Raw genomic sequence first — 115343 nt, forward strand, 5'->3', positions numbered from 1 at the left:
AAGTTACCACTTGCAGGTGGAACGATGAGTGGTGATATCAATATGGGTGGGAGAAAGATCTCAAGTGTTGGAAGTCCTACAGTTTCCACAGATGTTACAACAAAGGCCTATGTCGATAATCAAATGAAAATAAAAGTTGCAGATCATGAGGTTCGTTCATTCATTAGCAATCAAGAAAATAATGATGCAAGTTTAAGTTCTGTCCACGCTGATAACTGTGGTGCTGGAGAAGTTTATGTTGCTCTAGAGGGATTGAAGGACGAGAATGATGATCCAATAACTGATATGGGCTTTTGTCTAGAACAAAATCTAAGAGTAGCTACAACATGGGCACAAGCAAAGAGTGCTTGCGAGGGAGATGGAAAGAGGCTGCCTAGAGAATTTGAGTGGATAATAGCGTGTGAACGCAAGGCTGCATTGGGTTTAAATGGACATTCAACTAATTGGGAATGGCTTGCAAATTATAAGTTAGATGCTGGAAGTGATGCTTATCTTATGGTCGCATCAGTTCCTTGGGGTAATCGATGTTCAACACAGGTTGTGCATTTTCCAAATGTATCAGTAAATCCAGCTAATAGCCTGACTTTTCGTTGTGCTAAATAAACTTACTCTGGACATTGTTCGTATTTCTTAGTATTTTCAATACAATTTTTTTATAAATTTGTTGTGTTGAGACCTGTTAATCCATGAAGAGATCTGCTGTTCTATTATTATTTTTATTAATAAGTTACACGTGTTTAAATCACTATGAATTAGTGAATGGGGCAGTATTTTCAATCTTCAGGTCTCCTATAGTTCATAATCTGGTTAGCACTCCTCTAGATAATATGAAGAGTGATACTGTAAGAGTTAAAATATCATCAACGCAAAGAAGTTCTTTCAATGCTGATCAGAGAGATTTATCGCTAAAAAAAAATAATGAGATTGCAGAAGTAGAGAAATTTTTTGATAAAGAAAAATCACTAGCCAAAATGACAAATTTCTTCGATGAAGTTGATGCCGAGATTTATAAGAATTTAAAAAGTGCTTTTGAAAATGAAATTATAAAAGACAAAGTAAAAAAGACATTTACTTTTTCCCAGGCGAGAGTTGTTAGAAATAAATATTACGAACCTAAGACAATTCGAATCATTAAAGAAGCTGGTTTTTTTGAAACAGCTTACTTTGATATCATTTATACACAAATCAAAGAAAATGCTTCAAATAATGAAGTGCTTGAACGCTATTGCCCACGATTTGAGAAATTAGAAAATATGATCCTTTGCACTGATCAGCTATCCTTTATTGCTGATGAAGGGTATTTGTATCCGTCAGTTTCCTTTGCCAAACGAGGCATTTGTGAATCAATTGATTTAGTTCCTTCTGTGAATATATCTTTTGGCCTAGATAAAAAATTTGCTCCTACGTTAAAGTATAATCCACTCGATCACATCATTGTCCCCTTGGAAAATATTAAATTTGAAGAAAGTAAAACCAAATTCTTCTATGATAAAATTTCTTTTCTAGATGTTAGTGCAAAAAAAGATGTGATTCGCTGTTTTCCAGATATCAAAATTGAGGGATATCTTGGAGTTAGTGGACAGAGTTGTGCTGTTGATAGTGATTGCATGAACGGATGTTGTCAAAGAGGTATGTGTTCAGAGCAAAAATGCGAAAAAAAGATTGGCGAGGAGTGCTTAGATTCAAGTTTCTGTGCAGTTGGAAATAATGTACTAGTCATGGACTTAAAGTTAACAAAGACGAAAGATGGTCGTATCAAGTGTGATTCAAAATTTGAAGGAAAGAAAATTAATAATTTTTGCTATAAAGGCTTCTGTCGAGATATTGTCGATTATGTTTTCCAGCCCTCTTATAGTGAGAAATCTTTAAGTGAATGTTTAGAAACTTCACAACCCGAGTCCATTAAGATTTATGGTTCGGCTTTAAGGGAGGGGGAGTATGAAGAGATTAAATATGTGCCATAAAAGAGGTAGTCAATGAAGAAAATATACGTAGGGCTACTTGCGCTCTTATTTTCGAGTTGTATGAAAACTAGTTCAGAGTTAATCACTTATAGCTATGAGAGTAATGTTGAAGAAATAAATAATGAACAAGAATGTAAGTTGATTTACATGGCCAGTCTGAATAAGAAAATTGAAGAAAGTAAATATATTGGTCAAGTTCACATACAAAAGAGCTTCTTCAAAAAAATTCCTGTCATGTCAGAAGAGATTTATCTTTTACAGAAAAGTGTGAAGGAAAATTTATGTGCTCATGCAGTTAAATATGTTCTAATGAAGTTTTCACCAGTTGGTTATTTAGAAAAACTTGATCTTTATAAATAGAATATTTTACGAATGAAATTGCAGATAAAATAATTGATGAGCTAGTTGAGTATGTTGAATTACAACTGTCTAAAAACCTTGTTAAAATAATCTAAACTGAGAAGAGTTCTCAATTTTCTTAGGTGAAAGTTATAAAAAGACGGGTGATCTCACTTCATGAATCACCCGTTAATATAATTTATTCGCAGTCATTTCCTCTGCGTCTAGGTCTAGTGCAAGTATTATAATTACAACTTCCAGTACAACACTCTATATCCATCGTGCAGTAATCACCTTCTGCAACACAGCTTTGTCCGCATTGTCCGTTAGTACAGTTTCCAGAACAGCATTCACTATCAAATTTACATTGACCAATTGAAGTACAACCAGTTCCTTCCTGACAAGTTCCACTAAAACAATTATTTGAGAGGCAATCACTATCAAAGGTACAACCTCCTCCACCATAAGTTCGTCCATCATAACCAGCTTGGCATACTCCAGAGAGGCAATTATCAGAGCAGCAGTCATTATCAAATATACATTGCGACCCACCTACGGAACAATTGTTTGTTAAAGATTTAGTATTGTTAGCAGATAGGCCAAGAAGTTTTGCAATGTGTGCGGTAACCTCTTTAGGGACTTCGCCCTTTGATTGAGCGAATCCTTGAATTGATAGCACAAGTGTAAATAGTAAAATAACTTTTTTCATGTTTCTCCCTCATTGAAAATAATTTTACAAATTGCAGAGCAAGTTAAATGCCAAGTTATTCTTACGGCATTGCCAATAGTTAGAAAAAAATAAAGGACTCTAGAGTATCAAGATGCACCGTGCACAGTGTTGTGTTGAGCTTGGTTTGCACCGTGCGCAGTGTTGCTTTAAGTATGATTTGTATTGCTCATAGAAAATTTCACAAATTTTAAATATCTTGAATAGCAGCACAAATAAAAAAGCCCCGACATTGTCGAGGCTTTTTTATGGTGGGGTATTGAAGTCACTTGTTGAAAAATGTTTCCTTAAAAACTAAAATTGTTAACTAAAAAGCTTCAAAATAATTCGTTGAATAAAGATTCCTTAACTCTAGAGTTCTAATATTTGCTCTCCACGAGGCCATTATCATGACGATTTGCACATATTGTGGTAAATAAATTAAATGTTAATTTTAAATACTCCAAAAATAAGTCTTATTTCTAAGATCTTCCTTTTAATCAGAAAAAAAGCTAACTCATTCTATATTGAGTCAGTTGAACTTATTACATTACTTCTAAGTAATTTGAATGGTGAAGCTGTATTAGATAAAGATATATTAGTCGATAAATGGACAAGACTAGGCGAAAAACACTCTCGACTAGTATGGATTGATAGATTCTTTCTGAACTTTCTTAGAATTTATAGGCCAATAAGCTCTTTTGATGAGTACCTAGACTTATTAGAGAAGAAAGAAGAGTTATGTGAACTTAAAGGAAAGGTTGATTCTGCATTGCTTAAAGTTAAAGAGAGGTTATGCGACTTTAGTGACTACTTTACTCACTATCAAGCTAAGGTAATGAAAGAGTCTTATATTGAATTGTCTAAGAGTTTTCCAGATCATTTTGAATACAAATATCTTCCTGTCGCAAGAGAACTGGAAGAAGCCGTTAAAGAAATAGAGAATATTTTTATAGATTTCCCAGATAGAGTTAAGTCTTTTAATGAAGAATATATTAAGAATGAGCTAATTGATTACAAATCGTATTTTGATAACTATGAAAAGGGCTTAAATTCAGAACAAAGAAAAGCAGTTGTACTTGAAGAGAATAAAGTTTTAGTAAATGCTGGAGCAGGATCTGGTAAAACAAGCGTTATTTCTGCACGAATCGGGCACTTGGTAAAAAATAAAGGTGTTGATCCTCGAGATATTCTTTTGGTTACTTTTTCCAAAGATGGAAAAATAAATATGGAGAAAAGAGTAAAAGAAAAAGCAGAAATAAATATTGAAGCAAGAACAATACACAGCCTTGGTGGGAAAATAATAACTTCCTATGAAGGAGCAAGACCAAAACTAGCTAAAGAAGATGAGGCGAGAGGCTATTTAAGAGAAGCTTATGACGATTTATTAAAAGGGTCAGACCTAGCAAAGAGAATAAGAGAGTTCTTTTTAAATTTTTATTATGATGCAAAATTTATGTTTGATTATAACTCTATTGAAGAGTTAATTAATCATAGAAATGAAATCAATGACTTTAATGCAGCGATGTATAGTATCCATAGTAAGAGGAACTTCAAGCCAGGCAAATCAATTAAGACATTAAATAATATTAGAGTTAGAAGCTTTGAGGAAAAAACGATAGCTGACTTCTTATTTCTTAATAATGTTAAGTTTTATTACGAGATGCAGTATAGATTTCCAGAAAATACGAAGAAGAGATTTAAGTATCAGCCTGACTTTTATCTACCAGATTATGACATTTATATAGAGCATTTTGGAGTTGATCGAAATGGTAATGTTCCTAGCTGGTTTAAGTCTACTCATAAGAAATTTACAGCTAAAGAAGTCTATAACTATGGAATTAGGAAGAAAAAAGAACTTCATAAAGAGAATGGAACGAAACTAGTTTGTACTTATAGCTATGAATTTAGAGAAAAAAGGGTATTAGAAGACTTAGTTAAGAAGTTAGAAGACCATGGTGTAACTCTTAAGCCTATAGATGATGTTGAATCTATCAAGTTTATTCAGCCTGATATTATAAGGTTACTAAGTAATTTCATGAACCTATTTAAATCTGGGAATTACTCAGAAAATGATATTGATAATAAAATTAACGATGTCTTTGGAGAGTCTACTTTTTTACAGAGAAGATCTAGAGCATTTTTAGATATATTCTTACCTTTTTACTATAGGTATCAAGAGATTTTAGATACATATGATAAAATTGATTTTTCTGACTATATCAAGAAAGCTTTTGAGTACCTTAATGAAAAGGGAGAGATTCTAACAGAGGACTATAAGCATATTATTATTGATGAGTTTCAAGATACGTCTTTTGGAATGATGAAACTAGTAAACGCTTTAGATGACCTAGCTAAGGATAAAAGACTATTCTTTGTTGGAGACGATTGGCAGTCAATATATAAGTTTAATGGTGCTGATGTTACTTTAATGCTTAACTTTGATGAAATGAATGAAGACTCAAGAGTTACGAGATTAGAATATAATTATAGAAGTCAATCCAATATCGTTAATCTTGGAAAAATGTTTGTTAGTAAGAATCCATTTCAATTAGAAAAGGATGTTAAGAGTTTTAAGTCAGAGAATGAAGCATTAAACAATCCTAAAGAAATAGTGTTCCTAGGCTCAAAACAGTTCGAAGAAGCTCTAATAAACCTAAATTCAAAGCTATATCCTAATGGAAGAGATGACTTTGATAATGGCTCAGTCGATATCTATCTTATTTCAAGGTATAACAATGATATTTCTATTGTCTCTGATGTGTTAACTCCTCTAAAGAAAAAGCAGTATAGATATAAGAATTTAAAAATTAGGTCTATGGCTGTCCACTCATCTAAGGGGCTAGAGGCTCCATACGTTTTTGTATTACCTCCTAAGAAAGTAATTATGGGCTTTCCAAGCTCGATACCTGATGACTCTGTGATGAAGCTAGTCACATCTCATAGAGAAAATTATGAAAATGCAGAAGAGAGAAGGCTTATGTATGTTGCGATGACAAGAGCTGAGGAACAACTCTTTTTTATAACTGACAATGGGCAAGAAGATACGAACTCACCATTTTGGCTCGAAATAAAGAAAATCGTAAAAGAAAATAAAATGAATAAAGACACAGAACCATTTCCTCTCTCGGAATCATTAGAAGATAGTCAGAAAAAGAAAGTGGAAGATATGAAAGTGAGCCAAGTGGTCTCGCTTTATGTTGATTTATTTGAAGGTTATAAAGGAAAGTGTCCTTTTCATGCAGATGAAGAAGAATCTTTAATTGTTAAAAATCAGAATGATACCTTCTATTGTCCTACATGTAAGGCTTATGGGGATAAATACGAATTTGTTAGAAGATTATTTGATCTTGAGACAAAGTTAGAGGTTATAGAAGTTATTTATGAGGATGCTTTTTCTAAAAATTAATCATCTAAATCAGTTATAGAATCACCAAGATCACTAAAGATATCTTTTAAATCATCGTGTGACAGAGGAGAATGTTGAAGAACTTGGTCTTTTGATAACTCTTCTACGAAAAAATATAACAATAATACTGCTGGTTGCTCATAGATAAAGCTACCTTCTAGACGAGTTTTAACTTTATCAAATATAAAATCATTCTCTTTAATGAACTTATCGAACTTCGCATGTGATGATTCATTAATGAACTGGCTATAACTTTGAACAATAGTACTATTTATTTCGTTGCTATGGTCGCAAGCACTAATTTTATTTGAGTAATATGAACTAGCTTTATCAAGTAACACATTTTCTATTGTAATTTGAGAATTGAATTCTGTCATCATAGATTTAAATTTTTCATCAGTTACTTCAATTAAAGCTGCGGATCTTGCAAGTAGCCTTTCATTATCAAAATTTTTCGATAGTTTAGGCTTATACATAATAAAATGGCTTACTTCAGCGAAAGCATGCTGCATTAATGTTCTGACTTGAACTTCACACTTAAGGCCTTTCGGAATTCTCTGACCGTCGTACTCAGTTTCTTTTTTTAGTTCTAGCACGTAATGGTCAGATTGATATGTAAAGATATGTGGATTTTCTTTTTTTTCAATATTGAAATCTCTGTCCTTAGAGAAGTTCCAAAGAGAAGAATGCTTTTCTATTAGATTATTTACAATATTGACGTGATCAAGAGTTAATACAATGAATCTAGATCCAACTTTATCTGTAATATCGTTAAGTGGATCTTGATAGTTCTTACCTCTATAAAAAGCTTTATTTATTAATGATTCAACTTCCTTCACTCTATGTTTTGGTTCAACTTTAAACACTTCATATGGTGAAATATTTGGATATTGCTCCTTAAATGATGAGTTAATAGTATCAACAATAAACTTACCATATAACTCAAGAGATGGTTTTTGCTGATAAAAAGCTTCTTTAAATTCTTGAATAGCTGAACTCATTGAATTGAATCACTTATCGTAAAGGTTGTCGTTCCACCCTCTTCATCAATATCGATTTCTACATGGTTGTTAAAAAAAACAGAGTTAAACCTTAGATTACTCCCACTAGAGAATGAGAAAGATCTCGTTTTGAGATCTTTGGTAATAAACTTAAGGTCTATTGGAAATGTCGCACCTAATGAATATTGTGCAATATAATCTCTGTAAGACGATCTTAAATTTTCATCTTCGATATAATCTCTAGCAAAAGTTGCAGGAGAAATTGTTTCTCTTCTCGGTGCAGTTAAATAGCTATATAAATGTGTATGTAAGTCAATTTTCTCATCTGTTGAAAATTGAGATTGATCATTCACAAAATAAGATGTTTCTTTGAAAAACGTTTTTGTTTTAAGGGCCGGAGACTCTGGAAGCTTAAGACCTAAAAATTTATTATAAAAGTATTTCGCAGCGGCGTCTTTTGATGAGCGTGTCATATTTTGATCGAAAAGATAAAAGTTATAGTCTTCTGCTGCAGGAGTTGCGTTAACAGTATTTTGAACAACAAACAATAATTTATAAAATTTCTGGTTTGGAGTTAGAAAGATTCTATTTAAAAGTTTTATTTCAGATGCATCTTCTGATACATCACTATGTAAGCCTTCTTGAAATTCAGCCTTAACTAGGCAAAGAAAACGCAGGTTGTCTCTGCTAGTTGTACCACTAAGAAAAAAAATAGGGCCTGGAGGTCTCCTTCTGTCGGTACCTTGTGTGTCTGCTAATAAATGTGCAACATATTTAGATTTTTCAAGGAAGCTATCATTATTCGCTTGAAGCAAGTCTGGTATAGTTGAAAAGAAAGACCCTTCGGAAGTGTCGTCAGGGATTAACTCAATTGATTTATTTGTACTAATCCCTAAAACATCTGTAATTCTTCTACAGATCGTATCATTAATCTCTGAACTAATTGTAGAAAGAACATCATCGTGCTCTTTTACAGTGAAGTGCTGACCTATTTGCACAGGAGCAACGATTTCGTGATTTATAAGTCTAGAAATGTTTAAATTTCTTAGAAGAGCCATAACCAATTATTCCTTTTTGCCGCAATATACAAAACTAATTAATTTATGTCGAGATTGTTATTCTATGTGTTGAAGTTAAGTTGTTGATAGTTCGATTGGATTAATTTTTCTTAATTGAATAAAGAGGAGTATTATTCTACTCCTCTAGTGATAAAGTTTACCAATTATTGTTAGATTTGATGCTTAAGTTAGCGACCATTTCGGATTTAAGTTTGTCTGCACACTTTTTAAGGCCTTCTTTTTGATGAGATTTGAATGGAGTATTTACAGTAATTAAACTTCCATCAATATTTTTAGAAGAGTAGCTGTCTCCGGAAATAGAAAACCTAGCTTTATTATTCTTAAAGTCTGCTTCAATAGTGAAGTAGGTAGTATAAGTCGCTATATCTAGCATTCCATTTTTAACGTCATTACATTCAATCCCAATCTGAGAAATTAGCTTCTTACGTTTAGGGTCTTTAAGTTGAATAGCTCTATTACTATTTTGTAGATTTTTAGCAAGATAGCCTAGAGTCATATTGTATGCATTCTCAGCTGATAAAGATGTCTTCTCTACATATACATAGGACATCCGATAATAAAGCTATTTTTGAAAGCTTGTATGAAAGTAGTATAAAAAATAAGAGCAATTTATCAGCTGTAAATTGTCTAATTAAAAGTCTGGAAAGTGATTTAGAAGAAAATAAGACAATGAAAAATAGTACTTTAAATCAAATAGTCCACCCTGGAACTAAGAGCGAAATATTGGTTAGTTCCTTGGAAGAGAAAATTATTCAATTGAATGAAGAACGTAATCAATTAGAGCATAAATTAGCAGAGGCTCTAGATTTAAAAGAGAACACTTCCAAGCCTTTAGAGATAAATAATACAAAGAACATCATAGATGAGCTTCTGGCTAATCTTAAGAAGCTCTCAGGAAGTCAAAAGCGTAGACTGATAGAGAATATCTTTGAAAAGGTTGTAATCAAATCCGATAATACGGTTTGTTTACATATCTACGACGATCTTAGTCGTGAACTAAAAAAAAGAGGCCAAGTCAGTTAATTTCTTCTGACGCTAAAATAATTGATGTCATTTCACTAAGAAGTCATAAATATGACGATCTTGAATATATAAAAAAGCTGTACGTCGAAAAGCAGATGAGTATTAGAGCATTGTCTAGAAAACTTAATATATCTAGAGGTGCTGTAAAGATTCGTTTGGATAAACTTTAAAGGTTAAAAGAATAGAAGCCTATCGTAACTCCAATAAACATAATGAAGAAGTATATAGAAATATGCGCTCTTTTATTATTTTTAGATAATTTAAGCTCATCAAGTAATTTGAAGTAACCATCATTTGCATCGTAAACAAGTATGTGCCAGAAAACTGGAATGAGTAGAAATGCGATGAGAAATCCTATTGTATTACTAATGACAATACTCTGAGGATTAAAGTAGTATAAAATAAATGGAATGGAAGAAAGAAGCAGTGCCCCTAAAATTATTTTTTCAAAGTCTTTATATTGATCGATTATAGATAGTCTAAACTTCTTACAAAGACATGCTCTTAAAGCACTATATATAGTCGGAGCAATTATAAAAATAAGAAGATCTTTAAATTCTCCTGAGATTACCTTGGTTACTATCTCAGACATTTTCTTTATTTCAAAATTTTCAAAAAAGAGAGCAATTGGAAGCATTGTTCCAAAGAACAGCTTAGTATACTCAATCAGTAGGGAGTTTTCTTTTTTGGTAAAAGTACTTAAAAATGTCTTCATTCTTTGAGCCTTGGTCGATAATAGTCTTACTTGATAAGTTTAAGAGATTTTTAGATTTTAGGCAAAAAAAAGCCCAATCCGAAGACTGGGCTTTTTAATGGACACTAGTTCAACTAGTGACATTCATGGTGGGTCATGCAAGACTTGGTCGCTTACGGCTCCTGCCTTCAGCGACATTCGTCGCATCACGCTCCTCAACTTGCGTCTCACAAATTTTAACTATCTTGAATAGCAGCACAAATAAAAAAGCCCCGACAATGTCGAGGCTTTTTTATGGTGGGTCATGCAAGACTTGTTCTTCGCGGTCTCCTGACCGCTCGAATTTGTTCGGCATCAATTTGCCGTCGTGGCAATTGACGCCTCCAAAACTTGCTTCGCAAGCCCAAGTCATACAAAACTTACGCTTAAAATAAAAAAACCACCGCGAGGGTGGTTTTTTATTTTGGTGGGTCATGCAAGACTTGAACTTGCGACCACCCGGTTATGAGCCGGGGGCTCTAACCAACTGAGCTAATGACCCGCAATTGGTAGACGTATAATGTAACCTAAGTTGGGGAATTTTAGCAATTCACAATGCGAAAAAAAGTAGAAATAATTACGAAGCGGTGCGATAGAGATTGGGCAAGCTGAAAATGTCTTGATCTATTAAGGGGGCACAACTATTTTTATTTCGAACAGTCGTAACAAAGTTTAAGAACTCCTTCTCAAGTGGACTATGTCTAGAGTCAAAATTGATTTTTTCGTCCTGTCCTTTTTCATGGGAAACTTTAATTGTGTTTTTTGTAGGCTTGATCACCACTGTACATTTATCAGTCAAAACCTCAACAGTGCTAGCTCTCTTCTCTTTTTTCGAATCTAATTCAAAGTGAATTAAAGTATCATTTGATAGATCAAAATGTCCGTATGCAAAGTCTTCAACTCCAGAGCTACATTTTACGTTCTTTAAAAAAAGAGAATGTTCATTGATATCCCCAAAGAGCTTGGTTATATACATGAGGCTTGGTCCAAACTCTGTAAGAATTGATTCACTCCCATGATATATACTCGGAGTTTCATTACTTAAGAGTATTTTGACGAGATAGCTTTTCCCGATTTGCTTAGTTCTAATCATATCCTTTAACTTTTGAAAGGCCTCAAGCCCCGAATATGGAGTGTAGGTATAGATCTTATCTAGTTTCTCCTGTCCGAGTTCTCCAATTATCTTGAGTTGATCCTGTGATCTGGCAATAGGAGATTCACAGAACACATATTTATCCATTTCAAGAAAATACTGGCATAAGCTAAAGTGACTATCACTTGGAGTCATGATGGCGACCCCATCGAAATCATATTTAGAAATATCTTCGAAGTGATCAATACGGTTAAGGCCAAGATCGTTTGCGACATTAGTTAATAGAATCGGATTAGCATCATAGATTCCAACAATCTCGACTTCGTCCCCGAGTAAATTATTGCTAAGCAGGTTACGAGCACTACTTGAACATCCGACAATGATGAGTTTTACGGGGCTTTTTTCCATGGCATTATTATAGCCTTTTTTTTACTTTCAAGCCCTTTTGGTGATAAGATTTTGGTAGCTTTAAGATTGAAGATGTTAAGTATCTAATTTGGATAAATTATGATCAAATTTACTAAATACAGCGCCACAGGTAATGATTTCATCATGATAGATAATCGTGATGGAGTTGTGCTCACAAATGAAAGAGATTTGTGGCAGGGTCTTTGTAAGCGTGGCCTTAGTGTCGGTGCTGACGGTGTGATTTTTGTGGAAAACTCCGAAAAATATCACTTTCATATGAAGTACTTAAACGCTGACGGCGGTGAAGTGGCAATGTGTGGAAATGGTTCTCGCGCAATCAGTCACTTCTTTGCAAAGCTCAATGATCTTGGAAAATGTGAGCTAGAATTTTCAACTCTTAATTCCCATTACAAGAGTGTGGTTGACCACGATTTTGTATGGGTTGAAATGAATGAATATTACGATGTCGATCTTATAAATCTCGATGGGCAGTTTGATCAGATTGTAAGAAAAGCTCACTATTATTCAAATACTGGTGTACCCCATACATGTTTCTTAGTTGATGATGTTAATGCACTTGATGTTGTAAGCCTTGGAAGAAAGGTTCGCCTTGATCCAATGTTTAACGAGGGAGTTAACGTAAACTTCATTTCAAAGAAGGGAAGAGATTATCTTGTTCGAACATACGAGCGAGGGGTAGAAAATGAAACACTGTCATGTGGTACGGGAATCACTGCTTGTGCCAGATTTCTTTGGGGTAAGAATCTCGAGAAGATTGATGAAATAAAATTTATCTCCAGAGGTGGGGATGTCACTATTAAAAGAGAGCAAGAAAAGGTCTTCTTAGGTGGTGAAGTTAAAAGAATTTATGAAGGACAATTATGTTAAAGGCGATATTGGCACTACTGGTAAGTTATAATGTTTTTGCAATTCTTATTTTAGATATCGAAGTAACTCATGAGAAGGGACTTGATGCTAAGATGATTTTAAAGAGCGAACTTATGAGCAAAGAGATTGCTTACAACGGCAAAGAAGTTTCTCTTCAAATGAAAAATGGAATCCATGTAAAACTTGTTGCAAATTTTGATGATGAAAGTGATGAGTTTGGTCCAAGTTCAGCCTTTAAAATTACAGGAGAGGTAAGAAATATTCTTTCTGGTAAAGGAATTAATAAAACATTCTCACTTGCTCCAAAAATTAATGAACTTTCAACTGTGTCTTTTGAAACTGGAGAAGGCCAGAAAACAACAATTCAAATTATACCTAAGCTAAAGTAGGACTCGTTGGAAAGGTTAGATAAATTACTTGTCGATAGAGGTCTTGTTGATACACGTTCTAAGGCCCAACAACTAATAGAGGAAGGCGTTGTCCTTGTTGATGGGATTGTTGTATCAAAAGCTTCATTAAGAACAGACTCAGAAGATATTGTCGTTAATAAGAAAAATATTTACGTAGGACGTGGGGCCCACAAAATTGAGGGGGCCCTTGAGGACTTTCAAGTCGATCCCGCTGGAATGATAGTTGCCGATGTTGGTGCTAGTACCGGTGGATTTACAGAATTTGTCCTTGAAAAAGGTGCTTCAAAGGTTTTTGCCATTGATGTAGGCCACGATCAACTTGCTCCGAAACTTCGCGAAGATGATCGTGTTGTAAATATGGAAGGGACAAATATAAGAGAACTTGATTCGATGAATGGTACCTGTGATCTTGCAGTTGTCGATCTGTCATTTATTTCACTTAAACTTGTACTTGAAAATATCTTAGCGCTTTTAAAGGATAGTGGAGAGGCCATTGTCCTTATTAAACCGCAATTTGAAGTTGGTAAAAAGAATCTAAACAAGCAAGGTGTTTGTAAGGACCAGAAAGTAATTGAGGATACAATTCTTGATCTTTATCGCTGGTCGAATACAATGAATTATTTTATTAAAGGATTCAGTTTTTGTCATATTAAAGGAAAAACTGGTAATCAAGAATACTTCTTCCATTATGATCGCAAGCTTTCAACTCATGGGATCACTGAAATGGATTTATTAAATATTTTGGAGAATGGACAATGAAAAATATCTGCGTATTTTGTGGCTCTGCTAAAGGTAACGGCGAAACATATTTAAATCTTGCTCGCGAAATAGGTGAGAAGATGGTTGATCTTAATTATGGTCTTGTTTATGGAGGAGCTTCTATTGGTGTGATGGGACAAATTGCAGATAGCGTTCTTGAAAAGAATGGGAGTGTCATTGGAGTAATGCCAAAGAGCCTTGTGAACTGGGAAGTAGAGCATAAAAATCTCACAAAGTTTGAGATGGTAGATTCAATGCATGAGAGAAAGCAAAAGATGTATGATTATTCAGATATCTTTTTGGCGATTCCTGGCGGGATGGGAACGCTTGATGAGTTATGTGAAATTGTAACTTGGGCCCAACTTCAATATCACCGCAAGCCAATTTATCTTTTAAATCACGAAGGATTTTTCACTCATCTCATTAACCATCTTGAACACGCAGTAAAAGAAGGCTTCTTAAAGCCGCATCATATGAAGCTAATCAAGGTTGTAGATTCCGCAGAAGATTTCTTTGAGGATCTTAAAATTTAATATCGACAGAGCAATGACCAAAATTTTGAAAGCGATTGTTTTTTAATTTAACGTCACAAGGATTACAATTTCCATAGAAATCACATTGTCTGTAAATGTCTTCTATCTTAAATTCCGGATCAAGAATATGTCCTACTGGTTGAATCTTATTGTATAGGTCATGATGGCAACGGTAGATATTTCCTTCTGGTGAAATAAGTAGTTCACTTGTCTTACATTGAACAGTTTTAAACTCTTTTTGAAAAACACTATCTGGATAGTGATAAGTTCCATAAAGTTTATCATTGTATAGGCCTAAGAGTTCCTTCGTTTTAAAAGTAATTCCATGCTTATCACATAAGTCACGTGCCCTCTTTGTCGCTTCAGTTGAATCTGGATGATCAACGGTAAAAATTCCAATGGAATACCCACTATCGTGAAGGATCTTTACCTTATGAAGGGTCTCGTCAAGATCCATCGTTTCCGGATGATAACTCACACGAATGGCAGGGTAAGGAAGTGAGCGATCAAAGCGCGAAGAATCGATAAACTTCATGAACTCAAACGGATCAAATTGAATATTTGTAAGTAAATCAATACGGGTATCTTTACTTATATTGTTGATGATTTTTAGAAAGCCTGGATGGATCGAAGGTTCACCACCTTGGAGGGAAATCGGAAGATCTGTCTTTGATGAAATTCGATTGAGGCCTTCAATCCATTCATTTGCACTTAGAACTTTTCTCTTTTGATCAAGACCAACAAGGTGATTGATACAATAGCTACAAGAAAGATTGCAGCTAAGAGAGAGGAAGGCACCAATATAGTTATAGTGCTCTGGCAAATGTATTTGTGGTAAATTCATTAGTTATAGATTCCAAAAAATGATTGCTTGTGTCAAGCGTTATGACCCTTTTGATGTCAAAATACCTTGATGCATTTATTAATTATTAAAACCGGTCATAGTGAAGTTTTCACGGAGCATGAAGCAAGTTCAATTGTGAGTCTTGGTGATGTTCTGCGCACTGGCTTTCTCATTGATAATTTTCCAGAATATCAAATTACTTGGCAGACGAGTCATGAAGCCCTGCCAATGATGGAAATAATTTTTCCAAATGTAAACTTCATCCTTGATGAAGGGGTAAATTTTCATGACTTTGATAAGATCATCAATTTAGAGAAGAAGCATCTTCCATATGAAGGAAATTTCTATGGAATACAAAATAATCTTACGAGCTTTAAAAGTTTAGATGAAAAAGTTATTAACTTTTCTGACGAACTTCATTCAGATGAAGTATTTGAATATCAATTAGCACGTCTATTAGGTTTAAAAGAATTTAAAAAAGATATTCGTATCAATTTAAACACAAAAGATCGCAATACTGTTGATATTGGATTTAATCATCAGGTCGGAAAGAAGTGGCCAGAGAAAGCAATGTCCCCTGAGTTTTGGAAGCAGCTTGAAACTAGTTTGAGTGAGAATTATTCGATCTCTTGGCAAGAAGGATTTGATGATATTGGAGAGTATATCAACTGGATTGATTCTTGTCGCATGATCATTACTCTCGATAGTTTAGGTCTGCACCTCGCAAAATATTTAGGTAAACGTGTTATTGCACTTTTTGGTCCAACGAATTCGTCACAAATTGACATTGGAAATGGAAAAAAAATTCACCAAGACAATAAGACAGAAATAGAAATTATAAATGAAATAAAGGGGTCTCTATGAAAATCCTAGTTACACTTCTTCTTGCTGCAACAGCATTTGGGAAAGACTATCTTGTTATGCCAAGATCAGCTAATCACATTATGAGTGAATACAAGCATATCGGAAGTTTCCCAAGGCCTACTTATAAGCTTTCGCAAGATGAACTTAAAAGTCTTCTTCAAAACTCATTAGCATCAGATTTTATTATTGATGAAAACTTTGAGATTAGTATCTTCTCTGAACCTACTGATGAGCACTACGAACTTCAATGGGCATTTTCTAATGAAGGAAATAATGAGCCTCGTCGTGGCGGGGGAAGAATTCCTATCCCTGGAGTTGTTGGTGTTGATATGGACATGGATTCGATGTGGGATGAAATCGCATCTCTCGATTCAATCAAAGTGGCTGTTGTTGATACTGGCGTTGATTATAAACACCCAGATCTAAAAGAACATATCGCTGTTAACTTAAAAGAGTTAAATGGTAAGAAGAATTTCGATGATGATGGAAATGGATTTATCGATGATGTTTACGGCTATAATTTTTCAAGTGATAAGGCCGATCCAATGGATGATAATAAGCATGGGACACACGTTGCAGGTATTATCGGCGCCATTCATAATCAAATCGGTGTTGCTGGAATTATGAAAAATGTTGAAATTCTTCCTGTTAAATTTATGGATAAGAAGGGAAGGGGCGATCTTGAAAAAGGATTAAAGGCCTTAAATTATGCAGTTGAAAATGGTGCGATGGTAGTCAATAACTCATGGGGAGCCATGAAAGAGTCGCTGATCATGAAAGAATTTATGATTAATGCAGGAAAAGAAAAAGGTGTCGTCTTTGTAGCAGCAGCTGGAAATAGTTATAAAGATATTGATGTGAGCCCTCTTTACCCAGCGAGTTTTGGAATTGAAAATCAAATTACTGTTGCAGCTTACAGTCCTGAAGATCGTATGACTGGTTTTTCGTGTTGGGGACCAACGAAGGTTCACACAGCTGCACCGGGAAGAAATATTATCTCTACTGTTCCAGGTGGAAAGTATGAAGTTCTCTCTGGTACTTCGATGTCTGCCCCTTATGTCACAGGAGCAATTGCTCTTTTAAAATCAAAATATCCAAAAATGAGTGCCAAAGAAATTCAGGATAAGGTCGTTAATTCTTCAATATTAATGGATCATTTTAGAGGAAAAACTCTTTCTGAAGGAAGATTAAGTCTGAGAAAGCTTCTAGAATAAAAAAGGGATCGAAAGATCCCTTTATATTTTGAAAATGTTAAATAAAGCACTAAATGAATCTGACGATGGATCATAGCTCGAGAAACATCCATGTACATTTTTGTCGACAACATCTGCTCTACCAAGAATTTGCTTACCTCCGAAGTTAAAAAGTCTTCTTTGCGGCCAGAAATACTTCGCTTTCTGCAGTTTTTTAAGATCATATTCAAATAAAATATGAAGGTGTTGAGAGTATAATTTATTACCACTGATGTACAGGTTACCTTCATGAAGTGCTTCTCGGTCAGCTCTTATTGAAATTGCTTTATAATTATTTAATGAATTGATATTTGTTTGAACAATTCCTTCAAAAGCTCTTTTTTCTGTAGAAAAGTCGTAAGTAACATTATCAAAAAGTAGAATAAGCTCATTTCCATTAACGGCTACACCTGTAGCTTTTGAAACTTGACCTTTGTCATGTGGAAGAGTGTATTGAAAGACATTGACTTCACTTTTAAGAGGATCAAAAATTACTAGTCCATGTGTTCCATAAGCAATATAGAATTTATCGTCTTTTAAAGTAAAGCCATGTGGAAGCTCATTCTTATTTGTTGCTTGTAAACTAAGGTCATAAGTTTGAAGAGGATTTAAGTCAGTATTGTCGATCTTTACTATTTTTGTAGCAAGAAGAACAAATGTCACATCGTTTTGTGTTTTCACATCAACGATAGGTTGATCAAATTCTACTGAATTTATTAGATTTTGATTGCTATCAAAAAGATGTAGTTTGTTGGCAACTGTTGCGATTGTGTTGTTATTCACATGAAAGAAAGAAATCTCACCGAGACTTTTATTTCTGTGCTCTGAGCAAAACTCATTAAGATTACTTGCTACAACAGCAAAAGATAGCATTGCTATCAATAAGACGCGTTTCATCGGAACCTCCTGTAAATTTCCTTTATTGTTTCTAAAAAAACGCGCTTTGAAAAGTTTAAACTGCTCCAGTTAAATGGGGACAGCATCCCTTAAATAAATCGAGTTATAATAATTTATAAAAATATCGACATGTTTTTGAAGCATGTCGATCCTCTTTGTTGTACACCAAGTTCTTCTTGCTAGCCTGTTGATATTTGCTCGAAACATTGCACAGGTATGGTTCAATGTAAAAAGTGGATCAAAGCGAAGCTTCTTAAGTTCCCCTTGTCCCGCGACGCAGCCTCGACCACCTTTGTATCTCTTATATTCTGCTTTTGGAAAATATCTACTCACAAACTTTGGATATGCTTGGTGTTCATCTGATTGAATTGTTGCATCTTGATTGACAACATTTTTGATTTTTTCAAATACTTTCTCCAATCCTCTTTCATGATCGCTTTTTCGATATCCATATTTCTTTCGTGATTTATCAGCGAGTAGTCCAAATGCAGGAATGCTTGAAACCTCTGCAGCAAGTATATGTCGACGTTTTTTGTCGACTGCGATAGTAATGGAAAGTGGCTTCATTTTAGTATGCTCACTAGTGACCAAGTCATCAAACTGCATCGCTTGCACTTTAGATTTTTCTAACTTCTTAAGAAATTTCTCTTGCCTCTTTTTTCCCTTTATAGAGAAGTAATCCATGCGACTTTGTACAGTTTTGTAGTTTACCTTGTACTTTCTCGCACATGATCTCATTGAACTGTTCGTAGCGAGATCTAAAAATAGTCTTCGGTTGATGCGTCTTTTCTTTTGATACTTTTCAAGCGTGAAGGTGGCTCGAGAAAACTTTCTTCCGCAAGTTTTGCAGACAAATCGTTGGATTTTTCTCGAATCACTTCGCCGAAAAAAGAATCCATCTTTTGAAATAAGTTTGTTTTTAGTAGTTGAGTGGCAGTCTAAATTTGGGCAGCTATATATCATGACATGATTAATGCAAACCATGCCAAGATACATGTTAGATAAGTTCCCAATATTTATAGGGGTGTTTTGGATTCAGTTCAAAAAAGGACATTCATGATAAATAAATGATCCCCATTTCACTGGAGCAGTTTACATTGAGATTGGAACATCCTTGTCGATGACTTGTTTTAAGCTGATAAATGATTCTGTTGATCTAATCTCTTTAATTGCCTGCAGCTTTTTAACAAGAAAGTCGTGAAAGTGATCAATATTACTAACCATGATTTTTACGATCAAGGCATAGTTCCCTGTTGTATAAAATGCCTCAGAAACTTCATCGAGTTGATCAAGTTTCGCAATAACTTTTTCAACATCACCAGCGTTATTAAGGTGAATACCTAGAAGAACAGTGACGTTATAGTTGAGTTTTTTGTAATCGAGGGAAATCTTGCTGCCGGTAATGATCTTGGCCTCGCGAAGCTTTTCTACACGCTGGTGAATTGTCCCAGAGCTGACGTAGAGCTTACGTGCAATTTCACTAAATGGAAGGCGAGCATCCTTACGTAAATAGTTGAGTATTTTGATATCTAGACTATCGATTTCGTAGTTTTCAGTCATATTTAGCACCTAGAAATACAGTTTTTTTACTATTTTAGCACAAATATTAATTAATCTTTAAAAGTATGTGCTCTGTATTGAAAAATATTCAATAAAAGACGATATTTACTATAGAAATGGAGGTTTCTATGTGTGGTTTTTTGGTCGTTACAGGTAAGGTTGAGAGTTCTGAGAAGTTTGAAGAGTCGTTCGAGAGAATTAGTTATCGAGGCCCAGATCAAAAAGCAATTACACAAACATTACTAGGGACAACATTTGGTTTTCATCGTCTTGCCATTATGGATCTTACAGATAGGGGAAGCCAACCATTTAAATCAAAAAAAGACACGACACTGGTATGTAACGGTGAAATCTACAACCATGATAAATTAAGAAGTGACTACATCGGTCGCTATGATTTTGTTTCAGATTCTGATTGCGAAGTTATTATTCCAATCTTTGAAGAGTATGGAGCTAAAATATTATTAGAGACTCTTGATGGAGAATTCGCTTTTGTTCTTGAAAGTGATGGAAAGATTTTTGCGGGAAGAGATCCTATCGGGATTAGACCGTTATTTTATGGTAAATCAAAAATTGACGGTAAGATTGCATTTGCTTCTGAAGTTAAAGCACTTAAAGATCTATGTACAGAAATCAAGCCATTTCCTCCGGGCCATTACTATGAAGATGGAGAAATTAAAGAATACTTTGATGTGAGAAAGATTGAAGCAAGAGCAAAAGAGGATCTCGAGTCTGTTTATAAAGGCATTCATGATCATCTCTATGAGGCCGTAAGAAAGAGGCTTGATTCAGATGCTCCGGTTGGCTTCTTACTTAGTGGCGGGCTTGATTCATCACTTGTTTGTGCTATTGCTGCAAAAATTGCAAAAGAAACAACAGGAAAACCAATTACGACTTTTGCTGTTGGTATAGATACGAATCCAATTGATTTGAAGTATGCAAAAATCGTTGCCGATTATCTTGGAACTGATCATCACGAAGTAATCTTCACACAAGAAGAGATTCATGAGCATCTTGATGAGTTGATTTATAACCTTGAAACTTGGGATATTACGACTATTAGAGCATCGATGGGAATGTCTAAAGTATGCCAGTACGTTAAAGAGAAAACAGATATAAAAGTTATCCTTACTGGTGAAGTAAGTGATGAACTCTTTGGCTACAAGTATACCGATTTTGCACCTTCTCCTGAGGAATTTCAAAAAGAGGCTAAGAAAAGAGTACATGAACTTTATCTGTATGATGTACTAAGAGCGGATAGAAGTATTAGCTCACACTCTTTGGAAGCTCGCGTCCCATTTAGTGATAAGGCGTTTATTAGCTACGTAACAGGAATTCATCCTGAATTAAAAATGAACTGGAGTGGGCAAGGGAAGTATCTTCTAAGGAAAGCTTTTGATCATAGTGATTACCTTCCAGAGGAAATTCTATTTCGCGAGAAGGCTGCTTTTTCTGATGCTGTTGGACACGATATGGTTGACTGGTTAAAAGAGATGGCAGAGAAGAAATATACTGATACAGAATTTGAAGAAAGAATTAGAAATTACTCCCACGGGGTTCCATTTACAAAAGAATCTCTAATGTATCGTGAAATTTTTGAAAAACACTTCAGAGGTCTTTCAAAGCTTTTACCTGATTTCTGGATGCCAAATAGAGAATGGGAAAACTGTGATGTAAAGGACCCTTCGGCAAGAGTCCTTCCAAACTATGGAGCTAGTGGAAACTAGCTTACTTTAATTGAATTGTAATGTAGGGCTCACGTACGCTAATTGTATCTGAGTCCATTTTTTCAAGCTCATCAAAGATCTTCGACTTAATATTGAAAATTCCAGCTTTCGCTTTATCAAGTTTAATCTCAATTTGATTACTCTCTACTTTAAATTGAGAAAGGCCTTCGACCTTAATTGTAAGACCTTGGCTCATTGAACTCTTAACTTCGCCTTTGAACTTTCCAGAGTTGATATCCAGTTTAAAGTCACTAAGGTCAATTTTACTTGAAGTAATCTCTTCTTCTGTAATTAGGTTTGTAAATTCACTCGTGTCAGATCTAAAGTCTAGACGACTAATTCTAAGCTTTGAATACTTTAAACAATTTGAGAGTAGATCAGTTTTAATATCATCAAATATTCCTGTTCTTGTGCAATCTACAGATGGATTTGATACTGAAAAAGAAAAATCATCATCCAGAGCTTTAGCCGATGAAAAATTAAGAGCGATATTTTTTGAGTTATTGCTAAAGTTTAAATTATTAAGCCCAATCGTTTGAGCGTCAGAGACACCAAGCATAGAAAGATCAAGCTCAAAAGACTTATCTTCTATAGAAAACATTAATGTACCATTGTAATTTTCTACTTCGAGTTGTGGGTTCCTGTATTCACCAAATTCGTCGATATTTATATATTTGGCAGTACCTGTACCAGTTGGTGAATTGTAATTTGCATTCAGTGCTTGAATCTGACCATTTGGTAATTCAGCATATGCGAATAGGTGGAATAAAATAAGCGTGCTAAAAAGTTTGCTCTTCATCATGTCCTCACTTGTGTGTTTGAGAACTGATCGGCAAAATTTTCCGCTAAATTATTTTTAAAGTGTTTTACTCAACTACTTCTTTCGAATAAGGTATAATCCATCTCTTAGCGGCAGTAGAACTTTTTCTAACTCATCATGAGCCGTAACAAAGTCATTGAACTCCCTCATTACCTGAACAGATTTGTCTTCTGTTTCACTAAATGGTTTTACGACATCGCCTTCCCATAAAACATTATCAACAATGATGATTCCATTCTCTGAAAGCAGGTTTAGAGATTTTTCGAGGTATGTTAGATAGCCTCGTTTGTCGGCATCGATAAAAATAAGGTCATACTTTTCTGTGAGTGTATCAAGAACAATTTTTCCATCACCAAAAAGAGCAGTGATCTTACTATAACTTTTCGACTTCTCCCAATAGCTTTGAGCAAATTTGTTAATTTTCTTATTCTTGTCAATCGTTGTAATCCTTCCATCTTCAGGTAAAGCTTCGGCCATCGCTAGCGAAGAAAAACCTGTGAAAGTTCCAAGCTCTAGAATCGATTTCACACCATGACTCTTAATTATAAAAGAGAGAAAACTTACCACCAAATTTCCACAAACCATATGACCGAGCGGATGCATTGCTTCTGTGTAATTTGCAAGGTCCTCAGCGAGTGGTGAAGGTGGAGTCGATTTAGAAATACAGTACTTTTCAATATCAGAAATTGGAGTTGTCATATTTAGGAACTACCATAGTTTATAAATTTTTGTAAGCTTTAAATATTAAATCAAAGAAGTAAACGACCGTAAATATTGGAAGTGGTAGGCCAATTAAAGTACCAATTAGGTACTCTCTAAAGCGCACACCACTAAGGGCCAGTCCATAATTTAAAGGTGGAAATGTTTGAAAGATAAGACGTAAGATAATGATACTTCTAATAGGAGAGTGATTAATGTGGGATAAGGTCTTTTTGATATACTTATTTTTTATTTCTAAAAGAGCATCACCTCCAATATAGTCGACAAGAAGAAAACTAAAAATAGATGAAATGATAGCTGCTATAAATGTTAACGTTCCGCCCGCAACTTCTCCTATTGTAACGACTGAAGAGACTAGAAAAATCCAGCCAGGAATATTGATTATATTTGCGATGCAAAATAGTAGTATAAAAAGAACAGAACTGATTAAAATATTATCATTAAATATATTTGAAATGGTTGCGACAGTGAAGTCATCAGTAAGACCGGTTACTTTGCTGATGATAATCAATAGCAGAATAAAAATTAAAAATAATAACAATTTCTGTTTTCGTTTCAAACGCCGTCCGCTGTGATAGAATGAGATATATTAATTATAACGAGGAGTCCTTATGTCACAAGGAAATATTTTAAGATCTGAGCAAAGTATCGCAGAAGAAACTGCAAGATTCATGAGTGGTGTCTATAAGTGGATGTCATTTGGAATCTTACTAACTGGATTTATTTCATATTACATTGCTTCATCACCCAATCTGATTATGGCCATCGTCACAAATAAGATTTTATTCTATGGTCTTATTATCGCACAACTCGGAGCAGTGTTTTATCTTTCACTAATGGTCAAGAAAATTTCTGCAATGACTGCAACTCTTGTATATCTACTTTATGCCTCACTGACAGGGGTAACTCTTTCGACAATTTTTCTAGTGTATACGCAAGATAGTATTTCGAATGCATTTTTTGTAACTTGTTTTAGTTTTGCAGGATTAAGTGCATTTGGATATGTAACAAAGAAAGATTTAGGCCCGATTGGAACTTTTTGTCATATGGGACTTTGGGGACTAATTGGATTTGGTCTATTGAGTATGTTCTTTCCATCAATGTTTGGAAGTTCATTGCAAATGGTTTACAGCATTTGTGGAATTGTTATTTTCGCAGGTCTGACAGCTTATGATACTCAAAAAATTAAGAGTATGAATATAATAGGGAATGAAGGAACTGAAGAAGATCACAAAGAGACAATAATTGGTGCACTTACTCTTTATCTTGATTTTATAAATTTATTTTTAATGATTCTAAGATTGATGGGAAATAGAAGGAAATAAAAAATAGGGGATCAATTGATCCCCATTTTTTTATTGTTTTACTTGATAAACGTGAACATCTTGCTGTGGGTATGGAATCGAAATTCCTTTGCTATCAAAAGTTAACTTAACTTTTTCCTGCATATCAAAAAATACTGGCCAATAATTTTCTGCTTTAACAAATGCTCTTACAACGAAATCAACTGAGCTTGCACCAAGGTTAGAAACAAAGATATCTGTTTTTGGATCTTTTAGAATTCTTTCATCACTCTCTGTAAGTTCTCTTAGAGTATCCTTTGCTAGTTTGAGATCATCTCCATACCCAATTCCAAAAGTCATATCAACTCTTCTAACTGGTTCGCGCGAGATATTTACAATTGAACCACTTGAGAGTGGACCATTTGGCAGGATAATTGTTTTCCTATCTCCCGTGTGGAGGACAGAATTAAAAACATTAATTGATTTTACTGTTCCTGCAAATCCTTGTGCTTCAATAAAGTCACCAACTTTGAATGGCTTAAAGAGAAGAATCATGACTCCTCCTGCGAAGTTAGATAACGTATCTTTAAGGGCGATACCAACAGCAAGACCTGCGGCACCAAAGATTGCGATAAGACTTGTTGTTTGTACACCGAGCATTCCAATAACAGCAATAATTAGGGCAGCTCTCAGAGTGATGTCAAAACCGGAGTTGATGAATGAACGAAGTGATGGTTCAACATTTTTCTTAACCATCGCCTTATCAAGCATCTTGTGTAAAAATTTAATAACTTTAAGTCCGATAAGAAAAAGAAGAATTGCTTTTAAGCCAATTAATCCATAAGTTTTACCTGCGGCAAGCGCTTGTTCTGCCAAAGTGTTTTGATTAAAAAAATTCATTTTTTATCCTTATTTCAAATATTCATGATCTGTTCTAATAGAAAGGCCGTATTAATTTTATCTAGCCTACCATTATTAGTTAATTTCAGTAAACAACTGTTGAAGAGTTGTTGGTTATTCTTATCTTTAAAGACCATGTGAAAATTAGTTGAGTCGAAAATAGGACTAAATTTAACCGGAGAAAAGTAGGCTTGCTCTTTGGGATTATCCTGCTGAAGTTTCTTTGTGTGAGAAGCAAAAATTATACCGTCGCTAATAACAGCATCCACTCTCGACTTTAGAAGCATTTTCGAATGAAGTTCTTGACTAGATTTTTCAACATAACTTTTAAATGTTGGGATTGCTTCTTTCAGTTTTGGTAGCATTGATGAAGCGCCAACAAATGAGATAACTCGAAGTCCTTTTAAGTCGTCTAGTGTATGGATATCTTTTTTAAGAGAGTAAAGCGTCGAGACACCATTCGTGTATTTGATATGCGGAGCGCTTGAAAAATACTTTGATTGAGTATCGGGGCTAACTGTTGCGACAGCATCGAAATTTGTATCTTCCTCGAACCATTTCACATGTCTTCCATAGGGAGCTACGATAAATACTAGTTTTTTACCCATACAACCAAAGATTTCATGCACAATTCGTCCTTCTCGACCTAGGTCGTGTGTCGATTGTGATTTATTGAAGTCGCTTTTATTGGAGAAGTTATTGAATGTTCCTGCTATATCTGGTGCAAGTACTTTAATTTCCTGAGCAAGTAGTTGACTCTGGGTTATAATAAGCAGTAGTAAAAGTATATTGATCTTTATCATGAATGTATTTTATTGATAGTCATGTAAGAAGTCTACTTAGGAGTTAATTGTGAAGAATGTTGTCGCAAAATTGTCGATACTGCCACTGTTGGTATTTATTGCTATATATCTTGGAACAGGCCTTTATTATCAGGCACAGGGCATCGAATACGCCTTTTATCAATTGCCGTCACCCATTGCTATTATTCCAGCGATAGTTGTCGCTTTTATTGTTACGCGACGTTCGGTTTCAAGTTCTGTAGATATATTCACAAAAGGGGTGAGTGACAACAATATTATTACCATGTGTCTAATCTACTTACTGGCCGGTGCATTCTCAAGCGTTGCAAGTGCCAGTGGTGGAGTGGATGCTGTGGTCAGCGCTGGTCTCTCAATTATTCCAAGTTCCTTTATACTTCCTGGACTTTTTATCATCTCCTCAATAGTTTCAACTGCAATGGGAACGTCGATGGGAACAATTGGGGCCATCGCACCAATTGCTCTTGCTGTTGCCACAAAGGCAGGATTTGATCTTCCTTTGACTGCTGGGGTTGTTCTCTCTGGAGCAATGTTTGGTGATAATCTTTCATTTATTTCTGATACAACGATTGCAGCGACAAAAACTCAAGGTTGTGAGATGAAAGATAAGTTCAAGGAGAACTTTAAAGTTTCAATGATTGCCGGAATGATTGTATTCATTCTCTTGATTTTTCTTTCTCCTACTCCACAGCAAATTGAGATTAAGGAATATAATATTCTTCTCGTGATTCCTTACTTTGCGATTCTTGTTCTTGCTCTGATGGGTCTCAATGTTTTTGTTGTGTTGTTTTTTGGAATAATTCTTGCTGGTGTTATTGGAATGACACAAGGTTATGGAGGGGCAGCATTCTTGCAAGATGCATATAAGGGATTCACCAGCATGCAGGAGATCTTTATTCTATCGATGCTAATTGGAGGACTCTCTGAATTTATTAGAGTGGATGGTGGGCTTGATTATATAACTTCCAAAATTCAATCCTTCACTAACTTTGTTGCAAAATGGAATAGAGGGCTTGCTGACCAACTTGGTATTATTTTGTTGGCGATAATATCTAATATCTGTATTGCAAACAATACCGTTGCAATTATTGTGGTTGGACCAATTGCTAAGCAACTGGCTAAGGATGGAGATATTGAGCCGAAGCGTAGTGCGAGCTTACTTGATATCTTCGCTTGTGTGATCCAAGGATTATTGCCATATGGTGCACAGGCACTACTTCTTGGTGCAACATTTAAGATTTCTCCGCTATCAGTAGCATTCTCTTCATATTATTGTGTAATACTTGCTATCGTTGCAGTGACAATGATCATTTTTTCGAAACGAAATAAAGTTTAAGTTAATTATATTGTGAGTGACTAAGGTTACTCACAAAATTCCTTATCTCTTTTCTTGATTTTAAATGAATGAAATTAATATTTTGATACTCTGGATTTTGCATTCTTTTGAAGTATTCAATGCGATTACTATCATAAGTTTTAAACATCCATAAGGTCACAGAATCTTTTGAAAACATTCGTCTAAATGATTCGTTGATACCCTCATGCCCCCAGAGGTTTTCTTTTTTCAGCGCTCGAATTAACGAGCGCGTGAAGTTTTGATAGAGTGTTAACCATTTTGGAAGATCAATCCAAATAACGGTATCTGCTTGATGCCATGTTAAATGATTCGTTCTTTTGTAATTACCATCAATGACCCAATTTCCATTTTCAATTTCTTTTTTAATCTTTTCAAAGAACTCATCATCGGTTGATTCACCCCAGTGTGGCTTCCAGAAAAGCTGATCAAGCTGAATGTGCTTGATTTTGAGAGTATTAGCGATTTGAGAAGCGAGAGTTGTTTTCCCGCTTCCAGTCGTTCCGATGATGATTACTTTCTTCATTATTTTTTAAATTGTTCTTTTAAGATTTCTGTAAGTCTTTTCCATGATTTCATGTCTGCATCTTTTCTATAACGTTCACTCCCAAATACAGAGAAGGCGTGTGGAGCACCTGAGTATGTGATCATTTCGTGAGGAACATTATTTTCTTCCATTTCTTTTGCAATATTTGCAAAGTGATCCATTGTTACGGCTGTATCTGCTGTGCCATGAAAAATTGTAATAGGAGCAGTAGCTCCCTTATAGCTTTGTCCCTCTGGCGTTTCTAGTCCTCCGTGAAAGCTTACGAAGCCAGTGAGCTTCTTTCCTGATCTTGCAAGTTCTAAAACCGAAGTACCACCAAAACAATAGCCAACGGCAATCATTTGTTTTGTATTAAGACCTTGTTTTTGAGCTTCGTTAATTGCCTCATTTAAAAGTTCTCTCATTTTGATACGATTATCATAAAGGCTCTTGGTCATTTTTTTTCTTTCTGGAATTTCGGCAGGACGTATTCCTTTTCCATACATATCTGCAGCAAATACTGAATATCCAAGCTCTTTAAACATTTGTGCGCGCTTGATTTCGTAGTCAGTAATACCATCCCAGTCATGTATAATTAAGACTGTCGGAGCATTCTTACCTTGGTTAATAATGTAACCTTCGTAATCATTTCCACCGACTGTGTAAGTAATATTTTTAGAGTAGGCTAAGAGAGAAATCATTAAAACAAGCAGGGCTTTCATTGGACACTCCTTTAAGAATAATAATATTTATCATAACTATATAGCCTATGAGTTGACCATGGTTTAAAATAAACTATGATAAAATTTAACAATTCCTATACAAAACTTCCTGAACAATTTTACGGTGCGGCAACTCCGAGTGCAGCAGTAATGCCTAGGCTTATCGCTGTTAATGATTCACTTGCGAAGTTCTTGAATATTGATCTCTCAAGTTATTCTCAAGATGATTTAACTGGAATCTTTTCCGGTAAATTGATTCCAAGTGGGGCAGAGCCTATCGCTCTGGCTTACTCGGGTCATCAATTTGGTCATTTTAATCCAACGATGGGTGATGGGCGTGCAATATTAATTGGCGAAGTGATAGGAAGTGATGGGCTTCAGTATGACATTCAACTTAAGGGAAGTGGTAAAACGCCATATTCAAAAAGAGGTGATGGACGTTCTTGGCTAGGTCCAGTCCTTCGAGAGTATGTTGTCAGTGAAGCAATGTATTCTTTAGGGATTCCGACAACAAGAGCACTTGGGGCAGCGGAGACTGGTGAAGATGTCTATAGAGAAGATGTACTACCTGGTGGAGTTTTTACACGAGTGGCGAGAAGTCATATTCGTGTTGGCACATTTGAGCATTTTGCTTCACGTGGAGATATTCAGAATTTAAAAATTCTGTGTGATTATGCAATTAATCGTCACGATTCTGACCTAAACGATCATGCAGATAAGTATAATATTTTCTTTGATCGCATATTTAAGAGAAAGTTAGATCTCGTCTCAAAGTGGATGGGGGTAGGTTTTATTCATGGAGTCATGAATACTGATAATACATCCATCTCAGGAGAAACTCTTGATTTTGGTCCTTGTGCATTTATGGATCACTTTTCTTACAATAAGGTTTTTAGCTCAATTGATACTCATGGAAGATATGCCTATTCTAATCAAGGACGTATTGCCGTTTGGAATTTATCAGTACTTGCAAATGCGCTTTTTCCACTTCTCCAAAGAGAGGGAGAGTCTCAGGAAGAAGCAGTGAAGAGACTTGAATCAGCCTTTGACGATTATAGTAAATACTATGATTCTAAGTGGCTTGAGGTAATGGGAAAAAAGCTTGGTCTTTTCAATGCCACAGAATCTGATCGACCGCTTATAGGTCAGTTTTTAAATTACCTCGAAGAGCATAACCAGGATTTCACAAATATTTTTAGATCATTAAATACTCTAGAGTTTGTTGACAAAGAATTTGAGAAGGAATGGCTTCTTCGTCTCGATTTACAGGAAAAGACGCAAGAAGAAGCAATTTCATTGATGAACTCAGTTAATCCTTATGTGATTCCAAGAAATCATCAGATAGAAAAAATGATCAGGCTTGCCGTTGATGGTGACTACACACTTTTTGAAAAACTTCTAAAAGTATTACAAAATCCATATGAGGAGAATGTATCAAATCTTAAGTTTACTCTACCTCCAAATAATGACGAAGTGGTGAAGAGAACATTCTGTGGAACCTGAAATTTAGTTTATTTCATCATAGAAAATGGCGTCATTAACAAGAAAGTTATTCTTTAGCTTTTTCAAATTATTAATGAAAATATTTCTGATTTTTTCGTCTTTAAACATAAAGCCGTTCTTACTCTTGCCAAATAGTGGTTTCATGTCAAATAAGGTATTCTTAGAAATTTTCCCTTCTTTTATTAATAATTCACGATAATAGTTGAAAATTTGTTTATCCATTTGAATAAAATCATAGCGCTTGTTGAAGAGTAAAAGGACTTGTTTTTTTTGATCATGTGTTTCTGCGTATTGAATATTCTCTTTCACCATTTTTGCATATTCACTACCCATTCGTGTCGAAGCACCTTGCCAAGATAAAAGTGAGTACTTTTTTAATTCATCAATTGATGAAATATCAAGTTTTCTCTCTCTTAAGGAGATAGCGTAATTTTCATAGGCGTAGAAATTGTTAGAAAAGTAGCCTTTAAGATCATGCTCCTTAATAACTTTTTTATTAATATCTGAAACAATATCAACCTCATTGTTTTTGTAGCTTAATATTCTTCTGGCGTATGGATCAAAAGAAAAAACTAATTCGTAACCCTCTTTTGATAATGTTTCCTTGATGATGTCGAGAAGTATGCCGCCATCAAGACTAACCCATGGTTGCAGTGTTTCCCCAAATGATATCTTCAATTGTTTTGAAGCATATGAGCTTTGACAGAACAATAAAATAGTAAGGATGATAACTTTCATAATGGTGTATTCTCTCTTGATTAAGATTTTATAGTGTATAGTATACTTGATAAAAAAATAAAGTGTTTATATTTATTGCATGTAGAGAAGATGCAGAAGAAAAAATGATTGAAGTTGCTCATCTTAAGTGAGGAAAATAACCAAAAATACATTACTTTAGTAAATTTAAGGACAGTACAAACGTTATCCACATTTTAGTGGAGTGATTATATAATGATGAATTGTGAAGAGAATAAAATTGAAAGGTAAAAAAATAATGACTGAAAATAGTAAAGTGGTTTTAAGAAAATTAGACACAAAATATATTGATGAATATTTTGAAATGATAAATAGTCTAGAAGTTCATGAGATGACAGAACCAAACACTCTTTTTAAACCTTTTTCCTATGAAGAAATAAAAGACTGGCTTGATTGTTTAGAAGGGAAAGATAATCGGAAAGATTTCGCAATTGTACTCGAAGATATTGAAACGTTTGTAGGGGAAGTTGTGTTGAATGAAATTAAGGATAAATGTTGTAATCTTCGAATTGCTCTTTTGCCAATTTTTTTTAATAAGGGATATGGTACTCAGGCGATTAAATTGGCCATACAATATGCTACTAATGAATTGAATTTAGAGCGTATAGAGTTAGATGTTTATAATATTAATCAAAGAGGTATTAGAGTATATAAAAAATGTGGTTTTGAAGAAGTTTCAAAGATAAAAATATCAGATGACCTATACGAAATTCGAATGAGTTTAGAAAAAGTGTAGAAAAATCTGTTATCAATAAACAAAAAGTTAGAGACTTATTTACTCCGATAAAAGCTAATACCCTTTACATATCAAATTTTTTTTCATTTTCGCCATTCGGATTTGCTGTAGTAATTTTATCAAGTTTAAAAATATTTATTAATATCTTTGTTGCTAATATAATGTTTTAAAGTCAACAAGGGATATTTAATGAAGTCTATTTATTTGTATAATGCTCTAACAGGACATCGTGAATCAGATAACAAAAATGAAAATGCATATTACTTGTCTCGATTATTAAATTTGAGAAATGAGTTATTAGTGAAGCAAGTTCAAATAGCAGATGTTGCACCAAAGCTTTTAGAAGTAATAAAGAATCATCCAAGTTTTGAAAAAGTTTCTAGGGTGTGCCTTGCTATTAATTTACCTCTCAGTAATAAGCTTGAGGTTCTTTCTGTTGGAACAACAATTGATAATAATTTAATGAAAAGTGGATATTCATGCTTTATCAGTAGTAAAAGTAGTTTGCAGAAAATTAATAACGGAGACACTAGAGTTTTTTCTAATATTGATAATATTTTAGAGAGCTACGTCAATGATAATAAACCAGCTCAAAGAAGTATCTTTTATCTCAGTAAGATGGGAGTAAAGAGTGGAATTACGATTCAATTGAAGTCTGGGGGGCTGACTGGATATCTTTTTTTAAACTCTAATGAGATTGGGTATTTTGATAGTTCTATCAAGAGTGATTCAACATACCTCAACTTACTAGAGTTAGTATGTACAGAAGTTTTTAGCTCTTTGGCAAATGAGTTTAGAGCTCTTGGAAATATTGATGATTACATTGCTCGCTTTCCAAAAGAATATATCTTTTCTAATATTCATCAAAAAAATCACATTGGAATAGAGCTACTTTCAGAAAGTATTTCTCAGTATATTCATGGAAATATCAAATTTGAGATTGTTGACAATACTGAAGCCTCATCTCTTATTCCATGGGGGCAAGTTTCCTTAATTCTTTCAGTAATTTTAAAGGACTTAAAGTTGGCTAGTATTAACAACCTCCCAATAAGTTTGTATGAAGAAGAAGAGAACTTGTTAGTTTCTATTTCTAGTAAAGAAGTCGTAGAGGAGATGGAAAATCTTCCAATTGAATATTATAAAGCAATTAGAAAATTTTCAAAAAACTTAGGCATTGAGCTTTCTAGAAGCCGAGATAAGTTTTGGATGAAACTTAAAATTGATAAATATTCTCATCGTGAAGTTGATGTTGATTACAGCACTCCTCATGAATAAAGCGTATTATTGTTTAAAATTTATTTTGAGTAGATATTTGAAACAAAAAAGCCTCGAGTGGGTTAGAAACGAGGCTTAGTTATGATTACTCCGAAGAGATGGTCATCAAAATGAATGTCCTAGAAATAATGGGGTGGCCGATGGGACTTGAACCCACGACAACCAGAATCACAATCTGGCGCTCTACCGACTGAACTACGGCCACCATATTTCGTAGAATCTTTTTATAGGTGTTTTCTGGCTTTTCGTCAATATAATATTTGAAATCCTGTATTTTTAGGCCTGAAAAATAGATAAATATATTTTTTGACGTTCTGTGCGTCAATTAGTTAGAATAATAAGTAATTAAAATAATTCAAAACATCAGGGAAGGTGCATATGAAAAGAATTCTTACGTTAGCGGTATCGCTTTATTCAGCTAGTATTTTCGCATACGGGATCGGTTATACAACTCACCCAATGCCAGAAGGTCAAAAATCAATTTCAACTGAAATGACTGGAATTACATCAGGTGATGGTGGAATGGGTCTTCAGGTTAGATATACTCAAAAACTAAATAAAATGCTTTCAGTAGACGCTGGTCTAGGTATCTCTGGTGGTGACCGTGAGCAAAGATTCTTCGTTGGTGCAGACTACGAAATCTTTCCAGATTACCTACGTCAACCAAGATTCTCTTTAAAGACAAATATCGAAAGAGCAGATGAGTTTGGAAATACTTTTACAATTATTTCTGCAGCTCCAACTCTTTCTAAAGGATTTAACTTTTGGGGAAAAGAAGCATTCCCATATGTTTCACTTCCAGTAGGTCTTTCTCTTAATAGTGATGACAGTACATATGAAAGTGTAGCATCGTTAAATACAGGTATTAACGGACAGCTTCCAATTGAAGGTTACAAGCACCTTAATGGAAATCTTGAACTTCAAGTTGGCCTGAAAGATTCTTTCACTGCTGTACTTGTTGGTCTTGCTTTTCCAATGAACTAATCTCAAATTATAAAATCATAGAAGGGTAGTGTGTACGCATTACCCTTTTTTTTTGTGAATAACTATGAAAAATAATCTTCCAAAAATTGTATTCTCTGACTTCGATGGCACATTAACTGATCACACTGAATTCTCTGGAAAGTTTCTGACGATCCTTGAAATGCTAAAAGAATATAACACTCCACTTGTTATTGTAACGGGACGAAGCCTTTCTTGGGCGCACTTCTTTCTAACGCATTTTAGTGATCTCCCTTACGTGATCTCTGAAGGTGGTGGTGTCTTAAGTTACCGAGATAAGCGTGGCATGATCGTTGATGAATACCAGGTCCCTGTTAGTGATCTTGAATGGCTTGAAAACTTTTCAAAAGAACTTCTTGGAAGATTTGAAGGATTGAAGCTCTCTGCAGACTCTATTGGAAGAAAGAGTGATAGGGCTATCGAGCTTTGTGATCTTGAGGATGTCGTTGTTCGCACAGAAATTAAGAAATTAATGGATGATCAAAATATTAATTACTCAACATCAAATGTTCACTTAAATTTTTGGTGTGGAGATATCTCGAAATATAAGGCCGTAAGATCACTACTAGATAAATTCTATCCAGATGTTTCTATCGAGCAGACAATGTACTTTGGAGATAGTCTCAATGACCAGTCAATGTTTAAAATGGTAGAGCATTCTGTTGGAGTTTCAAATATTTCAGAAGTTTTATTAAAGATGACAGATAAACCCAAAGTTATTCTTACTGGTGAAGAAAACTCTGGGCCATCTGGTGTATTAAATTACTTAGTAACGCTCTTTGATCATAAATTGAATTAACTCAAACGCACCTTTTTGCGAATAACCAAACTTAGTAGAAAGGTTTTCAAGTACAGTTTGAATTTGTCCACGATCTTCTTTATTAAGATTTTGTGGCATTTTGTTTTTTGAATCATTCATCTCTGCTTGGAAATAAACAAGATTTTGTGAAATGTTTCTAATTACTTTCTTTTGTTCATTTCTAAATGATTCTTGCAGTCTTTCTACAACATCTGGGAATACTGTCTTGTAAACAATTTGTTGCTTTGGATTATCAAGATACCAGGCCCCAAGTTTAGAGATTAAGTGTGATCTAAAAATTTTAGGATCTTCTTTAAGATTGATATTCGACTCAAACTCTTTAATGAAGTACTGATCAGCATCTTCATACTTACCAGTCACGTTATTTTTGATCTTCTCACCCTTAATAACAGAGTTAACATTTTCAATATAGCGTTTAACATAATCTTCATATGAGCGATCATCAACAAGACCTAATGATTCACGAAGCTCTTTATCAAATTGATCAAGACATTCATTCTTTATGAGTTCAAGGAATCTTGAAGGATTATGATAATCACCGTGAGTCGACATATTTAAGAAATCATATTCGTTTTTCTTTTGAATCAATCTTCCAAGATATTCAATGACCTCAACAAAAGTAACAGTCTTATGAATATCACTTAAGCGGTAGAGAATATTCTTAATATCTCGAGGTGAGATACCAAATTTACCTTCATAGAGATTATCATTTTCAAATTCATGCTTAATCGAATCAATTCCATGCTTAAGAATTTGTCTCTGTTCAGTATCGAGTCTATCTGGTAACTGTCTCTTTCCTGAGAATAAATTTGCTTTTTCTAGCGGAGTTAATCCTGTCACAATTGCAGTGAGTTTAGCATCATCGTAGTGTTTACCCATACATGATCTAATACGAGTCATGATAGAAAATTTACATAGTGCAGTTAGAGCATGAGGTTCAAATTTTGTTCTATCAGAGAGACCTTCAGTCTGCTTCTTGTAGATCTTTTCCTCTTCCATGTAATCAAGTAGGTATGGAACCTTGATAAAATTAAAACGACCCTTGAATGAATTATAATCAGGGTGTTGCTTAAATGCTGCAAGATGTACTTCATTGGAAGTTCCAATGAAGAAGATGTCTAACTGAGTGAGAATTCCCCCAATATTGATACTTCCTGTTTCCATTGTCATAAGTAGGTATTTATATGCATCAAGTGGTCTTTTTAAAAGGTCTGAAAATTCTAGAATTCCTCTGTTCGCAAGAACGACTTCACCTTGCAGTGAGAAAAGGTTAAGAGATTGCAAAGATGGAGGGAGAGTTTGAAGTCTCTTATCCATTGTTATCTGCTGCATTCTTGCATCAACATGTAGTTGTGGCTCAATTGTCACTGCACAAGATGAATATCTTTTTGAGATTTTTAATCTTTCTACACGGATGTGTTTTAAAACTTCATTATGCTTTCCTTTATAATTTTTAAGAAGAGCATCGTAGATCATTTTATTTCTTTTTGATAAGTCACCTCTGTAGAGATATGACTTGCGAACTAACTCTAAAAGTTCTTCATTTCCAGCAAGAGCATCTTCAATGATCTTTTGACGATAATCTGTCGGGATAAGTAGGATTGGATGATCTTTAAGCTCACTAGGCATAATCGCTGTGATATCTTTATCATCGAGATCTGCAAATGAACTAACATCACGTGGTTCGTGCTTTCCTGTTAGACCAAGTGTTCCTTTTACAACATTGTTAATCGGAAATACCCATTCAAAAGTATACAGAGCACCTTCATCTGTCTCAGAATATTCCTCTGCCCCTTTCATTATTTTTTTTACCGTAGAACTTTTTGATGAACCATTTGGCCCAACGAGGAGAATGAACTTATTATTAAAGCCTTCTTCTTCAAAGTTTCTTAGATTTTGTAATAGCGTTGATATGATTTTTTCTTGTCCATAGACAGGAGGAGCTTCGCTATCCTCTTTCGTAAAGAGTTTACTTTGCCCATGTTCATCTGTTCCGAAGTATCTCATCATATCCGAGATGTAACGATAAGATGGTCTTACATGTTTTGCAGGATCTTTTCTGAATAGCTCCATATAATCATAGAATGATAATATTTCGTTAGTTGTATTTGAATTTTCATTTGCTACTTCTATCCAGTCCATATTCCCTCTTTTTTGTTATCATTTGGGACTTATCCAACTATAATTTTACCTTGTTTGTACCCTAGGTTTAAAGAAGGAAAATGAAGAAGATATTATTTATACTTGCTTTTTTTATTTTGACTTGTTTACTCGGATTTATTTTCCTAGTGAAAAGAGAGAATTTAGATAAGCAATATGCCCAAATGCTCTTACTTGATAAATATACTCAAGCTCTCGGGCAGTTAAATACTATCTGGGAAAATGGCGAGGTCGAGGCCGATGGGCAATGCAAGCAGCTAGAAGATGTAGATCTACTCTATTATCAATGTAATCCGAGATATATTTCCTGCTTAATTAAGAATAATATTCTTCAAAAAAAAATTGGCCTGAATTTAAATCCTGAATATAAATATATCCAAGATAATATTTCGCGCCGTTATGAGTTTAAAAGTGATGAGTTTAATTTTACATTAATTGATAGTTGCCATGAAGCTTATCTTCCACAGCGCTTTTACCCATTTCTTGTAAATAATAGAGAACATACTTATGAATGGGATAATCATTCAAAAGATCTATTTATTGATAAGTTTCAGGTTCGTGTCGGAGAGTATAAAGATTACTTGGAAACCTCTAACAATAAACTACCAACTCATCTTGAAAATTTAAAAGACCAAGATATTGTTTTTAATCTTTCCAAAGATGAGATGAAAAAATATTGTGCCTTTCAGGGGAAAGAAGTTCTAAGTGCCATGGTTTTTGATGCAGGGGCAATTTATCCTGAAGATATTTCTGATAATCATTCCAGATTGTTTCGTGCCCCATACTATCCTTGGTCAAGAAAAAATTCTTCATCAGAGTTATTTAAAATTCAAAAAAATAAAAATTATGAAATTGATAAAAATCTGAAAGTTAGCTTATGTCCAAAGGTTTATTCAAGAGATTGTAGTGAAGAAAAATATATTCATTATAATCGTGAGAATGTTTCATGGATGGGAATCTATGAGGTGATGGGGGGGTATATGGAATATACTCCAAATATTATTTTTCCAGGTGAGAATATTAAGCTAAGTTCAATTTATTTTCCATGGACAAGCTCTAAGCATCGCACTGGTATGCGAGGTTACTGGGATGGCGAAGGCTTTGGATTTAATAATATAGCATGGAAAGGCGATGAAAATCTTGCGGCTCAAGATGAATTCAAAATTGCCTTTCGTTGCATGAGGAGAAGATAATGAAACTGATCCTTTTAAATTTTTGCTTAACACTAGGAATTTGTACTGGAGATTTTCAAACTAACCTAAAACAGGCTGTTTCTCTTCAGTACGATATTAAATTTAATATGAAGGTCGTTAATAGTGGTGAGGTCAAAAACCCTGCTGGCACTTGGATTGAAGTTCTTCGTACCGCTGAGACATGTCTGTCATATAAAGTTCCATTTAAAGATAGATTAGGACAGCTCTCTCTTCTTAAGATTAATCGTGGAAAGTGTGATCCATTTAGAAGCACAATCTCCGAAATAAAAAATATTTCATCACTTAAATTATCATTAGTTAATGATAATAATACCAAATCTAATAAATTACTCGAAATCATTACGACTTTTTCGGATGACAGAAAGAGTATCAAAATACCTCTTGTAAACTATGGGACACGTAAGAAATTTAAAAAGTATGATAGTCAGATTGATGATTACTATATCTCAAGTATTAATTTCTCAACTGAGGAGAAGAGGGAAACAATTAAGAATGGTAATGCCTGCCATGCTGTTAATAGTAGTTGTGTTTCAGTAATTGAAAATAATTGTGATCGTTGTGAAGGAACATTTTACGAAGTTGTCGATTATAATTGTCCTCAAGGTGGTTCGAAATACTGCGGTACTAATGAATGTGGACAAAAAGGAAAACCGGCTTGTCCTCGTGGTTATAAAGTTTTAGAGACAAAACTTGCTTCCCTTTGCTTTGATGGGAGTCCTGCAGGTTACTGCGGTCCTGGTCTTAAAACATACTGTAACGAAGATAAGATTTTAATTTGCTTATAATTCGAGATCTTTTCCAAGAACTCTGGCCTTAATTAACTTATAATTCGACTCTTTGATTGATTTTATTTTTTCAAGATCGTTGCGATCGATATGACAGTCAGCACTTACATCAAAAAATTGTGAACAAAGTTTAATCGGTGGATAAGACCTCGTTTGTTTGGCAATGAAGTTTTTCTCGTCATCAATATAGATATCAATAAGACCAATATACTTTCCATCGCCTTTATTCGTGACTACGGTTTGACCATTGACAGTTCTTAGCCCAGCTTCACCATCATTTCCTAGGACAAGATCAACCGAGTTTGGAGGAAGTCGCTTAATTGTCTCATTAAACGCTTTCTGATCGCGATGAGCATGGAGAAGTAGGATAATAAGATCAGCACGTTTCCCAATTTCATTTTTTATAGTAATAAATCTTGCTATAGGATCATCAAAGTAGATACCACTGAGACCGTCCTCTCCCTGGCTTTTCTTATTGTAAAGGCTTAATCCAATTAGTGCGATTTTCACACCTTCTATATCCTTAATTGTATAGGCCTTATTATTTAGCCTCGTTGTAATAGAGTCACTTTTAAGGTCGATAATATTTCCAGCAATAAAAGGAATTTGAGTTTCTTGTTCATTTGGAATATTTAGTAATTCACTTTCAGTTAACAGAACAGCATCATAGTTAAGTTCACTGTAGAGCTTTATTGTAGCATTTCTTTTTTCTGTGACACTATTAAATGAGATGAAATTTCCAGTGTCGAGTAAAAGAGTTGGAGCTTCAATCGTCTCCCTAAGAGTTGATATATAGCCCTTGAGTGCATTACTACCACCAATACTTAGTAAGATTTTAGAATCTACAATCTCACTAATGACAGAACTATTCTCATTAAAATTACCAGTATGGATAATTGAGATTTTTTTGTACTCTTCGTTTGTCGTGATTGATTTTTTATTTGGTAATGAATATTGAAAACGCTTGAGATCTCCCTGGCATGAAGCCAGGAAGATTAAAATTATAAATAGATTAATAGCTTTTAATTTTTGCAAGTTTCTCATATGTTTTTGTTAGTGCATCCAGAATTGTATCATACATCGCCGGATCAGAGCAAAGACCTATAGAAATTCTTACCACTCCACGACCAATATCGTCGGTTACATTCATTGATTTTAAAACTTTTGAAGTAACAGGTTCATTGTCTGAACAAGCAGAAGAAGTCGTTACAAAAATATCCTGACTTTCTAACTCAATTTGTACGGCCTGTCCGTGAATCCCTGGATAAGAAACGTATGTCGTCGATGCAAGTCTTGGAGAATCTTCACCAATAATTACAACGTCAGGGAATCTCTTTTTTAATTCTTTTTCAAAAGAGATTCTTTTTGAGTTAATTGCTTCAATATTATCAAGATGTTTTTCGAAATAGTTGAGTGCAACGGCCAGAGTTTCATAACCAAGATAGTTTTGCGTTCCACCACGGTATCCTCTTTCTTGACCACCACCAATAATGATTGGTTTTAGAGTTGTTGGGTCTTTTGCTAGGAGAATTCCTGTTCCTGTCATCGCCCCAATTTTGTGACCTGACATAACGGCATAATCCGCACCAGAAGTTTTGAAATTAAAAAGAGTTTTTCCAATGAACTGAGTAGTGTCACAAATATATGGAACTTGATTGTCATTACAGATACGTGAAACTTCTTGGTAAGGTTGAATAACACCAGTTTCATTATTCGCGGCCATGATGCAAACAACCGCAGTATCATCAGTTAGTTGAGCTTTAAAGTCTTCCAGATCAATAATACCATTAGCTTGAGTCTTGACGATTTTTACAGTACAGCCAAAGTCTTGTTGATAGTACTTCGCACAGTTTACAACTGCCGAGTGTTCAATTCCTGAGATGATAATTTCTTTTTTTGGATTTTTGTGAAGAACAGAGTGGAAAGCTTGAGATAGTCCTTCTGTTGCTCCAGAGTTGAAGATAACTTGCTTGAAGTCAGCTCCTAAAACTTTCGCACATACACTCCTTGCATTTTCCATCGCCATTAAAACTTTACTTCCCATGTAGTGAATGGCGTTTGGGTTTGCAAAAGGTCCTTCTGATAATCTTTTGATAAGATACTCTCTAACGTCTTTGCAAATCGGAGCACTTCCATTGTAGTCCGCATAAATCATAATTTCTTCCCTTGTGTGTCTCTTCCTTAAATTACTTACTAAGTTCTAGCATACGATTTAAAGCTAAAAGAGAATACTCCTTAGTTTTTTCATCGACACTAATCACATTAATAGGTTTATTTTCCTTTATTGCACGGAAACTGGCAAGGAGCCATCTTGGTCTTACGCGATACATCGTTGTGCAAAGGCACTGATATGGCGAAAGTGAGAAGATTTCCTTGTCTGGAAATTCTGCAGCGAGACGATTGACGAGATTAATTTCAGTTCCAACCGCAAATTTTGATCCGGCCGGAGCATCTTTGATCTTGTTGATGATATAAGCTGTTGATCCATTATCATGAGCATTTTTCACAACGTCGTGATTACACTCTGGGTGAACGATTACTGTTACATCTGGACGATTCTTCTTTAGGTCAAGAACTTGTTGAGCACTAAAACCTTGGTGAACCGAACAGTATCCGTACCAAAGAATTACTTTTGCATCTGCAACTTGCTTTGGAGTAAGACCACCATTAAGCATATTTGGGTTGTATACAACCATATCTTCAAGAGCAATTCCCATTTCACTACAAGTATTTCTACCTAAATGTTGATCTGGGAAGAATAATAATTTCTGACCTTGTGTGAAGGCCCATTCAATAATTGTTCTCGCATTTGATGAAGTACAAATTGTACCGCCATTTTCACCTACAAAAGATTTAAGCGTGGCTGCACAGTTGATGTACGTGATCGGTACAATTTTTTCGTCAGTAGATGAAGTTAAAAACTTCCAAGACTTGTCGATCTCTTCTCTATTTGCCATGTCGGCCATCGAGCAACCAGCTCTAAGGTCTGGAAGAATTACTTTTTGTTCTGGCGAAGTTAGCATGTCAGCTGTCTCGGCCATAAAGTGAACTCCGCAGAACATGATATATGGTTTATCGAGTTTTGCAGCGTCCTGAGCAAGTTTGAGTGAGTCACCTTTGTAATCAGCAAACATGATAACATCATCTTGCTGATAGTGGTGACCAAGAACAACAACTTGGTCTTTTAATTCTTCTTTAATTTTCCAAAGCTCTTTGATTACCTCTTCATCACTGAGGTCTGCTTCCGAAATAACTGGTTTATAATCATCTTGTTGATTATCAAATAGATTGAGCATTGTTTTTCCTAATGTATTATTTAATTACTGCGAAACCTTCAGCTTCCCAATCAAGGATTCCACCTTCGAGGTTGTTAAGATTTGAAAAACCTTCAGAAAGTAAAATCTGACATGCACTTAAACTTCTTCTTCCACTACGACACTGAAGAATTAATTCTTTATCCTTGTCTGCGTCTGAAAGATTTGCGCTCCATTTTTCATTGAATTCGCTTAGTGGGATAAAAATCGCACCATCGATATGTCCTTCATCCCATTCGTTTTGCTCACGGCAATCGATAAGGATGTAATCCGCTTTTTTGTCCATTCTTTCTTTTAATTCTGTAACATTCATTGACTTGATCATAATTGCTCCTAAGGGCCTAATAATTAGGTGGAATTTATTAAAGTATACACCTTCTGTCCAGTCTGTTTGTTGATGAGCGTCAAACTTCTGGTCCTATATATTTAAAAAAATGTAAAAAAGTTAAGCATTCTTTTGACGTTGTGTGTGGAATTTTCTAACATTTTAGTTAGATACATACAAAATTGGTCAACGGTAGGACCAAGACAAGGAGCGTAACATGGAAGTGATTACAGTCGCTAATAACAAAGGTGGAGTTGGGAAGACAATGCAGTGCTTTCAACTAGCATGTCACCTTGCGAACAAGGGTAACAAAGTTTTAGTTATCGACCTCGATTCTCAAGCAAACTTAAGTTCAACATTTAATCTTCATATTCAAAGAACTCTGATCCCAGAATGGCTGATCGGTGATGTATCAATTAATGAAGTTATGGTTCCTAGTGAAGGTAAAGGGAAATTCAACCGTAATATTACAGTTATTCCATCAAGTCGTCACATGGCAAATCTTTCTAAACTTTTAATTCTTTCTGAAGGTGAAATTAGAAAAGAAGTTGGAAGAAAAGAAAGACTAATGAGAACAAGACTACAAGAAGCAGAAGGTATGTTTGATTATGTAATCATCGACACACCTCCAATGCTCGGTGATGAGCTTATCATGGCACTTGTAGCTTCAAATAGAATTTTAATTCCTACTCAAGCACAAGATTATTCAATCGATGGTTTAGAAGAGTTAATGGATACATTCGAAATTATCAAAGAAACTGAAAACCCAGTTCTTGAGTTTTCAATTATTCCTTCAATGGTTAATACAAGAAGAAAAATCGAGCAACAAAGACTTGAAGAACTTTCTCAGTCTTTTGATATTACGCCACCGGTTAGAAATCTTGTACAAATGCAAGAGTCTATTTCGATGAAGAGACCTGTTTGTTTAATGGGAAAAAAATCTCGCGGGAGAGTAGACTATGAAAACCTTTGGAACACACTTAATTTAAACTAAAAAATCATGAACAATAGAGCTCACGGATTTTGAGCTCTATTCATTCAAGGAAGATGGAGTCATTTATGGCCAAGGCATTTGCACCGCGTGTAGCGAAGACTAAAAGAACAAAGATTGATTTAGCGGAATCTTTGAGTCCTGATATTTTCAAAATTTCTGACGATAGACTTTTAAAGGGAGCAAGGCTTACTGAAGTTAAGCTTGCTGACATCTACGTTAAGGAACAGGTAAGAACAAAATTCAATGATAGTTCACTTAAAGAACTTTCTGAAAACATTAAAGTAAATGGTCTGATTCAGCCACTGGTTCTTCATCAGAAGCCAGGTGGAAAGCTTACTCTAATTTGTGGTGAAAGAAGATTTAGAGCAATGTCTCTAATCAAAATGGAAAAGTGTCCATGTTTTATCTTAGACGATAAGACTGAAGAAGAGTTAATGGCGATTCAGTTCTCTGAAAACTCTGCAAGGGAAGCACTTCACTATATTGATAAAGCAGACGGAATTTTAAATTATCAAATCGCAACAAAAGCAAGTGAGAGAAAAATTCAGGCAGCTCTTGGTATTTCTAAATCAGAAGTGCACCGTTCACTAATGATTGCAAAAATGGATACAAAATTAAAAGAAGCTGCAAAGACTCATGATATTGAGAAGTATGTTCTGCTTGAGCTTGATGTGCTTGATAAAGGTGCTCTTAAAACAAAACTTACTAAGCTAGTTCTTGGTGGAGAAATTAGAAAGAGAGCAGAGCTTAAAAAAGCAATTAAGGACGGTGGAGTTCTTGCTGCTGGTAAGAAAACAGTAAGAAAGAAGCCTGCACTTCCAAAAGGTCTTTCAGCAAACGCTCTTTTAAAAGCTCTTCAAACACAGGCGAAGAGCCAGGATCTTGATGCTGACACAAAAGCAGCTTTAAAGTCTCTAATCAAAGACGCCAAAAATATGGTTGATATGTAATATGACTGGGGCGGTAAGTAAATTTCTCGTACTTTTACTTACTGCTTTTAGCTCTTTTGCTGTCACTGAAATCAAAGTTATCACTTATTATAATTATTCTCCTTGGATCGAATTAAATTCGTCTTTCGCGCAATTATTAAATGAAAACTTAAAATCAAAGTATAAATTCGTTGCCTCATACGTTCCAAGAAAAAGAGTAGATCAGCTTTTGGGTACTGATGAAAAAATTCTTGTTCCTTTCACGAGTCCAAAATTTTTTGATGATTTTGAAAAAACTAAATATTCTTGGTCTTCAACGATCTTTACTGATCATTCCTATTATATATCAAAAATATCTTCCCCCTTTATTTATAAGGATGAAAGTTCTTATTCAGGTAAGAAGTTCTCTGGAATTCTTGGACATAATTATGCTGATCTCGATGATGCGATAAAGTCGAAGAAACTCGAAATTGAATATGCTCCTTCCACAGTAGCCGCGGTAACAAAAGTATTTACGAACAAGAGAAATCTCGACTTCTCAGTTATCGACACTTCAACACTAAACGGAATGGAGAGACTTGGCTCACTTATAAAAGGTCAGTATATACTTTCAAATCGTCCTGGGTATTCTCGCTTAGAGCGCATGGTTCTCGTCAGTCATGGCACGCGTCTTTATAAGGAAGAGCTTTTGAGGGCCATTGATGTAATAGGCAAATCAAAGAAGTGGCTCAAAATTATCAGTAATTATCAGGAATTATCAGGAATTAGACCCTAAACTTGCCCCCTCTAAATAAATGAAGATCTTTGATACAATTTAAGTAACCCAGCTAAGCTTTTGGCATGGGCATTGCACCTATAATCCTTAAGAGACATCTGTTTATAAGCGATTTAGGGGACTTACAATGACAAACTTCAAACATGAAAAATCTATAGGCCGACTAATTATTTTACAGGCCGTCTGCTTTTTGATCAGCTCCGTTGCTGTTGCAGGTGAGAAGAATCTATTTGAAGCTTTTAATCCAAACTACAAGATTAAATCTCGTATGCCTCAAAGCTTTACGGCTGACGTTGATTTTGTTGCTGCTCCGGAAAAAGAAGACCCATGGTACGCACATATTTTCGTCGAAGATGATTCTGGAGTGCTAAATCAAATGAGAGCAAACTTCGCAAATCTTGAAGCAAATGACGAATATACTCGTAACTGGGATATGGAGTCGACAGGTCTTTACAGTTACAGCACGCAAGAACAACGAGTGACCTACTTTAATAAGTACATTTTAAAATATGTTGATAAGAGAATTTCTGGTGAAGTTAAAAAAGCTGAAGAAGGTTCTACGCTTGCAGCTGTAGGTAATGTGCAAAAAGCACTGAAGCCACAAACAGATGTAAATTTCGCTCAAAATATGAAATTAAAAATTAGAGCAAAAGTTTTACAAGGTGAAGTTTATATGGACTTCATTAATCCATACGTTGATTCGAGAACAACATTATCGTTATCCGGCGATATTAATATGAATGTTAAAAAAGAATTCAAAGAATATAGGGGAGTGGCATCAGTTGATTACAATCCAAAAGATGGAAATTATGTCACTCAATTTGATAAATACATCACAGATGCTCTTGTCGCACGAGTATCATCTTCTCAAGACCAATCACGTTCAGTTTTCTCAGAAGATTCTGATGCGAGATTTCAGTTAATGTACGCAAGACCTTTTAATTACTAGGAGTTGACGCGCTTAGCCTTTCGCTGCGCGTTCACCATACTTTTTGCTTAAGTGAAATTATTGGAGTAAATTACACTTCATATTTTAATCAATTTGTATGGAGTAAGAGATGAGCTTAACAGATAGTCCACTGTATCAAGATTCTATCGCACAATTAGAAGAATCTGCTTCAATTATGGGTCTTGATCCAAATATTATGGAAAGACTTAGATTTCCAAAGAGAGCTTTACAAGTTGCTGTTCCAATTCGTTTAGATGATGGGACTGTTAAAACTTTCCAAGGCTACAGAGTACAGCACAATATGACTTTAGGCCCTGGTAAGGGTGGGATTCGTTTTCACCCAGGTGTAGACTTATCTGAAACTGCTGCACTTGCAATGCTTATGACTTTTAAGTGTGCCCTTGTTGGTCTACCACTAGGTGGAGCAAAAGGTGGTGTTTGTGTTGATCCAAGAACTCTTTCAAGACAAGAGCTTCAAGCATTAACAAGAAGATATACAACAGAAATTAATACTTTCATTGGACCAGCTATCGACGTTCCAGCTCCAGATATCGGAACTGACGGACAAACAATGGCATGGTTACTAGATACTTACTCTCAACTTAAAGGACATACTGTTCCTGGTGTTGTTACTGGTAAGCCAATCACTATCGGTGGTTCTCTAGGTAGAGCTGAAGCTACTGGTAAAGGTGTTGCTTTCTGTATCAACTTTGCTGCACAAAAACTTGGAATGAAAATTGATAACAATACAAGTGTTGCGATCCACGGTTTTGGTAAAGTAGGTATTCCTGCTGCTGAAGATCTAAGAGATCAAGGTGCAAGAATTGTTGCTATCTCTGACGTTTCTGGTGCTATCTACAACAAAGATGGGATCGATGTTGCTAAAGCAATCAAGTGGACAAGAGCTGGTAGATACCTAAATGAAATGGAAGGCGTTGAGCATATTTCGAACGAAGACTTATTTGCTCTTGATGTTGACATCCTAATCCCTGCAGCAATCGACGGTGTTATCACAAAAGATAATGCACACGTTGTAAAAGCTAAGCTAATTGCTGAAGGTGCAAACGGACCATTAACAAAAGAAGCGATTGATATCGTATCTAAGAATGGTGCATTCCTTATCCCAGATATTCTTTGTAATGCTGGTGGGGTTATTGTTTCTTACTTTGAGTGGGTACAAGGACTTCAAAACTTCTTCTGGAACTTAGATGAAATTAACTCTAAGCTACACGGAATTCTAAAAGATGCATTCGACAATGTTTACAACACTTCAGTTGAATTCAAAGTTGATATGAAGAAAGCTGCTTTCATCGCTGCGTTTAGAAGACTTGAAAGAGCAATGAGATACCGTGGTCTATTCCCAGGTTAGAATTTATTTTTTTCTTATTATACTGATGCCTCTCCTTGTGCACGCGAAAATAAATCGCGTGCAGGAAGAGGGGCTTCGTTTCGAACGATTCCCCCTAAAAAAAGTTTGTGAGTATTTCGGAGTTAAAGACGCTTTAATTCCTTCAAAGTCATCTGAGAAAACTATCGATTGCATGGGCAAAGAATTCGAAATCGAAAAGCTCTGCCTCGATAAATATAAGCTCGTAAAAAACTACACTCGCGCTCGTTTTGACGTCACTGGTGAACTTGTTGACTGCCACTTCGCATCTGTAGTGATCATTGATATCACTTGTACGGAAGATCATCTTGCACTTTGCAAGGACCCTGATCTGAGTTGTAAAACAATCCAAAAGAACTTTGCTTATAACCATCAATTCGTACGTTCCGCTCTCCTTGAGAAAAAACCTGAAGGGTTGAAGTGCTATTTTGAATCAAGCGATAAAATTCAACTTTAAATTTTAATTACTTAGTAAACACTCAACTTGCTACCTTCTTGCACTACTCTTTGTGGAGGTTCTATGCATAAGCAAATGATGGTCGTCATTCCAGGTAACCAAAAAAATCACGTATGTGAAATTTTCGGTTATTCAACAAGAGGGATTCCTGGTCTCGAGGTTGTGGGACTTGGAGGGAAGGGGAAGTCAATCAAGGAGAAGTTTATCTATTTTAATAAGAGGTATAAAATCCCAATACCTCCTCGTCGCTTTGTTTTGTGTGTTGATGATCAACTCTTACTGACATCTAAGGAGGGTCTTTATCGCTGGCTAGAACTTCCATTTTTAATCATGTACTGGTCAATGGCCGGAGTTGTACCAATAGAAAACCTAAGCAACTGCTTATGTTCTGGAACACTGTCGGCAACAGGTCATGTTGAAACTCTTGAAACAGAAACTTTTATGACTGGGGAGGTAAGAGAACTTGTAGAAAATGGCTATAACGTTATTGCAAAATCTGGTGAGTCGAAATTATTCGAAAATATCATTCCCCTGGAGGAAATTATCCGTGCTCCTCTCTTGATTTAGTAAATTCAGTAGGATAGGTAATAAAATTCCATCTTGTGCGTAAGTTGTGCGTAAGTTATAATGACAAAATGGAATGCATAAAAAAACCTGTGATATTTGCAAATTGTGGCCTCTTTGGGATCTCAGATGATTATATTGAAAAGTATCAATCTCTTGATCAAAGATTTATTAGAAATAAGTCGTCGACTTTCTTCTTTGAAGCAACAGGGGATTCAATGGAACCGATCATTCACTCTGGGGATGTTCTTATTGTTGATCGCTCGCTCTCTTGGACACACGGGAATATTATCGTAGGCCATCTCGATGGACAGTTTATTTGTAAAAGACTTTTAAAGTCTCCTGATGGACTAATCCTCAGATCTGAAAACAAACTTCATAGAGACATCCTTATCACTGAAGAAATTGATTTTTTGATCTGGGGAGTAGTCTCTGGTTTAGGCAGAGATCTTCGAAATTTTTAAAATGAGAAGAGGTGATGATAATGACTGCTGAAAAGATTTATGCACTTGTTGATTGCAATTCTTTCTTTTGTAGTTGTGAGAGACTATTTCGTCCCGAGCTTGCCAATCGTCCTGTTGGAGTTCTTTCAAATAATGATGGTTGTTTTGTTTCAAGAACTCCCGAACTAAAAGAGCTTGGAGTGAAAATGGGGGAGCCTTACTTTAAAGTAAAGGCACTTTGTGAAAAGCATGGTGTTGCAGTCTTTTCTTCAAACTTCTCTCTTTATACAAATATCTCTGATCGCGTGATGACAGTTCTTTCAGAGTTTGCACCAGAGCTTGAAGTGTATTCTGTCGATGAGGCCTTCTTAAATTTAACAGGAATAAAAAAAGATCTCGTTGAGTATGCACATGAAATAAAAGAGAGGGTTTTAAAATATACTGGAATACCTGTGAGTATCGGTATTGGACCAACCAAGACACTTGCTAAGATAGCTAATAATATTGGAAAAAAATCGAAGAAGGCTAACGGTGTTGTTGTTTTGATGGATAGAAAGCTCCAAGAAGTTGCCTTGGAGAGAACTGAAATTGAGGACGTCTGGGGTATTGGAAGAAAGAACTCTGTGAAACTCAGATCACTTGGAATAAAGAATGCCTTAGAATTTAAAAATTATCGAAATGATTTTCAAATTCAAAAAATCTTTACAAAAATTGGAAGAATGACTCAGGAGGAGCTTAGGGGAATACCTTGCTTTGAGCTTAATACAGTTGTTGAAAAGAAAAAAGAAATTATGTGTTCTCGAAGTTTTGGAACTGTCGTCACTGACCTCAAGAACCTTCGAGAATCAATTGCTAATTATGCAACCAGTGCCTGCGAAAAAATGAGAAAACAGGGAAGTGCCTGTGCTGTTGTTGAAATTTTTTGTCACAGTGATCCCTTTCGGTATAGCGAGGAACAATACTACGCCAGAGATCATGTTAAGTTTCTAACACCAACAACAGATACGAGAAAAATTATTAAGTACGCATGGCAGGTTTTGGAAAATCTTTATCGACTTGATATTAATTATAAAAAGGCCGGGGTTCGGCTTACTTCACTAACTGATGATACAAATGTGCAGTATGCTCTCTTTGAAGAACGTGATGATGTGAAGAGTATCAATCTTATGAGAGTCATTGATCAAATCAATGCAAGAGAGGGAAGTGGAACGATTCGCTCGATGAGTTGCGGGGTTGATAGTAAATCTTGGAAGATGAGGCAAGATTTGATCTCTCCAAGATATGTAAGTGGTTGGAATTCCTTACCAAAAACAAAATAGTCTCTTTTGTGAAATATTTGTTTGACAGCTCAAACTAATTCTAATAAATTATATTCAAGACGGAAGAAAGACTAGTTAGTGAAGCTCTTGGGGTACTCAACATTAATCCCTTGTGACGAACATACTCAAGAGTTTCGAGCAGCCAACTACAGCTTATCTCTCGTCTCCATTCTAGTATGCCCAAACAAGAAAACTAAAGAGGAAGCGAAAGCTTCCTCTTTTTTTATTTTAGATTGAAAGTGTTTTAACTATTTCCATCATCTCTGGATCAACATCAAACTTCTTACCAAGACACTCTTTAAGATCTGTTGCAAAAATTTGACCTTTTCTTTGAACTGTTGCACTTGCCGGCTGGCCTGCAATGATAGCTTTAACAGCGTGGTAACCCATCTGACTAGCAATGAATCTATCATTAGCCGTTGGATTTCCTCCACGTTGAATATGACCAAGAATACAAACTTTAGAATCAATTCCGTGTTTAGTATTCAACTCTTCTTTAACTCTGTGGCTCATCCCTTCTACTTCACCTTCTGCTGCAATGATAATTGAAGAGTGCTTCCCTCTTTTGATCCCGCGTTTAATATCATCGGCGATAGCATCAACATTCACAGTCTCATCTTTAGTTGGGAAGATAATATTTTCAGCTCCCGAACAAAGACCAACGTAGAGTGCGATATCTGGTGATTTTCTCCCCATTACTTCAACGATGAAAGTTCTCTCATGAGAGTGAGCTGTGTCACGAATTTTATCCACGGCTTCAATCGCTGTTTGAACAGCTGTATCAAAACCGATCGTATAGTCAGTTCCCTCGATATCGTTATCAATTGTTCCAGGAATACCAACAACAGGAATTCCGTGTTCTTTGTGAAGTTCATAGGCTCCATTAAATGAACCATTCCCACCGATAACAACAAGAGCGTCTATCCCTTTCCTTTTCAAAATATGAGCGGCCTCTTTTCTAATATCTGCGTTCAAAAACTCTGGACAACGAGATGTCTGAAGGATTGTCCCTCCATGCTGAAGAATGTTACCAACACTTGATACATCCATCTTCTTAACATTTCCCTCAAGAAGACCTGCATAGCCACGTTGAATTCCGTAGGCATCCAGTCCTTCTGCGATAGCGGTTCTGACAACAGAACGAATCGCACAGTTCATCCCTGGGCTATCTCCACCACTACACAAAACAGCAATTGATTTAATTTTCTTCTCAGTCATAACGGTTCCTATTCAAAAATATTAACGCCAACAAAAGTTTCTGGTTGATCAATGCCCATAATATAAAGCATTGTTGGAGACACGTCCTTAAGGGCATGCTCACCTGGAGTGACAGTAAAAGTCGCTCCTTTTAATTTCTCATTTATCACACAAAATGGAACAGGCGCTCCCGTGTGAGATGTATGAGGACTTCCATCCGGATATACCATTTCATCACTATTACCATGATCTGCAGTGATTGCGACAGTTATTCCAAGCTTTGTACACTTATCGACAAGTTTTTTCACACATTGATCAAGTGCTTCAACTGCCTTAACTGCTGCTTCATATTTTCCTGTATGTCCAACCATATCGGAGTTCGCAAAATTAACGAGAGTAAAATCAACTCCACTGTCGAGTTCAGAAAGTAGTCTTTCTGTTACAAGAGGGGCGCTCATCTCTGGTTTTTGGTCATATGTACTTACTTCCTTAGGAGAGGGAATTAAAATGTGCTCTTCATTACTAAACGGTTTTTTCTCGCCACCATTAAAGAAGAAAGTTACGTGTGCGTATTTTTCTGTCTCTGCAATTTTAATTTGTTTCTTTCCAAGACTTGAAAGATACTCACTCATTCCACCTGGAACTTTTTCCTTATCAAATAGGATTGGTAAAGTTACTTCGTCTGGGACATAGGGAGTCATACAGAGGTAGTAGGGAGGAATAAATGGTCTTTCAAATTCTTTAAAGCCTGGCTCATTGAAAGCTAGCGCTAATTGAATCGCACGGTCGGGTCTAAAATTGATAAAGAAGATACAGTCACCTTCTTGTATTGCTGCATTCTTATAGAAAAGGTTTGGTTCAATGAACTCATCAAATCTTCCTGCTTCATATTCAGACTTGAGATAAGATAAGGGACTAACTTCTTTGATTTGTCCATGGCCTAGCATCATATCATAAGCGTGCTTAATTTTTTCCCAACGACGGTCACGATCCATTCCAATTGAACGACCTTGCATGGAGGCAAACGTGAAACCATGAACATCTCGCTCAAGCTCCTCAATATATTTTGCTCCAACATCTTGAGCTGTATCACGTCCATCCATCATGGCGTGGAAGAAAATTTCAAGATCTTGATGGGAGCTTAGCGAATTTAAAAGAATTTTAAGGTGATTAATATGTGAGTGAACCCCACCATCAGAAAGAAGACCCATAAGGTGAATTCTCTTCGTATTCTTTTTTGCCGCTTCGATTAGTTCAAGCAGCTTCGGCATTGTTGTAAGAGTATCATTTTCAATAGCCTCGTTAATGCGAACAAGATCTTGTCTTACTGGACGTCCAGCCCCAAGGTTCATATGCCCAACTTCAGAGTTACCTGCAACACCTTTTGGAAGCCCAACAGGTTCACCACCAGCTGTAATCGTCGTGAACGGGTAGTTAGCGAAGTAGTAGTCGAGATTTGGAGTGTTGGCATCGCGAACAGCATTTTTCTGTTCATTCTTACTAACACCATAGCCATCAAGAATGATGAGAAGTGATTTATCGCTGATATTTTTAATTGAACTCATTTCGATATTCCTTTCCTACTAGATAAGCGTGATTTGTGTATATTTTATGGGACTGTCAAAACTTTGTACACTAATCTAGCTTATTTTGATCAAAAGATGCCTAAAACTTGGCACAGGACTTGTATATAACATAACCAAAGAATTAAAAATGTCTATATTTTGAATAAGACAAGGGGATATGTATGAAAACAAAAAAGACAATTCATTTATTAATGACTGCGCTTCTCGCATTAACATTGGCATCATGTGGGAGTGATAATAAATCTAGTGGAGATGGTGGTGCCGGTACTAACTACGGCGCTTCGAATGTTGGTACAGGAACGAGTGGAAACGCTGGTAATCCAGTTTCTGCAGAGTCTTTTAGAGATGCCGTTGCAAATGCACTTTTTTCACAGGTGTCTGCATCGAATATATACTACTTTCAAAAAGAAACAGGGTCATATAGTGATAGTTGTTGGAATGGAACATATAAAGGGAACTTCAATGAGAAGTATGGCGCAAGAGCATTAAACTCAGATGGCTCAATTGCAAGAAACTTTACAATGAATAGATATGGTTGTTCTGTGCCAATGAGCTTTGATGAGGATCCAATCCCTGGAAGTAACTTAACTGAAATGAAAAATAATTTAGTGAATATGATTAACAATGCAATCAACACTCACGATGTGTACAACAATAGAACACTTGCGAAAGTTGTTGGAAATACGAGATATCCTTATTTCCCATCATCAGTAACATGTCAAGTTTACGATACTGGATGTTCACAGTACCAAAGTGTTGGGACAAAAGTATGGGAAGTTCTTGTAAATGGAGAGTGGCTAAGAATTGACTTAAATAGTTCACTAATTCAACAACCTGTTTATCGTTTCGATAATTAATAAAATATCTAAATACTTGATTGGAAAGCACGGACATAGGGCCGTGCTTTTTTTATTTTTGCAACTATCCATGCATGAAACCAAAAAATCCTATATAATAATATTATCTTAATATTTAAATGAAGGATTATTTATGGCTAAGTACAAAACAGATTTAAAAGATGTAAATTTTAATCTTTTTAACATGTGTGATATCGGAAAAGAAGCCGCCGAATTTGGTTACGGTGAAGCTGAATTAAAAGATATCCTACTTCAATTTGATAAATTTGTTGAAAATGAAATTTATCCAACTCGTACACCAGGTGATGAAGAAGGCGTAAAGATGGTAAATGGGAACGTTAAAGTTCCAGATTGCTTCGGTCCGCTTAATCAAAAGTTTTATGAAAATGGTTGGTACGCTCTAGGTTACCCTGAAGATATCGGTGGAATGCCAGCTCCACACGCACTTAAAATTGCATGTTATTCAATGGCAATTGGAGCAAACGTTTCATGGTCAATGTATTATGGACTAACTCAAGGTGCGATGAACGTAATTTTAAAAGTTGGTTCGCAAGAGCAGAAAGATTTATATGTGCCAAAAATGATGGAAGGAACTTGGGGAGGGACAATGTGTCTTACTGAACCAGGTGCTGGGTCTGATGTTGGTGCAGCGAAGACAACTGCAAAGCCGCTTGGCAATGGAAAGTACGCAATCAATGGTGTGAAGATTTTTATCTCTTCAGGAGAAAGTGATCTTTACAGTAATAATATCCACCTTGTTTTAGCAAAGACTCCGGGAGCTGCTGAGGGGACGAAAGGACTTTCACTTTTCATCGTTCCTCGATTTGATGTTGAGACTGGAAAATCAAATAACGTAAGATGTACAAAACTTGAAGATAAAATGGGACTTCATGGTCAAGCGACATGTGAATTAACATTTGGTCAAGATGGAGAGTGTGTTGGAGAGCTAATCGGTAATGAGTTTGATGGTATGGCCAACATGTTTATCATGATGAATGAAGCAAGACTTCTTTGTGGACTTCAAGGTGAGTCACAAGCAAACCTTGCATATATGCTAACTGAGCAATACGCAAAAGAAAGAAGTCAGTTTGGGGCTGAGATTATTAATTTCCCAGACGTAAAAAGAATGCTTCTAAAAATGAGATCAACTGCAAGAGGTTTAAGAGCACTTTGTCTTTATACAGGAAATCTTTTTGATAGAGCTGAAAAAGGTGATAAAGCTGCTGAAGCAGAGATCGCACTATTTATTCCAATTTGTAAGTCATACTGTTCGGATGAAGGCTTCAATGTTTCTGTTGATGCTATTCAAACTCACGGTGGATATGGATTCTGTACTGAGTATGGTGTTGAACAGTTTGCTAGGGATACTAAGATTGCTTCAATCTATGAAGGAACAAATGGTATTCAGGCAATCGACTTTGTAATAAGAAAAATATTAAAAGATAAGGCGCAAACATTCTTCGCAGTTGGTAAGAAAATACAAAAAGCAATGGCTGCTGATGAAGCAAAAGTATGGTCTCACGAAGTTGCGATGATTGGTAAATCAATGGAAATGAGTGAGAAAATTCTTGAGAAGATGACAAAAATGGCAATGAGTAAAAATGAAAGTGGAATTCTTGCTCATGCTACAGATTTCTTAAATTACTGTGGGAACTTAGTTCTCTCTTGGTTGTTACTAGAGCATGCAATCGTTGCAAGCAAAGAACTTCAATCAGCTTCAGGTGAGGAAGATAAGAAATTCTATCAATCAAAAATTGATGATTTCAAAGTTTTCTGCCAGTACCAGTTAACAAGAAATATTGGTCTTGCTAACAGTATCTTGAACTTTGATGAAGATTTAACAAAAATAACAGTTTAATAAAAAAGAGAGAGTGTTTTCCATGGATATGGATAAGTTTAATAGTGCGGTAGAAGCATTTAATGCTACTACCCACGGTAGTACGGATTACTACCAAGATGATGTTTTCATCATGCTTGAAGAAGAGAAATATGCTCCTCTTAGTTACTTGAAAAAGAAAGTTGAAAATTTTCAAGCAGATTTTTTAATTGAAACTGGATTTATCTACGACTCATTTGAATTAGTGGGACAAGATAATTTTCAGGATTGGTACGAAAAACAATTTTCGAGAAAACTTAAGAGAAGCCAAGCAAAGAAAATTTTATTTCTACATCTACCTGACAATAAGAAAATTTTTGATGCTATTGAAACAGTTAACAAGTGCTACGAGACACTAAGAGATCAGAGAATTCTTTTTAATGGAAAGAAGCTACCTGTTCAGTTAGGTGAGTGGTACGCGAAGTGTATCTTTGGATTAATGCAAGAAAAGTCTACTTCCCAAAGAGGTTTTGATTTCACTTTAGGAGATAAGAGAGTCGAAGTTAAAGTTCAGTGGGGTGATGCAACTTCTCCAAAGGGTGTGAAGCTTAGAAAATCTCTGGTTGATTTGAGTGATTATGTCATTATCATTTATATGGCCAAAAATTTTATGATTAGGGAAGTTTGCTTCTTAGATTCATCTTATGTCTCAAGAAAGTTTGCAAGCAAAGGGCATACGGTATTTTTAAAAGATAGTGAGATTAATTCTTATTTCTTTTCAAGATCAGCGAAGCATAAGGATAAAGTCGTCAACTCAAACGCGTTGATGAAATATTCGCTACCAAATTTTGCAATGAAATTAACAGAAAATTTTGAGAAATAAGAAAGGCCTCGAAAGAGGCCTTTTTTGTTAGTCTAGCTTATATTCAAGAAGACGACAGTCGAGATCACCATTAAAAAATGGAAGTTTTTTTGTCGCTTTGAGGCGAATGTTCTTTCTAAGATCTCCGTGGAGAGTGAAGATATACGCTGTTGAACCTTGGTATTTGTTTTTTAATACCTCTCCAATATCGTGGTAAAACTCATTAATTTCACTACTTGGATTGATTCTTTCTCCGTATGGAGGATTAAATATAATTGTCGCTGGACCAGGAAGTGGATTGTCCATTTGTAGAAAATCTTCATTAAAGAAAGTTACAAAGTCTGCTCGACCAAATACTTTTCTTAAGTGTTCAATCGTAAACTTAATATTCTCAGTATCGATATCGTTAGCAAAGAAAGTTCCGGGCTCAAAATTCTTAATCTCTCTCATTGCATCATCAACAAGTCTTTCACTAAATGTATTAAACCAAGACTTAAGATCAGAATTTAGAAACCAATCTTGTTTCATGAAGGAAAGTCTAACTCTATTTCTAAGAGTAATAAAGGCCGGTGTAATTCCAGCTTTTAGAAGAATTGCTTCGATTAGTAGAGTACCTGATCCTACCATTGGATCAAAGTAGATACCTTTCTTTGGATTCCATGAACTAGAGCTAACAAGTGCCGCCGCTAAGTTCTCTCTAAGAGGTGCTCTGTGGGTTGAGTCTCTATATCCTCTCTTATCAAGAGAGATTCCTGTTAGATCAACATATACTTTTGCAAGAAAGTCTTTTTTAGTCGCTTCAATTCTTTGAAGAAATGATACGTCTGCATTATTTGTATCAACATCAGACCTTTTTCCAAATTGCTCTCTTTGATTGTCAACAAGTGAATCTTTTAAAAGCTGAGAAAGGAAAATTGAGTTTCTAAAAACGCGATTAGCTTCACGATCAAGAAGTGTCGAGATTTTAAATGTGTGTTGTGGCTTGATGTAATCATCCCACTTAATTTTCTTAGAGTTTGGATAAATATCTTTCTCATTGCGAACATAGAAGTAGTGAACTTCTTTGTAAACACGACTCGCAATTCTCGTTTGAACAGTAAAGCTGATTGCTTTCTTGTTCTCAGCTTTAAAAGAAACACCTCCGCGAGAGATTTTTCCAAATAGCTTGTGAGATTTGAGTTCTGTTAATAATAATTCTTCAGCACCAGTTGGGCATGAAGCAAAAAAGAAGCTTTCATTAGTCATTAGTTTCTACCGTTTGTTTAAATATTTCTGCACGATATAGAAGTTGTTTATAGCTATCGGCCATCAGTGGATTAAGGGTTCCTTCTTTGAATCTTTTAATCCTCCATAGAGCTATAGAGAAAAGTCCTAGTATAACAGCATCGTTTAAAAATTCTTTTTCGATTAAAGGCAAAGGCCTTACCGATTCGTATCCTCGAAGATATGACTCCATTAATGGTAAACTAATTCTTCCTTTTTCAAGGCAGCTTCCTGAAATTGAAATCCCTAGGTCGAGAATAAATTCACCAACTCCACTTTGTTCAAAATCAAGAACGGCCACAATATGGTCATTGTGGAAGAGAGTGTTGTCATAATAAAGGTCACCGTGAATGATGCCCTTATCGAAGTTTGTTGTTAGATATTTTTGAAGTCTATCTTGTAATAAACCATCAAGTAATTCTTTGAAGTCATCTGGGCAAGTTGATTGCTTGGAGTACTCTGCAATTATAGAAGCCGGGTAGCTTAGTTCTTCACTCGGGCGCAGACCTTCTGTGTTGGCCTTGGTGATATGAAGCTTTGCAAGGGCCATTCCTATTTCAAAACAAGTTGAGTCTCCCGGTCCAGGTGGAATTCCATCAACGAATGGAAAAAGTACCCCATAGTATGAGCCCTTTTCATAAACTAATTCACCCGAAAGTGTTTTGATTGGAATTATTGAATAAGGATAATCACTCTTTCGAAGCTCTTCTAAAATGCGCATTTCATCGAGAACTTGTTCTTTATTTTTATCATTCGAAACTTTTAGCAAATACTTGTTATTTGCTGTGATAATTTCGTAATTAGAATTAGAAATTCCAAGGGATAAGGCCCTGAAAGATTCAATCGAATCTGTCACATATAGTTCAAAGATTTCAGCTATTTCTGAAATAGTTAGTTTTGTATAATCACCCATAGCGCAGATGTATATTTTACGTCTAATTGTGTCAAGACGAGAGGGTTAAACTTATATGGTTTGTGCCGCGTTATTTGTCTGAAAATACAACGTTTCTTGGCACAATGAGGTCTTTGATGTTATAGTTTTCGAGATTTAATCAATAATAATTTATAAAGAGAGGAACTTATGAGTTTTACTGACTACAAAGTAAAAGACATTTCCCTAGCAGACTGGGGAAGAAAAGAAATTAAAATCGCTGAATCTGAGATGCCAGGACTTATGGCCCTTAGAGCAGAGTTTGGTGCTTCTAAGCCTCTTAAAGGTGCAAGAATCGCTGGTTGTCTTCACATGACAATTCAAACAGCGGTACTTATTGAAACTCTAATTGAACTTGGAGCGGAAGTAAGATGGTCATCATGTAATATTTATTCAACTCAAGATCAAGCAGCAGCAGCAATCGCAGCAGCTGGTATTCCTGTATTTGCATGGAAAGGTATGAACGAAGAAGAATTTGACTGGTGTATCGAGCAAACTCTTAAGTGGGCCGATGGTTCACAACTTAATATGATTCTTGATGATGGTGGGGACCTAACTAATATGGTTCACGACAAGTATCCAGAACTAATCGCTGGGATCAAGGGTCTTTCAGAAGAAACTACTACTGGTGTTCACAGACTATATGAGAGAGTTCAAAAAGGTACTCTTAAAATGCCAGCAATCAATATTAATGACTCTGTTACAAAATCAAAATTTGATAACCTTTACGGGTGTAGAGAGTCTCTAGTTGATGGTATTAAGAGAGCTACTGACGTTATGATCGCTGGTAAGGCATGTGTTGTTGTTGGTTACGGAGATGTTGGAAAAGGTTCAGCAGCTTCACTTAAAGGTCTTGGTGGACGTGTAATCGTTACAGAAATCGATCCAATCTGCGCACTACAAGCTGCAATGGAAGGTTATGAAGTAATGAAGATGGATAAAGCTGCTACAATCGGTGATATCTTCGTTACAACTACTGGATGTGTTGACGTTATCAATGCTAAGCACTTAGATAGCATGAGAGATGGAGCGATCGTTTGTAACATCGGTCACTTTGATTCTGAAATCAATATTAAGCACCTACACCAAAACTACACAGAAGATAATATTAAGCCACAAGTTGATATGTATACTTCTAAAGAAGGCAAGAGAATTATCCTTCTTGCTCAAGGAAGACTTGTTAACCTTGGATGTGCAACAGGACACCCATCGTTTGTTATGTCTAACTCATTTTGTAACCAAGTTCTTGCTCAGCTTGAACTTTGGGAAAACTCTGCAAAATATGAGAACAAAGTTTATATGCTTCCAAAGCATCTAGACGAAAAAGTTGCAAGAGCTCACCTTGCAAAAATTGGAATTGAACTTGATACTCTAACTTCTCAACAAGCTGAGTACCTAAACATTCCAGTTGAAGGTCCATACAAGCCAGATCATTACAGATATTAATAAATAAAACAGAAGTGGGTGGAAAAGAGATTTTCCACCTATCTTTTTTATGGATGTCTTATGAAAATTTTTATCGCAACTGATCACGGTGCTCTTGAGCAAAAAAATGAACTTGCAAAATATCTAATTGCAAGTGGTCACGAAATCATTGATCTTGGAACACATACTCCAGACAGCTGTCACTATCCAGAATATGCGACCTCTTTAGCAAGAGAAGTTATCAAGCATCAAAGCTTTGGTATTCTTCTCTGTGGTTCAGGTATTGGTGTCAGTGTTGTGGCCAATAAGTATAAAGGTATCACAGCTGCGCTTTGCCGATCTGTTGATGATGCAAGACTTTCTCGTGAGCATAATAATGCCAATGTTATTTGCTTTGGTGGAAGAGTTTCTACTGTTGAAGATATGAAAGTGATGGCCGATACTTTTTTAAGTACAAAGTTTGAAGGCGGAAGACATGAAACGCGAACGCAAATGTTTGCAAATCTTGGAACGGAATTAGTATGAAATTAGATTTAAAATGGACAGAGAAAATTGGTTTTCCAATTATTTTTTCTATTATTATTGGATCAGTAATTATTGCGAGAACTGACTTAACCTACTATCAAGCGGTCCTTACTCGTGAAGATGGATTCCTCGAGTGGTTAACTGTTGTTGCTCTTTTTATGGGTGCCCTGACTTGTTTTTATCGAGCGAAGATTCTTGTTACTTTTAGACCATCTACCTTTATTTTGGGACTAGTGGTGATGGGTTTTATTTTTCTATTTGGAGTAGGAGAAGAAATTAGCTGGGGACAAAGAATTTTTGGCTGGGGATCACCTCAGTTTTTCCAACAGTTTAATACTCAGGGTGAGACAAATATTCACAACCTCGCTTTTGGTGGGACTAAACTTAATAAGCTAGTGTTTGGTTTAATCCTAGGGATCTGTATTGCATTTTACTTTTTGGTGCTTCCTTTTCTTTATAAGAAGTTTCCAAAGGTTAGAAGCCTAGTTGATAGATTTGCACTTCCTATTCCAAAAGGCTTTCATATTGTAGCTTATTTAATTTTAGCTGGTTTGGCGGAATTAATTCCAGGACATAAGAAGGGCGAGATTTTAGAGTTTGGTGGTTGTTGGATTTTTTATATGATGACCCTCGAGCCATTTAATAGAGAACGTTTTTCAAGAAAGTCATTTAAGAGATAAAAAAAGCACCTTGAAGGTGCTTTTTTTATATTAACTTTCCAAAGATTCTTAAAACTCTAAGTTTTAAGACGGCGAATACTGCTTCAGTAATAATACCTCCACCCATTTTTGACTGACCGTCACGTCTTTCATAAAAAATGATCGGAACTTCTTTTACATTTAGTCCCATTGCCCAAATTTTATAATTAAGCTCTAGTTGAAAGATATATCCGTTAGAAATAATGCGATCAAGATTAAGGCTTGTTAACGCCTTTCTTGTAAAGCATTTGAATCCACCAGTCGTATCGTGGACGGGAATGTTCGTAATAAAACGAGTATAAATAGATGCTAGGTAAGAGAGTAGTAGTCGTCTAAATGGCCAGTTGATGATTCTAATTCCGTCGATATAGCGAGAACCAATTACAAGATCATTTGTTTGTGCTGCTTCTAGAAGATCTGGAATTTGATTTGGGTCGTGGGAAAAGTCACAGTCCATTTCAAATACAAAGTCATAACCTTTTTCAATCGCCCATCTAAAACCAGTGATGTAAGCAGTTCCAAGCCCAAGCTTTCCTTTTCTTTCAATCATATTAAGGTTGCTATAAGTCGCTTGAAGCTTTTTAACAACTTCTGCTGTTCCATCTGGTGAGCCATCTTCAATAATAAGAAGTGAGATCTCAGGATAAAGACCAAAAACAGTTGTGATCATTCTCTCAATATTATCAATTTCATTATAAGTTGGAATAATGATGAGTGTTTTATTATATGGTAACAAGATATTCTCCTATCTCATACATGACGGACATTTACGCTTAATGTTCTGGCGGTACTGATTGGTCATGTGGTGAAAATAATTAATAGCTTTTTTTCCCATATCACTCTCAATTAGCCAAGAAAATTTACTCACAAGTGGGTTGAGTTGCATGAGATAAGTGACAACTTCCTTGCCTGAAATAAACGTCCCATCTTCCTTAATCAGGTGAATTTCTTCATAACACTTATCTTTGTTTAGGAGCGGGAAAACTTCGTATATCGATTCATCCTGAATAGGAACCATCGTGATACTATCAGTTTTATTGATCTTCAGTAGTGAGTCTTTAAATCTGACGCAGAGTGAGCACTCTTGGTCAAATAGTAGAATTGGTAACTTTGGTTTATCTTCCATGACAACCCCTTTTGTTTAAAGTTATTCAGCGATATCGAGCCTCTTCCTCGCACTTACTTGGTAGCGGCGTGAGATGATATCAAATATTCCTGTACTCTTGTCTCTCGTTATTTCTGCGGAGCGAGATGCTGTCTCTGCAAATTTGATAACACCAGAGTTTGTTCCATTATTAGTACCTTTCTTTCTTTTCATTTTATTTAACATACTTGCATAATCGTCGTTCTTCTTTGAGCTCTTAGATGAACCAGAAATTCCATCTCCTCCAGTAAACTTCATTGAAGGAGTTGTGCTTCTTGCATTGTATTTATAAGGCTTATAGGCCGCATATCTTCTACTTGCACTTGCTTTAAACTTCTCTTCGTTCTTCTTTGATTCTGGAGTAGCTTTTTGTGAAAGAATCGCTGCTCCTAGTTCTTTTGATAGGCCAAGGGCCTCAAACTCTGCAAGGGTATTTTTTTGGTCATCGTTGAGAGGAGATTTTTCAAGATCAATCTTATCTGCATTGTCTTTTAGAATCCCTTTTGCCATCGCAAATAATTTTCCTGAGTCTGTATTTACTTCGTATACGGTTTGGCCTGGCTTCATTGAGCCCTTAGCCATTTTTAGAAAAGGTGAGAGTGCCATGGCAGCGGGCTGTGGAATATGAATACCATCAAGATTACCTTTAATCGTCTTATCAAGACATGTATTCGTTTTTGCACAGGCACATGTTGCATCTGTTTTTAGCTGTTCAGTTAAACAAGAAACTTGGTAAGTCGTATCACCTGCAACACGTTGTCTGATCTCTGGCATACAGTAAGTAACATCATTCATTGTTTCAGGTTGAGAACAGTAACAATCACGTTCAGAAATAGGGTTACAAGCACCTGCTCCTTTAAGTTTTGAAGCTAGTTGCTCAACTGTTCTTTGAGCTTTTTCATGCTCTTTCTTTTCCCAGTCGTAGTAACGCCATAGAAGAGTAGAAGCTCCAAGTTTTAACCAGTTTTGCCAAGCGGTTGGACTAGCTGGACCCATCAGCATTGCTGTATAACAAGCTGTTGTTGCTCCCCAACCGATAACCTGAGTCTTTACAGATTTTGCACGACCCTCATGACTCCTTGCTTGCTTATATAGCATATCCGCTTGGGTTTCCTGGGACTTCGAAGGTGTTTGCTCAATGAATTCTTGCTCAGTCTTTTGTTGAAATAAAGCTATTGTTTCTGTTCCCATTGGAATGTAGCGACAGTAGTCTTCCATCTCATCTTTTTCTTGGCCGTTTTTTTTCTTGTCACCATCTAAGGCGTCTTCTGCGGTACTGGCGTCATCTTTTGCTGCTTTAGAAGCCTCATCTGTAAGACCTTCCTTTTCAGCTAGTTCCTGAGTGTTATCTCTTTTATTAATTAGATCCTTAGTTTTCTTACCTGAGTCCGAGCACATCGAGTCATCTACGTTACAAAGGTTAGAGACCCCACCTTCATTTTTTTTAAGAGTCGATCCAACTCCAGACATCCCAATAATCATCGTATAGGCCTGGGCAACACCTTTCATCATAGTAGGTGACATACCCATGAATTTTCCACCTGAGGTAGCATCAGCGCCACTCACGATAGTGAGACATTCATCCTTATTATAACCCTTAGCCTCACACTCTTCGTTAAGATTGTCTTGGTAGTTTCTTTGCAAATATCCTTGGTGTTGATAATTCTCCATTGTCTGCTTTTGCTGATCAGTGAGATTTCCAGTGCGAATATCGCGAGCTGTAGGAGCTGTCTCTTGTGCAAGCAATGAGCAAGTAATAAAGAATGTGAGAAATAATTTGTGCATAAAAATAACCTGTCATTAGTGTTTTCAACATTTTAACACGTTCTTGCATTGATCTGCGTTATAAGCAAAATCTACCTTGATATATTTACGTATTTTCAGTGCCTTATGCTCTCTTTGGGACTGTGATATTAAGATTTTGGCTGTCACAAATAATTGACATTAGTCAGTCAAATATTGCTTTTAGCGCCTGAGCTTGATAAAGTTAGGCCATGAATACTGATAAAAAAAATAAAGAAGCTGAATTATCGCACTCGATGGTGCACTACCTTTTGACTATCCATAAATTGAAAGAAGACAGGGGATATGCTCGTGTGACTGATATTGCTCGCGATCTTGGACTGACTAAAGGAAGTGTTTCAACAGCACTAAATAATTTAAAAAAGAAGAACTTAGTAAAGGAAGAAGAGGATACAAAATTCTTACTTCTTACTAGTGAAGGTCATGATGAAGTTCACAGAATTTTATCATCAAGGACTTTACTATATTATTTCCTGAGAGATTTTGTCGGAGTTAGTGAAGAACTGGCCGAGAGGGATTCATGTCAGATGGAACATTTAATGAGTCCAGAGACGAGTGAAAAGTTCTTTGAGTTTATGAAAACTTTGGCCTGTTCTTGTGAGGATCTACAAAAGTCGGGTAAACTTCCTAAAGGTTTTAATTTTAAAACAACTCTTGATTTGTGTGATTTCACGACAGCGGAAGAGTTTATGGAAGGACAAAAGGGTGACTCGTACTTATCAGACGACCACAAAGATTCTTAAACTAATATCTATTTTTATGATGTCCATAAATCTATGGGCATCTACTTATTGCTTCGAAAGATCTGAATCCTTATTCAAAGTCAAAACAGAATTAAAAAAAATCATGCTTAGTGATGAAGATGTCATTATTGATACTAAATCTAATTGTATTGAAACAGCGGTCAGGCCTTACAGAGAAGGACTTATTAGTAAGTTCTTGCGCTTAAATTATAATACTAAGCCTGAACTCTCAAGGAAGTCGCAGATTTCTGGACAACTTTGTCGCTTTCATTTGAAAAAAACTGAAATGACAGAAAAGAAACTCGATAAGCTTGATATTGGAAAAAATAATAGAGCTTCGACAACGACAACAAATGAGAAAGTTCTTTCTTCGCGTGAGATACTTGTCTCAGAAGGGCGTGTTGGTCTTCTAACGATTGATGATGAGAATATCTATGTGAAGTGTGAAAAGTACTCGTCAAACTATGGTGTCGATTTTTCGCTTACAAGTGAATTTGCTCAGAGCTTAACAACATCAATAACAGTAGTAAAAGGTGAGTGGGTTAATATATCAACAATAAGAAATGACCTTTCTCAAAAATCTAATACTAAATCGCTTTCTCACGGAATTGAGTACAAGAAGCAAATAGGAGAGAAAACGATAAATTATTTCGTTTCAATACAATAATGATTTTCAGTACAATTAAAAATATTCATCAAGAATTTGTGAATATAGACAAGAAAGATAGAAGAAATATTTTAGCAGTCGCTTTTAATTTATTTCTCGTTCTTTTTTCTTATCCAATGATTCGTTCAGCATCAACAGCTATTTTCTTGGAGAAGTTTGGTGCGAAGAATACACCTCTCGTTTGGATTCTTTCAGTTATTGCCTTGTCTTTGTCCGTAACTTTGTTTAACCGTTTTCAAAAAAAGAAAGATGTTTTCTTCTTATATAATTTTGTAGTTTTTGTAACTGTAATCTTCTTTTTAATTTGTAATGGACTTTATTATTTAGATTTCAGTTACTCATCTTATTTTTATTATGTCTGGAAAGAAGTTTATATTATCTTGCTTGTTCACTTATCTCTTGGATATCTAAATGCAAGTGTTGAGTATAAAGTTGCAAAATTAACTTATGGACCGCTTGGAGCACTGGGGAGTCTTGGAGGAGTTCTAGGTGGTATTGCAACTAACAAGTTTATTCCATGGATGAATGCAATTAATGGCGGACATGGAGTATTCTTTGTCGGGCTTTTGGGAGTTACTGTCGTTGCGTTGACTCACTTTGTTTTTAGATCAACAGGAGAATCTGTTCATTTGAAACAAGATCAGAAAAAAGAATTATCTCCATTAAGATCTGTCAGAGATGTAAAATCTTACGTTTTTTTAGTGGCATCGATTGTCGCCATATCACAATTTGTAATCAATTTAGCGAACTATAAATTTAATCTTGGTATTGAAGGAAGTGTAAATGGCCTTGAGGAAAAGGCGACTTTCTTAGGCAACGTGTACTCAAATATCAACTTAATTAGTTTTCTATTTCAAATATTTCTCATACCAATAATATTGAAGTTCATTAAAGTTAAGTGGGTTCACTTCTTTATTCCATTCATCTATATCCTTATTTTCTTTACTACTTTAGGACCAGTGGGTGGGTTTATTCCAGTGACAATACTATTTGTTACTTACAAGGGATTAGACTATTCACTTTTTTCAACTGCAAAGGAAATGTTATACTTCCCACTGTTGGATGTGCAGAAATATGGAGCCAAGTACATTGTTGATATGATCGTCTATAGAGCTTCTAAGATGGTGATTTCGGCGGTACTACTCATTTATAACACGGCATTTTTTGTTGACTGTACTCTAGGAATTTGCTTAATTGTTTGGATAATATTAACGGCTTTTTTATTTACAAAGAAGCACGATAGATAACATTGGAGATATTATGTCTAATCCATTTTTTTCAGAATATAAAACACCATTTGGAGCAGTACCTTTTGATGAAATTAAAAATGAGCACTACTTGCCGGCCCTTGCTAAAGCAATCGAAGAGTTAAATTCAGAGATCGAAGCAATTAAAACAAACTCAGAAGCTCCAACTTTCGAAAACACAATTGAAAAGTATGCTACTTCTGGAGAGATGCTTAATAAAGTTTCAGGAGTATTTTTTAATCTTCATTCAGCACATACTAATGATGAAATGACTGAGATTGCAAAAGAGTTTGCACCGAAGCTTACTGCTGCAACTAATAATATCAGATTAGATGCAAAACTTTTTGAAAGAATCAAAGCAGTATATGAAACAAAAGAATCACTCGCATTAACAGCTGAGCAAATGACACTTCTTGAAAAATCTTATAAGGATTTTGCTAGAAATGGAGCATTACTTGCTGATGCTCAAAAAGATGAAGTTCGAAAAATTGATGAAGAGTTATCAACTCTAGGTTTAAAGTTTTCTGACAACGTTTTAAAAGAAACCAATGAATATAAACTAGTTATTGAAAATGAAGCTGATCTTAAAGGTCTTCCAGAAAGTATTGTTGAAGCTGCTGCGATAACAGCTACTGAAAAGGGACATGAAGGAAAGTGGGTGTTTACTCTTGATTACACAAGTTATGGTCCATTTGTAACATACTGTGAAAATAGAGCGCTTAGAGAAGAAATCGCTCGTGCCGCTTCTAAGAAAGCATGTAAAGGTGATGAGAGAGATAATCAAGAGATTATTAAAAGAATCGCGGTTTTAAGACATAAGAGAGCAAATATTCTAGGATATGCTACACATGCTGATTTCGTCCTTGAAGAAAGAATGGCCCTAAAAGCATCAAATGTTTTTGGATTACTTAATGATCTTAAAGATAAGGCTATGCCAGCTGCAAAAGAGCATATCGATGAGATCAAAGACTTTGCTAATAAGCTTGATGGTATTACTACTCTTATGCCATGGGACTACTCTTACTATTTTGAAAAACTAAAGAAAGAAAAGTATTCAATTGATGATGAAATGCTTCGTCCATATTTTAAACTCGAAAATGTTATTGATGGTATTTTCCAAGTTGCTAAAAAACTATTCGGCCTAAACTTTACAATAAGAAATGATATTCCTAAGTATCATGAAGATGTTATCACATATGAAGTTACTGACGCTGCTGGAAACCACGTAGCTCTTTTTTATGGGGATTACTTCCCACGCGCAACTAAGAGAAGTGGTGCATGGATGACACTTTTTAGAGAGCAGCATATCGATGGAAATACTGATATTCGCCCACATGTGGCCAATGTTTGTAATTTTACAAAACCGACAAAAACTAAACCATCTCTATTAACTTTCAATGAAGTGACAACTCTTTTTCACGAGTTTGGACATGGTCTTCATGGAATGCTTTCAAAGTGTAAGTATGAAACACTCGCTGGTACAAATGTTTTCTGGGACTTTGTAGAGCTGCCTTCTCAAATCATGGAAAACTGGGCCTACGAAAAAGAATGTCTTGATTTATTTGCTAAGCACTATGAAACAGGTGAATTAATCCCTGCAGAGCTAGTTGAGAAAGTTAAAACAAGTGCTAATTTTGGCGAAGGTCAAGGAACTTTAAGACAACTTTCATTTGGACTTTTAGATATGTCATGGCATGCGGCTGATCCATCTTCAATTGATAGTGTTGAAGATCATGAAGAGAAAGCTACTCGTGATGTTAGACTTCTTCCAAAAATCGATGGTGGACTAAGCAGTACTGCATTCGGACATATTTTTGCTGGTGGATATTCAGCTGGTTATTACAGCTATAAATGGGCCGAAGTTCTAGATGCTGATGCATTTGAGTTTTTTAAAGAGAAAGGAATATTTAATACAGAGGTTGCTGATCTTTTTAGAGAAAATATCTTGGAGAAGGGTGGGTCTGAGCATCCTATGAAGCTCTATAAGCAATTCAGAGGGCATGAGCCAAAGGTTGATGCTTTACTTAGAAGAAGTGGTTTACTTTAAAAATAGATGGGCACCTAGAGTGCCCTTTTTTTATCAAATATTTCTTTAGCATGTCTCCATGTGTAGTTATTAAGACCTTCGTTGCAAAGATTTAAAAGGTGAGGAAATAACTGATCTGAGAAATCTTCTGAACTTTCTTTTGGTAAAGCTGAAGGGAGATTATCTATTGCAATGATACTGATATCTGATTCGAAAGCATTGATTATTGGATCATCCCAAGTTGTATGACTAGAGTAAATTGGTATGGGATTTAGTTCACTATTTGGATCACAGCTGACATCAGAAATAATTTTTAGTGTTGTATTTAACTTTATTATGTCTTGATCTAAAAATGGATTTATTTTATCTGTCATCAAGACAGTGTTAACAAAAATATCGTGTTCAAGGATTTCTTTAAACGGGCCACCTTTACTTGTTTCTTCTACATCCCATTTTGTTGATGATAGACCAAGGTCTTCGAGTAGTTGATTAGCACCAGTTCCACATCTTCCTAGAGCACCAATAATGAGAGATGTCGGTGGTTTTATACCGTCAAGCTTAGTCTTTAATAAACTTACCCATTCTGACTTATTCTGATAGTGTTTTAGCCTTGCTGGAGGTTCATTTTTGAGATGATGACAGTAATTTTCGACGGCAAGAGCTGCTCCTACATATCCGGCCCAGAATCCGAAAGCAGCAACACGACGACCATTTTCTTGGAGTAAAAACTCAAGATCGAATAGAATGCCTTCTCCTTTGTTATATCTCTCAAAAACATCTTTCGCACCATCTTGGCCCTTAAAAATATGAGCAAAATAAATGTGCTTATGAGTAAGATTGAATGTATCCTCTTTTAACTCTTTGAGACCTAAGATAAAAGCATCGAGTGGAGCGTTAGTTATCCAAGAATTTGAAGGTACAATTGTTGCACCAATTTTTTTATAATCATCTATTGGGAAAATTCGATCTATCGATTCTTCGACTATGACCTGGTGGCCAGCATTGATCAATTTTCCAGCATTTTGTGGAGTAAGAGGTGTACGTTTTTCATTCTCTTTTACTTCGTCTCTGAGCCATATTGTAGTCATATCATCCTTCTATTTTATCTTGTATCGATGTATCTCTTTGCGCCGCTTCACTATTTGAATTGTAAAGTGACTTCATATCTTTAAAAAGCAATCTTGGAAAAACACAAACTGCAAAAATAATTGCGATCGTTTTTAAAATTGTTACTGTGTCAATTTTATCCCCAATAATAGAGATGATTATTCCACTGGCAATGTTTGGAAAAACAAAGGAGAGGTCAAGAAGAGCAAAAACACGAGAAAGGTATTTGGAATCAACTTTTATTGATACATAGTTTAATTGACTTGTTATGCGCACAAATACTGCAATTCCCCATAAGAGAAAGATTATCAGTGAGCTGTAAAAACCCGGAATGTAGAGCCATAAAAGCATTAAAATTGGTTCGGTACAAAGTGACCAAACAATCATTTTTCCAGGTAGATATTTTTCATGAAATTTCTGGCTAACCCAGCCTCCAATTACGCCACCAAGACCAAAGAATGAAAAAGTTATTCCATAGGCCTGCTCGTCAAGTTTCAGAACATCTAGGAAGTAAGGCAGCATAAGGGGAATAAGAAAACCAATACAAAATCCTGCAACAATAGCATTTGATACAACAGCTACAAGGTCACGATTTTTTGAAATATAAGTGAAGCCTTCATATGATTCTCTTATAATTGACTTCCCACTCTCTTCTTTTTTAGGGGGAGTGTAGTGAATTGTACCAATAAGATAAATTCCAATAAAGTAAGTGAATAGATCAAAACTTAGAACTTCGTGGATCCCTTTAAATGTTGAATAAAGAGTTGCCCCCAAAAAAGGACCTAGCATGTGCAGAATTGCAAATGTTGATCCGAAAAGAGCATTTGCCTTTGGTATATCTTTTTGAGGAACTATATCATTGACGAGGGTTTGTCTTGTTGGATTATAGATCCCAGTAAATAGAGCAATTAGGCCATCAACCGCGATAATCCAATAAACATCTTTGATAAAAAATAAAGAAGCAACTAATGGAATTCTCCCATAATTTGTAAAAAGTAAGAGGTTCCTTCGATTGAACTTTTCGCCAAGAGCTCCTCCAAGAATATTACCTAATGTTAAGAAAAAGAGAAACACTGCACGTGCAGCACCTAAGTAGGACTTGTTATTACTACTAAGCTCAAAAACCACGAGCATTAAGGCTGTCTCTGTAATGAATGAGCCTAACTCTGAAGTTAAGCCCGCAAGATATAGCTTCTTAAAATTTGGATATTTTAAAACTTTTGGCAGGGCCACAATTACTACCCTAATTTATTTTTGAAAGTCTCTAATGCTTCTTCGTATTCACTAATTAGTCGTGAGATAACATCACTAACTTTTTCTTTCTTTGTAATAAACTCAATTGATGGGCCAGCCACCCAAACTGTTTTATAAGTTGCGGCAAATGCTGCTTTCTCAACAGCTTTCATTCCTTTGTAGTAAGTTAGCATCTTTGCATACTTTTTAAACTGTCTATTAGAGTTTAGGAAAGCTTCAATAAAATTTTGATTTACACCAATTTTTTGAACATAAGGTGTATTGATTACTGTACATGCACTTCCCGATATTTTATTAGTCATAACAATATCTTTAGCACCATATTTAACAACAGCATCTTTATATTCTTCAGATACAGGACTTTCATCAGTTGCGATGAATGGGCTGCCAATTGAAACACCTTCAGCACCAAGAGATAGAGAACTAAGGAGACCTGACCCTGTTCCAACACCTCCTGCAGAAATAACTGGAATTTTACAGTGTTTCTGTAGCATTGGAACTAGAATTGAAGTGGGAACTGGGCCAGCATGTCCGCCAGCACCTGAGTTAACGGCAATAATTGCATCGGCTCCAAGGGATTCAACTTTTTGTGCGTAAGTAACATCAACTACGTCACAGAATATTTTTGTACCTTGTGGGCGACACTTCTTTATGACTTCCTCAGGACTTCCAAGGGAAGTGATAATGAAGTCTGGCACATATTTTTCGCAAATTTCTATTTGTTTTGCGAGATAGATATTTGACTTGTTTACTATGAGATTGATTCCAAATGGACCTGGGCATTCTTTTTTTAACTCTTGTATTCCTTCTTCAAATAACTCAGGTGTTCTCCAGTTTGCAGCAGGAATACAGCCCATGATACCAGCTTTAGCAGCTTCAATAAGCATTTCTTTACTTGAGGCAAGGAACATTGGAGCCATTATTATTGGATATTTAATTTTGAATGTTTCAGTTAGCCATGTATTGATCATGGGATCTCCTTTTGGGAATAAAATATTTGATTTATTATACTTTTATTAGCAAGGATATCAAAGAGGGAAAGCGCTTGCACAAACTGAAATACTCACGTAACTTTAAAGCATGGCAATAAAAGAATTACTCCCTTTAGTGGATTTTGAAGAATTAAAAAGAAACTTAGAAACTGAACGAAAAACTGTTATTAAAGTGAACAATTTTTCAGAAGAAGATGGTTATGTTCGCTCTCTTGAAGATGCGGAAATAGTTCTGAACTTTCTGAAGGATTTGATTACACCAATTTGGAATGTTTTTGATGAGTATCCTTCATTGCTTAAGTTCTTCTCAACAGATTATACATCATTCAATTCGTTAATAACTCGAGAAAATATTCTTGATCTTACGTTCTTGGACGATTGCCTAATTCCAGAAAAAGAGATGTTTTTCTTCGGTCAAGATGGTGGAATTAATACAAAAGTTCTAGACATTCATAGAGCTGGATTCCATAGATGGATTAACGATAAGAAAATTTCACATGAGCAAACTACGGAACTTATTAAATCTGGAGATATTAGTGATTTAAAAGTATCTGACCTTAAGTGCCAGTGTTTTAACTGTACGGGTTCTTTTCGTGCAAAAGTTAGAGACATTATCTTTGATGAGAGTTTAAGAATCATCAACGATGGAGAAGAGGAAATAAGAAAAAATATTGATGTGGGTGTGGGATTTGTCTCAGATCTATTCAATAATATGCATAAGGAATTAGATAAGAATTTTTATAAAGCACGTTTCAAATTAAAGAGATCTTCTTTAAATCGTCTAGAAACACAAGCGAAGGAAATTTTAAAGAGTAAGTTTAATTATCCTTCCCCTCTTTGTGCTGAACATAGGAAGAATCTAACATTTATTTTTGATGAATATTTATATAAGAATGAATATAGCTCAGATCTAATTACTGAAGAAGAATACGATAAGTTTTTCAGATCTCTTGGTGTTAACTTTTGGAAAAATGAAAAATTTATTGAGAGAGAGTTTCAAAAGTTTGTTAAGTCGATTGTAATTTTAAAGAAAAAAGATGTGTCATCAAAAATTCTTCAAGAGTATTTAGGAGAATTTTGGGTTCATTCTGCGGCCAGACAAATCAAAAGAAAAATTGTCTATCATATGGGACCAACAAACTCAGGTAAGACATATCATGCAATTGAGAAGTTGGCTTCGGTTGAGAAGGGATGCTATCTGGCTCCTCTGAGACTTCTTGCTGCAGAACTTTATGATACATTGAACTCTAAGGGAGCAATAACAACACTGCTAACAGGTGAAGAAGTTATTGAAAGAGAGGGAGCTACTCACTATTCATCAACAATTGAGATGGCGAGGCTTACTGAATATTTTGATGTCTGTGTTATTGATGAAATTCAAATGATCACAGATTCATCAAGAGGGTGGGCGTGGACAAGGGCACTTGTAAACGTTTTTGCTGAAGAAGTGCATTTGTGTGGAGATGCATCCGCACTTGATTTAATTAAGGTTATCACTGAATTATGTGGTGATGAACTTATTATTAAAAATTATACAAGAATGACTGAACTCGAAGTTCAGAGAAGACCAATTGTTCTTGCTGACATGGAAAAGCATGATGCACTCATTGTTTTTTCAAGAAGAAATGCATTACGTTTTAAAAGAGACCTAGAAAGATTAGGGTTTAGAGTTTCAATTGTTTATGGACGACTCTCTCCTGAAGTAAGGCGAGAGCAGGCACGAAAATTTGATCAAGGTGAAACTGATATAATGGTTTCAACTGATGCAATTGCTATGGGAATGAATCTTCCAATACGAAGAGTTGTTTTTTCTACGCTAAATAAATATGTTGATTCTCAAGAGTTTCAAATTTCTAATTCAGAAATAAAACAAATTGCAGGTCGTGCCGGAAGATATCAACGCTTTCCTCGTGGTTTCGTAACTTGTCTCAACAAAGTAGATGATGGATTAGAAATAATCAATGAAGCTCTCGAAGGAACCCTTGGCCAATCCACTCAGTGTATGGTTGGACCCGATTTAGATATTTTTAATCAAGTCAATACTGCTTTAATTTCAAATAATTTACCAAAGTTAAAACTTTCTGAGTTTTTAAGACTTTTTAACACAATGACTTTTAAGCAACCATTCTTCTGTGTTGATATGAAGGAGATGATCGAGTTAGCTGAAGCCGTAGAGGAAGCAGATAAGAAAGAAATTTTAACTGATGCTGAGATCTTTGGTTTTGCTTGTGCTCCAGTTAATCTAGGGTTACTTGAGCATGTTCAGTACTACATGTGGATACTTAATAAGTATGTGGCCTCAGAAGCAATTATTAATGACTCGATTGATCCGACATCAAATGATATTGACTATTTAGAGACATCGATTAAGTGTGTTGAGTTGTACCAATGGCTATCAAGGCATTTTAATAATAAACACTTTGATTACGATGAAACAAATCTTCTCGATAATAAACAATTAGCGATTGATAAACTGAATAATCTTCTCTCTGAAAAGATTGTTCCAACGTGCTCGAGTTGTGGTTGTAAATTGCCAGAAGACTCTAAGTTCGCTATATGTGAAAGCTGCTTCGAAAGACGCCGCTCTCGTCGAAGTGGAGGAAGACCAAACTTTAGTCGCAATAGTGAGGGTAAAGGCAAACCTGGTAGTTCGAGCAGTGGAAATAGAGGCGGAAGTAGCAAAGGAAAAGGTGGATCTTTTTCTGGTAAGAAGAGACCAAGCCGAAAAAGAAAATCTACTAAGAAGTAATGAATGTTATTGAATATGCAAAGCTGATTTTAAACTCTTCTAGTATTGAAGATAAGCTATTAGATCCATCTGTTGTAACTTCTCTTGATGGAAGCACTGCAGATTTTGAAAAGCTTAAAGACTTGATGCCGGCGCGAGAGCCGCGCATTTCTTTTAGTTCTACTCAAATTAAATTTCCAAGAAAGAATACTTTACATTTAAATGACCGCAAGGCCCTTGCTCTTCATTTTTTTGCCAATCATGAATTGTTGGCAATTGAGATGATGGCTGCTGCTCTTTTATATCTCCCATTGAATGATAATTATTCAAAAAGAATTAGAATGGGAATTCTTCAAACGATAAAAGATGAGCAAAAGCATTTCAAACTCTATCGTCATCGTATGAATGACTTCGGAATTGATTTTGGTGACTTCCCTGTTAATGACTTCTTTTGGCGCCAAATGCAAAAAATGAAATCAATTAATGAATATCTTGCAGTAATATCTTTAACCTTTGAAGCTGCAAATCTTGATTTTGCGAAAAATTATGGAAGTATTTTTGCTGCTGTAGATGATGATAAAACAGCTAAAATTATGGATATTGTCTATCAAGATGAAATCTCGCATGTTGCTTTCGGAGTAACTTGGCTCAATAAATGGAAAGAAGATAAAAGTCTTTGGCAGTATTATGTTGATAGCCTACCAGATCTTCTTACTCCTGCAAGATCAAAGGGAACAATCTTTGATTTTGAAGGGAGAGTAAAGAGCGGTATGGATGAGGACTTTGTTTCAAAGATTAGAGATTATCGTGACGAGTTTACTGTTACTAATCGTAAAGAGTGGAACGAGAAGTGAGCGACATTGTAAACTTTGATTTTGATGTCAATTTTCCAAATCGTACAATTGATTTCTCTTACAAAAATAGATCACTTTTCGAGTGGGTCTATTTCTTTATTAATAAGGTAGAAAATTCGACATTATACACTACTGAAAATTATTCTAAATCATATCTTGAAAAACTTAAAAGTTTTGGTTGTGTAATTCCTAAGATTTCTAATGACAGAGAAGGGATTTCTCCTTGGTGGGGAAACTTTGATGAATATGAAAGAAAGGAAAAATTCATATCTAAGATCAATATATTAAAAACTCTAAATGGAACAAATCTTATTCCTGATTTTGTAACAGATGTGAGATCTCAAGAAAAACTTGATAGAGTACTTAAAAATCAGGGAAGTTACTTCTTTAGAGAAGAATATAATTTTTCTGGAATTGGTAGTTGTATATATGAATCAGGAAAATTTTATAATTTTAAGAAAGGGGTGATTGCTCCTCTTCTTAATGTAAAGCAAACTTTCGGAGTTACCGTAGATTTAGATAATGATACTTATTTCATATGCACAAATACAATTGGGGCGAATGGAACCTTTCGCGGTGGGCATCTTGTTGGAGTAAATTCATTTTCAAAGTATTTAAATAGTCGTGAGGATTCAATTAAAGAAGAATTTAAAGATATATTTGCTAAACTCAGAGCTTGTGGTGCGAAAGGTGTCATTCAATTTGATTCATTGATCTATGATGTAGATGGGAAAAGTCATTGGTACAAAATCGTTGAAGTTAACTATCGCAAAACGATGGGGTTGTTGATTAAGTCTCTAACAGAAATGTTTGGAGAGGGTGAGTTTGTTATCTCTACAAAGCCAATTAATGGAATTCAAATCTCACCAGATAATCTAAAGCTTAAATCTTACTATATTCCTAAGGTGTAATATACTTATTGTAGAGAGTAAGGCAACGGTTGTACGCCTCGTTAAGATCTTTACCATAAGTCACAATACCATCATCGTGTCCTGCCATTGCAAATCCAGCACCAGGATATTTTTTAGCGAGTTCTTGAACAGCATTTGCCATTTGCTTAGTTCCGTAGGGAACATCCTTTGCTGTAAATGGTTCATTTGCTAAAATCATTTTCTTCCATAAATCTTCGTGATGAATATGGACAACCGCTCCAATATTATCGTCAACTTCATAGATGGCTGCATGAGTTAAAGACTCACTTGAGGGAAGAATTGCTCCACGCGATGCTATTTTATTTCTATCAAGGTCATAATCTAATACTAGTGTGTAATGTGTATTGTCGAGATCTGGAAGGTGTCCTGTCTGAGTCCCCGAAATGACAAATTGTGGTTTCTTTGTCTGACGAAACTCTTGGAGATTAAAACGCTCAGAGATGTTTCCATAGCCTACTTGATGCATTTCATAGAAGCCAATGAGCTTCAGATCGAAAAGCATTTTACGATATTTTTCAATGTTAGTTACGAATTTATTGTTGATCGATTCAGTCTTGTAATAGTCACTAAAATCGAACTTAATAACACCTTCATCTAAAGTCATTTAAGCACTCCAAAAAAAATACGATAAGATAGATATACCTACTTGAAATCACAGTGTAAAGGGAGGGCCTGGTGGCCGAAAGTTTTTTAGACAAACTTAAAGATAAAATAGCACCGATAAAAGAAAAGATTCCGTTTCTGGCTAAAACTAATGATGATGATTATGAAGATGAAGATGAAGATGAAGATGAAGAAACTGAATTTGATGGGTCATCTGAGGATGCAACCGGGCAATTCGAAATAAATAAAGAACTTCTTGAAGAAGCTACAAATCCTCAATATAAGCCCGAAGACTCTGAGGCTTCTGAAGAAGACGAAGAAGACGAAGAGGACGAAGAGGACGAAGAGGACGAAGAGGATGACGAAGACGAAGATGAGGATGATGAAGAAGTAGAAAATGCAAAAAAGAAAAAGAAAATCATTTATGGCATCGTGATTCTTGCATTAGTCTACATGGCCGCTGATGAATTTATGAAAGCTGGTGAAGAACCCATTCCTGAACCTGTGCCAATTGTACGTAAGAATAAAAAAAATAAAGTAAAGCAAAAGCCAGCTGTTGATCAAGCTACAAATCAAAATGAAGCCGCAGTTGTTGAAACTAGAGTAAAAACTCCTGTTCAAGAGGAGCAGGCTAAAACAGAAGTCGTTGAAGCAAAAAACGAGATATCTGAACAAGTCGCTGTAGCACCCACAGTTTCTGATGAGCCTGAAGCTAATGAAGAGATTAAAGTTCCTGAAGAACCTAAAGAAGAAGCTCCAATTCAGGTTGTTGAAGAACCTAATTTAGGTGAGCTTAACTTTGATAGCACAGCAGAAGTTCAAGAAGTAAAAGATGATAAAAATCAGCTTAATAATGAACTTGATGAAAATAGTGGAGCAAATAACTTAGACAGTCAATTAACTGCCATTATTCAAAAGGTCGAAGATGATAGTCAAAAAGAACAAGAAAAGCTTGAGTATGTAGAACCACCAAACTATGAAAACTTTGGTGAATCTTTAGTTTACAATTGTAAAGGGCGTCACTGGGCTTGTGTGAATAAAGAAGCTCATTTTCAATGTATGAAAAACTATAAGTGGGCAAAGAGTACGGGGAAGACACCAGAGTGTTCGAACTTTAAAGTTCTTGCGACTGCGAAAGATTGTCGACTGCTTCAGTTGTATAATATTAATATGGTTGTTGAGATACCTGACTGTAAATAATAGGGAAATAAGTTCATTGTTTAAAAACTTCTTTGACGTGATAAAATTAAGCGAACCAAATCAAATTAGTTTATAAACAATGGATTAGAAATGCATGATAAATCGTCTCCTATAGTAAAAGAATTTTTACTGGAGTCTTTTGAAAATCTCTCAAATATCAATGAGGAGTTAACACATTTTGAAAAAAATAGTGGTGACTCTGAATTACTCAATTCAATTTATCGTAAAGTTCACACATTGAAGGGAAGTGCTAGCTTTCTCGGCCTTAAAGTTCTTCAGCACATTACGCATCTAAGTGAAAATATTTTAGATAAAATTCGTGAGCAACAACTAAGTGCAGACAGTACTACAGTAGATGTTCTGCTAGAGAGTTTTGATGCGTGCATTGTAATTTTAAATTCAATTGAAAGTACAGGTGATGAAGGAAGTGAAACTTTTGATAAGTTACTCGAAAAGTTAGAGCGATTGGATTCGGGCGAAGCTGTTGAAATTGAAGATGATATAATAATTAATGATGAAGATAATCATGAAATCGATCTTAGTTTTAAAGAGAAGAAATTTGATGAAGATTTGATGTCATCATTAAATGAATTAGAAGATAAGATATTTGCAAAGCCCGTAAATGCAAAAAACGATATCGAAGAGAAAAAATCATCAGATGTTTTAAAGCTTAGAGAGGAAAAAGTACCAGTAGAAGATACTGTTAAAAATATTGATGAAGTAGCACCTGGGAAAAATTCAAAATTAAGGGATAAAATTGAATTGCTAAAGAATGAACTATTCAAGAAAAATGAAGTGGAAGTTCAAGACGTAGAAGGGGCCAAGGTAGAAATTTCAGAGTCTAAAGGAAATCTTGTCGATTCAGTTGTGAGAGTAAATGTTGCTCTTCTTGACAAGATTATGAATGTTGTTGGTGAACTTGTCCTAAATCGAAATCAAATCCTACAGTGTGCAAATCAAGATACATCGCCAGAATTAAGCCGTCTTGCTCATCAGTTAAATGCAATCACGACTGAACTTCAAACTGATATCATGACAACTCGTATGCAACCTGTAGGATCTGTACTCAGTAAATTTGAGCGCGTTGTACGTGATATATCAAGACAACAAGAAAAGTCGATTAAGCTAAATATAACGGGTAAAGAAACTGAACTTGATAAAACACTTCTCGAAGCAATACGTGATCCACTTACTCACTTAGTGAGAAATGCTGTGGATCACGGAATAGAAAAGCCTGAAAGTCGAGTCGCGAATGGTAAGCCAGAAATTGGTACAATAAATATTCGCGCCTATCATGAAGGAGGACAGGTTACTATTGAAATTAGTGATGATGGAAATGGTATTGATCCTGAGAAAATTCTCAATAAAGCAATAGCGAAGGGTATATTGAGTAAAGAAAAAGCAGAGCGATTAAGTAAAAAACAAATTCTAAATATCATATTCTCTCCAGGTTTCTCGACAGCGGAAGCAGTAACTAACATTTCTGGTCGTGGTGTTGGGATGGATGTCGTAAAATCGAATATTGAAAAGATTGGTGGGTCTGTTGATATTCACTCTAATGTTGGAGAAGGAACTATTTTCAAGTTGAAAATTCCTCTAACTTTGGCAATCGTCCCTGCTTTAGTTGTAGAAAGTGCCAATGAAACATTTGCTATTCCTCAAATCAGTTTAGTTGAATTAGTGAGAATTGAAGAAGGTGAAGATAAAAAAATTGAACTTATCCATGAAAGTGAATTTTTTAGACTAAGAGGTGATTTAATACCTGTGTTTAGATTAAATCATTGTCTAAATCTTGAAAGTGATAAAGAGCTTTCGGGAGATATTAATATTGTTATATTAAATGCTGAAGGACACACATACGGCCTAATTGTTGATCAAGTACTTGATACTGAAGAGATCGTTGTAAAGCCATTAAGTAAAGAATTGAAAGAACTTTCAATCTATGGTGGTGCTACAATAATGGGGGATGGATCAGTTTCATTGATTATTGATGCTCTAGGATTCTTCAATACTGTTGGCCGTGTTTCGAATCAAAAGAAAATTGATGGAACTGAAAAAGCTGGTGAAAAACTAGTCGTTTATAATGATGAAATCTTGCTTTGTACGCTTGAAGATCGAAGAGAATATGGCATCCCATTAATGCTCGTTAATCGTTTGGAGGAATTTAAGCGAGAACAGGTAGAGTGGAGTGGAAACAGTCCATTAGTGAGATATCGAAATAAAGCAATGCCTCTAATCTCTTTAGAGAAAATATTAGGCATAAAGACTCCATCTATTCTCGATGGTACCACTGAAACTATTCCTGCAGTCGTAGTATCTGTAAGAGGGCATCAGATTGCTTTTGCAGTTTCTGAAATTAAAGATATTGCAATCAATCAAGGGCCAATATCCACTGAGACTGCAGATCGTGATGAATTTGTTGGTACAGCTTTCATTAATGAGAAAACAATAACAATCCTTGATCTCTTTAACATAATTGATTCTTTACCGCTGAAACAAGTTAAAAAAGAAAAAACCCATGGGAATATCTTAGTTGTTGAAGATTCACAATTGTATTTAAGAGTTCAAAAAGAGCTATATACAGAGGCTGGATATGCTGTATGTACAGCAATGAATGGAAGTGAAGCTCTCTCGATATTAGACACAGAAAAGATAGATGTCATTGTTACTGACATTGATATGCCTATAATGACAGGGTGGGAAATGATCAGGAAGCTTAAAGGTAATACTAAGTACGTAGATATCCCCGTGATCGCTGTTTCATCGATTGTAAGCAAGAAGCGAGAGGAGATTACTAGAGCAGGTTTTGATTTCTGTTTTGATAAGCAACAGAATGGGGAAGCGTTAAAAATTGTAAATAAATTAATGGAGTTATAATGAGTGATAGTATCAGTATGGTAATTAATGAGGATATTGTACAGCTTTGCGGGTTTAAAGTTCGCGGTGGACAATACGCGATCTCGGTACTTGATGTGCAAGAAGTTATTAAGCCTCAGCCTTTAACACCTGTACCTTTGTCTCCGGACTTTGTTACGGGATTGATTAATCTTAGGGGACAGATAGTTACTTCAATAAATTTGAGAAAATTATTTCAGATTGAAGATCGTGAATCAGAAGAGCATATGAACATCATTGTTCGTAGTGGAGACTCTTTGTACGCACTTATGGTTGATGAAATCTTAGATGTGATTGATGTAGAACAAAGCACATTTGAAACAATTCCGGAAACAATTAATGAGAACATTAGAAAGTATATTTCGGGAGTGTATAAACTAGAAGAAACTTTATTAATTTTATTAGATTTAAAGAAAATATTTTCAATAGATATAAAGGGGTAAAAATGACGAACGAAAATTTAGGCACAGATTTAAAAATTGATTTTCAACAAATGATTGAAATGTCTCCAATTAACACGATGGTAGCCAACAAAGAAGGAATTCTTCTTTACATGAACTCTAAGTCTAAAGAGACGCTCAGAGAACTTGAACAGTATCTACCTGATAAGGTAGACAATCTTTTTAATAAAAGTATTGACTGGTTTCATAAAAACCCTGCCGTGCAGAAAAAAATTATTTCAAGTGCCAGTAATTTACCTCACAGAGCAATCATCTCTGTTGGACCTGAGAAATTAGACCTTCTTGTATCACCTCTTAGAGACTCTGATGGAGAATATCTTGGGCCGATGGTAACGTGGGAAGTTGTTACTGAAAAGTTAAAAATAGAAGAGGAAGTCGCAAGAACAAAGCAGATGGTTGATAAATCACCAATTAACACAATGATGGCGACACCTGAAGGGAAATTGATTTATATCAATGAGGCAGCTATTAACACGTTAAGAAAGCTTCAATCTCTTCTGCCTGATAAGGTCGAAAAACTTCAAGGTCAAAGTATTGATATTTTTCATAAGAACCCTGAGTTTCAAAGGAAAATTATTGGTGATCCTTCAAACCTTCCGCATAATGCAATCATTGGGCTAGGGCCTGAGAAGTTAGATCTTCTTATATCACCGATTTTCGATTTAGACGGAAAATACCTCGGACCGATGGTAACGTGGAATGTTGTAACGACTAAGTTTGAGCTTATTAACGATCTTTCAAAAAGTGCAGATGACCTACAAAACTCTGCGGAAAGTCTTTTAACACTATCTTCATCTCTAAGTGCTGGAGCTGAAGAAACTTCTGCTCAGGCCAATACCGCGAGTTCTGCTTCAGAAGAAATTAATGCTGGTGTTCAAACTGTTGCAAGTAATATGGAAGAAATGGTTGCAGCAATTAAAGAAATTACGAAAACGACAAATGAAGCATCTTCACTTTCTAACGATGCGATGAAGATGGCTAAGTCTACAAATCAAATCATCGGACAGTTAGGTGATAGTAGTATGGATATCGGAAATGTTATTAAAGTTATTTCTTCTATTGCTCAACAGACTAACCTTCTTGCCTTGAATGCTACGATTGAAGCGGCAAGAGCTGGTGAAGCTGGAAAAGGTTTCGCAGTTGTTGCAAACGAAGTAAAAGAACTAGCAAAGCAAACCGCTAAAGCAACAAATGATATTACGAAGAAAATTGAAACAATTCAGAATGACTCTAAAAATGCCGTTTCTGCAATTGGTGAAATTTCTGAAGCAATTGAAAAGATCAATGGATATGCCGGTAATATCGCAGCATCTGTTGAAGAGCAGGCAGCAACAACAAATGAAGTAACGAGAATTGTTACTGAAGCTGCAGAGGGTGTAAAACAAATTAATGAAAATATTGGCCAGGTATCAGAAGCGGCTTCAGTTACTGGTAAAGATGCATCGAATACTCAAGATGCAGCTAAAAACTTAGGTAGCATTGCAGCTGGATTGAAAGCTCATGTTGCCAAGTTAAATGTATAGGTTAGTATGAATATTTTAGTCGTTGATGACTCAGTAGTATTTAGAACAGCGATAAGCCAGGCCCTAAGTGAGGTGCCTGGTTTTCTCGTTTCAAAGACATGTAGTAATGGTAAAATTGCTATCGATTTTTTACAAAGAGAGAGTGGGATTGATCTTGTTATCTTAGATCTGGAAATGCCTGTAATGGATGGTATCGAAACGATTAAGGAAATAAGGAAATTCAATAAAAAAATCCCTATAATTGTTTTTTCTTCGTTTACAACACAAGGTGCAGAGAAAACAATAACAGCACTTCAGACTGGCGCAAATGACTTTGTTGGAAAAGTGAGTGGCAATGGGACAATAGAAGGATCTTTAAAAATGATTCGAGCTGAGCTGGTGCCGCGCATTGAAGCTCTATGTAGTAAAGGTAAGGCAAGCAATGTTTCACAAACAAAAGAAGTAGTTTGTGAAATATCTAAAGCTGTAGATAAAATGCAAATAAAACCCAAGTTAATTTGTATCGGATCCTCGACTGGTGGTCCAGAAGCATTAATGTCAATTTTTAAAACTCTTGAAGTACCATCGAGTGTACCAATGTTACTTGTTCAGCATATGCCTCCTATGTTTACACAGAAGTTGGCTGAAATGTTAGATAAGAATTCATGCATGAGCTTTTCTGAAGCAAAAAATGGAGACGTTTTAAAACCAGGGCATTGTTATATTGCACCTGGAGATTATCATATGACTATCACGAAAGATTTAAAAATAATCTTAAATCAGGATGATAAAGTTTGTTTTGTCCGACCTTCTGTAGATGTTTTATTAAACTCTGTTGCTGATAATTTTTCGGGACAAGTTCTTTCAATTATATTAACTGGAATGGGTGAAGATGGCGCAAATGGTTCACGTGCTTTGAAAGAAAAGAATGCATATCAGTTTACACAAGATAAAGAATCGTGTGTTGTTTGGGGGATGCCTGGAGCTGTTATGAAAGCAGATGTTGGAGCTTCTGTGATTAAGCTTGCTGATATACCTAAATTATTAACAATGGTTTCAAAAAGAATATGAGTAAAAATATTTTAAAGAATATAATTGAACACAAATTACTTGATAGAACATTTATTGCGAAGGCAATCAGTATGCAAGTACGTGAAAGCGTTTCACTTGCACAAGTAGCTGTAGAGAATAATCTGTTAGGAGATGACGAATTGATTAAGTTGTCTATTGTGTCTATGGATAAAGGAACAGATTTATCAAGTTGTTTGAAAAATAACTTTCCGGACATTTATAAGAGGGCAGTCGAAATAAAAAGAACTGGTACTAGAGGACTATTCACAATTATGCAGGACGAAGGTTTTGTCTCAACTGCAGATATTAAGAATGCGATTGAAAAAGCCTCTACGCTACAAGAAAACTCTGATTCGAATCATGAAAAAAATGACGATGAGATTGAACTAAGCCCTGCTGCCCTTGAATCTCTTCGTGAGCTTCAAGGAGATAATTTTAGTCTCGATGAACCAGAGTCTCGTGAGGTTGAACTTAGTCCTGCGGCGCTCGAATCATTACGCGAACTTCAAGGTGAAAATTTTTCTTTTGATGCCAAGAGTGATTCAGATACTGACAAAGTCGAAATTAGTGAAGCAGCACTTGATTCGCTTCGTGAACTTCAGGGGGATCGTGCTGTAGATGTCTTTGTGCAAGATGAAGAGCTCGACGTTACCGTAGAAATAAACGAAGCAGCTCTTGAGTCATTAAGAGAGTTAGGCGGCATGAGTGAGGAGGATATTTCTTCTCTTATACCACAGCCTAAGATTCAAAGTAAGTCTAACGATCTCGTAGATCTATTTGATGAAAAAAAACGAAATAAAATTCTCAAAATAATGAAAATGATAGATGAAGCTTGTGACAAAAAAGATGACGCTACTAATTACCTCAATTCCCTATATCGAGAAATTCATGTTGTTTCAACAGCGGCTAAAAATGTCGAGGCAAAATTTTTATATAGATTATTAGATTTGTGGGAACACGTAATTGATCGTCTGTTTAATTCAACACCAGAGAAAGTTTATAATGTATGTGAGTCAGATTTTAAAAATCTGTATGATGCTATAGATCTTTGTTGGGAAGTTAGAGAGAACGAACTGAGTTCTAATGAAATAGAATTCTTCAAGAATGAGGGCGTTAGAGCTAATTATCTCAACCAAATAAATATTTTAAAGAAAATACTAGGCAATATAAATTAGAGGTTTTTAATGAAAATTATGATCGTAGATGATTCAAAAGCAATTTACATGATGGTTTCTGGTATGCTGACAGAGCGCGGGCATCAGGCTGTTTGGGCCGAAGATGGAGTTGATGCTTGTGAGAAACTTAAGACAGAGAAAGTTGACCTTATCTTACTCGATTGGAATATGCCAAATATGTCTGGTCCAGAGTTTCTAGAAAAGAACCAGGCTGAGAATATTACTGAAGTTCCGATAGTTATGATGACTACAGAAAATAAGCCTGACTTCATTAAGAAGGCTCTTCAGCTTGGAGCAGTGGAATATATCATGAAGCCTTTTACTAGTGATATTTTGTTCAACAAAATAGAGCTGGTGTTTGATCTTGAATAATTTTATTTTTTTCAAAAAAATAGTTCATAAGTATTTAGGTGTTGATTTAGAAATGTCTGATGAGACACGAAATATTGGAAAAATGAATAATTTTTTAAAAAGTTTGAATATAACAAACAACCTTGAAGAATATTATCGGGCACTGACAACAGACGAAGAAAAAGAAGAATTTAAAAAAAATCTCATTGATATAGTTACAATTAATGAGACTTCCTTTTTTAGAGATAAAATTCCATTTGAATATATAAGATCTCTCCTAGATGGTAAAACGAAACTAGATGTTTTATCTATTCCTTGCAGTTTTGGGCAAGAGGTTTATTCCTTGGCAATTCTCTTTGAAGAAAATAATTTTAAGAGTTACCAGATTTATGGAGTAGATATTAGCTCTGAAGTTGTTGATTATGCTCGACGTGGTCAATATAATACTTTTGAAATTTCGCGTGGGATTTCTGAAGACATGCAAAATAAATACTTCATCAAGGATGAGAAGAAGTTCGATGTTTCACCAAAGATTCGCAGTAAGGTCAGCTTTTCTGTTGGGAGTGTACTAGATAGAAACGTGTTCATAAACTCAGTAGACTTAATACTGTGTCGAAATCTTCTTATATATTTTAATGATAAAACTCGAGAAACTGTCATTTTAAACCTTCTTAACTCCTTGAAAAAAGGTGGGAAGCTAATCTTAGGTGGAGGAGAGCGCGTGAGCCACCCAAGTCTTCTGGTAGAATACTATTCAGGTATGCCTGTCTACACAAAAATTTAAATTAATAATAAGAATATAAATAAAAAATCCGAAAAGCCTAGAGAGTAGAGGTGTATGTGGATTTAGCAGAATTAAAAGAAAATTTTATACTAGAAGCAGAAGACTTACTAGAAGATGCTGAAGATGCATTACTAAGTGTCGGAAAATCTGAATATTCAGGATTATTTAATCGAATCTTTCGTTCTTTTCATAGTTTAAAAGGCGCTGCTGGTATGTTTGGTTTTGTAGATCTACAAGAGCATGTGCATAAGCTTGAGAACTCTCTCGATTCATGTCGTGAAGCAATGAACGAAGAACGTGTTGATTACTACTTACGTGGGATCGATGCGGTACGTGAATATTTCAGAGATGGGACAATATCTTTCAAAGAGCAAGTTACAAGAGAAGAAGTTAAAGTTGATATAAAAGAAAAGAGACAAGTCCAGGAAGAAAAAAAAGTATCTACTCCTCACAAAAGTAGCGGCTATATTTATGTTGTCGATGATGAAAAAATAATTGTCGAACTAATCTCTTCACAGCTTATAAGTTCAGGCTTCACTGTTAAGTCATTTTATGATGGGGCAGAGTTACTTGAGGAAATCTCAAGTGAACATCTCCCTGATGTTATTGTTTCAGATATTAATATGCCAAAAGTAAATGGTATAGAGATGGCCAAGAAACTTGCAGAGAGAGGAATCGCAATTCCAATTGTATATGTATCTGCTTATGTAACACTTGATATTGTTCTATCAGGTCTTAAGAGTAGAATGTGCTACTTCATTGAGAAACCATATGACGAAAAGGTTTTAATTTCTATTGTTACCTCTCTTGCCGATAATTCTAAATTAAAAAAATCGTTAATGAAAACATGTGATCGTATTATGTTCATGTTCTCAAATCATGAAAACTTCTTATTAGAGTCTGGTCATGAGAAAGAAGCAAGTGCACTAAGATATGAGATTGAAAATTTACTTGATCTAAAAAAGTCTATTACAAAATAGAGGATACCAATGAAAGAATTTGAAATTATTTGCATTGATGATGAAAAAGAGATTCTCGATATTTATGAGCTAGAGCTTGCTAAGTGTGGCTGTACCATTAAGTCATTTGTAAAGCCTGATCTTGCTTATGAATACATTATTGAAAATGCGAAGAAAATTGTTCTTATCGTAAGTGACTATAAAATGCCTGAGATGACAGGGCTTGAACTGCGTAAAATGTTAAATGCAAATGACGTCATGATTCCTTTTTTGATGGTGACTGGTTTCTATAGTAAAGAAATGGCCCTGGAGGGGATGGAACTTAAGATATCAAAGTTTATTAATAAGCCCTTTCGCTCCGACGAACTAAGTGCTGTTGCCTCAGCAGAGCTTGATCAATATCTACGAGTTCTTAATGAAGAGCGTGAGATGATTAAATCTTTTGTTGAAGAATCATCTCCAATGCTTGAGGAAATCGAAGATTTAATTCTAGTTTTAGAAGAAGAACCTCATAATTTAAATGCTCTTAATACATATTTTAGATTGCTCCACACAATTAAGGGAACAGCCTCTTGTGTTGGTTTAAAAACATTACCCGAATTTGCCCATAAATATGAAGACCTAATTGGTTCTTTGAAGAATGGAGATATTCAAGTAAATGATCTTGTTATAAATACATTTTTAAAAGGACTAGATGTCTTAAAAAGAATGTATTCAAGCATTGCAAATGATGGTGCTTTCGAATTTGACATTCAGGAAGACTTAAAAATATTCAACACTGATTTTAAAAATTTAGAACAAAGTAAAAATCAATCTCAGACAGAGGTTAAAGAAGTCGAAGTTGTCGATAATAAGGCACAAAGTACTTCAAAAGATACAAATGAAAAAATAAATGTTCAGGTCTCAATTCTTGACAACTTCATGGAACTATCAGGGGAAATGACAGTTCTTAGAAATATGATCGTTAAAAGTGTCTCTAAAATTGAGCAGAGATATCAAAATGACAAAGATGTAGATGTCCTTTCTGACTCATTGGATGAAATGCACAAGGTATCATCAATTTTACAAAATCAGATTTCCGAAATGAGAAAAATTTCAGTTGAAAGTATTTATCGCCCATTGAAAAGAATTGTAAGAGATGCTTCTAAAAAGCTTAAGAAAGAAGTTAATATTGAATTTGAGGGAGAAGAACTTAAAGTCGACACTTCAATCGCTAAAATACTAAATGGTGTGCTAATTCATCTTCTACGAAATGGGGTAGATCATGGTATTGAATTACCCGAGACAAGGACGACAGCAGGTAAGCAAGCAGAAGGTAATATCTTACTCTCGACGGTCATAGACGGTGAAAATATTCTTGTTACAATTTCTGATGATGGTAACGGAATGAATCCTGATAAATTAAAAGCTAAAGCAATTGAAAATGGTCTTTTTACAAAAGAGCAGCTTGATAAAATGTCGGAACAACGAATTTTCTCTCTGATTTTTGAGTCTGGATTTAGTACAGCTGGTGAGGTTACAGACATCTCTGGTCGTGGTGTTGGAATGGATATGGTTCGAAGCTCTGTCGAGGCAATTGGCGGAAAAATTGTCGTTGAATCAAAGTATGGCGAAGGATCGAAGTTTATTCTTGTTCTTCCTGTTCCAAGATCTGTACTAATTATTAAATCTTTAATGGTTGGAGTATCTGGAAATCAATTTGCGGTACCACTACAAGATATTGATGAAGTCGTAAGCTTAGATGATGACAAGATTTTATCTGAACTCAGAGAAATCGATGGGGCACAAGTGCTTTGCCATCACGGCCGTTTGATACCGTTAATAAATCTTCATGACAGATTTCACCCAGGGGCTATGTCTGATAGATCTTTGCAAAATGTGATCGTTATAGATACCGAAGGTATGCATTTTGGATTACTTGTTGATGAAGTATTTGATATCGAGGAAGTTGTACTTAAAAAGTTTTCAGGACATTTGCAGTCGGACACATCTCTTTTTCAAGGAGCAACCCTAATAGGTGACGGAGATATCGCACTGATACTTGATCTTGAGAATATCGCTCATTCTAGTAATATCGTGAATAGTGTTGAGGAAGATTATATTACTACAACTAAAAATAATATTGAGCCTGTCGAATATCTTCAATTCTCACTTGAAGATCAAAGATCATCATATGCAGTTAGTTTGAGTATGGTTGACAGACTTGAAGAGTTTGCAATGAGTGATATAGAGTATACTGGTAATAATATGATTATTAGATATCGTGACAGTTTTCTACCTCTAGTGAATTTAGAATCAGTTCTTTATCAAAAAGAAGCAATACTCGCTGAAGACTGTGACATTGTTTGTATTGTTGTCAACTTAGAAGGGCAGAAACTGGGATTACTTGTTAATCGCATTGGTGATATTGCTAATGTATATGAGACTCTTGATGATACCTTTTATAATGGCTCGGGAATTTTAGGAACTGTGTTCATTAATGAGAAGACAGTAAATGTATTGGATTTAGAGTTTGTAGTGAAATCTAGAGCTAAGTCTAGGCATCAAGTTAAGGATGATTCTCATCATGAAGATTTTGAAACCGCTGCATAAAAGTTTAAGTTTAGTGATTTAGACAAAAAAAAGACTATCTTACGATAGTCTTTTTTTATGCTGCATTTTTCAGAAATTTACCTTCGACGATAGAGAGCTCGAATGTCTCTTCTTTTTGATTGGCATCTCTTCTCATGGCAGTGATGAATGCCTTCGCTAGTTCTGGATCAAACTGAGAACCTGAAAATTCTTCAAGTTCTGCAAATGCGACTTCATAATCTAAACCTTTTCTATATGGTCTAGACGATGTCATTGCATCGAATGTATCTGCAATTAAGATAATTCTCGAGAAAAGAGGTATGTCTTCACCTTTAAGGCCCTCTGGATAACCACGACCATCCCATCTTTCATGGTGATGTTTGGCATATTTTGCAACTTTCTCAAAATGAGAAAAACCTCTTAAAATCTCAGCTGATTTTTCCGGGTGACTTTTCATTTGAAGAAACTCATCTTCAGTTAGTCTTGCTGGTTTTAAAAGTACAGAATCAGGAACACCGATTTTCCCGATATCGTGAAATAGAGCAGATAATTCCAGATCATATAATTCTTCTTCATTTAATCCAATTTCTTTTCCGAGGGTTAAGCTAAGGAAGGCAACTCTCATTGAATGCCCATACGTGTATGAGTCTTTACAGTCCAGCGCATGTAGAATTGTTCTTGCGGCCATTTCACATATCTTTTTTTGCTCAAGTGCAAGCTTCTTATTTTCTTTAACTAGATTTAAAAGAGCAACATTAGTCACAGCATCTGGCAAAGAGATTACATTATTCGTCGTTGTCGTTGGCTTTTTCTTTATACTCATTTCCTACTCTTTTACTCTGTTAATAACCCATATATTAACAACTGTTCGGTCCTAAGCGCTCAATTCTTTAATCTTTGAGGGATTTTGTTGTGATTTTGATCAGTTAATATGTTAAAATATTTGGGTCTAGAGCCAATAATAGTTGTCATATACTAAGGAATTTACATGGAAGTTGAAATTCTGACCCAGGATGGAACAGAATCTAATATAGCGTATTTTGAATCATTATTTTTTAATCTTCACGGTCGTGATGTTGAGTTTGTTAAGGTGGATAGCTTTAGTGCAGATAAAATAAAATTAATAAGTTTAGAATCTTTTAATGAGTTAAGTGACAAGCGTAAGATTTCTCGCTTCTTCATTTTCTATTATTCTTCAAAAATTAGTAGTAAGCAAGTTGATGAGCTTAATACTCTTGGAAAGACAACTCCAGAATGTCTTGGTATTTTTGATCTTGATCTCGATTATGGCCTTTATGCTCCATTTGTAGATAATTTTTTATCTCAAATGAGCTTATTAGATTCCCAGAAATCAATTTTGAAAAAGCTTAATGGAGTTATACAAACAATTCTTGGGCAACTACAAAGAGTAAAAGGAATACATGATAAGATGGTTCCTGTTCGCAGTGAAGTGATTAGGGGAGTGAGTATAAACTCTCGCTTCTGTGCAGGTACCTCATCTGGTGGTGAGTTTTTCGATTTCTTTAAGTCGGGATCAAAAATTTGGCTTTTTTCTTTGAATGCTAGCTCTTACATTACTATCGCTTCATTTCTGAGTTTGATTGATACTTGGAAAAGTCAAAGTGAGCTTACTTCTGAATTTGTAAGACAGAGTCTTGAGTCAGCAAGAAAAGAATTTGAAGGCTTAGGGGATGTATCACTTCTTGTTCTGTCTGTTGATCTTGGTACATTTAAGATGACAAGTTTTAATCTTGGACAGCATGATATTATTTCAAAAGATAAGGTCGTTATCGCTCGTAATGATAATACTTTTCCTTCTAAGTGTGCTGAGTACAAAGAGAGTTCTTATCAACTTACTAGAGGAGAGCAGATTGTAATTCTTTCACCAGGTTTTTATAAAAACACAGCTGATTCGATTGACTCTCAAACAAGTTTTAATTTTTTAAAAAATAATTGGTCAACAGGAACAGACCTTATTCAAGAACTAACTTTTCAGACAAAGAAAAAGTATAATGATCTTGATTTTCTTCCTTATGATCAAACAATTTTTACAATTGGAGTTGATAAAAATGTCATTACTAAAGTTTAGTGTTGTCCTTTTTTCATTATCAAGTTTCGCATTCTCGGGGAATGAATGTTTCAATACTAACTTTAGTGTTGAAGTAACACATAAGTCATTTCCATTTGGATTACTTAATAAAACACTAAAAATTGTGAAAAAAGAGTGTGAGATTGAAATTTCTCATAATGAATTTAAGTACAGAAATCGTAAGTGGATTATCGACACCTGTAGAGAGCCTGTTCACATAAAAATTGATACTGGTAGTGTTGATGTAATAAGAAGAGGTGTTGATTGTCAGATGTCCACTGATAAATTTTGCAAAGAATACAGTCTTATTAAAAAGATTATTCAAGATGATGGATTAATATTTGCTGAAGGATCTAAGACTGAACTTGAAAGTGACCATGGTAAAACATACTGTTCTTACGTTTTAGTTGATCAATATCTAGGAAAAAGTCTAGTAATGACTAAAGGTTTCGACTACGACTACTTAATGGCGGATAAAACTAGTACAGGAAAAAAAGAAGGGGCCAGTAATGTTTCAATTGACCCGAATTCTGGAAAAGCCGATTTTTAAACTTTAGCAAAGGCCTTATCTAAATCAGCGATAAGGTCTTCAATATCTTCAATTCCAACCGAAAGTCTTATTAGATTATCTGTTAAACCTATGCTTTCTCTAACTGCCTTAGGTACAGATGCGTGGGTCATGATTGCAGGATGCTCTATTAAACTTTCTACTCCGCCTAAACTTTCCGCCAGAGAGAATGTTTTTACTGTTGATAAGAACTTATTACATTTTTTGATATCGCCTCTTAAGAAGAAGGTAATCATACCACCAAAGCCACTCATTTGCTTCTTTGCAATTTTGTGTTGTGGGTGAGAAGAGAGGCCTGGATAAATCACCCTTTCTACTTTAGGATGTTTTTCAAGGTATTTTGCAATCTTCAGGGCATTCTTTGCATGCGCTTCCATTCTAACAGCTAAAGTCTTAACACCTCTAAGAACTAACCAAGAATCAAATGGTGATTGCGTTGGTCCAATTGAGTTTTGTAGTGTCCAAAGTTTTTTGTGCATGACTTTGTCATTTAACATCACACAACCACCAATGACATCAGAATGACCATTGATATACTTTGTCATTGAGTGCATGACCATATCAGCACCAAGATCGAGAGGGTTTTGGAAATATGGAGACATGAATGTATTATCAACAATTGTCTTTGTTTTATATTTTTTTGCTAAAACACTTATTGCTTTGATATCGGAAATTTTAAGAAGTGGGTTAGTTGGAGTTTCTACCCAAATAAGAGCTGGCTTATGTTCTTTTAAAGCTGCTTCAACTTTTTTGAGATCAGTTGTATCAATGAAAAGAAAGTTGTGAATTGTGTTGAAGACAGTCGTAAACAGTCTATATGTTCCTCCGTAGACATCATCTCCACAAATAATCGTCGACCCAGATGGTAGAGCATGCATAATTAGCATTTCAATTGAAAGTCCACTTGAAGTTACAAGTGCATGTTTAGCATTTTCAAGGCCCGCGAGGCACTCTTCAAGTCTCGTTCTCGTTGGATTGTGAGATCTTGTATACTCATAACCTTTGTGAACTCCTGGACTTGATTGTACGTATGTTGAAGTCTGATAAATCGGAGGCATAATTGCCCCCGTTTCCTTATCTGGCTCACCACCAACATGAATGACTTTCGTAGCCTTCTTCACTAGATGCTTCCCTTAGAAGACATATATTGAAGAATATCAATCTCAGTTAGAATATCTGAAAGTTTTCCATCTTTCGTAATGATTGCAACTTCTTTCTTTAAAAGAGCATCAGCTACTGTTTCAAGTAATTCATTTCTATCTACGATTCTAAATTTATTTGTATAAGCAAGTGAGATATTATCATCTTTTTGGAATTCACCCATAACAACAGGCTTTACAAGATTTTTCTCTGCACAAAGACCAACAACTTCTCCTGCCTTATTAACAACTGGAAGTTGAGACATTCCCTTCTCTTCCATGATTGTAATCGCTTCGCCTATTGTTGCACTGTCATTAATTGTGATAATACTTCCATTTTTTCCAAGATCAGAAAGTACATCTTTTATTTGTACATTAAATGATGAGTCTAGGTAACCGTTGTCACTCATCCAGTCATCATTGTAGATTTTAGAAGCATAACGGTTTCCTGAATCGTGAAGAAGAACTAGAATTTTCTTCGGTTCTTTTTGCTTCTTCGCATAATTGATCGCACCTACAATTGCAGCTCCTGCAGAACCACCTGCGTAAATACCTTCATATTTAAGAAGCTTTCTCGTCATTAGAAAACTTTCTTTGTCACCAACAACTTCAAAGTCATCAATAACTGAGAAATCATAATTTTCAGGAATAAAATCTTCTCCAATCCCTTCGATTACATATGAATGAGCTTCACACATTTCACCAGTTTTTGCATAGTGAGCGATGATAGATCCAACACAGTCGATACCAACGATTTGAACATTAGGCATTTTTTCTTTGAAGTACTTTCCGCAACCCGTAATTGTTCCACCTGTACCAACTCCGGCCATAAATACATCGAAGTCACCTGAAGTTTGCTCATACATTTCTGGAGCAGTCCAAGTGTAGTGTGTATCTCTATTGTGTAAGTTATCGTACTGATTTACATAGAACGAATTTGGTATTGTTTCAGAAAGTCTTTTTGATACCGAGTAGTATGAACGTGGATCTTCTGGTTGAACGTTAGTTGGACAAACTACAACCTTGGCACCGAAAGCTCTTAAATTATCAATTTTCTCTTTGGACTGTTTATCCGCAAGAACAAAAATACATTTGTAACCATGAATTGCAGCCCACATCGCTAGACCAACACCAGTGTTCCCTGAGGTTCCCTCGATAATTGTTCCACCAGGTTTTAGCTTTCCTTCTTTGACCGCCTGGTCAAGCATATATGATCCGATACGATCTTTAGTTGAACCACCTGGATTCATGTACTCAAGTTTTACATAAATTTCTGACTCGATGTCTTTTGTTACGTAGTTTAGTTTTACAATTGGCGTTCCACCGATTGCTTCAAGTACATTTGCTTTAGCGCCTTTCATCATTTTATATTCCTTGTTTGTTTTTTAATTCAATTGCACCGGCCAGTGTCGATACTCTCGCAATAATAGAGTAGAGCGCTTCTTTAGCCTGATAGTCTTGGTTTTGTCTGATCTCACTGATGCAAAATCTTCTAAACACCATACCTCGAGCATTTAAATTGTCATGAGTACCTTTTTCAGTATTTGCTCTCATGAAACCCCCAACACTCTTTCCGCCAATAAGATAAATTGTAACTTCCGCTGGCATATTATCATATTTTATGATCGTCTCAACACCTTCTTGGACAATTACTGAGGTAAATTTAATTTTGTTTTTACCAATATCCATTTTGTTTCTATCTTTTCTATTGAAATTAAGAACTTCTTCACCACTACCAACAACACTGATACCCATTCCGTAAGTACCTTGGTCGCCTTTAATGAAAACTTTCATATCTTCATTTGAGCCTTTTATTTCATCAACTGAAGTTGCTACTTTTTCCAGTCCTTCTTTCGAAGAAAAATCAATTCCATCAACGAGTTTGAAGCTCGCTTCTATAAGTGAAGGGTCAATATTAAATTCTTTGCAGAAAATTTCAGCAGCTTCGCGGTAAGCAACAAAGTGCCCTGACTTTGAACGATTAAACCATCCAATATAAGGACTTGGGTGAATTGGAGTTGTAATGCTTTTCCATTCAATATTCATTGGATTAGACTGATCATTGTTCAAAACAGCATAGTCAATCTTGTCTTCACCAGCATAGATGTGACCATCTTTCACAGTTGCTTTCACAATTTGAAGATCGAATTTTGAAGCCGAAATAAGATTAAGTTCGTTACCTTCAACAAATAATTCCTCATCAAAACTTGCAACAAAAGTTGTGAAACCTGCATCTGTTAATGCTTTTTTCAAGTAAGCAAGATGATCAAGATAGAATGTATTCTTTGTATGTGACTCTGGAATAATTGCCACTGTCTTAGTTGCGGGAAAATCTTTTGTGATAAACTTTTTAAAAGTATCCGACGCGCAATCAAGATCTAGGGCGCAGATATTATTAAATCCTGCTGGATACATATTATTATCAACAGGAGCAATTTTATTTTTACTTTCTCTAATATCTACAGATGAATAGAGTGGAATAGGTAAACTTTCAAATTGCTTATCAAGGAATTCATTAATTTGATTCCAGTTATGTGTTACGAAACTTTCTAGTTCCTCTTTTGTGTTTATTTGATAGCTCATATTTTTTCCCATGTTTCCAAAAGTTTTTCGACTTGAAGTGAAGGTTGATTCTCGAACACTTCAGGAAATTCAATTGTTTGTATATTATAATTACTAATATTGTCTTTAATTTGTTTAAGCTGATGTGTGAAGTTCTCTTTTAATGCTACCTGGTTATTATTTTGAGGTTCCCAGTTCTTAATGAACTCAGACCAGCTTTTATTAATAATGATATAATTATCACTCTGATTAAACTTACTAGAAGATTCAAAGAGATGGTTAGCCTCCTGGCCCTTTACTTGATCAGCAGAAGTTACAAGGAACCAATTTGTAAGTTCTGGATTAATAAGTTCGTCTTCAAGTTTTAATCCATCTATAAAGGTATTCCTACTTCCGTATAAAATTCTAATCGCCTGTGTAAATTCAGCAACAAAAGTTTTACCTGTTACCTTTTCAAGATAAGTTAAAAGTTTATCAACACCACTTGCTACAATCTTAGTGAGAAACTTCTTCGTTTTGTTACGGTCATCGATAACATTAAAAATTTCAGCAAAAGTTTTATCAAAAAATTGTTTAATTTTTCTCGAAGCTTCAAGGAAATCGATAAAGTGTTGTCCTGGGGGGGTATCAAGTACTATCGTGTCATAAACGCGACTATTAAAGTGATGTTGTACTTCAAGAACTGCCATTATTTCATTGAGTCCACCATGTGGACGGGCCAGTGTTCTTAAAATATCATTCTCTAGCTTTTCTCCTACAATTCTTTCAAGAGTTGAACTTGGATCTAAAAGTAGGGCATCTAGTTTAACATTTTCTGGAATTGAGAAACTATCCTTGCTGACAGGTACAACATGTCCTTGTTCTTCTTCATCAATTCCGAGAACTTGTTTTAGCCGTTTTGCTGGATCAATAGTGATTAGAAGTGTATTGCGACCCTGTTTAGCAAGATGAAGAGCTCGTGATGTTGAAATTGTCGTCTTCCCAACACCACCTGTTCCGCAAAATATTTCAATCCTCTTATTTTTTAGCATCTAAGTTTCTCCTTCGTTAAACAAAGGAGCTAAGCTTTCTTCGATATTTGATACCAGTGTTTTTGTATCTTTATTGATAAACATTGGGACAATAAGATCATAATTTTTTGATCGCTCTTTAAGAATATCTTTTTCACTTTTTATTTTACTTTCCAAGAATGATGGTAGTTCTCCGAACTCTTCTTGGATGGCCATTGAAAAGACATTATTAAGAATCATCTTTTGAGATGTCACTTTTAAGTCTGTAAGTTTCTGTGTTAGCTCTAAGCCTTCTGTGACAGCAAGCTCTGTTGGAATACTAACAACAACCGCTTCAAATAGCTCTTTATTAGAAATAAAGTTTGTCATTCTATGGATGTCACTGACAAGTGGACCAGATTTAAAAATCTTCTCAAAGTTAATAGGGGATTCAAGAACAGTGAGAATATGTCCACTCGACGGGGCATCAACCACAATGATTAGCTCCGGATCTTTCTCTAGAATATCAATAAGGTGTCCAAGTAAAATCATATTCCCAAGGCTTGGAACAATATTAAAGAGTGCCTTGAAAAATGGAGCTTTCATAATCCATTTTGCAATGGTCTCACTCCCAAGTTTTCTTCCGATATATTCTGTTGCTGAAGACTCCATCTTTAATTGGATTGGAGTTACCCCAAGATCATGGCAAAGCTCATGATTGATATCAGCATCAAAGGAATTGAATAGGACTTTTTTACTAGAATTTTTAGCGATTAATTTAGAGAGTGAAAGGGCCGTCAGTGATTTTCCAACGCCACCCTTTCCTGTGACTATATATAGCCTTTTGAAGCTCATTAGAACTTATAGTAGGCAGTAACTTGTAGCTTGTAGTATGAGCCTTCAACCTCTGGCTGATCATCTTGTTTAATATCGAATGGGTTGTGAATCATGCCGATGATTCCAACTTTAACTCGAGAATTTAGATCAAGGTCAGCTCCTGCACCAAGGTTATAACCAAAAGTTAATTTGCTTCTAGAAGTTTTGAATTCACCTTCAATTTCTCGAGTCATTTTTGGAGAGTAGAAACCTAGTCCACCAACAAGAAATGGGGAGAAGTTATCAAAGTTAAAAAGCTTTGCCTTAATTCCTAAAGCAAGACCAGAGATCGTTGTCTTTCTACTTTTGTACTTATGTGATGACCAGTGAAAATTGGCCATGAAATCAAATGAGTGACTAGCAGAGTAGTTGTAGTATAAATCTGGTGTAATTCTATCTTCACCGTTTGAAGCGAAGTCCCCAGAAAGGAAAGTCTGGCCTAGCCCAACTCCAATCGCGTGGACGTGCAATCCAGATGTCGAAATTGATGCAACTTTCGCAACTTCTGATTCAACTTTCTCAGAACTTTTAGATGAAGTTAATTCTTTAATAGATTTTGCTTGAGTAGAAAAAGAAAAGCCTGTGATTAGGATCACAGGCATTATTTTTAAGCTTTTTGCAAATGTAGATAGCATTGAAAAACCCTTTGAAACATATATTAGACTTGCGTCTATATTAGTTCAAAGTGCTTGTTGTTTCAACTGCTGAGTTAAGCTCAGATGCGTTAAATGCATTTAAAGTTGCAGCTGGTGCTTCAACTGGAGCTTCGATACCTTCAAGAGATCTAATATATCCTGTGAAAGTTCCTTCTTCTGCTCTGATTACTCTTTTTAGTAATTCAACATCACCAGCTCTTGTTGATTTTTTCTCTTGATCAAAAAGAAGTTGGATTTGAGTCATATATGTAATATCGTTTTTAGTCTTGTTATCAATAACTTGAATCTCATGACCTTCTCTGATAATTTGTGCAATCTCTTCAAGAGTTACATAACAGCTTTGGTGAGTGTCGTAGAGCTTTCTGTTTTGGTACCTTTTGATAATTCTAACGTCATTCATTTAACATCCCCTATTTGGTTTTCGTGAGATATAACTCCCACACTTTCTTTATTTATATTAAGATTTAGCTTTCTAAGTAACTAAACTCGCTACCTTGTAACACGTTGCATCTGAAACCGTAACCCATGATGAACATTTTTCAGTCTCCATGAAGGCCTAAAAAAAGCTCAGTTATTTCAATGCTTTACAAGCGTGTTGAAACGAGAATGGGCTTTAGTGCTTAGCGTTTTGGACAAGGCATTTAATAGCAGTGTGCTGTTTTGACTGTCAAGGTCAAATAATAAAAAAATAGCACCGTGCCAAAGATTTTTAGCAAAATAACAAATTATCAATAAGTTGAGTTTAAGCAAGAGCTTGTAATTTGGTAAGACCGAGCAAAATAGTACAATTACAGGACTATGGGAAAACTATTCGAGTCTGAATAAAGACTTAAAGTTGCTGGCTCCATAGACGATGAGCTATTGAGGTCAAGGCCTAAAGCCTTGGTTATAAAATAAGGTTTATTAATGAAAATCTCACCAAAAATTCTATTACTTCTCTTGTTGATTATTACGTCATGTGCGCAAAAGCAGATAGAGAAACCTGTATCAGTTGAGACAGTTGTGAAGTCGAGTCCAAGTGAAGAAGTAAAGAATATGGAGTCCGCTGTTCTTGCGAAAGAAAAAATAGAGCAACACTTAAGCTCGATTGTAGAGGAAGCACTTAGAACAGGTGATGAGGCCGTTAATTATTTGTCGAGTGATCTTTTCTTAAAAGCAAATGATGCTTCACTTAAGGGTGATGCATTCTCTGCATCAATTATATTTAAAGCGATTGTAAGATTAAAACCAGAGGATCTTTACTTGCGTAAAAGATTTGCTGTCGAGTTAATTAAATCAAATCAATTGGAAGATGCAAAAGAACATCTCGATTATCTTATTGGTCACGGCGATGCTGAGCTTGCTATTAAAGCAAAACTTCTTCTTGCTGGAATTTATTCAGCGATGAATAACACAGATAAATCAATTGCTCTCTATAAAGAAATTGTTGCAAAAAAAGGTGGAGAACTCCCAGAAGCTTGTGCGTTCTTATCTAAAGCCTATTCTCGCGATGGGAAATTTAAAAGAGCTTTCTCTGTCCTTGATTACTGTGCGAGTAAGTCATCAGAGAACAAGGCATCTTTTCTTTACTATAAGGCAAGGATTGAATTTGAAAGAGATCGTATGAAGTCTGCAATTAAACTTCTTGAGAGATCGATTGCAAGTGATGAAAACTTTTTTCAAAGTGTTTTACTACTTGGACATATCCATGAAATGAGTTCAAAGAAAGATAAAGCAGCTAAGGTTTATGAAAAGTTCCTTACGAATAATCCAACAAATTATTCTGTTTTAACAAAGTATGTTGATATTCTTTTTTCTGAAGGACAATACGTAGAAGTTATTCCGTATTTAGAAAAACTTGTTTCAATTGATGAGTCAAATTTAAATCTTAAGGTCAGACTTGGAGTCCTTTATACTGAAGTTAGCCGTGTTGAAGAGGCAAAGAGTATCTTTCAGGAGATTTTAAAAGATGTTCCTGAATCAGATAAAGTTCTTTATTATTTAGCGTCTCTTTATCAACAGACATCTGAAAACGATAAGGCTATTGAGTATTTTTCAAGAATTCCAGAAGGGTCAGCTTTATTTCATGAAAGTCATATTCAGATTGCGCAGATCTTAAATGCTGTTGCTTTAGAAAATACTAAGTCATCAGATAAACTATTTGAGTTTGTTTCAAAGAATGCAAAAAAGAGTAATGTCCTTAATGTTGAACTAAACGTAATTCTAGCGGGATTCCTTGAAGCTTCAAAAGATTATACACAAGCCATTTCTGTGCTTGAAAACATAAGATCATTGAGTGAATTCAGTGATGGTCATGAGTATTATCTAGCCGCACTCTATGAGAGAGTACAGGACTTTTCAAAAGCAGATAAGCTTATTAATTCGATGCTAAAGAAAAATCCTAATAATGCCCATGCTCTAAATTTCTTAGGCTATTCGATCCTTGAAAGAGGTGGGGATATGAAAAAGGCATATGATTATATCTCAAAAGCAGTGAAGCTTAGACCACAGGATGGTTATATTAGAGATTCGTTAAGCTGGTACTATTATAAAATGGGGAAATACACAGAAGCCTACGAAGAATCAAAGAAAGCGATGAAGCTTGTTGGCAATGATGTTGTAATAACTAAACATTTAGCCTTGATTTATAAGGCGATGAACAATTATGATAAAGCTAAAGAATACTATGTCGAGGCTTTAAAAAATTGCAAAATATCAGCGGAAAGAGAAGATGTTATAAAAGAATTAGAAGACTTGGAATCTGTGCGATTGCCAGCATCAGTGTCCAAATAATCCTTTCCTCTTGTTCATTAAATTCTAAACAATCTACAAATAAACCTTCTAATGACCAGCTTAAACAAGAAATAAAAGCTGGTCTTTGTCTATCGGCAAGTGGTCGAGGACGAATCACAATGGGTGAAGAGAAGAATCGATTCACTTACCAGTCTGAAATAAAAAATGGCTTTTTTGAGTTAGCAATTGATATTCCATTTAAGGGGCAGGAGACACTCAAGTTACCTCTAACTAAACCTTTTAAATTCAGTGGGACTATTTACAAAAAAACTAAAGACGAACTTTCTAAATCAACTCATAAGAACTTAACAAAAATTTTTGATGCCTTCCTTTTTCGTTCAGCAAAGTTTTTTGCTTTTGCGTCAGGGGAGAAGTCATGTGAAGAAGTATCATGTCTGAGTGGTACAATTGAAAGGATAGATAATGCGGTGATCTATCAGGCTCCAATCTCTAAGAGATTTATGTTTGATTTTGAATTAAAAAATAAAATTTCAAGCTACTATAGAAATCTTTCTATACGCACAATCGATGCGGCCAATAGCGAAAAGCCTTTACTAGCTTTAGACTTGATTGTTGACACGTGTCAGTAGTGCGGTGAGTCTCAAGCAAAAGCTTTTTAATCTGGAAAATCCATCTTAATTTGGGTATAAGCTCTATCTAACCGTTTTTAAAGAACGATTTAACTTTCAAACATCGAGAGGAAGACATGGGAATTATGAAGATTAAAAACACTAAAAACGTGGTGAATTTAATTTCTTTAGCGTCACTTCTTTTTGGAACATTACTTTTAAGTGCATGTTCAAAAAAAGAACAAACAACGGAGAAAGTTTTAAACATCGCTGTTACTGCAGAAGTTAAAGGAATGGATCCAATTTTTGCAAACGATAAATATTCTGCAAATGAAGTTGCAAGAGTATATGAAGGACTTTTGGAGTACGATTACTTAAAGAGACCATATACTTTAGTTCCAAATCTTGCAGAAGCTCTTCCAACTGTTTCTGAAGACGGTCTAACTTATACATTTAAAATCAAGCAAGGCGTAGTTTTCCAAGACGATGCTGCATTTCCTGGTGGAAAAGGTAGAGAACTAGAAGCTGAAGACTTTGTATACTCAATTAAAAGACTTGCGGATCCAAAGCTACAAGGACTTGGATGGTGGCTACTTGATGAAAAAATCAAAGGTCTTAATGAGTGGAGAAATAAGTACGCTGAGAAAGACACTGTTGATTACAGCGAGAAGATTGAAGGTCTATATGCTGCTGATAAATACACTCTTGTATTTAAGCTAAGTAAGCCATTTCCACAATTCTTATACTCTTTAGCAATGCCATTTACATTTGTTGTTGCAAAAGAAGTTGTTGAAAAATACGGAAAAGAATTCATCAACCACCCAGTTGGTACAGGTGCATTCTACCTAGGTAAATTCAATCCATCTTCAAAAAGAATTGAGTACGTAAAGAACCCAACTTTTAGAAAGAAACTTTTCCCAAGTGAAGCAAGTGATGAATTCAAGCATATGCTAGCTGATGCAGGAAAAGAGCTTCCTCTTGTTGAAAAAGTTGTAGTAAACGTAATTTCTGAATCTCAACCAAGATGGTTAAACTTTCAAAAAGGAAAGATTGATTACTCTGCAGTTGATAAAGATAACTTTGACTCAGTAATTTCTGAAGGTAAAAACCTTTCTAAGAAGTTAACAGATAAGGGAATCTCGCTAGAAATTTCAGCATCACTAGATGTTACTTATACTGCTTTTAATCATGACCTTAAACTTTTTGATAACGTCGACCTAAGAAGAGCACTAGCTCTAGGGGTTGACATTCATGAAAACAATAAACTTTTCTATAACAATACTGCGCTTCCTGCTCAGTCTGTAGTTCCTCCAGGGATCGCTGGTTATATGAAAGATTACAAGTCTCCATATAGAGAAAGAGATCTTGCTAAAGCAAAAGAACTTCTTGCGAAAGCTGGTTACCCAGATGGTAAGGGTCTTCCAGAAATTACTTACGATTGTCCAAGTTCTTCAACTTCGAGACAAATTGGAGAGTTATTTAAGAAGCAAATGTCTGATATTGGTGTAAACATCAAAGTTGTACAAAATACATGGCCAGAACTACAAAAGAAAATTACTACTCGTCAGGTAATGCTTTACGGAATTGCTTGGGGAGCGGATTACCCAGATGCAGAAAACTTCTTACAACTTCTTTACGGACCAAACAAAGCTCCAGGAGCTAACGGTTCAGGGTATAATAACCCAGAGTTTAACAAGCTTTTCGCTACAGCTTCAGTAATGCAAGATTCTCCTGAAAGAACAGCTCTTTATGAGAAACTAAATAGAATCGCTGCTGAGCAAGCTCCATGGATTTACGGTGTGCATAGACAAAACTATACACTTCAACATTCATGGTTAAAAAATTACATGTCTACAGACTTTGAGTCAGGACAAGCACAGTATTTAAATATTGATCTTGAGCAGAAGAAAAAAGCTTTAGACAAGCTATAAGTTAAATAATTAGGAGTTCGAGTGAACCTTTGGTCATACATTATTAGAAGACTTTTATATACGATCCCCATCATCTTGGGGGTCTGTCTTATTATTTTCGCAATCTTTAATCTTACAGGTTACGATCCAGCAGCACAGCTACTAGGAAAGCACGCTACAGCAAAACAAGTTGCTGAAGTAAGAAGAGAGTTAGGACTTGATAAACCACTTGCTGAACAATATTTTGATATTGTGAAGACTGCATTTACTTTTGACTTTGGTAGATCATGGACAACGAAGCAGAAAATATCTGATATGATCAGAGAGGGAGCAGGCCCTTCTTTAACTGTTACACTTCCTTCATTTGCAATTTCAACGGTGATGGCTATTTTAATTTCCATTGTCGTTGCATTTTACCGAGGGAAGTTCATCGATCGTTTTTTAGTTGTAAAATTTGTTGGGATGATGAGTATTCCATCTCTCGCTTATATTTTATTCTTTCAGTGGTTCTTCGCTTACAAACTTGGTTGGTTTGAAATTTCAGGTTTTGAAAGATCATTCCCTGAGTTTCTACCTTATGTAACACTCCCAATTATTATCATGGTTGTTCTTAGTATTGGACCAGATGTTAGATACTTTAGAACAGTTATTCTTGATGATATTTACCAAGATTATGTAAGAACAGCGAGAGCGAAAGGTTTAAGTGAAACAGTTGTTCTACTTAAGCACGTGTTAAAGAACTCGATGATTCCAATTCTTACTTATGTTGTAATCCAAATTCCTTTCTTAATCCTTGGGGCGCTACTTATTGAAAGTTTCTTCTCAATTCCTGGTTTAGGTGGGATGACTGTAAAAGCCGTTTTCGATAACGACTTCCCAGTAATTAAGGCCATGACAATTTTATCTGCATTAGCATTTATCTTGTTTCAGCTTTTAACAGATGTGCTCTACACAGTTGTAGATCCAAGAGTAAGACTTAAATAGGAAAGTAATATAATGGAAAAAAAATCAAAATCACTTTGGTATCACGCATGGGAAGGTTTAAGGAGAGATAAGGTCGCTGTAATTTCGATGTCAGTAATCTCTATTTATTTCTTACTCGCGATACTTACATTCACTGGATTAATTGGTTCAGAATGGTCACAAGCAGTTGGTGATTCATATCTAGCGCCTGGTTCTGATGCACTATTTGGAACTGATATCTTCGGAAGGAGTGTTGCCCTTAAAACTTTAAAAGGTGTTGAGATGGCAATTGCTATTGGTTTAATGACTGCGATAATCTCAACTGTTATTGGAGTAATCTTAGGTCTTGCGGCTGGTTACTTTGGTGGGAAAACAGACGAAATTCTAATGTGGTTTACAACTTCATTTTCTTCGATTCCTTACATTATGCTTTTGTTTGCAGTAATGATGGTACTTGGAAAAGGAACTCAAACTCTTTTTATTGCTCTTGGTGTAACAAGTTGGCCGCCTCTATTTAGACTAATTAGAGGGGAAGTTATGAGACACAAAGAAAGAGAATATGTTCAGGCTGCTTCTGCTCTTGGTGCTGGTCACGTGAGAAAGATGCTAAAGCATATCCTACCAAACGTATTTCATATTGTTATCATCCAGTTCTCTCTTCGTTTTCAAACTGCGATTAAGTCAGAAGTTATTCTTTCTTATTTAGGGATGGGAGTACAGGGAACTCCTTCTTGGGGAACAATGATTGATGACTCAAAACTTGAGTTGGCTCGTGGGGTATACTGGCAATTAACTGCAGCAACAATTGCAATGTTTGTTCTAGTACTATCTTTGAACTTGTTTGGTGACTCTTTAAGAGATGCTCTTGATCCAAAACTGAAGGGGAAAGCTTAAGCGTTTTCCTCGGTTTCTTTAAAACCATTCTTTATTTAATTTTCAATGAAAATAACCGATTAGAACTACAGAAAGCGAGATTAACAAGCTTTCTGTAGGGCTGATATTTGTGAAAAATTTCGAATTAAGTTTACAAAATTTGGAACAGAATAAATTTCTAAGTGGGGATTTATTTTGGAATAAAAAATCTGGAAAGAAAGTTTTAATTTCTTCGGCCGGAACTTTTATTGATGAAAATTTTGTTAAAAAATTACTCGAGAAAAATGAAGTTTTAGAAATTGTTCCATTTGGGAATCTAGAATTTCAAAGCGAAATGAAAATCATTCTAGAAAATCTTAAATCTGCTGAACATGAAGTGAATCGAGTCGAGGTGCGAGAAAATCTTCAGGCCCTATTGAAAAATTATATTGATGATTCATATTCCCTTGCTGGTATTGATCTTGTTATTCCATTCATGGAGAAGATGTATGCAGCAAATAAAGAGGTCGAGACAATCTTCTTAGAGAGAAATTCAGAGCTATTCATAAGAGAAGTTTTCATAGCTTCTACTCTTATATGTTTGGCCATTGAAGAAGGTTATCTTGATTTTAATTTTTTAAGAGAAACTTTCAATACTGAGTTAACTGATAGTTATTTTTTGGCAGAAGCAAGGATTGGTGTATTCCATCTCAAAGAACTGGAAAGGTTAAGAGTTGGTGAGATTGAGCAGTTTTCAAAAGAGTCTCTAATGTTTAGATTATCAAATTATGGAGAGAGAGCTAGCTTATTAATTTCAACAGATGAATTATATAAAGATTCACTCATTCAGCTTTGCTCATCGAGTGGGAGAAGTATTGATCATACTGTTACAAGTGATCTTATTGTACTGAAAGGCTTAATTGAAGAAGAAGTTTCTTATTTAAATATAGATATAAAACAAATTGATTTTAAGAAATTTAGAAAATCAATTTCGAGGAAAGAGAAAATTTCAAAATATAGCAAAGTTATTAATTTTGAAGAGGTAAGCTAATTGAGTGATGAGGAATTAAAACACATTCTCATAGACGTATCTGATAGTGTATCAGAAGTCCTCGATGATGTTCTTAGTGAACTTCATATAGAAGTGTATGCGGATGAACTCGCTCGTGATGACTTTGATATTATTTTTACTGAAAATGTATCATACCCAGCAGAGGATGGTGTTCAGGTTATTGTGATTTCCAACGAGGAATATAATGGCCCATTTCTTGTGATAAGTAAGGAGCATCTTAGCTCTCCAGTTGTTCAAAAAGCAATTCGTCGTTACTTAGGTGAAAAGACATCTCTACAATTAGAAGGAATAGATTCTGTTATAGAGATGAAGAGTTATAAAATTACAAATAAGTTTTCACGTGGCTATTATTATGACTTGGTGTCATCACTTGCGAGTGAAAATAATTTCTTATTTGATGTAATTTCAGAAAATTTCTTAAAAGTTGTTAATTCTATATTTAATGATTTTAAATCGCTGCCAATTGAATTTGAAGTGGTTATTTCTGATAGTTTTTATGCTATCCAAATTCACTTTGGACAGGAAAAGTTTAGTTCGAAAAAAGTTGAGCAGATCGGAAGAACTGTGAATGGTTGCTTTTTTGATGGGTACTATCTCGAAGAGGCGAAAACGACTGTTGTTGGGTTGTATTTCGATAAAGAGTGTTCTGGAAAATCTGTCTTGGTTTCTGAAACGCCAATAGTTAGTTCAGGTCATTACGAAAGCGATGTTTATAACAAGTTAGCTCAAATAACTGATTATAAAATAATTGAAGCCCCTGGTAGTGTGAAAAAAACTTCAACCTTATCAAAAGTTAAAAAGGTTATAGACTTTATAAAAAAGACAGAATTCCAAGACGACTATAGTTTTGAACAGAAACTTTCAATGTTTCCAGACCAAGATATTATAGAGGCTCTAGGACAGGATGATTTAGATTTTATTAGAGCCGTTATTTCAGATGGTAAAGTATATGAAGCAATATCTGCTTCAATTTTAGGTCACACAGAAGATCTATTCAAGAATGATGATTTTCCTGAAAAAATTGCTGGAGCTTTAGAAGAGATGGAATTCTATGAGTTCTCTAGTTTTTTTGATTCTGAAGAAGATGCTATAAAACGAATTTCAGGCGTCACTGAAGATTTGACTGAAGAAACGACTTTAGTTTCTGGGAGAATTGATGAGGATGAATCAAATCAGATTGTGAAGGGGTCCAGAGAAGATCTAACTCCAGAGAACTTTTTAGTTAAAGGCTCTCGTGAGAATTTATCTAAAGAAAAATGGAGAGTAAAACGACTTGAGATAGCAACCAAGGTTAAGGAAGAGTTAAAGAATATCGCTGAATCAGGTGTCTTTGATTCTGAAATAATCAAAGATAGAGTGAAGTCAACTATTAGAGAAGGCTTAATGCTTTCTGAAAACGAAGACAACATTACCACTAGTCTTAACAATTCTGTTATTAACGGAGCATCGACTAAGAGTATTGAATCAGAAATATCAACAGATCGTAGTGCTGATGAGATATTTTTAAAACTAGAAAATGATCGTTATAAAGGGCAAATCAATAAAAAGAATGATCAGATAATAAGAATGAAGCGAATTATTGATTCAATGAAGTCTGATTTTGTTGCCAATAAAAAAGCTGAGAAAAGCCTAAAAGACTCACTAAGTTCAGGTGAAGATGTGTCTGCGGAACAGAGGTTAAAGGCGGCAGCTCTTCAAGTTGAAGCTTTGATGAGAGAAGTTAAAAATAAAGAAGTTCTAGTTGAGCAGATGGAAAGAGCTCACGCTCACACACTCAAAAATCGTGATCACCGTATTTCTTTACTCGAAGAAAAGCTTGCTGACTCTGCCGAGGCGGCCAGTGCGGTGACAAGTATCGAGTTTGAAGCCAAGAGTCGTATTAAAGAGCTAGAGCTAAAGAATAAGCAATTTGAAAATCAGTTAAATGTTGCTGAATCACGAATTAAGTCACTATCTAAGAAGTATGACGATGAAATGAAAAATCGTGTTCAAGTAGAAATGAATGGATCGGGAATGACAAAACTTCTAGAGGACGAAAAGCGACGCGTGGTACAGTTATTAGAAAAGATAGCTGCTCTGGAAGGTGAAGCGTCGAGTTCGAAAGAAAGTGATATTGCGATAGAGTTAGATAGTTCTAAAGAGAAAATTAGAGAGCTAGAAACACATTTAAAAGAGTCTCAGATTGAAAGTAAAAAGTATGAACAGAAAATGAAGTTTATGACGTCGCAAATGACAGAGCTTGAAAAGAAACTTAAAAAAGCAGCCGGCCGAACTGGTGGATCTAGCGCTGGTGGGGTTAATGATAAGCGCTTGAAGCAGCTTGAGGGGAATATGGAAAAAATTAATGTCCTCAAGGCAAAAGCGGAAGAAGAATTAGCTAAAAAGCGCGAGGAAGCACATCGCTATAAACAAGAAAATGGTATTTTGAACAATAAGATTGATGAACTTGAGAGAAAACTCGCAAAATATGAAAAAAATGTTGCATAAACTATTGCCAAACTTATAAAAATTCTATAAAAATATCTCACGCTTATGCATACCGAATCTATGCCCAGATGGTGAAATTGGTAGACACGCTAGACTTAGGATCTAGTGCCTTTGGCGTGGAGGTTCAAGTCCTCTTCTGGGCACCATGAAAAAAAGCTCTTCTTAACGGAAGAGCTTTTTTTTTGCCTAATTTTTAAGTTCACTTATTAGTTTTGAATATGATCCATTTTTTCTCATTTCTAATAGCTCAGAATTGATGATGTGGACTAATTCCTTGGTGTATTTATAATTCTTGTTAACTAACCAGTAGAAGTTTTCTACTTCCACGTCAGCAATGGTTTGAGATTGAATCTCATCTGCATCCTTAAAATTCTTTAATTCAATATCAAGAACTTCACGACGAGTTAGTCCTATTGTACAACGTCCTTTAGAGACAAGATCCAGTACACTTGCCAAATCTTTTGAAACCATTTTTATTTTATTATTATCGAGACCAAAGTTTGTGTATGTATATCCAGATTGGCCACAGATGTCGCCTTTTGTATAAAGTGTAGATGCTTTAATATTTGCACTAAAGCTATCTTTGTTTTTTTTATTGAAAAAATATATCGGGGTGAGAGTGTAGATTGTATTTGTGAGTATATAGTCTTTCTCTCTTTGGGGATTTGTAGCTGCATCTACTACGATATTAATGTCTCCATGAATTGCCTCATAAAGACAGCGGCTCCATGGTTTTATAATAAATTTAAAATTTATATGATGCTTGTTAAAAATTTTGGATATGAGTTCTTTATTGAAACCAGATACATTGCCTGTTTCTCCATTTTCGCTGATTTCTGGAATACTGAAAGGCGGCCATCCTGCATCCTCTGCGCAAATAGAAATTAACTCGCCATTAGGAAATGAGTTTGCGCTAACACTTAGAGCAAAAGAAATAGAAATGAGAGTTCGTAAAATAAGTAACATCTTAAAATATTAAAACATTACGGCTCTTAAGTAAATAAATCTTATGTTTTATAATAAAACCCTGAATCTTTTATAAAAGTAGTAAAAAATAATGGCGCTTTACGCTGTTCTGCGTTATGACGGGGCCAGGGGGATTTTATGAAAAGAGTTTTATTCGTAATTAGTTTATTAGCTAGTGTTAGCTCATTTGCATCTATAAGTGAGCGAAATTTCTGTTCTCAAGCAAATATGCAACTAAAGCTAAGTAAAGCAAAAAATAGATTGTCGTTCACAAATCGCGGCGGACTATTTAATGCAGGTGTATGCTGGTGGCATTCGAGATTTACGAGAAATGCAAATTACCTAGCGGTATTTAATCCAAGTAAGCCTGCTTTAGAGGATCCAACAGCCTTAATTAAAAAAATTCGTAAAGGTAAGGAAGTTGTGGAGATTCCTGGTTTTTCTAGTCTTGAACAGTTTTCAAGATATTATGAAGAAGAAATTCAGAAAGTTCTTGAAAGTTGGCAACTTATTGATGGGGCCGTAAATCAGCAGTGGATTGTAGGGCTTTGGGGAAAGAGTGAAGTTTCTCCTGAGAACATGGAAAAAAGAATGAATAAGCTCTATGCCCGTGTTTCTCAAGGTGAAGTTGTATATCAAAAACTTCAAATTGATGGAATTGATGCCCATGCCTGGTTAGTAATTGATATGGCAAAAACAGCTAATGGTTATAAGTTATTGGTTGTAGATAGTAATTATAGATCAACAGATGTTTATACCTTTGAAAAAGGTGACCGTTCTTTTGAGCACCCTTACTATGGTAAGTTTGTTCCTTACACAGGTAGAATGGCAGAAGAAAGAAGACTTAAAAAGACTAGAGCTGAGTTCTGTAACGGGCTTTAGGTAAAGTATAAATAAGAGGTAAGAATTACATCAGCACTTGAAATGCTGATGTAATCGGAGTATTAAGAAGTTAATTATATATTGTTCAATACATTGTGGTCGTTATTTCCGTTAGTCTAAATAAGTTGTTTAGACACTTTATTTCGCAAATATCAATCTTTCTATTTTAAGGACACAATTTATTGCTCAATAAAACCGATGCGTTAAAGGAGCAAATTTTGAATTTCAGTGAATTTCCATTGAGAGACACGTTATTACGTGCAATTGAAGAAAGAGGATTTACAGAACCAACAGAGATCCAACAAGAGGCGATACCATTTCTTTGCCTTAATGATTCAGATTTCGTAGGTCAAGCACAAACAGGTACAGGTAAAACTGCCGCGTTTGCACTTCCACTTTTAAATAAACTTAAGAAGGATACTAAAGCAGTACAAGCGATTATCCTTGCGCCAACGAGAGAGTTAGCGAATCAAATCTGTGAAGAGATTAGAAAATTTTCTGTTCACGAGAGAATTCGTGTTGAGTCTGTTTATGGTGGTGTTTCTATCGATAACCAAGTTAGAAATATTAGAAAGTTTCACCCACAAATTATTGTTGGTACACCAGGTCGTGTTCTAGATCTTATTAACAGAAAAGTTCTTAAGCTAGAAGATGCAACATTTGCTTGTCTTGATGAAGCAGATGAAATGTTAGACATGGGATTCTTGGATGACGTTAAGACAATTCTTTCTGAATTAGGTACAGAAAGAAATATCTGGATGTTCTCTGCAACGATGCCACCAGCAATTTTAGATCTTATTAAGAACTATCTTAATGATCCAAAAGTAATCAAGATTAAAAAGAGTACTCTAAGTAACGAAAATATTACTCAGAAATGTTATGTAGTAAAAGAAATGCATATGAGAGAAGCTGTTTGTCGTCTTCTTGACTCTGTTGAAGATTACTACGGAATTATCTTCACAAAAACTAAGCTTGAAGCAAAAAGTGTTTGTGATGAATTAAATTTTAGAGGTTTCCCTACAGATTCACTTCATGGTGATATGGACCAAAAGCAACGTGACTTCACAATGAAGAAGTTCAAAGAGAAGAGAGTTAAGCTTTTAGTTTGTACAGACGTTGCAGCTCGTGGGATTGACGTAGATCACCTTACTCACGTGTTTAATTTTGGTCTTCCACAAGACCTTGAAAGTTATGTTCATAGAATTGGTAGAACAGGTCGTGCAGGTCAAAAAGGGATGGCGCTTTCAGTAATTACTCCAAGTGAAATGAGAAAGCTTGGTGCTCTTGAAAGGCTTACTAAAGCTAAAATTTTAAGAGAGAAAATTCCAACTCTTGAGCTTTTAAAAGATGCAATGGTTAGAAGAACGATTAATCAATTTGAAGACATTTTTACAGCTATCCAAACTGACGATTCTGTAGATGCTTCATTTGATCTATTTAAAGATGAGTTCGAAGATCTTGATAAAGAACAAGTTCTTAAAGTTCTTTTTAAGCATACATTCCAAGATGCAATGGAAAGACTTGATCGTGAGCCAGTAATTGATGCGAACACAGAAAGAAGAGCTTCAGCTGGACCAAATCAAGCAGGTGTTCCAGATAGAAATGGAAACGTAAGATTCTTCGTAAATGCTGGTCGTGACGATGGATTAACATTAAAAGATCTTTTAATGGGTGTTTCTGACGGTCTAAGAATTGATCAAAGAAAAATTAGAAATGTACAACTTAGAGAGAAGTTCTCATTCATGGATATTCCAGCTACTCACACTGAGCAACTGGTAAATGACGTAAATCTTGAAGTTAACAATAAACGTGTACGTTTTGAACCAACGAAAGAAAACCGTGGCGGTGGAGACCGTGGTGGTCGTTCATACGGTGGACGCGATAGCCGTGGTGGCGGACGTTCATACGGAAACCGTGAAGGCGGTGGACGTGATAGCCGTGGTGGCGGACGTTCATACGGAAACCGTGAAGGTGGTGCTCCTAGAAGTGGCGGTTCACGTGGTTTCGGTGGTAACCGTTCTGGTGGTGGAAACCGCGAGGGTGGAGAAAAGAATTTCAACAGATAATGATATAAAGGGGAGGCTTCGGTCTCCCTTTTATTATCCCGTAATCATAAGTCATCTAAACTACAAGAAGTGTCCAATTCGTTTACACCAATGTAAAGATTCTGTATTCATCTATTAAAAAGCCAATTTTGCTTTATCCTAGTAGAAATAATTAAATTTAGGAGAGAGTATGAAAAAGGTTTTGATCCCAGCTTTAGTGTTATTAAATTTAGCAACATTTGCACAAACGAATACTACAGAGACAAATACTGTAGGCTTAGCTAATTCAGAAAAAACCTTGGATCTCAATATTTCTTTAAATACAAATTCAATGAAAATTGATGGTGAGAATATTGATGGAAATGCCATCGAAGCATCTTTTGGTAAGGAGTTTATCCTATCAGATACACTAGTTACTAAAACTTCACTGAATCTTGGTTTAAATAGTCTTGATAAAAATATTGATGGTTCAAAACTCGATGTAAATCGCATGACAGAGACTGGGCTTTCGCAAAATTTGATATACGTAACAGAAATTAATGGCACAATCGTTAAGCCTTTTCTCGGTGCAGGAGTTGCAATAGGACAATGGAATATTGAAGTAAAGGATCAAGATGAAGAGATTCTAACTGCTGAACTTGAGACTGATTATACAAAGCTTTCTTTAAATGCAGGTGTTGAAATACTTCTAGATAGTGGAATTAAAGGTATCGTCAAGGTTTCACAATCAAAAATCAAATTTGATAATACAAGCGATGTTTCAATATCTGGAACTGAATTTAACGGAACAGCTTCTTTTGATAATGAATTGAGTGACACAAATAGTACTTCAATCTCACTTGGTGTTGGATATCAATTCTAATACAAGATTATAAACACTCTTGATTTGTGGGCCTAATTTATTATGAAAGTTAGGTCCTGAATATCCCCACCAATCCCAGCAGCCATTAGGGTTTGAAAGACCAATGAAGTTTGGGAGAGTCTGTGGGAAAAGTACGACAATATTATTTTTTTCTGCCCACTCTGCTAAACCGACTTCTTTGAAAAATTGATCACCAATATCAAGTCTTGTCTGTTTACACCCATGAAAACTTACATGGAGGTTACAGCTTTTGGTTTCACAAGCTTTTGGTACATAAGCTGTCGCATGTCTTGCCATAAAGTAAAAAGAGCTTGGTGTTAAAGCCCATTGATCCATTTGAAAAAAGCGATCCATTTGGGCTTCACTTCGACCACTTTTCAAATTATAAAATTTTTTTAAGGCCATCTTTGCACCATCAATATTACACGCGCTAATAAATGGAGAAGAGGAATCACTCTGACATTCATTTCCTTTTGAAAGAGTTGGAAATGTGTGAGCGATATCGAGCTTATTATTAAATTCGACTTTCTTTA

Annotated in this window: 108 protein-coding genes, 3 tRNA genes and 1 pseudogene (1 of these 112 running past the window's edge); 66 read left to right on the forward strand and 46 right to left on the reverse strand. The window is 35.4% G+C overall.

Annotated features, from left to right (window positions below):
* The 3 genes and pseudogenes from M900_RS01285 to M900_RS01295 all read left to right on the forward strand — a co-directional run.
* Positions 1-603: pseudogene (locus M900_RS01285) on the forward strand (hypothetical protein); the annotation flags it as partial.
* A gap of 224 nt (positions 604-827) precedes the next feature.
* Positions 828-1964, forward strand: a complete 1137-nt coding sequence (locus M900_RS01290) for a hypothetical protein (protein ID WP_021273147.1) — start codon at positions 828-830, stop codon at positions 1962-1964.
* A gap of 12 nt (positions 1965-1976) precedes the next feature.
* Entirely contained in the window at positions 1977-2324 is a 348-nt protein-coding gene (locus tag M900_RS01295; RefSeq protein ID WP_021273264.1) for a hypothetical protein, read from the forward strand.
* 178 nt (positions 2325-2502) lie between these two features.
* On the opposite strand, the gene M900_RS17630 is transcribed toward M900_RS01295, so the two are convergent.
* Positions 2503-3012: a conotoxin gene (locus tag M900_RS17630; RefSeq protein WP_021273187.1), complete on the reverse strand. Its 510-nt coding sequence runs from the start codon at positions 3010-3012 to the stop codon at positions 2503-2505.
* Between the two features lie 442 nt (positions 3013-3454).
* Between M900_RS17630 and M900_RS01305 the strand changes: the two genes are divergently transcribed.
* Positions 3455-6418 carry a UvrD-helicase domain-containing protein gene (locus tag M900_RS01305; protein WP_021273348.1) on the forward strand — a complete coding sequence of 988 codons (2964 nt, stop codon included), beginning with the start codon at positions 3455-3457 and terminating at the stop codon, positions 6416-6418.
* Here M900_RS01305 and M900_RS01310 read toward each other — a convergent pair.
* The 3 genes from M900_RS01310 to M900_RS01320 all read right to left on the reverse strand — a co-directional run bounded on the left by M900_RS01310 (position 6415) and on the right by M900_RS01320 (position 9048).
* The gene (locus tag M900_RS01310) at positions 6415-7419 is read right to left on the reverse strand and encodes a GTP pyrophosphokinase family protein (protein WP_021273382.1); all 1005 of its coding nucleotides are present in this window, start codon (positions 7417-7419) and stop codon (positions 6415-6417) included. The genes M900_RS01305 and M900_RS01310 overlap by 4 nt on opposite strands.
* Positions 7416-8477, reverse strand: a complete 1062-nt coding sequence (locus tag M900_RS01315) for a nucleoid-associated protein (protein ID WP_021273583.1) — start codon at positions 8475-8477, stop codon at positions 7416-7418. The genes M900_RS01310 and M900_RS01315 overlap by 4 nt, the downstream gene beginning before the upstream one ends.
* A gap of 157 nt (positions 8478-8634) precedes the next feature.
* Positions 8635-9048, reverse strand: a complete 414-nt coding sequence (locus M900_RS01320) for a DUF4468 domain-containing protein (RefSeq protein ID WP_084703370.1) — start codon at positions 9046-9048, stop codon at positions 8635-8637.
* A gap of 119 nt (positions 9049-9167) precedes the next feature.
* On the opposite strand from M900_RS01320, the gene M900_RS01325 reads away from it, so the two are divergent.
* Complete coding sequence (locus tag M900_RS01325; RefSeq protein WP_198295925.1) at positions 9168-9521, forward strand: hypothetical protein; 354 nt, start codon at positions 9168-9170, stop codon at positions 9519-9521.
* A gap of 166 nt (positions 9522-9687) precedes the next feature.
* On the opposite strand, the gene M900_RS01330 is transcribed toward M900_RS01325, so the two are convergent.
* The 3 genes from M900_RS01330 to M900_RS01340 all read right to left on the reverse strand — a co-directional run bounded on the left by M900_RS01330 (position 9688) and on the right by M900_RS01340 (position 11755).
* Positions 9688-10236 carry a hypothetical protein gene (locus tag M900_RS01330; protein ID WP_021273252.1) on the reverse strand — a complete coding sequence of 183 codons (549 nt, stop codon included), beginning with the start codon at positions 10234-10236 and terminating at the stop codon, positions 9688-9690.
* A gap of 443 nt (positions 10237-10679) precedes the next feature.
* Positions 10680-10756 (reverse strand) — tRNA-Ile (locus tag M900_RS01335).
* Positions 10757-10831: 75 nt separating this feature from the next.
* Positions 10832-11755 carry a Gfo/Idh/MocA family protein gene (locus tag M900_RS01340; RefSeq protein WP_021273291.1) on the reverse strand — a complete coding sequence of 308 codons (924 nt, stop codon included), beginning with the start codon at positions 11753-11755 and terminating at the stop codon, positions 10832-10834.
* Between the two features lie 99 nt (positions 11756-11854).
* Here M900_RS01340 and dapF point away from each other — a divergent pair, with 99 nt between their 5' ends.
* The 4 genes from dapF to M900_RS01360 are packed head-to-tail and all read left to right on the forward strand — an operon-like array spanning position 11855 to position 14345.
* Entirely contained in the window at positions 11855-12643 is a 789-nt protein-coding gene (gene dapF, locus M900_RS01345; protein WP_021273075.1) for a diaminopimelate epimerase, read from the forward strand.
* Entirely contained in the window at positions 12637-13032 is a 396-nt protein-coding gene (locus M900_RS01350; protein WP_021273326.1) for a hypothetical protein, read from the forward strand. The genes dapF and M900_RS01350 overlap by 7 nt, the downstream gene beginning before the upstream one ends.
* 6 nt (positions 13033-13038) lie before the next feature.
* Positions 13039-13812 (forward strand): TlyA family RNA methyltransferase, encoded by a 774-nt coding sequence (locus M900_RS01355; protein ID WP_021273220.1) that lies wholly within the window; start codon positions 13039-13041, stop codon positions 13810-13812.
* On the forward strand, positions 13809-14345 hold the full coding sequence (locus M900_RS01360) for a TIGR00730 family Rossman fold protein (RefSeq protein ID WP_021273566.1): 537 nt from the start codon (positions 13809-13811) through the stop codon (positions 14343-14345). The genes M900_RS01355 and M900_RS01360 overlap by 4 nt, the downstream gene beginning before the upstream one ends.
* Here M900_RS01360 and M900_RS01365 read toward each other — a convergent pair.
* Positions 14335-15189, reverse strand: a complete 855-nt coding sequence (locus tag M900_RS01365; RefSeq protein ID WP_021273487.1) for a radical SAM protein — start codon at positions 15187-15189, stop codon at positions 14335-14337. The genes M900_RS01360 and M900_RS01365 overlap by 11 nt on opposite strands.
* Before the next feature lie 69 nt (positions 15190-15258).
* Between M900_RS01365 and M900_RS16815 the strand changes: the two genes are divergently transcribed.
* Both M900_RS16815 and M900_RS01375 read left to right on the forward strand, forming a co-directional pair.
* Positions 15259-16053, forward strand: coding sequence for a glycosyltransferase family 9 protein (locus M900_RS16815; RefSeq protein WP_021273093.1), 795 nt, complete (start codon positions 15259-15261; stop codon positions 16051-16053).
* Complete coding sequence (locus tag M900_RS01375) at positions 16050-17267, forward strand: S8 family peptidase (RefSeq protein ID WP_021273211.1); 1218 nt, start codon at positions 16050-16052, stop codon at positions 17265-17267. The genes M900_RS16815 and M900_RS01375 overlap by 4 nt, the downstream gene beginning before the upstream one ends.
* 21 nt (positions 17268-17288) lie before the next feature.
* Here the strand turns inward: M900_RS01375 and M900_RS01380 are convergent, their stop codons facing one another.
* The 3 genes from M900_RS01380 to M900_RS01390 form a co-directional block, all read right to left on the reverse strand.
* Positions 17289-18182 (reverse strand): hypothetical protein, encoded by an 894-nt coding sequence (locus M900_RS01380; RefSeq protein ID WP_021273416.1) that lies wholly within the window; start codon positions 18180-18182, stop codon positions 17289-17291.
* 69 nt (positions 18183-18251) lie between these two features.
* Complete coding sequence (locus M900_RS01385) at positions 18252-19145, reverse strand: IS1 family transposase (protein WP_198295927.1); 894 nt, start codon at positions 19143-19145, stop codon at positions 18252-18254.
* Between the two features lie 129 nt (positions 19146-19274).
* A complete protein-coding gene (locus tag M900_RS01390; protein ID WP_021273450.1) occupies positions 19275-19742 on the reverse strand; it encodes an Lrp/AsnC ligand binding domain-containing protein in 468 nt (155 codons plus the stop codon).
* A 128-nt stretch (positions 19743-19870) separates the two neighbouring features.
* On the opposite strand from M900_RS01390, the gene asnB reads away from it, so the two are divergent.
* Complete coding sequence (gene asnB, locus M900_RS01395; RefSeq protein WP_021273108.1) at positions 19871-21469, forward strand: asparagine synthase B; 1599 nt, start codon at positions 19871-19873, stop codon at positions 21467-21469.
* Between the two features lies 1 nt (position 21470).
* On the opposite strand, the gene M900_RS01400 is transcribed toward asnB, so the two are convergent.
* From M900_RS01400 to M900_RS01410, 3 genes are all read right to left on the reverse strand, one after another.
* Positions 21471-22268, reverse strand: coding sequence for a hypothetical protein (locus M900_RS01400; RefSeq protein WP_157680509.1), 798 nt, complete (start codon positions 22266-22268; stop codon positions 21471-21473).
* 75 nt (positions 22269-22343) lie between these two features.
* Complete coding sequence (locus M900_RS01405; RefSeq protein WP_021273262.1) at positions 22344-22988, reverse strand: O-methyltransferase; 645 nt, start codon at positions 22986-22988, stop codon at positions 22344-22346.
* Positions 22989-23007: 19 nt separating this feature from the next.
* Complete coding sequence (locus M900_RS01410) at positions 23008-23550, reverse strand: VTT domain-containing protein (protein ID WP_021273417.1); 543 nt, start codon at positions 23548-23550, stop codon at positions 23008-23010.
* Between the two features lie 70 nt (positions 23551-23620).
* Here M900_RS01410 and M900_RS01415 point away from each other — a divergent pair, with 70 nt between their 5' ends.
* Positions 23621-24334 carry a Bax inhibitor-1/YccA family protein gene (locus M900_RS01415; protein ID WP_021273361.1) on the forward strand — a complete coding sequence of 238 codons (714 nt, stop codon included), beginning with the start codon at positions 23621-23623 and terminating at the stop codon, positions 24332-24334.
* A gap of 30 nt (positions 24335-24364) precedes the next feature.
* Here the strand turns inward: M900_RS01415 and M900_RS01420 are convergent, their stop codons facing one another.
* Complete coding sequence (locus tag M900_RS01420) at positions 24365-25192, reverse strand: mechanosensitive ion channel family protein (protein WP_021273137.1); 828 nt, start codon at positions 25190-25192, stop codon at positions 24365-24367.
* A 14-nt stretch (positions 25193-25206) separates the two neighbouring features.
* Positions 25207-25995, reverse strand: a complete 789-nt coding sequence (locus tag M900_RS01425; protein ID WP_021273295.1) for an ABC transporter substrate-binding protein — start codon at positions 25993-25995, stop codon at positions 25207-25209.
* A 46-nt stretch (positions 25996-26041) separates the two neighbouring features.
* Between M900_RS01425 and M900_RS01430 the strand changes: the two genes are divergently transcribed.
* Positions 26042-27349, forward strand: a complete 1308-nt coding sequence (locus M900_RS01430) for a Na+/H+ antiporter NhaC family protein (protein ID WP_034730774.1) — start codon at positions 26042-26044, stop codon at positions 27347-27349.
* Between the two features lies 1 nt (position 27350).
* Here M900_RS01430 and M900_RS01435 read toward each other — a convergent pair whose 3' ends face one another.
* Both M900_RS01435 and M900_RS01440 read right to left on the reverse strand, forming a co-directional pair.
* Positions 27351-27893: a EutP/PduV family microcompartment system protein gene (locus M900_RS01435; RefSeq protein ID WP_021273398.1), complete on the reverse strand. Its 543-nt coding sequence runs from the start codon at positions 27891-27893 to the stop codon at positions 27351-27353.
* Positions 27893-28615 carry a dienelactone hydrolase family protein gene (locus M900_RS01440; RefSeq protein ID WP_021273364.1) on the reverse strand — a complete coding sequence of 241 codons (723 nt, stop codon included), beginning with the start codon at positions 28613-28615 and terminating at the stop codon, positions 27893-27895. Before M900_RS01440 ends, M900_RS01435 begins: the two co-directional genes overlap by 1 nt.
* 75 nt (positions 28616-28690) lie before the next feature.
* Between M900_RS01440 and M900_RS01445 the strand changes: the two genes are divergently transcribed.
* Complete coding sequence (locus tag M900_RS01445) at positions 28691-30118, forward strand: YdiU family protein (RefSeq protein WP_021273518.1); 1428 nt, start codon at positions 28691-28693, stop codon at positions 30116-30118.
* A gap of 3 nt (positions 30119-30121) precedes the next feature.
* On the opposite strand, the gene M900_RS01450 is transcribed toward M900_RS01445, so the two are convergent.
* A complete protein-coding gene (locus M900_RS01450) occupies positions 30122-30856 on the reverse strand; it encodes a transporter substrate-binding domain-containing protein (protein ID WP_021273447.1) in 735 nt (244 codons plus the stop codon).
* A gap of 238 nt (positions 30857-31094) precedes the next feature.
* Here M900_RS01450 and M900_RS01455 point away from each other — a divergent pair, with 238 nt between their 5' ends.
* On the forward strand, positions 31095-31610 hold the full coding sequence (locus tag M900_RS01455) for a GNAT family N-acetyltransferase (RefSeq protein ID WP_034730779.1): 516 nt from the start codon (positions 31095-31097) through the stop codon (positions 31608-31610).
* 189 nt (positions 31611-31799) lie between these two features.
* Positions 31800-32885 (forward strand): hypothetical protein, encoded by a 1086-nt coding sequence (locus M900_RS01460; protein WP_021273041.1) that lies wholly within the window; start codon positions 31800-31802, stop codon positions 32883-32885.
* A gap of 129 nt (positions 32886-33014) precedes the next feature.
* Here M900_RS01460 and M900_RS01465 read toward each other — a convergent pair.
* Positions 33015-33090 (reverse strand) — tRNA-His (locus tag M900_RS01465).
* A gap of 173 nt (positions 33091-33263) precedes the next feature.
* Between M900_RS01465 and M900_RS01470 the strand changes: the two genes are divergently transcribed.
* Both M900_RS01470 and M900_RS01475 read left to right on the forward strand, forming a co-directional pair.
* On the forward strand, positions 33264-33869 hold the full coding sequence (locus M900_RS01470; protein ID WP_021273114.1) for a hypothetical protein: 606 nt from the start codon (positions 33264-33266) through the stop codon (positions 33867-33869).
* A gap of 64 nt (positions 33870-33933) precedes the next feature.
* On the forward strand, positions 33934-34686 hold the full coding sequence (locus M900_RS01475; RefSeq protein WP_021273183.1) for an HAD family hydrolase: 753 nt from the start codon (positions 33934-33936) through the stop codon (positions 34684-34686).
* Here the strand turns inward: M900_RS01475 and M900_RS01480 are convergent.
* A complete protein-coding gene (locus tag M900_RS01480; protein ID WP_021273244.1) occupies positions 34654-36849 on the reverse strand; it encodes a serine protein kinase PrkA in 2196 nt (731 codons plus the stop codon). The genes M900_RS01475 and M900_RS01480 overlap by 33 nt on opposite strands.
* 80 nt (positions 36850-36929) lie before the next feature.
* On the opposite strand from M900_RS01480, the gene M900_RS01485 reads away from it, so the two are divergent.
* Complete coding sequence (locus tag M900_RS01485; protein WP_034730781.1) at positions 36930-38060, forward strand: hypothetical protein; 1131 nt, start codon at positions 36930-36932, stop codon at positions 38058-38060.
* Complete coding sequence (locus M900_RS01490) at positions 38060-38866, forward strand: hypothetical protein (protein ID WP_021273213.1); 807 nt, start codon at positions 38060-38062, stop codon at positions 38864-38866. Before M900_RS01485 ends, M900_RS01490 begins: the two co-directional genes overlap by 1 nt.
* Here M900_RS01490 and M900_RS01495 read toward each other — a convergent pair.
* Genes M900_RS01495 through M900_RS01510 form a run of 4 tightly spaced genes read right to left on the reverse strand, consistent with a single transcriptional unit; the run spans position 38861 to position 42505 of the window.
* The gene (locus tag M900_RS01495; RefSeq protein WP_198295929.1) at positions 38861-39910 is read right to left on the reverse strand and encodes a hypothetical protein; all 1050 of its coding nucleotides are present in this window, start codon (positions 39908-39910) and stop codon (positions 38861-38863) included. The genes M900_RS01490 and M900_RS01495 overlap by 6 nt on opposite strands.
* On the reverse strand, positions 39879-41021 hold the full coding sequence (locus M900_RS01500; RefSeq protein WP_021273292.1) for a cysteine desulfurase family protein: 1143 nt from the start codon (positions 41019-41021) through the stop codon (positions 39879-39881). The genes M900_RS01495 and M900_RS01500 overlap by 32 nt, the downstream gene beginning before the upstream one ends.
* A 31-nt stretch (positions 41022-41052) precedes the next feature.
* Entirely contained in the window at positions 41053-42162 is a 1110-nt protein-coding gene (nadA, locus tag M900_RS01505) for a quinolinate synthase NadA (protein WP_021273339.1), read from the reverse strand.
* A gap of 16 nt (positions 42163-42178) precedes the next feature.
* Positions 42179-42505 (reverse strand): rhodanese-like domain-containing protein, encoded by a 327-nt coding sequence (locus M900_RS01510; RefSeq protein ID WP_021273318.1) that lies wholly within the window; start codon positions 42503-42505, stop codon positions 42179-42181.
* A 217-nt stretch (positions 42506-42722) separates the two neighbouring features.
* Here M900_RS01510 and M900_RS01515 point away from each other — a divergent pair, with 217 nt between their 5' ends.
* The 9 genes from M900_RS01515 to M900_RS01555 all read left to right on the forward strand — a co-directional run bounded on the left by M900_RS01515 (position 42723) and on the right by M900_RS01555 (position 50322).
* Positions 42723-43499: a ParA family protein gene (locus M900_RS01515; protein ID WP_021273435.1), complete on the forward strand. Its 777-nt coding sequence runs from the start codon at positions 42723-42725 to the stop codon at positions 43497-43499.
* A gap of 65 nt (positions 43500-43564) precedes the next feature.
* Positions 43565-44449 carry a ParB/RepB/Spo0J family partition protein gene (locus tag M900_RS01520; RefSeq protein ID WP_021273504.1) on the forward strand — a complete coding sequence of 295 codons (885 nt, stop codon included), beginning with the start codon at positions 43565-43567 and terminating at the stop codon, positions 44447-44449.
* A 1-nt stretch (position 44450) separates the two neighbouring features.
* On the forward strand, positions 44451-45203 hold the full coding sequence (locus M900_RS01525) for a hypothetical protein (RefSeq protein WP_021273553.1): 753 nt from the start codon (positions 44451-44453) through the stop codon (positions 45201-45203).
* Positions 45204-45330: 127 nt separating this feature from the next.
* Positions 45331-46152 (forward strand): hypothetical protein, encoded by an 822-nt coding sequence (locus M900_RS01530; RefSeq protein WP_021273040.1) that lies wholly within the window; start codon positions 45331-45333, stop codon positions 46150-46152.
* A gap of 109 nt (positions 46153-46261) precedes the next feature.
* Complete coding sequence (locus tag M900_RS01535) at positions 46262-47521, forward strand: Glu/Leu/Phe/Val dehydrogenase (protein WP_021273572.1); 1260 nt, start codon at positions 46262-46264, stop codon at positions 47519-47521.
* A gap of 37 nt (positions 47522-47558) precedes the next feature.
* Positions 47559-47996: a hypothetical protein gene (locus M900_RS01540; RefSeq protein WP_157680510.1), complete on the forward strand. Its 438-nt coding sequence runs from the start codon at positions 47559-47561 to the stop codon at positions 47994-47996.
* A 63-nt stretch (positions 47997-48059) separates the two neighbouring features.
* Complete coding sequence (locus tag M900_RS01545; protein WP_021273119.1) at positions 48060-48563, forward strand: hypothetical protein; 504 nt, start codon at positions 48060-48062, stop codon at positions 48561-48563.
* 68 nt (positions 48564-48631) lie between these two features.
* Positions 48632-49024: a LexA family transcriptional regulator gene (locus tag M900_RS01550; RefSeq protein WP_021273275.1), complete on the forward strand. Its 393-nt coding sequence runs from the start codon at positions 48632-48634 to the stop codon at positions 49022-49024.
* A 20-nt stretch (positions 49025-49044) separates the two neighbouring features.
* Positions 49045-50322 (forward strand): Y-family DNA polymerase, encoded by a 1278-nt coding sequence (locus M900_RS01555; protein WP_021273178.1) that lies wholly within the window; start codon positions 49045-49047, stop codon positions 50320-50322.
* Between the two features lie 228 nt (positions 50323-50550).
* On the opposite strand, the gene pfkA is transcribed toward M900_RS01555, so the two are convergent.
* Positions 50551-51525, reverse strand: a complete 975-nt coding sequence (gene pfkA, locus M900_RS01560; protein ID WP_034730986.1) for a 6-phosphofructokinase — start codon at positions 51523-51525, stop codon at positions 50551-50553.
* 23 nt (positions 51526-51548) lie between these two features.
* On the reverse strand, positions 51549-53084 hold the full coding sequence (gene gpmI / locus M900_RS01565; RefSeq protein ID WP_021273374.1) for a 2,3-bisphosphoglycerate-independent phosphoglycerate mutase: 1536 nt from the start codon (positions 53082-53084) through the stop codon (positions 51549-51551).
* Between the two features lie 182 nt (positions 53085-53266).
* Here gpmI and M900_RS01570 point away from each other — a divergent pair, with 182 nt between their 5' ends.
* The 3 genes from M900_RS01570 (at position 53267) to M900_RS01580 (ending at position 56661) form a co-directional block, all read left to right on the forward strand.
* Positions 53267-53962, forward strand: a complete 696-nt coding sequence (locus tag M900_RS01570; protein ID WP_021273573.1) for a hypothetical protein — start codon at positions 53267-53269, stop codon at positions 53960-53962.
* Between the two features lie 133 nt (positions 53963-54095).
* Positions 54096-55820, forward strand: coding sequence for an acyl-CoA dehydrogenase (locus tag M900_RS01575; protein WP_021273371.1), 1725 nt, complete (start codon positions 54096-54098; stop codon positions 55818-55820).
* A 28-nt stretch (positions 55821-55848) separates the two neighbouring features.
* Positions 55849-56661, forward strand: a complete 813-nt coding sequence (locus tag M900_RS01580) for a hypothetical protein (protein ID WP_157680512.1) — start codon at positions 55849-55851, stop codon at positions 56659-56661.
* A 27-nt stretch (positions 56662-56688) separates the two neighbouring features.
* Here the strand turns inward: M900_RS01580 and M900_RS01585 are convergent, their stop codons facing one another.
* Positions 56689-57885, reverse strand: coding sequence for a class I SAM-dependent RNA methyltransferase (locus M900_RS01585; RefSeq protein ID WP_021273316.1), 1197 nt, complete (start codon positions 57883-57885; stop codon positions 56689-56691).
* The gene (locus tag M900_RS01590; RefSeq protein WP_021273088.1) at positions 57878-58816 is read right to left on the reverse strand and encodes a homoserine kinase; all 939 of its coding nucleotides are present in this window, start codon (positions 58814-58816) and stop codon (positions 57878-57880) included. Before M900_RS01590 ends, M900_RS01585 begins: the two co-directional genes overlap by 8 nt.
* A gap of 168 nt (positions 58817-58984) precedes the next feature.
* Here M900_RS01590 and ahcY point away from each other — a divergent pair, with 168 nt between their 5' ends.
* The 3 genes from ahcY to M900_RS01605 are packed head-to-tail and all read left to right on the forward strand — an operon-like array spanning position 58985 to position 61464.
* Complete coding sequence (ahcY, locus tag M900_RS01595; protein ID WP_021273157.1) at positions 58985-60280, forward strand: adenosylhomocysteinase; 1296 nt, start codon at positions 58985-58987, stop codon at positions 60278-60280.
* Positions 60281-60340: 60 nt separating this feature from the next.
* Complete coding sequence (gene rpiB, locus M900_RS01600) at positions 60341-60784, forward strand: ribose 5-phosphate isomerase B (protein WP_021273236.1); 444 nt, start codon at positions 60341-60343, stop codon at positions 60782-60784.
* Complete coding sequence (locus M900_RS01605; RefSeq protein ID WP_021273258.1) at positions 60781-61464, forward strand: hypothetical protein; 684 nt, start codon at positions 60781-60783, stop codon at positions 61462-61464. The genes rpiB and M900_RS01605 overlap by 4 nt, the downstream gene beginning before the upstream one ends.
* 25 nt (positions 61465-61489) lie before the next feature.
* On the opposite strand, the gene M900_RS01610 is transcribed toward M900_RS01605, so the two are convergent.
* Genes M900_RS01610 through M900_RS01620 form a run of 3 tightly spaced genes read right to left on the reverse strand, consistent with a single transcriptional unit; the run spans position 61490 to position 64411 of the window.
* On the reverse strand, positions 61490-62218 hold the full coding sequence (locus M900_RS01610) for a polyprenol monophosphomannose synthase (protein ID WP_021273407.1): 729 nt from the start codon (positions 62216-62218) through the stop codon (positions 61490-61492).
* A 9-nt stretch (positions 62219-62227) separates the two neighbouring features.
* Positions 62228-62608, reverse strand: coding sequence for a thiol-disulfide oxidoreductase DCC family protein (locus tag M900_RS01615; protein ID WP_021273189.1), 381 nt, complete (start codon positions 62606-62608; stop codon positions 62228-62230).
* 21 nt (positions 62609-62629) lie between these two features.
* Positions 62630-64411, reverse strand: coding sequence for a hypothetical protein (locus tag M900_RS01620; RefSeq protein ID WP_021273532.1), 1782 nt, complete (start codon positions 64409-64411; stop codon positions 62630-62632).
* 209 nt (positions 64412-64620) lie between these two features.
* Between M900_RS01620 and M900_RS16820 the strand changes: the two genes are divergently transcribed.
* From M900_RS16820 to M900_RS01640, 4 genes are read left to right on the forward strand one after another with little or no spacing between them, the layout of a single operon-like run.
* A complete protein-coding gene (locus M900_RS16820) occupies positions 64621-65172 on the forward strand; it encodes a metal-dependent transcriptional regulator (protein WP_021273118.1) in 552 nt (183 codons plus the stop codon).
* Complete coding sequence (locus tag M900_RS01630; protein WP_034730790.1) at positions 65135-65839, forward strand: hypothetical protein; 705 nt, start codon at positions 65135-65137, stop codon at positions 65837-65839. Before M900_RS16820 ends, M900_RS01630 begins: the two co-directional genes overlap by 38 nt.
* Entirely contained in the window at positions 65839-67086 is a 1248-nt protein-coding gene (locus M900_RS01635; protein WP_021273049.1) for a membrane protein, read from the forward strand. Before M900_RS01630 ends, M900_RS01635 begins: the two co-directional genes overlap by 1 nt.
* A gap of 13 nt (positions 67087-67099) precedes the next feature.
* Positions 67100-69133: a M3 family metallopeptidase gene (locus M900_RS01640; protein ID WP_021273400.1), complete on the forward strand. Its 2034-nt coding sequence runs from the start codon at positions 67100-67102 to the stop codon at positions 69131-69133.
* 14 nt (positions 69134-69147) lie between these two features.
* Here the strand turns inward: M900_RS01640 and M900_RS01645 are convergent, their stop codons facing one another.
* Genes M900_RS01645 through M900_RS01655 form a run of 3 tightly spaced genes read right to left on the reverse strand, consistent with a single transcriptional unit; the run spans position 69148 to position 72444 of the window.
* Positions 69148-70200, reverse strand: a complete 1053-nt coding sequence (locus M900_RS01645; protein WP_021273305.1) for a saccharopine dehydrogenase — start codon at positions 70198-70200, stop codon at positions 69148-69150.
* 1 nt (position 70201) lies between these two features.
* Positions 70202-71452 carry an MFS transporter gene (locus M900_RS01650; RefSeq protein WP_021273341.1) on the reverse strand — a complete coding sequence of 417 codons (1251 nt, stop codon included), beginning with the start codon at positions 71450-71452 and terminating at the stop codon, positions 70202-70204.
* Positions 71453-71457: 5 nt separating this feature from the next.
* A complete protein-coding gene (locus M900_RS01655; RefSeq protein WP_021273381.1) occupies positions 71458-72444 on the reverse strand; it encodes a nitronate monooxygenase family protein in 987 nt (328 codons plus the stop codon).
* A gap of 109 nt (positions 72445-72553) precedes the next feature.
* On the opposite strand from M900_RS01655, the gene M900_RS01660 reads away from it, so the two are divergent.
* The 3 genes from M900_RS01660 to M900_RS01670 are packed head-to-tail and all read left to right on the forward strand — an operon-like array spanning position 72554 to position 76958.
* The gene (locus M900_RS01660) at positions 72554-75214 is read left to right on the forward strand and encodes a helicase-related protein (RefSeq protein WP_021273490.1); all 2661 of its coding nucleotides are present in this window, start codon (positions 72554-72556) and stop codon (positions 75212-75214) included.
* Positions 75214-76047: a DUF455 family protein gene (locus M900_RS01665; protein WP_021273130.1), complete on the forward strand. Its 834-nt coding sequence runs from the start codon at positions 75214-75216 to the stop codon at positions 76045-76047. The genes M900_RS01660 and M900_RS01665 overlap by 1 nt, the downstream gene beginning before the upstream one ends.
* Positions 76044-76958 (forward strand): hypothetical protein, encoded by a 915-nt coding sequence (locus tag M900_RS01670; RefSeq protein WP_021273074.1) that lies wholly within the window; start codon positions 76044-76046, stop codon positions 76956-76958. Before M900_RS01665 ends, M900_RS01670 begins: the two co-directional genes overlap by 4 nt.
* Here M900_RS01670 and M900_RS01675 read toward each other — a convergent pair.
* Positions 76948-77583: a class II aldolase/adducin family protein gene (locus M900_RS01675; protein WP_021273247.1), complete on the reverse strand. Its 636-nt coding sequence runs from the start codon at positions 77581-77583 to the stop codon at positions 76948-76950. The genes M900_RS01670 and M900_RS01675 overlap by 11 nt on opposite strands.
* Before the next feature lie 71 nt (positions 77584-77654).
* On the opposite strand from M900_RS01675, the gene M900_RS16825 reads away from it, so the two are divergent.
* The 10 genes from M900_RS16825 to M900_RS01725 all read left to right on the forward strand — a co-directional run bounded on the left by M900_RS16825 (position 77655) and on the right by M900_RS01725 (position 90572).
* Positions 77655-78782: a hypothetical protein gene (locus M900_RS16825; protein ID WP_021273449.1), complete on the forward strand. Its 1128-nt coding sequence runs from the start codon at positions 77655-77657 to the stop codon at positions 78780-78782.
* 90 nt (positions 78783-78872) lie between these two features.
* Positions 78873-81659 carry a chemotaxis protein CheW gene (locus M900_RS01685; RefSeq protein WP_021273396.1) on the forward strand — a complete coding sequence of 929 codons (2787 nt, stop codon included), beginning with the start codon at positions 78873-78875 and terminating at the stop codon, positions 81657-81659.
* On the forward strand, positions 81659-82120 hold the full coding sequence (locus tag M900_RS01690) for a chemotaxis protein CheW (RefSeq protein WP_021273428.1): 462 nt from the start codon (positions 81659-81661) through the stop codon (positions 82118-82120). The genes M900_RS01685 and M900_RS01690 overlap by 1 nt, the downstream gene beginning before the upstream one ends.
* A 2-nt stretch (positions 82121-82122) precedes the next feature.
* Positions 82123-83661 (forward strand): methyl-accepting chemotaxis protein, encoded by a 1539-nt coding sequence (locus tag M900_RS16830; RefSeq protein ID WP_021273356.1) that lies wholly within the window; start codon positions 82123-82125, stop codon positions 83659-83661.
* Positions 83662-83667: 6 nt separating this feature from the next.
* Positions 83668-84711 (forward strand): chemotaxis-specific protein-glutamate methyltransferase CheB, encoded by a 1044-nt coding sequence (gene cheB, locus M900_RS01700; protein ID WP_021273309.1) that lies wholly within the window; start codon positions 83668-83670, stop codon positions 84709-84711.
* The gene (locus M900_RS01705; RefSeq protein ID WP_021273172.1) at positions 84708-85886 is read left to right on the forward strand and encodes a hypothetical protein; all 1179 of its coding nucleotides are present in this window, start codon (positions 84708-84710) and stop codon (positions 85884-85886) included. The genes cheB and M900_RS01705 overlap by 4 nt, the downstream gene beginning before the upstream one ends.
* A 9-nt stretch (positions 85887-85895) precedes the next feature.
* A complete protein-coding gene (locus M900_RS01710) occupies positions 85896-86258 on the forward strand; it encodes a response regulator (protein ID WP_021273100.1) in 363 nt (120 codons plus the stop codon).
* Positions 86251-87021 carry a protein-glutamate O-methyltransferase CheR gene (locus tag M900_RS01715; protein WP_034730793.1) on the forward strand — a complete coding sequence of 257 codons (771 nt, stop codon included), beginning with the start codon at positions 86251-86253 and terminating at the stop codon, positions 87019-87021. Before M900_RS01710 ends, M900_RS01715 begins: the two co-directional genes overlap by 8 nt.
* Positions 87022-87077: 56 nt before the next feature.
* Entirely contained in the window at positions 87078-88001 is a 924-nt protein-coding gene (locus tag M900_RS01720; RefSeq protein WP_021273205.1) for a response regulator, read from the forward strand.
* A gap of 9 nt (positions 88002-88010) precedes the next feature.
* On the forward strand, positions 88011-90572 hold the full coding sequence (locus tag M900_RS01725; protein ID WP_021273249.1) for a chemotaxis protein CheW: 2562 nt from the start codon (positions 88011-88013) through the stop codon (positions 90570-90572).
* A gap of 55 nt (positions 90573-90627) precedes the next feature.
* Here the strand turns inward: M900_RS01725 and M900_RS01730 are convergent, their stop codons facing one another.
* A complete protein-coding gene (locus tag M900_RS01730; RefSeq protein WP_021273301.1) occupies positions 90628-91374 on the reverse strand; it encodes an HD-GYP domain-containing protein in 747 nt (248 codons plus the stop codon).
* 165 nt (positions 91375-91539) lie between these two features.
* Between M900_RS01730 and M900_RS01735 the strand changes: the two genes are divergently transcribed.
* Both M900_RS01735 and M900_RS01740 read left to right on the forward strand, forming a co-directional pair.
* Complete coding sequence (locus M900_RS01735; protein ID WP_021273397.1) at positions 91540-92640, forward strand: hypothetical protein; 1101 nt, start codon at positions 91540-91542, stop codon at positions 92638-92640.
* Positions 92621-93190, forward strand: a complete 570-nt coding sequence (locus tag M900_RS01740; protein ID WP_021273528.1) for a hypothetical protein — start codon at positions 92621-92623, stop codon at positions 93188-93190. Before M900_RS01735 ends, M900_RS01740 begins: the two co-directional genes overlap by 20 nt.
* Here the strand turns inward: M900_RS01740 and M900_RS01745 are convergent.
* From M900_RS01745 to M900_RS01775, 7 genes are read right to left on the reverse strand one after another with little or no spacing between them, the layout of a single operon-like run.
* Positions 93187-94329: a PLP-dependent aspartate aminotransferase family protein gene (locus M900_RS01745; protein ID WP_021273496.1), complete on the reverse strand. Its 1143-nt coding sequence runs from the start codon at positions 94327-94329 to the stop codon at positions 93187-93189. The two genes, M900_RS01740 and M900_RS01745, sit on opposite strands and share 4 nt — an antisense overlap.
* Positions 94329-95711 carry a pyridoxal-phosphate dependent enzyme gene (locus tag M900_RS01750; protein WP_021273520.1) on the reverse strand — a complete coding sequence of 461 codons (1383 nt, stop codon included), beginning with the start codon at positions 95709-95711 and terminating at the stop codon, positions 94329-94331. The genes M900_RS01745 and M900_RS01750 overlap by 1 nt, the downstream gene beginning before the upstream one ends.
* A gap of 1 nt (position 95712) precedes the next feature.
* The gene (gshA, locus tag M900_RS01755) at positions 95713-96930 is read right to left on the reverse strand and encodes a glutamate--cysteine ligase (protein ID WP_021273510.1); all 1218 of its coding nucleotides are present in this window, start codon (positions 96928-96930) and stop codon (positions 95713-95715) included.
* Positions 96927-97940, reverse strand: a complete 1014-nt coding sequence (locus M900_RS01760) for an ArsA-related P-loop ATPase (protein ID WP_021273195.1) — start codon at positions 97938-97940, stop codon at positions 96927-96929. Before M900_RS01760 ends, gshA begins: the two co-directional genes overlap by 4 nt.
* Complete coding sequence (locus M900_RS01765) at positions 97941-98753, reverse strand: ArsA-related P-loop ATPase (RefSeq protein ID WP_021273073.1); 813 nt, start codon at positions 98751-98753, stop codon at positions 97941-97943.
* Positions 98753-99409, reverse strand: coding sequence for an outer membrane protein (locus tag M900_RS01770; protein WP_021273242.1), 657 nt, complete (start codon positions 99407-99409; stop codon positions 98753-98755). Before M900_RS01770 ends, M900_RS01765 begins: the two co-directional genes overlap by 1 nt.
* A 40-nt stretch (positions 99410-99449) precedes the next feature.
* Positions 99450-99830 carry a polyhydroxyalkanoate synthesis regulator DNA-binding domain-containing protein gene (locus tag M900_RS01775; RefSeq protein ID WP_021273497.1) on the reverse strand — a complete coding sequence of 127 codons (381 nt, stop codon included), beginning with the start codon at positions 99828-99830 and terminating at the stop codon, positions 99450-99452.
* A gap of 506 nt (positions 99831-100336) precedes the next feature.
* Here M900_RS01775 and M900_RS01780 point away from each other — a divergent pair.
* The 8 genes from M900_RS01780 to M900_RS01815 all read left to right on the forward strand — a co-directional run bounded on the left by M900_RS01780 (position 100337) and on the right by M900_RS01815 (position 110201).
* Positions 100337-102202: a tetratricopeptide repeat protein gene (locus M900_RS01780; RefSeq protein WP_021273179.1), complete on the forward strand. Its 1866-nt coding sequence runs from the start codon at positions 100337-100339 to the stop codon at positions 102200-102202.
* Between the two features lie 119 nt (positions 102203-102321).
* Positions 102322-102792 carry a hypothetical protein gene (locus tag M900_RS01785; protein ID WP_021273277.1) on the forward strand — a complete coding sequence of 157 codons (471 nt, stop codon included), beginning with the start codon at positions 102322-102324 and terminating at the stop codon, positions 102790-102792.
* 125 nt (positions 102793-102917) lie between these two features.
* Positions 102918-104702 (forward strand): ABC transporter substrate-binding protein, encoded by a 1785-nt coding sequence (locus M900_RS01790; protein WP_021273139.1) that lies wholly within the window; start codon positions 102918-102920, stop codon positions 104700-104702.
* Positions 104703-104723: 21 nt separating this feature from the next.
* Positions 104724-105665, forward strand: a complete 942-nt coding sequence (locus tag M900_RS01795) for an ABC transporter permease (RefSeq protein ID WP_021273188.1) — start codon at positions 104724-104726, stop codon at positions 105663-105665.
* Between the two features lie 12 nt (positions 105666-105677).
* Entirely contained in the window at positions 105678-106538 is an 861-nt protein-coding gene (locus tag M900_RS01800) for an ABC transporter permease (RefSeq protein ID WP_021273281.1), read from the forward strand.
* Positions 106539-106647: 109 nt separating this feature from the next.
* Entirely contained in the window at positions 106648-107547 is a 900-nt protein-coding gene (locus M900_RS01805) for a hypothetical protein (protein ID WP_021273227.1), read from the forward strand.
* Positions 107548-110055: a hypothetical protein gene (locus tag M900_RS01810; RefSeq protein ID WP_021273365.1), complete on the forward strand. Its 2508-nt coding sequence runs from the start codon at positions 107548-107550 to the stop codon at positions 110053-110055.
* A gap of 62 nt (positions 110056-110117) precedes the next feature.
* Positions 110118-110201, forward strand: a tRNA-Leu gene (locus M900_RS01815).
* Between the two features lie 40 nt (positions 110202-110241).
* Here M900_RS01815 and M900_RS01820 read toward each other — a convergent pair.
* Positions 110242-111021, reverse strand: a complete 780-nt coding sequence (locus M900_RS01820) for an ABC transporter substrate-binding protein (protein ID WP_021273414.1) — start codon at positions 111019-111021, stop codon at positions 110242-110244.
* Between the two features lie 138 nt (positions 111022-111159).
* On the opposite strand from M900_RS01820, the gene M900_RS01825 reads away from it, so the two are divergent.
* The 3 genes from M900_RS01825 (at position 111160) to M900_RS01835 (ending at position 114810) form a co-directional block, all read left to right on the forward strand.
* Entirely contained in the window at positions 111160-111903 is a 744-nt protein-coding gene (locus M900_RS01825) for a hypothetical protein (protein WP_021273479.1), read from the forward strand.
* A 218-nt stretch (positions 111904-112121) separates the two neighbouring features.
* Positions 112122-113969, forward strand: coding sequence for a DEAD/DEAH box helicase (locus M900_RS01830; protein WP_021273175.1), 1848 nt, complete (start codon positions 112122-112124; stop codon positions 113967-113969).
* 169 nt (positions 113970-114138) lie between these two features.
* Complete coding sequence (locus M900_RS01835; protein WP_021273064.1) at positions 114139-114810, forward strand: outer membrane beta-barrel protein; 672 nt, start codon at positions 114139-114141, stop codon at positions 114808-114810.
* Here M900_RS01835 and M900_RS01840 read toward each other — a convergent pair.
* Positions 114784-115343: the 3' portion of a hypothetical protein gene (locus M900_RS01840; protein ID WP_021273131.1), read on the reverse strand. The gene runs 403 nt beyond the window's last position; the window shows 560 of its 963 coding nt (coding positions 404-963); the start codon falls outside the window, past its right edge — the gene reads right to left on this strand; its stop codon occupies positions 114784-114786. The genes M900_RS01835 and M900_RS01840 overlap by 27 nt on opposite strands.

Source organism: Bacteriovorax sp. Seq25_V (genome assembly GCF_000447795.1).
GTDB lineage: Bacteria > Bdellovibrionota > Bacteriovoracia > Bacteriovoracales > Bacteriovoracaceae > Halobacteriovorax_A.

Excerpts from the sequence above, each read along its gene's own strand:
- M900_RS01535 (WP_021273572.1), top strand. The coding sequence starts at position 46,262 with ATGAGCTTAACAGATAGTCCACTGTATCAAGATTCTATCGCACAATTA.
- M900_RS01385 (WP_198295927.1), bottom strand. The coding sequence starts at position 19,145 with ATGATATATAGCTGCCCAAATTTAGACTGCCACTCAACTACTAAAAAC.
- M900_RS01665 (WP_021273130.1), top strand. The coding sequence starts at position 75,214 with ATGAATGTTATTGAATATGCAAAGCTGATTTTAAACTCTTCTAGTATT.
- M900_RS01315 (WP_021273583.1), bottom strand. The coding sequence starts at position 8,477 with ATGGCTCTTCTAAGAAATTTAAACATTTCTAGACTTATAAATCACGAA.
- M900_RS01470 (WP_021273114.1), top strand. The coding sequence starts at position 33,264 with ATGAAAAGAATTCTTACGTTAGCGGTATCGCTTTATTCAGCTAGTATT.
- M900_RS01570 (WP_021273573.1), top strand. The coding sequence starts at position 53,267 with ATGAAAACAAAAAAGACAATTCATTTATTAATGACTGCGCTTCTCGCA.
- M900_RS16815 (WP_021273093.1), top strand. The coding sequence starts at position 15,259 with ATGCATTTATTAATTATTAAAACCGGTCATAGTGAAGTTTTCACGGAG.
- M900_RS01790 (WP_021273139.1), top strand. The coding sequence starts at position 102,918 with ATGAAGATTAAAAACACTAAAAACGTGGTGAATTTAATTTCTTTAGCG.
- M900_RS17630 (WP_021273187.1), bottom strand. The coding sequence starts at position 3,012 with ATGAAAAAAGTTATTTTACTATTTACACTTGTGCTATCAATTCAAGGA.
- M900_RS01520 (WP_021273504.1), top strand. The coding sequence starts at position 43,565 with ATGGCCAAGGCATTTGCACCGCGTGTAGCGAAGACTAAAAGAACAAAG.
- M900_RS01785 (WP_021273277.1), top strand. The coding sequence starts at position 102,322 with ATGGGTGAAGAGAAGAATCGATTCACTTACCAGTCTGAAATAAAAAAT.
- M900_RS01500 (WP_021273292.1), bottom strand. The coding sequence starts at position 41,021 with ATGATTTATGCGGACTACAATGGAAGTGCTCCGATTTGCAAAGACGTT.
- nadA (WP_021273339.1), bottom strand. The coding sequence starts at position 42,162 with ATGCTCAATCTATTTGATAATCAACAAGATGATTATAAACCAGTTATT.
- M900_RS01775 (WP_021273497.1), bottom strand. The coding sequence starts at position 99,830 with ATGAATGACGTTAGAATTATCAAAAGGTACCAAAACAGAAAGCTCTAC.
- M900_RS01750 (WP_021273520.1), bottom strand. The coding sequence starts at position 95,711 with ATGATGAAAGGCGCTAAAGCAAATGTACTTGAAGCAATCGGTGGAACG.
- M900_RS01295 (WP_021273264.1), top strand. The coding sequence starts at position 1,977 with ATGAAGAAAATATACGTAGGGCTACTTGCGCTCTTATTTTCGAGTTGT.
- M900_RS01415 (WP_021273361.1), top strand. The coding sequence starts at position 23,621 with ATGTCACAAGGAAATATTTTAAGATCTGAGCAAAGTATCGCAGAAGAA.
- M900_RS01605 (WP_021273258.1), top strand. The coding sequence starts at position 60,781 with ATGAAATTAGATTTAAAATGGACAGAGAAAATTGGTTTTCCAATTATT.
- M900_RS01525 (WP_021273553.1), top strand. The coding sequence starts at position 44,451 with ATGACTGGGGCGGTAAGTAAATTTCTCGTACTTTTACTTACTGCTTTT.
- M900_RS01575 (WP_021273371.1), top strand. The coding sequence starts at position 54,096 with ATGGCTAAGTACAAAACAGATTTAAAAGATGTAAATTTTAATCTTTTT.
- M900_RS01510 (WP_021273318.1), bottom strand. The coding sequence starts at position 42,505 with ATGATCAAGTCAATGAATGTTACAGAATTAAAAGAAAGAATGGACAAA.
- asnB (WP_021273108.1), top strand. The coding sequence starts at position 19,871 with ATGTGTGGTTTTTTGGTCGTTACAGGTAAGGTTGAGAGTTCTGAGAAG.
- M900_RS01735 (WP_021273397.1), top strand. The coding sequence starts at position 91,540 with ATGGAAGTTGAAATTCTGACCCAGGATGGAACAGAATCTAATATAGCG.
- M900_RS01585 (WP_021273316.1), bottom strand. The coding sequence starts at position 57,885 with ATGACTAATGAAAGCTTCTTTTTTGCTTCATGCCCAACTGGTGCTGAA.
- gshA (WP_021273510.1), bottom strand. The coding sequence starts at position 96,930 with ATGAGCTATCAAATAAACACAAAAGAGGAACTAGAAAGTTTCGTAACA.
- M900_RS01400 (WP_157680509.1), bottom strand. The coding sequence starts at position 22,268 with ATGAAGAGCAAACTTTTTAGCACGCTTATTTTATTCCACCTATTCGCA.
- M900_RS01360 (WP_021273566.1), top strand. The coding sequence starts at position 13,809 with ATGAAAAATATCTGCGTATTTTGTGGCTCTGCTAAAGGTAACGGCGAA.
- M900_RS01800 (WP_021273281.1), top strand. The coding sequence starts at position 105,678 with ATGGAAAAAAAATCAAAATCACTTTGGTATCACGCATGGGAAGGTTTA.
- rpiB (WP_021273236.1), top strand. The coding sequence starts at position 60,341 with ATGAAAATTTTTATCGCAACTGATCACGGTGCTCTTGAGCAAAAAAAT.
- M900_RS01820 (WP_021273414.1), bottom strand. The coding sequence starts at position 111,021 with ATGTTACTTATTTTACGAACTCTCATTTCTATTTCTTTTGCTCTAAGT.
- M900_RS01460 (WP_021273041.1), top strand. The coding sequence starts at position 31,800 with ATGAAGTCTATTTATTTGTATAATGCTCTAACAGGACATCGTGAATCA.
- M900_RS01305 (WP_021273348.1), top strand. The coding sequence starts at position 3,455 with ATGTTAATTTTAAATACTCCAAAAATAAGTCTTATTTCTAAGATCTTC.
- M900_RS16820 (WP_021273118.1), top strand. The coding sequence starts at position 64,621 with ATGAATACTGATAAAAAAAATAAAGAAGCTGAATTATCGCACTCGATG.
- M900_RS01350 (WP_021273326.1), top strand. The coding sequence starts at position 12,637 with ATGTTAAAGGCGATATTGGCACTACTGGTAAGTTATAATGTTTTTGCA.
- M900_RS01475 (WP_021273183.1), top strand. The coding sequence starts at position 33,934 with ATGAAAAATAATCTTCCAAAAATTGTATTCTCTGACTTCGATGGCACA.
- M900_RS01640 (WP_021273400.1), top strand. The coding sequence starts at position 67,100 with ATGTCTAATCCATTTTTTTCAGAATATAAAACACCATTTGGAGCAGTA.
- M900_RS01615 (WP_021273189.1), bottom strand. The coding sequence starts at position 62,608 with ATGGAAGATAAACCAAAGTTACCAATTCTACTATTTGACCAAGAGTGC.
- M900_RS01580 (WP_157680512.1), top strand. The coding sequence starts at position 55,849 with ATGGATAAGTTTAATAGTGCGGTAGAAGCATTTAATGCTACTACCCAC.
- M900_RS01675 (WP_021273247.1), bottom strand. The coding sequence starts at position 77,583 with ATGACTTTAGATGAAGGTGTTATTAAGTTCGATTTTAGTGACTATTAC.
- M900_RS01445 (WP_021273518.1), top strand. The coding sequence starts at position 28,691 with ATGATAAAATTTAACAATTCCTATACAAAACTTCCTGAACAATTTTAC.
- M900_RS01375 (WP_021273211.1), top strand. The coding sequence starts at position 16,050 with ATGAAAATCCTAGTTACACTTCTTCTTGCTGCAACAGCATTTGGGAAA.
- M900_RS01545 (WP_021273119.1), top strand. The coding sequence starts at position 48,060 with ATGCATAAGCAAATGATGGTCGTCATTCCAGGTAACCAAAAAAATCAC.
- M900_RS01780 (WP_021273179.1), top strand. The coding sequence starts at position 100,337 with ATGAAAATCTCACCAAAAATTCTATTACTTCTCTTGTTGATTATTACG.
- M900_RS01655 (WP_021273381.1), bottom strand. The coding sequence starts at position 72,444 with ATGATCAATACATGGCTAACTGAAACATTCAAAATTAAATATCCAATA.
- M900_RS01390 (WP_021273450.1), bottom strand. The coding sequence starts at position 19,742 with ATGACTGAAAACTACGAAATCGATAGTCTAGATATCAAAATACTCAAC.
- M900_RS01365 (WP_021273487.1), bottom strand. The coding sequence starts at position 15,189 with ATGAATTTACCACAAATACATTTGCCAGAGCACTATAACTATATTGGT.
- M900_RS01325 (WP_198295925.1), top strand. The coding sequence starts at position 9,168 with ATGAAAAATAGTACTTTAAATCAAATAGTCCACCCTGGAACTAAGAGC.
- M900_RS01590 (WP_021273088.1), bottom strand. The coding sequence starts at position 58,816 with ATGGGTGATTATACAAAACTAACTATTTCAGAAATAGCTGAAATCTTT.
- M900_RS01550 (WP_021273275.1), top strand. The coding sequence starts at position 48,632 with ATGGAATGCATAAAAAAACCTGTGATATTTGCAAATTGTGGCCTCTTT.
- M900_RS01635 (WP_021273049.1), top strand. The coding sequence starts at position 65,839 with ATGATTTTCAGTACAATTAAAAATATTCATCAAGAATTTGTGAATATA.
- M900_RS01645 (WP_021273305.1), bottom strand. The coding sequence starts at position 70,200 with ATGACTACAATATGGCTCAGAGACGAAGTAAAAGAGAATGAAAAACGT.
- M900_RS01405 (WP_021273262.1), bottom strand. The coding sequence starts at position 22,988 with ATGACAACTCCAATTTCTGATATTGAAAAGTACTGTATTTCTAAATCG.
- M900_RS01450 (WP_021273447.1), bottom strand. The coding sequence starts at position 30,856 with ATGAAAGTTATCATCCTTACTATTTTATTGTTCTGTCAAAGCTCATAT.
- M900_RS01770 (WP_021273242.1), bottom strand. The coding sequence starts at position 99,409 with ATGCTATCTACATTTGCAAAAAGCTTAAAAATAATGCCTGTGATCCTA.
- cheB (WP_021273309.1), top strand. The coding sequence starts at position 83,668 with ATGAATATTTTAGTCGTTGATGACTCAGTAGTATTTAGAACAGCGATA.
- M900_RS01340 (WP_021273291.1), bottom strand. The coding sequence starts at position 11,755 with ATGGAAAAAAGCCCCGTAAAACTCATCATTGTCGGATGTTCAAGTAGT.
- M900_RS01425 (WP_021273295.1), bottom strand. The coding sequence starts at position 25,995 with ATGATAAAGATCAATATACTTTTACTACTGCTTATTATAACCCAGAGT.
- M900_RS01495 (WP_198295929.1), bottom strand. The coding sequence starts at position 39,910 with ATGAGAAACTTGCAAAAATTAAAAGCTATTAATCTATTTATAATTTTA.
- M900_RS01380 (WP_021273416.1), bottom strand. The coding sequence starts at position 18,182 with ATGAAACGCGTCTTATTGATAGCAATGCTATCTTTTGCTGTTGTAGCA.
- M900_RS01290 (WP_021273147.1), top strand. The coding sequence starts at position 828 with ATGAAGAGTGATACTGTAAGAGTTAAAATATCATCAACGCAAAGAAGT.
- M900_RS01725 (WP_021273249.1), top strand. The coding sequence starts at position 88,011 with ATGAAAGAATTTGAAATTATTTGCATTGATGATGAAAAAGAGATTCTC.
- M900_RS01330 (WP_021273252.1), bottom strand. The coding sequence starts at position 10,236 with ATGAAGACATTTTTAAGTACTTTTACCAAAAAAGAAAACTCCCTACTG.
- M900_RS01705 (WP_021273172.1), top strand. The coding sequence starts at position 84,708 with ATGAGTAAAAATATTTTAAAGAATATAATTGAACACAAATTACTTGAT.
- M900_RS01660 (WP_021273490.1), top strand. The coding sequence starts at position 72,554 with ATGGCAATAAAAGAATTACTCCCTTTAGTGGATTTTGAAGAATTAAAA.
- M900_RS01620 (WP_021273532.1), bottom strand. The coding sequence starts at position 64,411 with ATGCACAAATTATTTCTCACATTCTTTATTACTTGCTCATTGCTTGCA.
- M900_RS01310 (WP_021273382.1), bottom strand. The coding sequence starts at position 7,419 with ATGAGTTCAGCTATTCAAGAATTTAAAGAAGCTTTTTATCAGCAAAAA.
- M900_RS01710 (WP_021273100.1), top strand. The coding sequence starts at position 85,896 with ATGAAAATTATGATCGTAGATGATTCAAAAGCAATTTACATGATGGTT.
- M900_RS01740 (WP_021273528.1), top strand. The coding sequence starts at position 92,621 with ATGTCATTACTAAAGTTTAGTGTTGTCCTTTTTTCATTATCAAGTTTC.
- M900_RS01420 (WP_021273137.1), bottom strand. The coding sequence starts at position 25,192 with ATGAATTTTTTTAATCAAAACACTTTGGCAGAACAAGCGCTTGCCGCA.
- M900_RS01690 (WP_021273428.1), top strand. The coding sequence starts at position 81,659 with ATGAGTGATAGTATCAGTATGGTAATTAATGAGGATATTGTACAGCTT.
- M900_RS01435 (WP_021273398.1), bottom strand. The coding sequence starts at position 27,893 with ATGAAGAAAGTAATCATCATCGGAACGACTGGAAGCGGGAAAACAACT.
- M900_RS01765 (WP_021273073.1), bottom strand. The coding sequence starts at position 98,753 with ATGAGCTTCAAAAGGCTATATATAGTCACAGGAAAGGGTGGCGTTGGA.
- dapF (WP_021273075.1), top strand. The coding sequence starts at position 11,855 with ATGATCAAATTTACTAAATACAGCGCCACAGGTAATGATTTCATCATG.
- M900_RS01515 (WP_021273435.1), top strand. The coding sequence starts at position 42,723 with ATGGAAGTGATTACAGTCGCTAATAACAAAGGTGGAGTTGGGAAGACA.
- M900_RS01440 (WP_021273364.1), bottom strand. The coding sequence starts at position 28,615 with ATGAAAGCCCTGCTTGTTTTAATGATTTCTCTCTTAGCCTACTCTAAA.
- M900_RS16830 (WP_021273356.1), top strand. The coding sequence starts at position 82,123 with ATGACGAACGAAAATTTAGGCACAGATTTAAAAATTGATTTTCAACAA.
- M900_RS01490 (WP_021273213.1), top strand. The coding sequence starts at position 38,060 with ATGAAACTGATCCTTTTAAATTTTTGCTTAACACTAGGAATTTGTACT.
- M900_RS01760 (WP_021273195.1), bottom strand. The coding sequence starts at position 97,940 with ATGCTAAAAAATAAGAGGATTGAAATATTTTGCGGAACAGGTGGTGTT.
- M900_RS01730 (WP_021273301.1), bottom strand. The coding sequence starts at position 91,374 with ATGAGTATAAAGAAAAAGCCAACGACAACGACGAATAATGTAATCTCT.
- M900_RS01835 (WP_021273064.1), top strand. The coding sequence starts at position 114,139 with ATGAAAAAGGTTTTGATCCCAGCTTTAGTGTTATTAAATTTAGCAACA.
- M900_RS01825 (WP_021273479.1), top strand. The coding sequence starts at position 111,160 with ATGAAAAGAGTTTTATTCGTAATTAGTTTATTAGCTAGTGTTAGCTCA.
- M900_RS01685 (WP_021273396.1), top strand. The coding sequence starts at position 78,873 with ATGCATGATAAATCGTCTCCTATAGTAAAAGAATTTTTACTGGAGTCT.
- M900_RS01485 (WP_034730781.1), top strand. The coding sequence starts at position 36,930 with ATGAAGAAGATATTATTTATACTTGCTTTTTTTATTTTGACTTGTTTA.
- M900_RS01555 (WP_021273178.1), top strand. The coding sequence starts at position 49,045 with ATGACTGCTGAAAAGATTTATGCACTTGTTGATTGCAATTCTTTCTTT.
- M900_RS01320 (WP_084703370.1), bottom strand. The coding sequence starts at position 9,048 with ATGTCCTATGTATATGTAGAGAAGACATCTTTATCAGCTGAGAATGCA.
- M900_RS01530 (WP_021273040.1), top strand. The coding sequence starts at position 45,331 with ATGACAAACTTCAAACATGAAAAATCTATAGGCCGACTAATTATTTTA.
- gpmI (WP_021273374.1), bottom strand. The coding sequence starts at position 53,084 with ATGAGTTCAATTAAAAATATCAGCGATAAATCACTTCTCATCATTCTT.
- M900_RS01480 (WP_021273244.1), bottom strand. The coding sequence starts at position 36,849 with ATGGACTGGATAGAAGTAGCAAATGAAAATTCAAATACAACTAACGAA.
- ahcY (WP_021273157.1), top strand. The coding sequence starts at position 58,985 with ATGAGTTTTACTGACTACAAAGTAAAAGACATTTCCCTAGCAGACTGG.